Source organism: Streptomyces sp. NPDC019443 (assembly GCF_044389785.1).
GTDB lineage: Bacteria > Actinomycetota > Actinomycetes > Streptomycetales > Streptomycetaceae > Streptomyces.
Window position 1 is genome coordinate 1 of record NZ_JBIRYJ010000014.1, and the last position, 115343, is coordinate 115343.

Sequence of the window (115343 nt, forward strand, 5' to 3'; positions counted from 1 at the left end):
CACTACGCACCAGGGGCCGTCTCCCGTATCGGGAAACGGCCCCTGGCCTGTGTGGACGATACTGGGATTGAACCAGTGACCTCTTCCGTGTCAGGGAAGCGCTCTCCCGCTGAGCTAATCGTCCTTGGAGGTGGAGACGGGATTTGAACCCGTGTAGACGGCTTTGCAGGCCGTTGCCTCGCCTCTCGGCCACTCCACCCTGAGTGCAGGGGTTCGGGAAGATCCCCCTTCGAGCGGACGACGAGATTCGAACTCGCGACCCTCACCTTGGCAAGGTGATGCTCTACCAACTGAGCCACGTCCGCTTGTCGGTTCCAGCCCGCTTCCGCGGCCCGGCGACGTGTTGAACTCTAGCGGATTCCTGGGCCAGCACAAAAACGCGTTTCCGCAGCGTGCTGAGGTGTGTTCACGCCGCAGCGGCACATCGGCGCCCGCCATAGACTCACAGACGTGCATGACCTCGCTCCTTTGGCCCGCTTCGGCAGCCTCCTCGCATCGGACCTCCGGGATGTCACCAGCGACCCCGAAGCACTCGACTCCGCCGGCTTCTGGGCCGTCGCCGCAGACTTCGAGGGCGGTCTGACCTGCGCCCGCTTCGGCGATGTGCGTACGGAGCCGGTGCCTGAGCCCGTGCCGGGGCGGTGGCGGGGCCCGGCGGCGGGCGACTGGACGTCCTCGCTGGACCGCGCCGCGTACTCCGCCGGCGTCCGGCGCATCCGCGAGCACATCGCGGCGGGCGAGGTCTATCAGGCGAACCTCTGCCGAATTCTCTCCGCGCCGCTGCCCGACCCGGACGCCGCCGACGTCGACGCGCTGACCGCCCTGCTGGCGCGCGGCAACCCCGCTCCGTACGCCGGAACCATTCGGCTGCCCGCGCACGGCGTGGAGATCGCCACCGCATCGCCCGAGCTGTATCTGCGCCGGGACGGGCAGACCGTCGAGTCCGGGCCGATCAAGGGCACCGGACGCACCGTCGACGATCTGCTGGAGAAGGATTACGCGGAGAACGTGATGATCGTGGACCTGGTCCGAAACGACCTGGGGCGGGTGAGTGCCACAGGCACGGTGACCGTCCCTGCGCTTTGCGCGGTCGAGTCGCATCCTGGACTTGTGCACCTCGTCTCCACCGTGCGCGCGGAGCTGGGGCCCAAGGCGGGCTGGCAGGAGCTCCTGACGGCCACCTTCCCGCCGGGCTCGGTGACCGGCGCGCCCAAGTCCAGTGCTCTGAAGATCATCGAGGCGCTGGAGACGGCGCCCCGCGGACCGTACTGCGGAGGCATCGGCTGGGTCGACGCCGACCGCGGCACCGGCGAGCTCGCCGTCGGCATACGCACCTTCTGGATCGACCGCGCCCCGGTCGGCGGGCCGGTGCTCCGCTTCGGCACCGGCGCCGGGATCACCTGGGGCTCCGACCCCGAGCGCGAGTGGGAGGAGACCGAGCTGAAGGCTTCCCGACTGCTCACGGTAGCGTCGGGAGCGTACGAGGCGAGCGGAAGGACCAGCTAGATGAAGCTCTGGGTCAATGGCGCACTCACGGACGCCGACGACGCCCGGGTGTCCGTGTTCGACCACGGTCTGACCGTGGGCGACGGCATCTTCGAGACGATCAAGGCCGTCCACGGGCAGCCCTTTGCCCTCACCCAGCACCTCGACCGGCTGACCCGCTCGGCCCGCGGCCTCGGCCTGCCGGACCCGGACCACGACGAGGTGGGGCACGCCTGCGCGGCCGTGCTGGAAGCCAACCCCATGGCTCTTGGCCGGCTGCGCATCACGTACACCGGCGGTACCTCGCCCCTCGGCTCCGACCGCGGCACCGAGGGTCCGACCCTCGTCGTCGCGCTGGGCGAGACCGAGCGGCGCCCCGACACCACGGCCGTGATCACCGTTCCCTGGACGCGCAATGAGCGTGGCGCACTGGCCGGGCTGAAGACGACGTCGTACGGGGAGAATGTCGTCGCACTCGCCAGGGCGAGTGAGCAGGGGGCGTCCGAGGCGCTCTTCGCCAACACCGTCGGACAGCTCTGCGAGGGCACCGGCTCCAACGTCTTCGTCGTACTCGACGGTGAGTTGTACACCCCGCCCGTCTCCTCCGGCTGTCTGGCGGGCATCACCCGTGCGCTCACCGTGGAATGGGCGGGAGCCAGGGAGACCGACCTGCCGCTCGACGTGCTGGACCGGGCCGATGAGGTCTTCCTGACGTCCACCCTCCGCGACGTACAGGCGGTTGGGCGGATCGACGGGCGGGAGCTCGCGCAGGCGCCGGGACCGGTGACCGCCAAGGCGATGCGGATCTTCGAGGAGCGCGCGGCCGCCGACAGCGATCCGAAGGCTCCGTAAAACTTCGTGACGGGTGGCCTCGGAGGCGGGTAGAACACCCCTGATGACCACCACCCTGCGGCCGACCGGGCCGATTCAGCACGAGGCCGACGGCGCGAAGTCACGCACGTACGAGATCTGCGTGAACGGCCGTCCTGTCGGCAGGATCGAGATCGCCACTTTCCCGGCGCTCAGCGCCAAGGCCGGCGCCATACGCTCGCTGCGGATCGACGAGGCGGACCGGCGGCGCGGACGCGGGACCGTCGCCGCCCTCGCCGCAGAAGAGGTGCTGCGCGGCTGGGGGTGCACCCAGGTACTGACATCCGTACCGCCCGACGCCACCGCCGCGCGGCGGCTGACGCGCGCACTCGGCTACATCGAACGCAGCCGCAGCATGCGCAAGGCGCTTCCCGCGGAGCCGCCCGCTCTGCCCGCGCACGTCGAGGGCCGTCCGATGAGCGAGGCGGAGTTCGCACAGTGGCGGGCTCAGGCCGTCGAGAGCTACGCACAGAGCTGGATCGACCGCGGCGTTCCGGCCGAGGAGGCGCGCGCCAAGTCCGAGGCCGACCACCTCGCGAGCCTGCCCGACGGCCTCGCCACCCCAGGGACCTCGCTGCGTTTCCTGGTCCATGACGGCGTGATCGTGGGCCACCTCTTCGTCGGGCGGCGCGAGGCCCGCTTCGGCGAGCAGGCGTCGTTCGTGTACGACGTCCAAGTCGTCGACGGACATAGGGGACAGGGCCACGGGCGTTCCCTGATGCTGCTCGCCGAGCGGGTCTCGCTCGACGCCGGGATGCGCATGCTCGCACTGCACGTCTTCTCCGACAACACCCCGGCGATCAGCCTCTACGAGTCGCTCGGCTACGAAACGACCGCCGTCAACCTCTTCAAGCCGCTGCTCTAGGAGTTGGACCCGGAGCCGGCGAGCAGCCGGTCGACGATCTCCTCGATGCGCGCCCGCAGCCCCTCCTGGCTCTTGCCGCCGTCCAGGCGCTCGCCGTCGATGACGTACGTCGGAGTGCCGGTGACGCCGATCGCCTTGCCCTCGGCGTGGTCGGCGTCGACGATCAGGATGTGCCGCCCGTCGATCAGGGCGGTGTCGAACTCCTCGGCGTCCAGGCCCAGTTCACCCGCGACCTCCAGCAGGAACGGCTCGCCCTTCGCCGCCAGTTCCTCAGTACGCGCGAGCACGGCCTCCACATACGGCCAGCCCTTGCCCTGTTCGGCAGCCTCCTCGGCGGCCTGGGCGGCGGTGAAGGCGTGCTTGTGCTTGTCGAGGGGGAAGTGCCGCAGCCGCAGCTCCAGCCGGTCGCCGTAGCGCTCGCGCAGGGACCGCAGATCATCCAGGGCACTGCGGCAGTCGGGGCACTGGAGCTCGCACCAGACGTCGAGTACGACGGGGCGGGCGTTGGTGGAGTCGCTCATGGGACCAGTCTCCCAGCCCTGCGGCGTGTCCCCCGACCGGGACCTGGGGAGGAGGCCGTCCCGGAGATCTCCCTGAGGTCGTACGGGACCGTGGCCCGCACGCCGCCGGACGGTGCACGATGGATAGGGACGTACCCGCCCATGCCCGCCGAAGCCTGGAGGACCGGATGATTGCCGAGACCATTTTCTCCGCGGTGTCCGCGGCGGGCCTGGGCATCGCCGCGATCACGGCGTACCGCAAGCGTTTCCTGGCCGCGACCCGCATAGCCGCCTACTCCCTGATCCCGATCGGCCTGGTGCTGACCGGCGCCGTCGAATGGGCCGTCGACACGGCCTTCAGCCCGTCCGCGTGGATCGGCTTCGGCCTGCTGGGCGGCGCGTGGCTGCTCTTCATGACGACCCGGGCCGTCGAACGGCGCGGCGTCGGCACCCGCAAGGAACGCAAGGCCGCGAAGTCGGCGCAGCGCGAGGCGGTCGCGCCCGAGTCGTCCGCGCCCTCACTCGGGCAGGCGGGCCGTCCGGCCGCGCAGCCCGTGGCCAAGCGGAAGGCCGCCGGTTCCGGCGACGACTTCAGCGACATCGAGGCGATCCTGAAGAAGCACGGCATCTAGAAGAGGCATGGCATCTAGCAGAGCATCCGGCACGGCATCCAGCACGGGATCTGAATGAACTCCCGCAGTCGCGGGGCGTGTTGGTCGATCATGAGGGGCCGGGCTGCGACATCATCACCCCGAGATGCTCGATACCTCCCGGGGCCAGGCCCCCACACCGACCGAAGAGCCGCGTGGCTGCCTCTTCGCGCTCTCCCAGCCACCCCTGATGATCTTCCTCGCGGTGATCGGCTTCTTGCTGCTCATGGCCGCGGTACACGATCTGTTTCTGCTGTGAGCCTCAGCCGGCCGCTTCCTTGCGGCGCGCACGGTACGCGGCGACATGCAGGCGGTTGCCGCAGGTGCGGCTGTCGCAGTAGCGGCGCGAGCGATTGCGCGACAGATCGACGAAGGCGCGCCCGCAGTCCGGCGCCTCGCATCGCCGCAGCCGCTCCTGCTCGCCCGCGACAACGATGAAGGCCAGCGCCATCCCGCAGTCCGCGGCGAGATGGTCGGCAACCGACGCGCCCGGCGCGAAGTAGTGCACATGCCAGTCGTAGCCGTCGTGGTCGGTGAGCTGCGGGGTGGTCCCCGCGGCCGCCACCAGCTCATTGACCAGCTCGGCCGCGATGCGGCTGTCGGGCGCCGCGAAGATCTCCGCGAACTGGGTCCGTACGCCGTGCACCGCCTTGAGGTCCCGCTGGTTCAGTTCGCCCACGCCGCTGACGTCGTGGCTGCGCACGAAGTCGTACAGCGCGGCGACGTCCGCGAGCCCGTCGCCCTGCTGCTCGCTCTCCGGTGCGGTGTTCACCAGATCGACGACGGTGTTGAGGGCGATCCGGGTGTCATGGGGAATCAGCACGATTCGCTCCCTGGCCTGCTGCGGGCCGGTGCCCGCCGAATTGCGCTGACTCTAGCGGTTCGCGCCGAGAGCGCAGCGACGCCGTCGCCGCGATGGAATCCGCGGTGACGGCGCCGGTGTGTTCCGTATGTGGTTGTCCGCGCGGCGCCGTCTCCCCGAGTAGGACGGCGCCGTGCAGGTCGCTGCCTGGCTCAGCTTTCGGCCAGGATGTGCGAAAGCTCCGTGTCGAGATCGAAGTGACGATGCTCGGTGCCCGGTGGCACCGCGGCGTCGGTCCGCTTCAGGAACGACTCCAGGGCCCGCGCCGGGGCCTCGAGCAGGGCTTCGCCCTCCGGGGAGCTCAGCGCGATGCAGACAACGCCCTGGCCGTGGCTGCGGGACGGCCAGACTCGGACGTCGCCCGTGCCGGTGGGCCGGTGCAGACCCTCAGCGAGAAGATCGCGGGCGAAGACCCACTCGACCGTCTCTTCGGCTCCGGTGTGGAAGGTGGCGTGCACGGCATAGGGATCGGCCGTGTCATACCGCAGGCCCGCGGGTACAGGCAGTGAAGACTCGCTCGATACAACGAGGCGCAGGTGCAGCTCGCAGCTGACCGTGGTGTTCATAAGCGCCAGGGCCTTTCGCTCAGTGTGCGCTCGGGGGTTCGCACGTCGGCGAAATCGACATGCCACCTACGGTGCCGTTGTAAACCCCTCTGACCGTTTTGTGATCCTTCATGTCGCTCGTACGGCGGTGCCTCACTTTGTGTTATACGGCCATTCCAGTGATCGGGTTCAATCCGGTAGGTTTGAGTCCATGAATGCGGAGAGTGACGAGCGGGGGGAGGCCGTCGCGGCGACGGACCCGAAACCCGCGACGGGGGACGGGACGGGCGACGTGGTGGATGTGGTGGCCGCGGAAGAGCCGGAGCTCGGCTCGAAGGCGCCCCACTTCATCAAGCGGTCCAAGCCGCTGCACGTGAGCTGGCAGGTCGGCGTCTTCATCGTCGGCCTCGCGGTGGTCGCAGGCGGAATCGTGATGCTGCCGCTGCCGGGTCCCGGCTGGCTGGTGATCTTCGGCGGCATCGCGATCTGGGCGACCGAGTTCGTCTGGGCGCAATTGGTGCTGCGCTGGACCAAGCGCAAGGTGACCGAGGCGGCACAGCGGGCACTCGATCCCAAGGTGCGGCGACGGAACATCATCCTCACCACGATCGGTCTCGTGATCGTCGCGGTGCTGGTCGGAATCTACGTCTGGAAGTTCGGGATCGTGATGCCCTGGAAGATCAAGGAGTGACCGGAAAATGGTCAGGGGGACCCGCTGACATCCGGTAATGTTTGCGGTGCGCCCGGGCGATTAGCTCAGTGGGAGAGCGCTTCGTTCACACCGAAGAGGTCACTGGTTCGAACCCAGTATCGCCCACCCGGACCGAAGGCCCGGAGACTTGACGTCTCCGGGCCTTCGGCGTTTTCGCGGCCCTCAGCGCATCCGGCCGAGGGTGTCGCGCAGCTTGCGGGCGTCGCGAAGCCGCTGCTCATAGGTCGCGCCGACGGCGAGCAGCAGCAGTCCGGCGAGCGCCGGCGGCAGCCAGCGGGGGAGCGCGCCGACGACCTGGACGACGTACGGCGCGAGCTCGTGCAGCGCGTCGAGGGCGAGCACCGCGCCGCCGAGCACCAGCAGCGCCTGGAGGCGCAGCCGGGCACCGGTGAGCGTGACGGCCAGGGCCGCGACGCCGAGCAGCAGCGGACGCAGCCAGTGCTCGTCGCCCCAGGCCGCGAAGAGGCTCGGCAGCAGCGTAGCGGCGAGACCGGGGCCGTACGCCGTCCAGGACGACGCCTCCGGGTCGCGGCGGCGGCGCAGCACACCGACGGCGAGCGCGGGGACGGTCACCGGAAGGGTGTACGCCTCGGGGCTCGCGACGTCCGCGGCGTACAGCCGTACCCAGGTGGCCAGCACGAACAGCACCGCCGCGAGATACCCGGCCGCCGGGCGGCGCTCGGCCCGCACCGCCGTGCCCGCGGCGATCACGCCGCAGAGCGCCAGCACCAGGGCGAGTGTCGCGCGGTCCCCGGCGGCGAGGCCGACCGCGAGCAGGCCCGCGGCGGCACCGGTGAGCTCCATCGGGAGTGCGACGGGGTGCCGGCCGAGCCGGGCGGCGAGGAGAGCCACGGCGGCGGGGACGGCGAGGAGCACCAACGCGGTCTGGTGGAGCGGGAGTTCGGCGGCCCCGGCGACAGCACCGACGAGGGCGGTCGCGAAGCCGGTGGCGGCGCAGGCGAGGACGGCCTGCACTGCGCGCCCGGCCCGTGTCGCGACCGCGGCGGCGGTGAGGACGGCGGCCAGGGTGCCAAGCACCGCGAACGTGGCCGGGCGCGTGGCCAGGGACAGCAGCGCGACGCTGACGCCGCTTCCGAGGGCGCAGCCGAGGCCGACGACGGGCCCGGCCGGGGCGTGCCGGGCGATCCATGCGGGCCGCACGGCGAGAGCCAGCGCGGCGAAGGTCAGGAGCACCTGGAGCGCCACGGTCGCGGTGTACCCGAGATCCAGCGCGGGCGGCACAACGAGCAGGCCGGCCCATGCGAGCCCGAGGGCCACGGGAACGGCGAGGCTACGCGGCCCAGGGCCGGGGGCCACCAGGCCGGGAGTCGCACCCCAGGCGGGCTGGGCGGCCGTGTCCGCGGCGGGCGGGCCGACCGGGCCGGTGGGCGTGGGAGACGGCCCGGCGGGCGTGCCGGGGTGGCCCTCCGGGGCGGGCGCGCCCGAGGGGCGCGGGGCGTCGCTTGCCGGGCCGGTGGGCGTGGGCGGTGTCCCGGCGGCGTGGCCGGGGTGGCCCTCCGGGGGTCCGGCGGCCGTGCCGGAGGGGGCTCCGGCCGCGCCGGGGGTTCCGGCAGGCGGGGCAGCCCCCGCGGCCGCTCCGAGAGGCCCGGCGGGCGAGCCCTCGGTGGCGGGTGACCAGCGGGAGACCGTCGTCAGGGTCGCTGCCACGATCAGCAGGACAAGCGGTGTCGCCGTCAGGCCCGATTCCGGGAGATCCGTGCCCAGCGCCCCGCGGGCGTCCGTCGGCGTGCCCGACCAGATGGTGTCCAGGACTGTCAGCGGACCCGCCAGGGTGAGGGCGACCAGGGGCAGCGCCGAGAGCGCCGCCGCGGCGTGGACCGCGGCCGACGCGCTCGCCAGGCCCGGGCGCAGACCCCGCGGTACTCCCATCCCTACAAGGCCCAACAGAGCCACCGCGCACAGCAGATACCCCAGGACCGACCACCCCTGCGGCACCGCTGCCCGAGCCACGCCGCCGACCGCCGCGATCGCCGCGAGGCCCGCCACAACGGACGCGGCGGTCGCAGCCGCAGGCGACCGCAAGGCAGCGAACAGCGCCACACCCGCCGCCGCGAGCAGCAGGGCCGCCGGGGCGACCGCGGCCGACGGACCGGCCGCCGTCACCGACTGCCAGCCGCCGATCAGCAGCGCCGAGCCGCCCGTCGCCGCGGCAGCGGTGGCGGCGATTCCCCGGACGCCCGCCCGCTTCGCCGACAGCGCGACCACGACATCGAGCGCGGCGGTCGCCAGCAGGGCCCACTCCATCGGCGGCGCGCCCGCGGAAGCGGTCAGCGCCCAGAGCGGAAGCGGGAGTTGAGTGGTCAGCACGGCCACCGGCAGGGGAGTGCGCAGCCGGTCCAGCGAGAGACCGTACGCGGACCAGAGCGCGGCGAGCGCGGCCGAGGCGAAGGCCGCGTATCCCAGCCCGCCGGTGTCCGGCAGCGCCACCCGGTGCAGGGCGTACGCGTCGAGCACCATCAGGACCAGGCCGAGACCGGCCACCGCCTCCGCCGTCGAGGCGAGCCTCCGGCGCAGCAGCGCGACCGGGGCGGCGAGTGCCGCGACCGTCACCGCGCCGAGCACCGCGGAGCGCCCGCCGATACCCAGGTGTCCCCAGCTGACCAGCGTGAACGCGATCGCCGCGATGGTCAGCAGAATCCCGCCGAGGGTGAGCAGCAGATTCTGCACGCTCGGCGGGGACGTCTCGGGCGGCGGCGGCGCGCCGAAGGGCCGCGCCGCCGGTGCCGGCGGGGCGGCGGGCTGCGACTGCCGTATCGCGGTGAGCAGCCAGGCTCTGCGGGCCAGCAACTGGGCCCGGCGAGCGTCCAGTTGGACCAGCTCGCGGTCGAGGATCGCCAGTTCCTCGGCGGGTGGCGGAACGTTCTCCATGGTCGGAGTGTGGCCCGCGCCACACCGCACGGCATGGGTGCGGATACTCAGGTCGTGGGTGAGTACGCCCCCGCAGGCGCAGACTTGGAGCATGGACTGGTGTCGCTACCGCTTCCGCAGCGTCTGGGATCTGACCGCAGGACCCGCCGCCGTGTACGAGGTGCTGGAACGGGCCGAGGAGTACCCCCGGTGGTGGCCGCAGGTCCGCGAGGTCACCGCGCTCGACGAGATCACCGGCACCGCGCGCTTCCGCTCCTTCCTTCCGTACGAACTGCTCGTCACCGCCCGAGCTCAGCGGCGCGACCCGGCGGCCGGGGTGCTCGAAGTGGGGATGGCGGGGGACCTGGAGGGCTGGGCGCGGTGGACGCTTACAGCGCGCGGCAGCGGCACCCGGGCGCTGTACGAACAGGAGGTGGAGGTGTGCAAGCCGCTGATGAGGCGGCTGGCGCTGCCCTGCCGGCCGGTCTTTCGCGCCAATCACGCGGCGATGATGCGCGGCGGGCGGCGCGGTCTTGCGGCGTACCTCGGGGGAGTTTGAAGGAAGCCCGCGGGGGCCTGTATGGTTCAGTCCGTTCCCGGGCGATTAGCTCAGTGGGAGAGCGCTTCGTTCACACCGAAGAGGTCACTGGTTCGAACCCAGTATCGCCCACCGGGAGAGGCCGGTCCGTCAGCTGACGGACCGGCCTCGACACTTTTCGGGCGCCGGTGTTGGCGGTGTTACTGGAGTCCGCTGTGCAGGGCACCGAGCAGGTCTCCGCCCGGGGTGTCACCCGACATCTCCCAGATCATCCCGCCCAGCAGCCCCTTCGACTTGATGTACGCCGCTTTCTGGCCGATGGACCAGGTGTCGTCGAAGGACCACCACTGGCCTCCCGCGCCCTGATAGCCGTAGGTGGCCACCGACTGGGTGTCGTGGACGACCGTGAGATTCGGGACGCCGGTGACGAGGTTCTGGTACCCGCGCGTCCCGGCCTCCTCCGCGAACTGGCCGGGGGCCGCGCCATTGGCGCTCTGCCATTCGCCGTTGACGCCGCCGGCGGCGACCTCCTTCCAGCCGCGGCCGTAGAAGGGGAAGCCGATGGTCAGCTTCCGCGGACTCACTCCGGCGGTGATGTACGCCTTCACCGCGCCGTCGATGCTGAAGTCGTTGGCGAACGGAGACTGGGCGTCGGGGTAGAGGTTGGCCTGGTGGCCGGTGCGGTTCGGCTCCCAGGAGTTGTCGCTGCCCGCACCGTGGAAGTCATAGCCCTGGACATTGGCGATGTCCAGATCGCCGAAGATCTCCGACAGGTCCCAGCCCGCGTCGATCTTCTTCGGGTCGGCCGGGGTGAAGGCGGTCAGCAGCTTGTGCTCGCCGCCCAGGGCGTCGAGCTGCTTGCGGAACTCCGCGATCAGGGCGGTGTTGTTGGCCTTGTCCGCGGAGCTCCAGTGGTTGCCGGGATGGCCGTCGGGTGAGCCGGGCCACTCCCAGTCCAGGTCGATGCCGTCGAAGATTCCTGCGGCGACGCCCGCTCCGCCGGCGCCGTTGTACGCGGGCAGGTCTCCCTTGATGTACAGGTCGATGCAGGACTTCACGAACTTCTTCCGCGAGGCGTCGGTGGCGGCGACGTCGGAGAAGTACTTCGAGTAGGTCCAGCCGCCCAGCGAGATGACGACCTTGAGGTGCGGGTGCTTGGCCTTGAGCTTCTTCAGCTGGTTGAAGTTGCCGCGCAGCTTGCCCCAGCCGTCGTCGGCCACCCCGTCCACCGACTGCGACGCGGCGAAGGCACGGCCGTAGTCCGCCTCGGCGTCACCTGCCCCGTCGCCCTCATTGGGGTCCTGCGGATTGCCCGAGACGCCCTTGGTGACACCGCTCAGGCAGGAGAGGTTGACCGGATCGACGTTGCCGAAGGCGTAGTTGACGACATCGAGCTTGGCCGCGGCTCCGGAGGTGTCGAGGTTCTTGACGAAGTACTGGCGGCCGTAGATGCCCCACTGGACGAAGTATCCGACGGTCGCGTGCCCGCCGTCGCCGACCGGATCGGCGGTGGTGACGGTCAGGGTGTTGCTCGCCGGGGACGCGTTGTCTGCCGCGTCCCGGGCCCTGACGGTGAAGTCGTACCGGGTGGCGGGCGCCAGGCCGGTGATCGTCGTGCTGAGGGAGGTCGCCGGGACGCCCGCGACCAGGATCGTGCCCCGGTAGACGTCGTACGCGGCGATTCGGTTGTTGTCGGTGGAGGCGTTCCACGACAGGGCGACGGTGCTGGAAGTCACCGCTGTGCTGCGCAGGTTGGCGGGGGCGGTGGGCGGGACGGTGTCGCTCGCCGGGTCGACGGTGGTCACGGTGACCGCGGCGCCGACCGGTCCGAGGTTGCCTCGGGTGTCCTTGGCGCGGACGGTGAAGCTGTAGGCCGTGGCCGGGGTGAGCTCACGGACGGTGGCCGAGGTCGTGGCGACGGCGGCGACCACGGTGGTGCCTCTCAGCACCTCGTAGGAGGCGACGGGGAAGTCGCCGGGGGCCGCGGCGTTCCACTTCAGGCTCACCGTACGGGCCGTGGTGTCGGTGACGGCCAGGTCGCCAGGTGCGGACGGCGGTCTTGCGGGGCTTCCGTCGCACTTGTCGCCGTTGACGAGGCAGCCGGTCGGGGCGGTGATCGGTCCGGAGGCGACGAACCAGTAGCTGTACGGCTCGGTGGTGTCGTTCGCCGGGACGGTGGTGTTGTAGTGGGCGGGCGTCACGGTCACGTGCGAACCGCTGACCGTCGCCGTCCCGTTGTAGTGCTGGCTGATCGTCACCCCGGGCGGCAGATCGAATTCGAGGGTCCAGCCGGTGACCGGGGTCCCGGTGCTGTTCTTGACGATGTAGGTGCCCTTCCACCAGGAGCCGTTGTCGGCACTGGTGAACGAGGCGGTGAGCGGGCCCGCCGCCTGTGCGGGGGTGGCTGCCAGCCCGGTGAGCCCGGCAAGTGCGAGCACGAGTGCGGTGAGTACGGCGAGGAGCCGGCGCCGGGGCGGCGGCAGGGATCTTGATCCGATTGCAGTGGACACGGCTCTCCTAGGTGTGGGGTGGGGCCTAGGTGCGGGGGTGGGGAGGGACGTCCCGTGTCTCTGCTTCTCAAGAAACTTAAGTGTCACGACCGCGTCAACGGCCCCACGGGCGGGAGCGCTGTACCAATGACCTGCCGGGAAGGGATTCGCCGCGCTCCGGCCCCCGGAAAGGCATAGACCAATCTTCGGCGATTTTGCCGCTCCTTTGCCAATGGCCTTCAACTCCCCGCCGGGCGACGCCGGTTGTCCCGTGCCTTCTCTTGACGGGAATGCATCGCTCGGCTTCAATCCGCCTCGCAGGTCCAGACCAATCGTGGCGCCGCGTCAGGTCCGTCGACCCGCACCCGCCCCTCACTGGGAGGTCACGTGCGTATCCGAAATCGACTACTGGCCGGACTCGGCGCGGCACTGCTCGCCGCAGCCGCCACTCTCTCCGTGCCCGGCACGGCCCAGGCCGCCAACCTGCTCGGCAATCCCGGCTTCGAAACAGGCTCCCTCTCCGGCTGGTCCTGCACCGGCGGACTCGGCTCGGTGGTGAGCAGCCCCGTGCACAGCGGTACGAAGGCGCTGGCCGGCGCCGCGAGCGCGAGCGACAACGCCAAGTGCACCCAGACCGTCGCCGTGCAGCCCAACACCGCCTACACGCTCTCGGGTTGGGTGCGCGGCAACTATGTGTACCTCGGCGTGACCGGCGGGCCGTCGACCTGGACCCCGTCCGCCACCGCCTACACCCAGCTGTCGGTCTCCTTCACCACCGGCGCGGCCCAGACCACCGCCGAGATCCATCTCAACGGCTGGTACGCACAGGGTACTTACTACGCCGACGACATCAGCCTCGACGGTCCCGGCGGCGGAGGCGGCGGCGACACCCAGGCACCCACGGCGCCCACGAATCTGCGCTCCACCGGCAAGACGTCCTCAAGTGTCTCGCTGGCCTGGAACGCGTCGTCCGACAATGTCGGTGTCACCGGCTACGACGTGTACCGCGGAGCCACCAACGTGACCACGGTGACCGGCACCAGCGCCACCGTCAGCGGCCTTGCGGCCAGCACCTCGTACAGCTTCACCGTCCGCGCCCGTGACGCGGCCGGCAATCTCTCCCCGGCCTCGTCCGCCGTCAGTGTGACGACCGACGCCGGCGGTGGCGGCGGCACCGGCTTCAAGCAGGCGGCTCCGTACCTCTATCTGGGCTGGGGCGACCCGCCCAGTGCCACCTCGGTGATGAGCGCCACCGGCATCAAGTGGTTCACCATGGCCTTCATCCTCTCCTCCGGTGGCTGCAACCCCGCCTGGGACGGCACGCGTCCGCTCGCCGGTGGCACCGATCAGTCCACCATCAACGCGATCCGCGGCGCGGGCGGTGACATCGTCCCGTCCATCGGCGGCTGGAGCGGCAACAAGCTCGGCCCGAACTGCTCCACGCCCGAGGCCCTGGCCGGCGCCTATCAAAAGGTGATCAACGCCTATGGGCTGAAGGCGATCGACGTCGACATCGAGAACAGCGACGAGTTCGAGAACGAGGTCGTCCAGGACCGGATTCTCGGCGCACTGAAGATCGTCAAGCAGAACAACCCCGGTCTGAGGACGATCCTCACCTTCGGCACGAGCACCACCGGGCCGACCTGGTGGGGCAACCGGCTCATCGAGCGGGCGGGCGCCCTCCAGGCGGACATCGACGTCTTCACCATCATGCCCTTCGACTTCGGCGGCGGCGCCGACATGTACGGCAACACCGTGAACGCCACCGAGGGGCTGAAGACCAAGCTGAAGAGCACCTTCGGCTGGTCGGACGCCACCGCCTACTCCCATATCGGCATCTCGGGCATGAACGGTCTCAGCGACCAGCAGGAACTCACCAGCCCGGCGACCTGGACCCAGATCAAGGACTGGGCCAACTCCCACCACATCGCCCGCCTCGCGTACTGGTCGGTCAACCGTGACCGTCCCTGCCCCGGCGGCGGAGTGGTGAGCAACTGCTCCGGGATCAGCCAGAGCAACTGGCAGTTCACCTCCATCACCGCGGGGTTCACCGGCTGACGCCGGGCCGGACCGGCGGCTCTTCCGACGGTCCGTCCGGGTGGCGCCCTTCAGCGGGGCGCCACCCGGAGTCAGGCCGCGGCGGGCAGTTCGGGCCGCAGCGGCCACGCGGGGTCCACCACCTCAGGAGTACTGCTGCGGGCGAACCACGCCTGCAGGCCACGCGCCTGAGCCGCGTGCCACACCGCCTGCAGGGTGTGCAGCTCCGCCGGCGAAAGACGCTCCATCCGGGAGGCGAAACGGCGCCCCACCGCCCGCGTGACCTCCAGTGCCGCCGTCGCGTCCGCGGCCGCGTCATGCGCTCCGTCCAGTACGACCTCGTACTGCGCGCACAGATCGGTGAGCGTGCGGCGGCCCTTGCGGTACCGGTCCAGATGCTTGTCCAGGACCCTCGGGTCCAGCACACACAGCGGGACGTTCTCCAGATAGCGGCCGAGCGACGCGGCGCGGTGGCGGCGCAGTTCGCGGTCGAGGATGGTCAGGTCGAAGGGCGCGTTCATCACGACGAGCGGGCGGGCGGCGCCGCACTGCTCGGCCAGCGCCCTCGCTATCTCCTCCATCACCGGCGCGGGCCAGCGGCCGTTGCGCTGCAGATGATCGTCGGTCAGCCCGTGCACCTCGGTGGCGCCCGGCGGCACGGGCACCCCCGGATTGATCAGCCAGCGGGTGACGCGCGGCCGGCCGCCCGTCATGTCCTGGACGACGACGGCGGCCGAAACGATCCGGTCCTCCTCGACGTCGACTCCTGTGGTCTCTGTGTCAAATGCGGCCAGGGGGCCGTCATACCAGCGCGTCATCCCCGAACTCCTCGCACATGCCTGGCAGATGGCGTCGTCCCCCTGCCCGAATCGGTGATACCCGGGCTGTTTGCGCTGTACGCAGGGCGGTGACAACACAGTTGGGGTGCCGGGAAGTTGACGCCCCATCGTGGGGACACTGATCGGTACAGCCCGGAAGGCACGAGGAGCCATGGCGCTCGCGCAGCCTGAATCTGGTGGGGGTCCCACCCGTGCCGAAGGCTACGGGGGAGGGCTGCTGCCGCAGCGGACAGCACCGCTGCGCGGCGCACTCGCCACCACCGCCTGCATGGAAACACTTCAAGTGGGCTATCTGCACGCGGTCGCCGCCGCGGCCGGCTGCTCGTTGTCGCAGCCGTTTCCGGACAACGGCATCGACTGGCATGTCAGTCACAGCTCGGCCGGTCACGCCGTCGACGACGAGGTGACCATCAAGGTGCAGCTCAAGTGCACGTACCAGATCCCCCCGCACCCACCGGGTCCGGCCTTCTCCTTCACGCTCGACAACGACCACCTGGTGAAGCTGGCCCGTACCCCGGTCTCCGTGCACAAGATCCTGGTCGTGATGCTCGTCCCCCGGACACAGGACGAGTGGCTGCGGGCCAGTCACGACCGGCTCGATCTGAGGCACTGCTGCTACTGGACCAACCTGGCCGGCCACCCGGTGACGGGCAGGCGCAGGACCACTGTGCGGATCCCGACCTCGCGGATCTTCGACGACCGGGCGCTCTGCGAGATCATGACCCGGGTCGGGGTGGGAGGGAGACCCTGATGCACCGGCCTTTCGACGAGTCAGTACGACCACACCCGACCGGTGATGTGCCAGGACCCTGGTACGGAGGCGGCGAGCTGGATCCCGCCCAGGTCGACCCCGTCGTCCTGGGCGCGCTGCTCGACCGGCACGGGTGGCGGCGGCGCGGGGGAACGACGGGGCGCTATGCGCGCTGGACGCCGCCGGGGCATGCGGCGGGCGGGACGAGTCTGCTCGTCCCCGACAGCCGGTCCTTTCCCGACTGCGAGGATCTGCTGGGCGAGGCGCTGACCGCGCTCGCGCGCAGCGCCGCGCCGTCGGCCCGCGAAGTGCTGGTCGGGCTGACCGTGCCGAGCGACGAGATCCGGTGGTGGCGCGATGTGCCGCAGGGGCCCTCGGGCGCGGTTTCGTGGACCGTACAGGAACAACTGCGGGCTGCCGCCCGGCAGATGCTGATGGCCGGAGCGCTCGCGGCGCGCGGCCGTGCGGGCTACTACGGCGCGCGGCACCGGCGGCAGGCCCAGGCCTCGCTGGAAGGGGTCCTGGTGGGACCCGCTCCTGGCGGACGCAGCCTCACCGCGTTCGTGCCGGTGCAGAGCGGCCGCGCGGTCGTGGTCCGGCTCTACCACGCGCTACAGGCGACCCGGGAGGCCGCCGACTACCAGCGGGCGACCGGCGGCATGGAGGCCTTCGACGCGGCCGTCGAGGCGGGAGTGAGCCGGGAGCTGACGGAGGCCGTCATCGCGCTGGTGCGCGGGGCGGAGGGGGCACGGATCGCCCTGGAGTGGTCGCCCGCGGCGGGGGTGCCGGAGGGGTGCGCGCCGCGGAACGAACCGGTGGAGTTCTCGCCCGGTGACCTGCCTGCGCTGCGCGGGGCGGGCGCGCGCTATCTGACGGACGAGCCCTCGGTGCCGGTCCGGATCACGGGCACGGTGGTCCGCATGCGCCGCTCGGGCCCGCGGGGCGCGGGGACGGTCCGGCTGCGGGTGCTGGCGGGGGCGGAGGTGCCACACGTACGGGTGGCGCTGGACGAGGACTCGTACCGCACGGCGGGCCATGCGCACCTGGTCGGACTGCCGATCCGGGTGGTGGGCCGGTTGGAGAGCCGCGGCGGCTTCCGGCGGCTGACGGACGCGTCCAATGTGGTGCCGGTGCAGGTGGATGAGTCGGAGCGGGACAGGCTGATGAAGTCGCTGCAGGAGAATCTGGACTTTTTTGAGGAGGCGTGCCAGGAGGAGTGACGGGGCGCGCGGCGCGGTGCGGGTCGCCCTTCCCGAACTGGGGCTCCGCCCCGGACCCCGGGCCTCAAGCGTCGGCGGGGCGTGGTTTCGGGTCTCGGCCCTGGACCCCGGGCCTCAAGCGTCGGCGGGGCGTGGTTTCGGGGCCCGAGGGGCGCATCGGGGTGGGGGGCTTGCCCCCAGTTACGGGAAGGGGCGGGGTGGGGGAACAAACCGTTTCGCGACGGACCCCAGCCGCTCGGTACGATTCGTAGCGCGCGCAGTACGAATGCGGCGTACCCCTTCAGTCAGGAGAGACCGGTGTCAGACGTCCGTGTGATCATCCAACGCGATTCCGAGCGGGAAGAGCGCGTGGTGACCACGGGCACCACGGCGGCCGAGCTCTTCGCCGGCGAGCGCACCGTCATCGCCGCCCGCGTCGGCGGCGAGCTGAAGGATCTCGCGTACGAGATCGAGGACGGCGAAGAGGTCGAGCCCGTCGAGATCTCCTCCGAGGACGGGCTGAACATCCTGCGCCACTCCACCGCGCACGTCATGGCTCAGGCCGTGCAGGAGCTCTTCCCCGAGGCCAAGCTCGGCATCGGCCCGCCGGTCAAGGACGGCTTCTACTACGACTTCGATGTCGAGAAGCCCTTCCACCCCGATGACCTCAAGGCCATCGAGAAGAAGATGCAGGAGATCCAGAAGCGCGGCCAGCGCTTCTCGCGGCGCGTCGTCACCGACGAGGCCGCCCGCGAGGAGCTGGCGGACGAGCCGTACAAGCTGGAACTGATCGGGCTCAAGGGCTCCGCGTCCTCCGACGACGGCGCGGACGTCGAGGTCGGCGCGGGCGAGCTGAGCATTTACGACAACCTTGACGCCAAGACCGGCGACCTGTGCTGGAAGGACCTCTGCCGCGGTCCGCACCTGCCCACCACCCGCAACATCCCGGCGTTCAAGCTGATGCGCAACGCCGCCGCGTACTGGCGCGGCAGCGAGAAGAACCCCATGCTGCAGCGCATCTACGGCACCGCCTGGCCCTCCAAGGAAGAGCTCAAGGCGCACCTCGAGTTCCTCGCCGAGGCCGAGAAGCGCGACCACCGCAAGCTCGGCAACGAGCTGGACCTCTTCTCCATCCCGGAACAGATCGGCTCCGGCCTCGCCGTCTTCCACCCCAGGGGCGGCGTCGTCCGCCGCGTCATGGAGGACTACTCCCGCAAGCGGCACGAGGAAGAGGGGTACGAGTTCGTCTACACCCCGCACGCCACCAAGGGGAAGCTCTTCGAGACCTCCGGCCACCTGGACTGGTACTCCGAGGGCATGTACCCGCCCATGCAGCTCGACGAGGGCACGGACTACTACCTCAAGCCCATGAACTGCCCGATGCACAACCTGATCTTCGATGCGCGCGGCCGGTCCTACCGTGAACTGCCGCTGCGTCTCTTCGAGTTCGGGACCGTGTACCGGTACGAGAAGTCGGGCGTCGTGCACGGCCTGACCCGGGCCCGTGGCTTCACCCAGGACGACGCGCACATCTACTGCACCAAGGAGCAGATGGCGGACGAGCTCGACTCGACGCTCACCTTCGTGCTGAACCTGCTGCGCGACTACGGCCTCACCGACTTCTATCTGGAGCTGTCCACCAAGGATCCGGAGAAGTTCGTCGGTTCGGACGAGATCTGGGAGGAGGCCACCGAGACCCTGCGCAAGGTGGCAGAGAAGCAAGGCCTGCCGCTTGTCCCGGACCCGGGCGGTGCGGCGTTCTACGGGCCGAAGATCTCCGTCCAGGCGAAGGACGCCATCGGCCGCACGTGGCAGATGTCCACCGTCCAGCTGGACTTCAACCTGCCGGAGCGCTTCAACCTGGAGTACACCGGTCCGGACGGCAGCAAGCAGCGCCCCGTCATGATCCACCGCGCGCTGTTCGGCTCGATCGAGCGGTTCTTCGCGGTGCTGCTCGAGCACTACGCGGGCGCGTTCCCGGCCTGGCTCTCGCCGGTGCAGGCGGTCGGCATTCCGGTCGGAGACGCCCACGTTCCGTATCTGCAGGAGTTCGCCGCCGAGGCGAAGAAGAAGGGCCTGCGGGTCGAGGTCGACGCCTCCTCGGACCGGATGCAGAAGAAGATCAGGAACCAGCAGAAGATGAAGGTCCCGTTCATGATCATCGTCGGCGACGACGACATGAACGCGGGCACGGTGTCGTTCCGCTACCGCGATGGTTCGCAGGAGAACGGGATTCCCCGCGACCTCGCCTTGGCGAAGCTCGTTGATGTGGTGGAGCGCCGGGTCCAGGTGTGACGTGCGCCCCGCGTATGCGGGGATGACCCCGGCATTGCGAGGGGCGACGCGCTAGCGAATCTCCGCTTCCCGCGCACGCGGGGATCGGTCCCCGGGGACATCAGTTCCCCGGGGACCCCTTCTCGTCCTCCCGCGCGAAGATCTGTAGCAGCCAGGACGAGAACGACCCCGTCACCGCGCCCAGCAGCGCCACCCCGCAGGCCATCAGCACCACCGCGATCGCCCGGCCGAGGGTGGTCACCGGCGCCACATCCCCATAACCCACCGTGGTCAGTGTCGAGCAGGCCCACCACAGTGAGTCACCGAAGGTACGGATGGTCGCGTCCGGGGCGGAGCGCTCCTTCTGATAGACGGCGAGCGCGCCCGAGAAGCCGAGCAGTGCAGCCGACATGCTCGCGTAGGTGATCACGCGCGCGTGCAGGCTCAGTCGCGGCCTGCCGCGCCGCCGCTGCACCGCCGTGTAGACCCGCACCATGCGCAGCGGCCGCAGCAGCGGCAGCACGAGCACGAGGGTGTCCAGCCAGTGGGTGCGTACGAAGCGAGGTCCCTCTCCGCTCAGCTTCAGCCGCACCGCGTAGTCGAGCGCGAACATCAGCCAGGTGAGCAGCATCAGCGCGAGCGCGACATCCCACAACACCGGGGCGGCGTCGTGCGCCAGCACGACTACCGTGTATCCGCCGAGGAAGAGCAGCGAGGCTGCGAAGAGGGGCAGCTCGATGCGCTGCTCCCAGCGCCGCTCCCGGCCGGCGGCATCGTCGACGTCCATCGGCCCAGCATCGCCGCCCGGCGGCCGGGCTCAACCCCGACGACACGCCGCGTACGGGCGAAGTCATATGCTGCACAACATGACGCTTGAGCCGGAGCAGCAGATCGGAGTAGGGACGCAGGACGCGTTCCAGCGCCTGTGGACGCCCCACCGCATGGCTTACATCCAGGGGGAGAACAAGCCGACCGGTCCGGGGGCCGACGACGGCTGTCCCTTCTGCGCCATCCCCGCCAAGTCGGACGAGGACGGGCTCGTCATCGCCCGCGGCTCACGTGTCTACGCGGTGCTCAACCTCTACCCGTACAACGGCGGGCATCTGATGGTGGTGCCCTTCCGCCATGTCGCCGACTACACCGAGCTGGACGACGCGGAGACCGCCGAACTCGCGACGTTCACCAAGCACGCGATGACCGCGCTGCGGAAGGCCGCCGGGGCGCACGGCTTCAACATCGGCATGAACCAGGGCGCGGTCGCCGGGGCCGGCATCGCCGCGCATCTGCACCAGCACGTCGTGCCGAGGTGGGGCGGGGACACCAACTTCATGCCGGTCGTCGGACACACCAAGGTGCTGCCCCAGCTCCTGGCCGATACGCGCAAGATGCTGGCGGAGGCCTGGCCCGCCTGAGGCGACGGGCCAGGCGTCGCGCTCACGCGTCGTAGAGGTCGGCGTTGCGCGGAGCCGGGTCCTGTACGAAGCTGCTGACGACCATGGAGCGGTTCCCGAAGCGCTCGGTGTCCACGCCGTTCTCCTCGAGCACCTTCATCGCAGCCGCGTGCGTCACGCGCAGCACGGGCGTGGCCGCGCGCATCGCGTCGTCCGCCATGAACCGGTGCCGCCAGGGCTTCTCAGCCCAGGCATGGCGCAGTCCGAAGGGCTCGGGCAGGACCAGCTTGCCGCCGAGGAAGTCCAACAGCGGCGGGTACCAGGTGAAGGGCGCGCGCACCGCGAGGCGTACCACCTCGGGTGTCTCCACCAGCGGCAGCTGCCGGTCGACGGTCTCCCAGAAGCGGATCGTCTTGCTCACCGTCACGGTCTTGGGCGCGGGCTTGGTGGTGAACAGGGAGTGCACCGGGCCGAGGGCGTGACCGGTCACCTCGACGCGCAGCGTCTCGTGGAGCACGGTGACGGTGATCATCATGGTGATCACCAACTGGCCGTCCCAGAGGGTGAACTGGACGCCCAGATAGTGGCGGTTTCCGCCGCCGAACTGCTGGTGGTTGCAGATCCGCTGTATCTCGTGGCCCTTGACCTGGAAGGCTTCCACGTCCTGGCCGTCCGGCCGGGACACCTCCCCGGCGTTCTCGCCGACCGGAGCCACGATCCAGTGCTTGACGGACGGGGTGGGGAAGCCGCCGGAGTTCAGCGGGCCGCGCTCCAGCATCTTCAGCTTGTCGTGGACCACCCGTATCACGTCCCAGCTGCGGAACTGGTTGATGTCCTTGCCCGGCTCCTTGGAGACCAGCTCCTCGGCCATCTGCCAGCTGCCCCAGCGGGTGCCCATCCCGAGTATGCCCTTGGGTCCCGCGTAGAAGACCGAGTTGGACTGCTGCTCGGCGGTGAGCTTCTCGAGTCCCTGGCGCAGCTGCTCGCGCGCGGTCTCATTGGGGTGCCCAGGCACCGCCTCGGGCACCTTGGCGCCGATGCCGCCGCCCGAGAGCAGGGAATCCCAGCTGGCGCGCATGTCCTTCGCCGTGGACTCGCAGATCCGCTTGGCCAACAGCCAGCCGACGACCGGGGCGACGATCATGCCGCGGATGTAGTACGCCCAGATTCCGCCCAGCGGCAGCTTGACCAGGAAGATCACGGCAAGGCCGCCGATGCCGACGAGCAGCAGTGTGCCGAGCGCCCCGGCGCGCTTCTTCTGCGCGCCCGCGATTGTCCGGCGCAGCTGGAAGACGGCCAGCCAGAGCAGCAGCCCGGGCAGGAACAGCAGCCCGAACACCGCCATCACGGCGGTGAGCCTGGTGTCCCGCTCCTTGCGGATGCGGTTGGCGGCCAGGCAGTGCTCGACCACCGACTGCGGCTCGGTGCCGAAGGACTGGATCAGCGCCTTGCGCGCTCCGCCGAGCATCCGCACCTGCACGGCCCGCGAGAAGGCCTCGCCCAGATTCGGCTCGAAGAGCGAGAACTTGCCCTTCTTCACCTCGGACTTGTGCCACTCGCTGTTGGCTTTGAGTATCTCGTCGAGGGGGCTGTCGCGGTAAGCGGCGGAGGCGAGCGCATGCGTCGCAGCCGTCTGCCCGGCCGAGCCCAGGAGCGGGACCTGAGCTCCCGGAGTGAAGTCGAAAACGTTGTTCGCCACTACCGCCCCCATCGCCGCAAGCATCCGCACTGCGGCCTGTTCCCAACTACCGTGCCCCGCACACCTTCTGAGCTGGGCACCACAGCGTATCGGGGGCGAGCCGCCCGCGTCAGTGGGCGTTGAAATGCCGCCCGCCGTAGGGCGATCGGGCGGGCGGCATCCTCAACTACGACCCGTTCTCGGCCTGTTCGCGGAGCTTTTCGGCCAGTTGTGGCGGCATCGCCTCATGGCGTGCGTACGAGCGGCTGAACTGCCCGGTCCCGTGCGAGATCGACCGCAGATCGACCGCGTACCGCCCGATCTCGATCTCCGGCACCTCGGCCCGTACCAGCGTGCGCGCCCCTCCTGCCTGCTCGGTGCCGACCACCCGGCCGCGACGCCCCGACAGGTCGCTCATCACCGGGCCCACATACTCGTCCGACACCAGCACCCGCACTTCGGCCACCGGCTCCAGCAGATGGATACGCGCGTCCGCGGCCGCCTCGCGCAGCGCCAGCGCGCCCGCCGTCTGGAAGGCCGCGTCGGAGGAGTCCACCGAGTGCGCCTTGCCGTCCAGCAGCGTGATCCGTACGTCGACGAGGGGGTACCCGGCCGCGACGCCGCGCGCCGCCTGGGCGCGTACGCCCTTCTCCACCGACGGGATGAACTGCCGCGGCACCGCACCGCCCACGACCTTGTCGACGAACTCGATGCCGGACCCCGCGGGCAGCGGATCCACCTCGATCTCGCAGATCGCGTACTGGCCGTGGCCGCCGGACTGCTTCACATGCCGGCCGCGGCCCGCCGACGCCTCGCCGAACGTCTCCCGCAGCGACACCTTGTACGGCACGACGTCGACCTGGACGCCGTACCGGCTGCGCAGCCGCTCCAGCGCCACGTCGGCGTGCGCCTCGCCCAGGCACCACAGCACCACCTGGTGTGTGGCCTGGTTCTGTTCGAGCCGCATCGTCGGATCCTCGGCGACCAGCCGCGAAAGTCCCTGGGAGAGCCTGTCCTCGTCCGCCTTGCTGTGCGCCTGGATCGCGAGCGGCAGCAGCGGATCGGGCATCGTCCAGGGCTCCATCAGCAGCGGGTCGTCCTTCGAGGAGAGCGTGTCCCCGGTCTCGGCGCGGGCCAGCTTCGCGACACAGGCGAGGTCTCCGGCGATGACCCGGCCCAGCGGCCGCTGCTGCTTGCCGAAGGGCGCGGAGAGCGCGCCGACCCGTTCGTCGACGTCATGGTCCTCGTGACCGCGGTCGGCGAGGCCGTGCCCCGACACATGCACGGTCTCGTCGGGTCGCAGGGTGCCGGAGAAGACCCGGACGAGAGAGATCCGGCCGACATACGGGTCGGACGCGGTCTTGACCACCTCGGCCACCAGCGGCCCGTCCGGGTCGCAGTTGATCTGCGGGCGCGCCGCGCCCTGCGGGGTGGTGACGACAGGTGCCGCCGGCTCCAGCGGGGTCGGGAAGCCGCGAGTGATCAGCTCGAGGAGTTCGACCGTACCGAGCCCCTGCCTGGCGCCCTCGGGCGCGGGGGCGGCCGCCAGCACCGGATGGAAGATGCCGCGCGCGACGGCCTTCTCCAGGTCCTCGATCAGCGTGTTGAGGTCGATCTCCGCGCCGCTGAGATAGCGGTCCATGAGCGTCTCGTCCTCGCTCTCGGAAATGATCCCCTCGATCAGTCGGCTGCGGGCCTCCTCGATCTGTGCCGTCTGTTCGGGATCGGGCGGGATCTCCTTCCGCTCGCCGGAGGAGTAGTCGAAGATCTTCTGCGAGAGCAGTCCGACCAGACCGGTGACCGGCGCATGGCCGTCAGGATTCTGCGCCCCGTACTGCGGCAGATACAGCGGCAGTACGGCATCGGGGTCGTCACCGCCGAAAATGCCTCCGCAGACCCGGGTCAGCTCCTCGAAATCGGTGCGCGCGGTCTCCAGATGCGTGACGACGATCGCGCGCGGCATTCCGACCGCCGCGCACTCCTCCCACACCATGCGGGTCGTACTCGCGACCGCATCGGCCTCCTGCGCCGCCGACACAACGAAAAGGGCCGCGTCCGCGGCTCGCAGACCGGCCCTCAGCTCCCCGACGAAGTCGGCATATCCGGGAGTGTCCAGCAGATTGATTTTGTACCCGCCCCATTCGACGGGGACCAGCGACAGCTGTACGGAACGTTGCTGCCGGTGCTCGATCTCGTCGTAGTCGGAGACCGTACCGCCGTCCTCGACCCGGCCCGCCCGGTTGACCGCTCCCGCGGTCAGCGCGAGGGCCTCGATCAACGTCGTCTTTCCCGATCCGCTGTGGCCGACCAGCACCACGTTCCGTACGGATGAGGGCTGGTCGGCCGTAGCCGCCCTGCCGGCGGCTCCGGGGTGTGCGTTCGCCTTGTCGCCCATGATCTTGCCTCCCGATCGATTGCCCGGTGAGGAGAGAGGCCGCGGGCGCGGGGAGCCATGAGGGAGGTCCCGGACAGCGTCCGGGGGCAGCTCCGGCGATGCCCGCGGTCGTCTTTCGAGCTTTCCACTCCCGTCACGGTGCGTCCATACGTCGTACGCGACGGCGGGAGGCGGGTGCGCGGCGCTGGAGCGCGTCGGTCCTGGCTACGATGGGCCAGCCGGTGGCCGATGGGGCCATGCGGCCCACCGACCCTCGGGAAGGCCATGCTGAACAAGTACGCGCGTGCATTCTTCACGCGTGTCCTCACACCGTTCGCCGCTTTTCTGCTCCGACGCGGGGTGAGTCCCGACGCGGTCACCCTCATGGGCACGGCCGGAGTGATGGCGGGTGCGCTGGTCTTCTTCCCCCGGGGAGAGTTCTTCTGGGGCACGATCGTCATCACGTTGTTCGTCTTCTCGGACCTCGTCGACGGCAATATGGCGCGGCAGGCGGGGATTTCAAGCCGCTGGGGCGCATTCCTGGACTCGACCCTCGACCGGGTCGCCGACAGCGCGATCTTCGCCGGTTTCGCCCTCTGGTACGCGGGCACCGGAAACGACAACGTGTTGTGTGCCGTCGCCATTTTCTGTCTGGCGAGCGGCCAGGTCGTGTCGTACACCAAGGCACGTGGCGAATCGATTGGCCTGCCGGTCGCGGTGAACGGTCTCGTCGAGCGGGCCGAGAGACTGGTGATCTCCCTGGTCGCCGCCGGACTCGCGGGACTGCATGCCTTCGGGGTTCCCGGGATCGACGTGCTGCTGCCGATCGCGCTGTGGATCGTGGCCGTCGGCAGCCTGGTGACACTTGGACAGCGGGTCGTGACGGTACGACGGGAGTCCGCGGAGGCCGATGCCGCCGCGGGGCAGGGGAACGAGGCTGAGGCGACGTGATGCGGGACCGGCTGACCGACGGGCTGTACGGACTCGGCTGGAGCACGGTCAAGAAGCTGCCGGAGCCGGTGGCGGCCGCGCTCGGCCGGTCCATCGCGGACATCGCGTGGAAGCGGCGCGGCAAGAGCGTGCTGCGGCTGGAGTCCAACCTCGCCCGGGTGGTGCCCGACGCGAGCCCGGAGCGTCTCGCCGAGCTGTCGAAGGCCGGCATGCGCTCCTACATGCGGTACTGGATGGAGTCCTTCCGGCTGCCCACATGGAGCGCCGAGCGCGTCGAGAAGAACGTGCAGATCAAGGGCGCCCACTATCTGAAGGACGGGCTCGCGGCGGGGCGCGGCGTGGTTCTCGCGCTGCCGCACCTGGCGAACTGGGACCTCGCGGGTGTCTGGGCCACCCGGATCCTGGGCATCCCTTTCACCACCGTCGCCGAACGCCTCAGGCCCGAAACGCTCTACGACCGGTTCGTGGCCTACCGCGAGAGCCTCGGCATGGAGGTGCTGCCGCACAGCGGCGGCGAGGCCTTCGGCACGCTGGCCCGGCGGCTGCGTTCCGGCGGCCTGGTCTGCCTGGTCGCCGACCGTGATCTGTCGGCCTCGGGCGTCGAGGTGAAGTACTTCGGGGAGACGGCCCGGATGCCGGCCGGACCGGCGCTGCTGGCCCAGCAGACCGGCGCGCTGCTGATGCCGGTGACGCTGTGGTACGACAAAGCTCCGCTCATGCGCGGGCGGATCCATGCACCGGTCGAGGTACCCGAGACAGGTACCCGGGCCGAGAAGGCGTCTTCCATGACACAGGCGCTGGCCGATGCCTTCGCCACGGGAATCACCGAGCATCCGGAGGACTGGCACATGCTGCAGCGGCTGTGGCTCGCCGACCTTGAGGAGCGGCCGCTGTGAAGATCGGCATCGTCTGCCCGTACTCCTGGGATGTACCGGGCGGCGTCCAATTCCACATCAGAGACCTTGCGGAGCATTTGATCCGGCTCGGCCACGAGGTGTCGGTCCTTGCGCCGGCGGACGACGAGACGCCGCTGCCGCCGTACGTCGTCTCGGCGGGCCGGGCCGTTCCGGTCCCGTACAACGGCTCGGTCGCCCGGCTCAACTTCGGCTTCCTGTCGGCCGCGCGGGTGCGGCGGTGGCTGCACGACGGCACGTTCGACGTGATCCACATCCATGAGCCGACCTCGCCGTCGCTGGGGCTGCTGGCCTGCTGGGCGGCGCAGGGGCCGATCGTCGCGACGTTCCACACGTCGAATCCGCGCTCCCGCGCGATGATCGCCGCGTATCCGATCCTGCAGCCCGCGCTGGAGAAGATCAGCGCCCGGATCGCGGTCAGCGAATACGCCCGCCGGACGCTCGTCGAGCACCTGGGCGGCGACGCGGTCGTCATCCCGAACGGCGTCGACGTCGGCTTCTTCGACAAGGCCGAGCCGAAGGCGGAGTGGCAGGGCAACACGATCGGCTTCATAGGGCGCATCGACGAGCCCCGCAAGGGTCTGCCTGTGCTGATGGCGGCCTTCCCGAAGATCGTCGAGGCCTGCCCGGACGTGCGGCTGCTGGTCGCGGGGCGCGGCGACGAGGAGGAGGCGGTCGCCTCGCTGCCGAAGGAGATGCGCTCGCGGGTCGAGTTCCTCGGCATGGTCAGCGACGAGGACAAGGCGCGGCTGCTGCGCAGCGTCGATGTGTACGTCGCACCCAACACCGGGGGTGAGAGCTTCGGCATCATCCTGGTCGAGGCGATGTCGGCGGGCGCGCCGGTGCTCGCCTCCGACCTGGACGCGTTCGCGCAGGTCCTGGACCAGGGCGCGGCGGGCGAGCTGTTCGCCAACGAGGACGCGGACGCGCTTGCGGCTGCGGCTGTACGGCTGCTGGGGGACCCGGAGAGGCGGGCGGAGCTGCGGGCGCGGGGGAGCGCGCATGTGCGGCGCTTCGACTGGTCGACGGTCGGGGCGGACATCCTGGCGGTGTACGAAACGGTGACGCACGGCGCGGCTGTGGTGGCGGCGGACGAGAGATCGGGATTCCGCTCGAGGTTCGGCCTGGCGCGCGACTGAGCTCGCGCCTTGGGGCCGGGATGCGCGCGAGCCCCGCGCCGCGGCTGGCCCTTTCCCCACCCCGCCCCTTCCCGTAACTGAGGGCGTTCCCCCAGCCCTCGTACGCCCTTCGGGCGTTGTCCTCAAACGCCGGACGGGCGAAATTCAGCCTCTCCGGGGCGGAGCCCCGAAATTAGGCCCCGTGGGGGTCCCCGGACGGAGTCTGGGGGAGATTGAGGAGCGGGGTCTGAGGCGGAGCCCCAGTGAAGGGGCGGGGTGGGTGCCGCCCCGCCCCCGGTAGCCTTGCCGCCCGTGACCGAAACCATCATCTGGATCGTCGTCGCCCTCGTCGCGATCGGCCTGTATCTGAGCTGGACCGCCGGCCGGCTCGACCGGCTGCACTCCCGTATCGACGCCGCCCGCGCCGCGCTCGACGCCCAACTCCTGCGCCGCGCCTCGGTCACCCAGGAACTAGCCACCTCCGGCGTGCTCGACCCGGCCGCGTCGATCGTGCTGTACGAGGCCGCCCACGCCGCCCGCCAGGCCGAGGAGGAGCAGCGCGAGGTCGCCGAGAGCGAGCTCAGCGCGGCGCTGCGGGCCGTCTTCGGGGAGCCGGCGCAGGTCGAGGCCGTACGCGAGGTGCCGGGCGGTGAGGAGGCCGCGGGCGAGCTCGCGCAGGCGGTGCGCCGGGTCCCGATGGCGCGCCGGTTCCACAACGACTCGGTGCGCGCGGCCCGCGCCCTGCGCCGCCACCGCAAGGTCCGCTGGTTCCGGCTGGCGGGGCACGCGCCCTTCCCGCTGGCCTTCGAGATGGACGACGAACCGCCGACCGCCCTCGCCGACCGCCCGGGCACCTGACCTTCGGTTCCTGACGCTCGGCACCTGACCTTCGGCTCCTGACGCCCGGTACCTGAGGGTTCAAAACGATCCACCGGCTGTTCATTGGCCCTTGCAGTGGACTGGTCCCCGGCTGTTCCATCGGGGACGCATCACAACGTCGTCATCGAGTGAGGTCATCCGTGTCCAGCACGCTCCCCACCCCGCAGGCCCCCGAGACCGGCACCGCGCGCGTCAAGCGCGGCATGGCCGAGCAGCTCAAGGGCGGTGTGATCATGGATGTGGTCAACGCCGAGCAGGCGAAGATCGCCGAGGACGCGGGCGCCGTGGCCGTCATGGCCCTGGAGCGGGTCCCCGCCGACATCCGCAAGGACGGCGGCGTGGCCCGGATGTCCGACCCGAACATGATCGAAGAGATCATCGACGCCGTCTCCATCCCGGTCATGGCCAAGTCCCGTATCGGCCACTTCGTCGAGGCCCAGGTCCTCCAGTCGCTGGGTGTCGACTACATCGACGAGTCCGAGGTGCTGACCCCGGCCGACGAGGTCAACCACAGCGACAAGTGGGCTTTCACGACTCCCTTCGTGTGCGGTGCCACCAACCTCGGTGAGGCGCTGCGCCGTATCGCCGAGGGCGCGGCCATGATCCGCTCCAAGGGCGAGGCCGGCACCGGCAACGTCGTCGAGGCCGTCCGTCACCTGCGCCAGATCAAGAACGAGATCGCCAAGTTGCGCGGCTTCGACAACAACGAGCTGTACGCCGCCGCCAAGGAGCTCCGCGCCCCGTACGAGATCGTCAAGGAGGTCTCCGAGCTCGGCAAGCTGCCGGTCGTCCTGTTCTCCGCCGGTGGTGTGGCCACCCCGGCCGACGCGGCGCTGATGCGCCAGCTCGGCGCCGAGGGTGTCTTCGTCGGCTCCGGCATCTTCAAGTCGGGCGACCCGGCCAAGCGCGCCGCGGCCATCGTGAAGGCCACCACCTTCTACGACGACCCCAAGATCATCGCGGACGCTTCCCGCAACCTCGGCGAGGCCATGGTCGGCATCAACTGCGACACCCTCCCCGAGACCGAGCGCTACGCGAACCGGGGCTGGTAATGACCACTCCCGGCACCCCTGTCATCGGGGTTCTCGCCCTGCAGGGCGATGTACGGGAGCACCTGATCGCCCTGGCCGCGGCTGACGCCGTGGCCAGGCCGGTCCGGCGCCCCGAGGAGCTCGCCGAGGTCGACGGCCTCGTCATCCCCGGCGGCGAGTCCACCACCATGTCCAAGCTCGCGGTGCTGTTCGGCATGATGGAGCCGCTGCGCGAGCGGATCGCGGCGGGCCTGCCCGTCTACGGAACCTGCGCCGGCCTGATCATGCTCGCCGACAAGATCCTCGACCCGCGCTCGGGCCAGGAGACGCTCGGCGGCATCGACATGATCGTCCGCCGCAATGCCTTCGGCCGGCAGAACGAGTCCTTCGAGGCGGCCGTCGAGGTCGCCGGAGTGACCGATGGACCGGTCGACGGCGTCTTCATCCGCGCCCCCTGGGTGGAGTCCGTGGGCGCCGAGGTCGAGGTGCTCGCCGAGCACGACGGCCATATCGTCGCCGTTGGGCAGGGCAATGCCCTGGCGACCTCCTTCCACCCGGAACTCACCGGCGACCACCGGGTGCACGGCCTCTTCGTGGACATGGTGCGCGCGGCCGGGTGACGTGATCCCGGTAGGATCTCTGCCGAACGCAGCAGTAGTGGGTTACGCGAAGGAGACAGGCAGATGTCCGGCCACTCTAAATGGGCTACGACGAAGCACAAGAAGGCCGTGATCGATGCCAAGCGCGGCAAGCTCTTCGCGAAGCTGATCAAGAACATCGAGGTCGCGGCCCGCACGGGCGGCGCCGACCCCGAGGGCAACCCGACGCTCGTCGACGCCATCCAGAAGGCGAAGAAGAGCTCCGTCCCCAACAAGAACATCGACTCCGCGGTCAAGCGCGGCGCCGGTCTTGAAGCAGGCGGTGTCGACTACCAGACGATCATGTACGAGGGTTACGGTCCGAACGGTGTGGCGGTGCTCATCGAGTGCCTCACCGACAACCGCAACCGCGCCGCCTCCGACGTACGTGTCGCGATGACCCGCAACGGCGGCTCGATGGCCGACCCGGGCTCCGTCTCCTACCTCTTCAACCGCAAGGGCGTCGTGATCGTCCCCAAGGGCGAGCTGACCGAGGACGACGTCCTTGGCGCGGTCCTTGACGCGGGTGCCGAAGAGGTCAACGACCTGGGTGAGTCGTACGAGGTCGTCAGCGAGGCCACCGACATGGTCGCGGTCCGCACCGCGCTCCAGGAGGCGGGCATCGACTACGACTCGGCCGAGGCCAACTTCCTTCCGACCATGCAGGTTGAGCTCGACGAAGAGGGCGCGCGCAAGATCTTCAAGCTGATCGACGCGCTCGAGGACAGCGACGACGTGCAGAACGTCTTCGCCAACTTCGACGTCTCGGACGAGGTCATGGAGAAGGTCGACGCCTGACCCCTTTTGCGGCTGAACCCCCTGGCGCTGGCGGGCTGGGGGGTGCCGCCAGCCGCTCTAGCGGAGTTGGTTGCTCGCCGCGGGGGTTGCTCAACTCATGGTTGCGCACGACAGCGGTCCACGGGCCGACGGGGCACACGCCCCGTCGGCCCATCGCTTTGTCACTGGCAGCCGATAGCCTGCACAAACAGGCGATTGAAGGAGGGGGCACGATGCGGGTACTGGGCGTGGACCCAGGGCTGACGCGGTGCGGCGTCGGCGTGGTCGAGGGCGTCGCGGGCCGTCCCCTGACCATGCTCGGCGTAGGTGTCGTACGGACCCCGGCGGACGCCGAGTTGGGCCCCCGGCTGGTCGCCATCGAGCAGGGCATGGAGCAGTGGCTGGACGAGCACCGGCCCGAAGTCGTCGCGGTGGAGCGGGTGTTCAGCCAGCACAATGTGCGTACGGTCATGGGCACCGCCCAGGCCAGCGCGATCGCCATGCTCTGCGCCTCCCGCCGGGGCATCCCCGTCGCCCTGCACACCCCGAGCGAGGTCAAGGCCGCCGTCACGGGCAGCGGCCGGGCCGACAAGGCACAGGTCGGGGCGATGGTCACCCGGCTGCTGCGGCTCGATGCCCCGCCCAGGCCGGCCGACGCGGCGGACGCCCTCGCCCTCGCCATCTGTCACATCTGGCGCGCCCCCGCGCAAAACCGCCTCCAGCAAGCCGTCGCCCTGCACGCATCGAAAGGCCGTACCGCATGATCGCCTTTGTGAGCGGCCCGGTCGCCGCCCTCGCCCCCACGACCGCTGTCATCGAGGTCGGCGGCGTCGGTATGGCCGTCCAGTGCACGCCGAACACCCTCTCCGAGCTCCGTATCGGCAAGGAGGCCAAGCTCGCCACCTCCCTGGTCGTACGGGAGGACTCGCTCACGCTCTACGGCTTCGCGGACGACGACGAGCGCCAGGTCTTCGAGCTGCTGCAGACCGCGAGCGGCGTCGGGCCCCGCCTGGCCCAGGCCATGGTCGCCGTACACACCCCGGACGCCCTGCGCGTCGCCGTCGCTACCGGCGACGAGAAGGCGCTGACCGCCGTCCCGGGCATCGGCAAGAAGGGCGCGCAGAAGCTGCTGCTCGAGCTGAAGGACCGGCTCGGCGAACCGGTCGGCGCGCACATCGGCAGGCAGGGCAAGGGCACAGCGGCCGCAGCCCCGATGACCTGGCGCGATCAGCTGCACGCCGCGCTGATCGGCCTCGGCTATGCCACCCGTGAGGCCGACGAGGCGGTCGCTGCGGTCGCGCCACAGGCCGAGGCCGCCGAGAGCACACCGAATGTGGGCCAGCTCCTCAAGGCCGCCCTCCAGACTCTGAACCGCACCCGCTGACCCTGCGCCCCCTCTGACCGCCTGACCGCCTGACCGCCTGACTGCCTGACCGCTCCGACCGCCGAACTCGCGAGGCAATCGACTGTGAACTGGGACGACACCGCACCGCCGACCGACGACATCGCCGCCGAGCGGCTCGTCGGCGGGTCAGCCGACGGAGAGGACCAGGCCGTCGAGGCGGCGCTGCGGCCGAAGTCGCTGGACGAGTTCGTCGGCCAGGAGCGGGTCCGCGAGCAGCTGGACCTTGTCCTGAAAGCGGCCCTCGCGCGCGGCGCCACCGCCGACCACGTCCTGCTCTCCGGGGCCCCCGGCCTCGGCAAGACCACCCTCTCCATGATCATCGCGGCGGAGATGAACGCCCCGATCCGCATCACCTCGGGCCCCGCCATCCAGCACGCAGGCGACCTGGCCGCGATCCTCTCCTCCCTCCAGGAGGGCGAGGTGCTCTTTCTCGACGAGATCCACCGGATGTCCCGGCCCGCCGAGGAGATGCTCTACATGGCCATGGAGGACTTCCGGGTCGACGTGATCGTCGGCAAGGGCCCGGGGGCCACCGCCATCCCGCTCGAGCTCCCTCCGTTCACCCTGGTCGGCGCCACCACCAGGGCCGGGCTGCTGCCGCCCCCGCTGCGCGACCGCTTCGGCTTCACCGCGCACATGGAGTTCTACGACCCCGCCGAGCTGGAGCGCGTCATCCACCGCTCCGCCCAGCTCCTCGATGTCGACATAGAGGCCGACGGCGCCGCCGAGATCGCCGGCCGCTCCCGCGGCACGCCCCGTATCGCCAACCGTCTGCTGCGCCGCGTCCGCGACTACGCCCAGGTCAAGCTGGACGGCCTGATCACCCGCGAGGTGGCCGCCGCGGCTCTGAAGGTGTACGAGGTCGACGCCCGCGGACTCGACCGCCTCGACCGTGCCGTGCTCCAGGCGCTGCTGGGGCTGTTCGGCGGCGGCCCGGTGGGTCTGTCCACGCTCGCGGTGGCCGTCGGGGAGGAGCGCGAGACGGTCGAGGAGGTGGCCGAGCCCTTCCTGGTACGGGAGGGACTGCTGGCCCGGACCCCCCGTGGCAGGGTCGCCACCCCTGCCGCCTGGGCCCACCTCGGACTCGTACCGCCGCAGCAGGCCCCCGGCGCAAGGGGACAACAGGGGCTGTTCGGGACGTGACGGCGCGGAGTGTCGCCGGGCCAGGAACCACGGTGGGATGCTGGGCGTTGTTCCAATGATGCGGACTCGCTTAGACTCCGCCGATGCCGCCCCTACAGGTCGGCGTACCCACCCCCGTAGATAAGGCCGCCTCGTCAGTGCGGTCGTGCGAAGGAAGTTCCGTCCCGTGAGTCTCGTGACCCTCCTCCCCTTCATTGTGCTCATCGGGGCCATGTTCCTGATGACCCGGTCGGCCAAGAAGAAGCAGCAGCAGGCCGCCCAGATGCGTGACCAGATGCAGCCGGGCACCGGCGTCCGGACGATCGGAGGCATGTACGCCACCGTCAAGGAGCTTCACGACGACACCGTCCTCCTTGAGGTGGCTCCCGGCGTCCACGCCGTCTACGCCAAGAACTCCATCGGCGCGGTCCTCGACGACGAGGAGTACAACCGCATCGTGCACGGCGACGGCCACCTCAAGGTCGACGGCCCCGTCGTGCCGGACGACGCTTCCTCGCTGACCGAGACCGCCGACTCCTCGGACGAAGCCAAGATCGACCTGGGCAAGAAGCCCGAGGCTCCCGCGGCCGACGACGCCGAGCCGAAGGGCGACGCCGAGTCCAAGGACGACGTCGAGCCGAAGGACGACGTCGAGCCCAAGGACGGCAAGGCCGACGGCGAGACCGACGCGAAGTAGCCATGCGAGGGGACCGCAGGGGCGCTCACCGGCGCCCGGCGGTCCCTCGGTCGTGTTGATTTCTGCGGGGGCAGGTCCCCACAACACTTCGTGGCCGCTTCGGCGCACACCCGGCGCGGGGCGGTTGGACAGGGAGAAACGAGAAGGTGGCAGCACCGAATAGGGGCCGGAGGCCCGCGGGGGCTCAGAGCAGGCCGGGGCGCGCCCTGGTACTGATTCTGATCGCCATGGTCGCGCTCACAGGCGGGATGTTCTGGGCGGGTCAGCTCAAGCCGCGTCTGGGCATCGACCTGGCGGGCGGTACAACCATCACGCTCAAGGCAAAGAACCAGCCCGGCCAAGAGAACGCCGTCAACCCGACCAACATGAACACCGCGGTCGGCATCATCGAGCGCCGCGTCAACGGTCTGGGCGTCTCCGAGGCCGAGGTCCAGACTCAGGGCGATGACAACATCATTGTCAACATCCCCAAGGGAACGAATTCCCAGCAGGCCCGAGAGCAGGTCGGCACCACCGCCCAGCTCTTCTTCCGGCCCGTGCTGACCGTCGCCCCAGGCGGCCCCACCTCTCCGAAGCCCTCCCCGAGCCCCTCGGCGTCGGACAAGGCCACGGACAAGGCCAAGGACGGCAAGCAGACGGCCACCCCGCCGTCCGGCACCCCTTCGCCGACTGCGACGACGCAGGGCCGCGCGGTGACCGACGCCCTGAAGGCGCCGACGCCCACGCCGACCGCCTCCGGGTCGGGCAAGCCGAAGCCCTCCGGGACCCCGAAGCCGACCCCTCCGGTCGACGCAGCGGCCACCGAGAAGCTGCAGAAGGCGTTCCTGGCCCTCGACTGCACGAACAAGAAGGCCCGCGTCGCGGCCGGTGAGAACGTCAAGCCCAGCGAGCCGACCGTCGGCTGCGGCCAGAACTCGGACGGCGCGTGGGAGAAGTACCTCCTCGGTCCCGCCGAGGTCGACGGCAAGGACGTCGACGACGCCAAGGGCCAGCTGGACCAGCAGCGTGGCATGTGGATCGTCACGATGGACTTCACCAGCAGCGGTGCCAAGAAGTTCCAGAAGATCACCAGCAGGCTCTCGCAGCAGCAGCCCCCGATGAACCAGTTCGCCATCGTCCTCGACGGCGAAGTGGTCTCCGCGCCCTCGGTCCGCACAGCGCTGAGCGCCAACGCCGAGATCTCCGGAAACTTCACCCAGGAGTCCGCGCAGGACCTGGGCAACATCCTGTCGTACGGCGCGCTCCCGCTCTCCTTCGAGGAGCAGAGCGTCACCACCGTCACGGCCGCGCTCGGCGGCGAGCAGCTCAAGGCGGGTCTGATCGCCGGTGCGATCGGCCTCGCGCTGGTCATCATCTATCTGGTGGCGTACTACCGCGGCCTGGCTCTGATCGCGATTCTCAGCCTCATGGTCTCCGCGATCCTGACGTACACGATCATGGCGCTGCTCGGCCCGGCCATCGGCTTCGCGCTGAACCTGCCGGCGGTCTGTGGTGCGATCGTCGCGATCGGCATCACAGCCGACTCGTTCATCGTGTACTTCGAACGCATCCGGGACGAGATCCGCGAGGGCCGTACGCTGCGGCCCGCCGTCGAGCGTGCCTGGCCGCGTGCCCGGCGCACCATCCTGGTCTCCGACTTCGTGTCGTTCCTCGCCGCCGCGGTGCTGTTCATCGTCACCGTCGGCAAGGTCCAGGGCTTCGCGTTCACGCTGGGTCTGACCACCCTGCTCGACGTCGTCGTGGTGTTCCTCTTCACCAAGCCGGTGATGACGCTCCTCGCCCGCAAGAGGTTCTTCGCGAACGGCCACCCGTGGTCCGGACTGGACCCGAAGCGGCTCGGCGCCAAGCCCCCGCTGCGCCGCTCCCGCCGCGCCTCCGCCCCCACCGACCCGAAGGAGGCGTGAGATGTCGCGACTCGGCAATCTCGGCGCCCGGCTCTACCGCGGCGAGGTCGGCTACGACTTCATCGGCAAGCGGAAGATCTGGTACGGCCTCTCGATCCTGATCACCATCACCGCCATCGTCGGCCTGGCGGTGCAAGGCCTGAACATGGGCATCGAGTTCAAGGGCGGTGCCGTCTTCAACACCCCGAAGACGAGCGCCTCGGTCTCCCAGGCACAGAACGCCGCGGAGGAGGCCTCCGGTCACCCCGCGATCGTCCAGAAGCTCGGCAACGGCGGACTGCGCATCCAGGTCAGCGAGCTCGACACCCAGCAGGCCGACAAGGTCAAGACCGAGCTCTCCGAGAGCCTCAAGGTCGACTCGGAGAAGATCAACGCCGAGCTCGTCGGACCCAGTTGGGGCGAGCAGATCGCCAACAAGGCATGGACCGGCCTCGGGATCTTCATGATCCTCGTCGTGATCTATCTCGCGATCGCGTTCGAGTGGCGCATGGCGGTCGCGGCCCTGATCGCCCTGATCCACGACATCACGATCACCGTCGGTGTGTACGCGCTGGTCGGTTTCGAGGTCACGCCGGGCACCGTGATCGGTCTGCTCACGATCCTCGGTTACTCGCTCTACGACACGGTCGTCGTCTTCGACTCCCTCAAGGAGGGCTCGAAGGACATCACCAAGCAGACCCGCTGGACCTACAGCGACGTCGCCAACCGCAGCATCAACAGCACCCTGGTGCGTTCCATCAACACCACGGTTGTCGCGCTGCTGCCGGTGGCGGGCCTGCTGTTCATCGGTGGCGGTGTCCTGGGCGCCGGCATGCTGAACGACATCTCGCTGTCGCTGTTCGTCGGTCTGGCGGCCGGTGCGTACTCCTCGATCTTCATCGCCACTCCGCTCGTCGCCGACCTCAAGGAGCGCGAGCCGCAGATGAAGGCCCTGAAGAAGCGGGTGCTCGCCAAGCGCGCGGCGGCCGCCGCGAAGGGCGAGCCGGCGGACGACTCCGGTCAGCCGCAGGACGTGGTGACGGACGACGCCGCGACGGCGGGCGCCGTCGTGGGCCCGCGTGGCCGCGGCCGCGGTCGCCCCTCGGGCAGGCGCCGATGACGGTCGGCACGCAGGAGCTGCTGCTCAGCCGTATCCGGGACGTCGCCGACTATCCGAAGCCGGGGGTGATGTTCAAGGACATCACGCCCCTGCTCGCGGACCCGGAGGCCTTCGGGGCCCTCACCGACGTGCTCGCCGGGCTGTGCGCGCGCCATGAGGCCACGAAGATCGTCGGTCTGGAGGCGCGCGGCTTCATCCTGGGCGCTCCGGTCGCCGTCCGCGCCGGGCTCGGCTTCATTCCCGTACGCAAGGCGGGCAAGCTCCCCGGAGCGACGCTCTCGCAGGCGTACGAGCTGGAGTACGGCCAAGCCGAGATCGAGGTGCACGCCGAGGACCTGCGGGCGGGCGACCGCATCATGGTCATCGACGATGTACTTGCCACCGGAGGCACCGCCGAGGCGTCGCTGGAGCTGATCCGTCGCGCCGGAGCCGATGTCGCGGGCGTCGCGGTCCTGATGGAGCTCGGCTTCCTCGGCGGCCGGGCGCGCCTGGAGCCGGCGCTGCGCGGGGCCCCGCTGGAGGCTCTGATAACGCTCTGACGCCACGCGTCGTTGTACCGATGGGCGCCCCCGGGAATCTTCCCGGGGGCGCCCGTCGTTCTGTCCGGCTGCCTGTCCGGCTGCGATCACACGGCGCCCCGTCCGCTGCGATCGGACGATCGCGCGCAGTGACCAAAGGGCGTCCGGAGAGGCTCGTGTGTCTCACCTGTCATGTCCGGACCCACGGCCTCATGAGCACCGGGACGCCGAGGTCGATACCATGGCTTCTCCGGACCTGACCGGGGAACCCGGAACCGCACGAGGAGCGCTCTTGCCAGACGAGGCCCACCGCGCCGCCGCGCAGCCCGACCAGATGGCCGAAAAGGCCGCGGCAGCCCCTGTCACGCCCGAGAAGAGGCCGGCCGAGAAGCCGAAGCCGGCTGCGCCCGAGCGTAGCGAGATGGGGGTCCCCCCGGCCGAAGTCCCCCAGCTACCGCTGGGAGGTGCCTCCAGGGGGAGTGCGAACGGTGCGGCCCCGGAGCGTGCGAAGGGTGCGGCCCCCGTCTCCGCTCCCACTCCCGCCCCTACTCCTGCTCCCACGCCCGCCCCCCGGCCCACGCCCACGGCCGTGCCCAGGACCGGCGGCTCGTCGAACCGTGTGCGCGCCCGCCTCGCCCGCCTCGGCGTCCAGCGCTCCTCGCCGTACAACCCCGTACTGGAGCCGCTGCTGCGGATAGTGCGCAGCAACGACCCCAAGATCGAGACCTCCACGCTCCGCCAGATCGAGCGCGCCTACCAGGTCGCCGAACGCTGGCACCGCGGCCAGAAGCGCAAGAGCGGCGACCCGTACATCACGCACCCGCTCGCCGTCACCACCATCCTCGCCGAGCTCGGCATGGACCCGGCGACCCTGATGGCCGGGCTGCTGCACGACACCGTCGAGGACACCGAGTACGGCCTGGACACCCTGCGCCGCGACTTCGGCGACCAGGTCGCCCTCCTCGTCGACGGCGTCACCAAGCTGGACAAGGTCAAGTTCGGCGAGGCCGCGCAGGCCGAGACCGTACGCAAGATGGTCGTCGCCATGGCCAAGGACCCGCGCGTCCTGGTCATCAAGCTCGCCGACCGGCTGCACAACATGCGCACCATGCGCTATCTCAAGCGGGAGAAGCAGGAGAAGAAGGCCCGCGAGACCCTTGAGATCTACGCGCCGCTGGCCCACCGGCTGGGCATGAACACCATCAAGTGGGAGCTGGAGGACCTCGCCTTCGCGATCCTCTACCCCAAGATGTACGACGAGATCGTGCGGCTCGTCGCCGAGCGCGCGCCCAAGCGCGACGAGTATCTGGCCATAGTGACCGACGAGGTCCAGTCCGATCTGCGCGCCGCCCGTATCAAGGCCACCGTCACCGGACGGCCCAAGCACTACTACAGCGTCTATCAGAAGATGATCGTCCGCGGCCGCGACTTCGCGGAGATCTACGACCTGGTGGGCATCCGCGTCCTCGTCGACACCGTCCGCGACTGCTACGCGGCGCTCGGCACCGTCCATGCGCGATGGAATCCGGTCCCCGGCCGGTTCAAGGACTACATCGCGATGCCCAAGTTCAACATGTACCAGTCGCTGCACACCACGGTGATCGGTCCCAACGGCAAGCCCGTCGAGCTGCAGATCCGCACCTTCGACATGCATCGCCGCGCCGAGTACGGCATCGCAGCGCACTGGAAGTACAAGCAGGAGCCCTCTGCCGGCGCCTCCAAGGTGCGTACGGACGTGCCGAAGCGGGCCGGCAAGGACGATGCCGTCAATGACATGGCGTGGCTGCGCCAGCTGCTGGACTGGCAGAAGGAGACCGAGGACCCCAGCGAGTTCCTGGAGTCCCTGCGCTTCGACCTCTCCCGCAACGAGGTCTTCGTCTTCACGCCGAAGGGCGACGTCATAGCGCTTCCGGCAGGCGCGACGCCCGTCGACTTCGCGTACGCCGTCCATACGGAAGTCGGCCACCGGACCATAGGGGCGCGGGTCAACGGGCGGCTCGTACCGCTCGAATCGACCCTCGACAACGGCGACCTGGTGGAGGTTTTCACCTCCAAGGCCGAGGGCGCGGGCCCCTCGCGCGACTGGCTGGGCTTCGTCAAGTCGCCCCGGGCACGCAACAAGATCCGCGCCTGGTTCTCCAAGGAGCGTCGCGACGAGGCGATCGAACAGGGCAAGGACGCCATCGCGCGGGCGATGCGCAAACAGAACCTGCCGATCCAGCGCATCCTCACCGGGGACTCGCTCGTCACGCTCGCGCACGAGATGCGCTACCCCGACATCTCGTCCCTGTACGCGGCGATCGGCGAGGGCCATGTGGCCGCGCAGGGCGTCGTCCAGAAACTGGTGCAGGCCCTCGGCGGCGAGGAGGCGGCCAACGAGGACATCGCTGAGAGCGCACCGCCCGCGCGCGGCCGCAAGCGGCGTGCCAACGCCGACCCCGGCGTGGTCGTCAAGGGCGTCGAGGACGTCTGGGTCAAGCTCGCCCGCTGTTGTACGCCCGTCCCCGGCGACCCCATCATCGGCTTTGTCACGCGCGGCAGTGGCGTATCGGTTCACCGCGCGGACTGCGTGAACGTCGACTCGCTCTCGCAGCAGCCGGAACGCATCCTCGACGTCGAGTGGGCCCCGACCCAGTCCTCGGTCTTCCTGGTCGCCATCCAGGTCGAGGCGCTCGACCGGTCCAGGCTCCTCTCGGACGTCACGCGCGTGCTGTCCGACCAGCACGTCAACATCCTCTCGGCGGCCGTCCAGACCTCCCGCGACCGGGTGGCCACCTCGCGCTTCACCTTCGAGATGGGCGACCCGAAGCACCTCGGGCACGTACTGAAGGCGGTACGGGGCGTGGAGGGCGTCTACGACGTGTACCGGGTGACCTCGGCGCGCCGCCCGTAGCCGACGGAGGACGCGCCGCCCGCGGCGGACGTACGAAAGGGCCCCCTGTACGCGACGTACAGGGGGCCCTTTCACGTGGCTGTCAACCGCCGAACTCCTCAAGGCCCTTCAGCGCCTGATCGAGCAGTGCCTGCCGGCCCTCGAGCTCCTTGGCGAGCTTGTCCGCCTTGGCGTTGTTGCCCGCCGCGCGCGCGGCGTCGATCTGCCCGCGCAGCTTGTCCACGGCCGCCTGCAGCTGGCCCGTCAGACCCTCGGCACGCGCACGCGCCTCCGGGTTCGTCCGGCGCCACTCGTTCTCCTCGGACTCCTGCAGCGCCCGCTCCACCGCATGCATCCGGCCCTCGACCTTGGGACGCGCGTCCCGCGGCACATGGCCGATGGCCTCCCAGCGCTCGTTGATCGAACGGAAGGCGGCGCGCGCCGCCTTCAGATCCGTCACCGGCACCAGCTTCTCGGCCTCGGCGGCGAGCTCCTCCTTGAGCTTGAGGTTCTCGCCCTGCTCGGCGTCGCGCTCCGCGAAAACGCCGCTGCGCGCGGCGAAGAAGACGTCCTGAGCACCGCGGAAACGGTTCCACAGATCGTCCTCGGCCTCGCGCTGGGCACGGCCCGCGGCCTTCCACTCCGCCATCAGCTCGCGGTAGCGGGCGGCCGTCGTGCCCCAGTCGGTGGAGCCGGAGAGCGACTCGGCCTCGGCAACCAGCTTCTCCTTGGCCTTACGGGCCTCCTCGCGCTGCGCGTCCAGCGAGGCGAAGTGCGCCTTGCGGCGCTTGGAGAACGCCGAGCGGGCGTGCGAGAAGCGGTGCCACAGCTCGTCGTCGGACTTCCGGTCGAGCCGGGGAAGGCCCTTCCACGTGTCCACCAGCGCCCGCAGCCGCTCACCGGCCGCCCGCCACTGCTCGCTCTGCGCCAGGCCCTCGGCCTCGGTGACCAGGGCCTCCTTGGCGTGCCGCGCCTCGTCGTTCTGCTTCGCCTTCTGGACCTTGCGCTCCTCGCGGCGCTTCTCGACCGTCGCGACAAGCGCGTCGAGGCGCTTGCCCAGCGCGTCGAGGTCACCCACGGCGTGATGCTCGTCCACCTGCTGGCGCAGATGGTCGATGGCGGTCTGGGCGTCCTTGGCCGAGAGATCGGTGGTCTTCACCCGCCGCTCGAGGAGGCCGATCTCGACCACCAAGCCCTCGTACTTGCGCTCGAAATAGGCCAGAGCCTCCTCGGGAGAACCGGCCTGCCACGATCCGACGACCTTCTCGCCATCGGCAGTACGCACGTACACGGTGCCCGTCTCATCGACACGGCCCCACGGGTCGCTGCTCACAGCGCCTCCTCCACCTGATGCCTGCGAGGGGGTTCGCCCCCCGGGCATCGTCCACAGTTCCTGGACGGGCCTCGCCCGCCTTCCACAGCGCGAATCGAGGCCCGCGCTGCACAACGCCAATCTAGGCGACCGGCTGCCCGGCTGTCCGCACTCAGCACGGCCGAATTCCCCCGCTCACACCTTCGGTACGGCCGCCTTCTCAATGGTGACGGCCTTCTTCGGAGCCCCGTCCTGCGCCCCGCCCGAGACGCCGCCCTTCGCCACGCCCTCGACGACCTTCAGGCCCGCCGCGTCCATGGTTCCGAACGGCGTGTAGCCGGGCGGCAGCTTGGTGGCCTTGTAGACGAGGAAGAACTGGCTGCCGCCGGAGTGCGGCTGACCGGTATTGGCCATCGCCACGGTCCCGGCCGGATACGTCACGGTGCCGTCGGCGCCCGCCTTGCCCAGCGCGGTCAGATTCTCGTCGGGGATCGTGTAGCCGGGCCCGCCGGTGCCGTCGCCCTTCGGGTCGCCGCACTGCAGCACGAAGATGCCCTGCGTGGTCAGCCGGTGGCACTTCGTGCCGTTGAAGAAGCCCTTGTCCGCCAGAGACTTGAAGGAGTTCACGGTGCGCGGAGTCTTCGCCGCGTCCATCGCGATCTTGATGTCGCCGTGGTTCGTCGTCAGCGCCATCGAGTACTTCGCCTTCTTGTCGATCGACATGGCGGGCTCGGGCGCGGTGCTCTCGCTCTGGGACGGCGTGGCGCTGGGGGACTGGCTGTCGCCCGCCACCGAGCCGTCGGCCTTGTCCCCGTCGGACAGGCCGACCGAGGCATAGGCCGCGGCGCCCGCGGCGAGCACCACGGCGAGCGCGCCCGCGATGATCGTGTTCCGCTGCTTCCTCTTACGTGACTGCTGCCGACGCTGCTGCTGGCGCTCGAACTTCTCCCTGGCGAGCTGCCGCCGCCGCTGATCGCTGCTGACCACCGGGTCTTCTCCTTGTACGTCGTACGGCCGAGTGTGCCCCGTACCGTATACGGGTTGGCTGTGGGACGAGCAGCGCCGGTAGGCTCTGATCTGCTGCAATTCGATGCAGCAATTCCCTCTCGACGACCACACAGAGGACGATCGTGCTTATTGCCGGGTTCCCCGCCGGGGCCTGGGGGACCAACTGTTACCTGGTCGCCCCTGCCGCAGGCGAGGAGTGCGTGATCATCGACCCGGGCCACCAGGCCACCGAAGGCGTCGAGGAAGCGCTCAAGAAGCATCGGCTCAAGCCCGTCGCCGTCGTCCTCACCCATGGCCACATCGACCACGTCGCCTCCGTCGTTCCGGTGTGCGGAGCCCATGACGTACCGGCATGGATCCACCCCGCCGACCGGTACATGATGAGCGACCCGGAGAAGGCGCTGGGCCTGTCGATCGGGATGCCGCTGATGGGCGAGCTGACCGTGGGGGAGCCGGACGACGTCAAGGAACTGACCGACGGCGCCGAGCTGCGCCTCGCCGGTCTCGACTTCTCGGTCGCCCATGCGCCCGGCCATACGAAGGGGTCGGTGACCTTCCGGATGCCCGAGTCCGCGGACGTGCCGTCCGTGTTCTTCTCGGGCGACCTGCTGTTCGCCGGCTCCATCGGACGCACGGACCTGCCCGGTGGCGACATGGCCGAGATGCTCGAGTCGCTGGCGCGTGTGTGCCTGCCGCTCGACGACTCGACCGTGGTGCTGTCCGGCCACGGCCCCCAGACGACCATCGGCCGCGAGCGCGCCGCCAATCCGTATCTACGCGATGTGGCCGCCGGCCTCGGGAGCGTCGAAGCTCCCCGACGAGGAATGTGACGAGAGTTTCCCGTGAGCACCTTTCAGGCCCCCAAGGGCACGTACGACCTGATCCCGCCGGCGTCCGCGAAGTACCTGGCGGTGCGCGATGCGATCTCCGCGCCGCTGAAGAACTCCGGCTACGGCTACATCGAGACGCCCGGCTTCGAGAACGTCGAGCTGTTCTCGCGCGGCGTCGGCGAGTCCACCGACATCGTCTCCAAGGAGATGTACGCCTTTGAGACCAAGGGCGGCGACAAGCTCGCGCTGCGCCCCGAAGGCACCGCGTCCGTGCTCCGCGCGGCGCTGGAGGCCAACCTCCACAAGGCCGGCAATCTGCCGGTCAAGCTCTGGTACTCGGGCTCGTACTACCGCTACGAGCGTCCGCAGAAGGGCCGCTACAGGCACTTCTCGCAGGTCGGCGCCGAGGCGATCGGCGCGGAGGACCCCGCCCTCGACGCCGAGCTGATCATCCTGGCCGACCAGGCGTACCGCTCGCTCGGGCTGCGCCAGTTCCGCATCCTGCTGAACTCCCTGGGCGACAAGGAGTGCCGCCCTGTCTACCGGGACGCGCTGCGGGGCTTTCTGCGCGGCCTCGAGCTGGACGACGACACCCGGCGCCGGGTCGAGATCAACCCGCTGCGGGTTCTCGACGACAAGCGCCCTGAGGTCCAGAAGCAGCTGGCGGGCGCGCCGATGCTGCGCGACTACCTGTGCGACGCCTGCAAGGCGTACCACGAGGAAGTTCGTGAGCTGCTGACCGCGGCGGGCGTCGCGTACGAGGACGACGAGAAGCTGGTGCGCGGCCTCGACTACTACACCCGTACCACCTTCGAGTTCGTCCACGACGGTCTCGGCTCGCAGTCCGCGGTGGGCGGCGGCGGCCGCTACGACGGCCTCTCCGAGATGATCGGCGGCCCGGCGCTGCCGTCGGTCGGCTGGGCGCTCGGCGTGGACCGCACGGTCCTAGCGCTGGAGGCGGAGGGCATCGAGCTCGAACTCCCCGCCACGACAAGCGTGTTCGCGGTGCCGCTGGGCGAGGAGGCGAGGCGTGTGCTGTTCGGCGTGGTCACCGAGCTGCGCCGGGCGGGGGTCGCCGCCGATTTCAGCTACGGCGGCAAGGGCCTCAAGGGCGCGATGAAGAGCGCGAACCGTTCGGGGGCGCGGTACGCGATTGTGGCCGGTGAGCGCGACCTCGCCGAAGGCGTCGTCCAGCTCAAGGACATGGAGTCCGGCGAGCAGTCGCCGGTGGCGCTGACGGACGTGGTGACCGCGATCCGCGAACGCCTGGCCTGACGTCCATTCCGGGGGCGCTGCCCCCGGACCCCCGCTCCTCAATCGCCGGAGGGGTGCAAATGCAGCCCGTCCGGCGATTGAGGACAACGCCCGAAGGGCATTCTGGGGCGGAGCCCCAGTTCGGGCAGGGACGGGAGAAGCCCACCGCAGGCGCGCCCGCCCCCGCCCCCCGTCAAAGCAACCCCTCCTGCATCGCGCTCGTCACCGCCGCCGTGCGGTCGTCCACCCCCGGCTTTCCGAAGACACGCAGCAGATGCGTCTTCACCGTCGACTCGCCGATGTACAGCCGCCGCCCGATCTCCGCGTTCGTGCACCCCTCCGCAACCAGCCGCAGCACCGCCCACCACGTCCAGCCGACGCCGCTGCCCGCCGGAGAGCGCCTTGATCCGGCTCGTCGCCTTCTTCTCCGGACCCACCAGTACGATGACCTCTTCGGGGTCACGCGGATTCGGGTAGTAGCGGGAGAAATGGGACACCATCTCGCGCACCGTCAACTCCGCGGGCGCGGATTCGTCCTGCCAGACGATGCCGATCCGGGACCGACAGAGGCGGTTTCCGGTCGCGGGATCCGCTCCCAGGACGGTCACTTCGCCCGCGTCCCCGGTGCGATGCCCCTGAAGGATCTCCACGGTGTTGCTCTTGCCCGCTCCGTTGGGGCCGAGAATGCCGAAGACCTCTCCCCGGCGGATGCCCAGGTCGAGATCGTCCACCGCTGTCACTTCGCCGTACCGCTTGCGAGGTCCGCGTACGTTCACCGCGAGTTCTGTCACGGCCATCAGCCTGCTTGCGGGCTGAGTCCGGCGGGACGACCGTCCGTACATCCTTATGTCCATCGAACGGTGGACACGGGTGCGGGTGCGGCAGAATGACCGTGCCAAAGCAGGCTACTGAGCGATGGAACGGCGATATGACGACTGCAGCAGTGGACGACGTCTCCTCCGAGCGCGACAACGGCTCCAAGGGCGCGATCGGCGGCAGTCGTGGCTTCGCGTGGCTTCTGGTGATCACGGGTGCGGCCGGGCTGCTGGCTTCGTTGGTCATCACGATCGACAAGTTCAAGCTGCTCGAGGACCCGTCCTTCACGCCGGGGTGCAGTCTGAATCCGGTGGTGTCCTGCGGGAACATCATGAAGAGCGAGCAGGCGTCGGCGTTCGGGTTCCCGAATCCGATGCTCGGGCTTGTCACGTACGCGATGGTGATCGCCATCGGTGTCGCTCTTCTTGCGGGTGCGCGTTACAGGCGCTGGTACTGGCTCGGCCTCAACGCCGGCACCCTCTTCGGCGTCGGCTTCTGCACCTGGCTCCAGTACCAGTCGCTGTACAACATCAACGCGCTCTGCCTGTGGTGCTCGCTGGCCTGGGTCGCCACCATCGTGATGTTCTGCTACGTCACCCTGCACAACATCAAGCACCGGATCATCAAGGTCCCCGAAGGCCTGCGCAAGGGGCTGCTGGAGTTCCACTGGATGCCGCCGGTGCTGTGGACCGGCATCATCGGGATGCTCATCCTGACCCGCTGGTGGGACTTCTGGACCGGCTGACAGGCCCCGAGGGCGTTGTCAGTGCTCTGACTTAGGCTTCATGACGTGGAGCCCGACCTCTTTACCGCCGCCGCGGAAGAACGCCAGGAGAAGGACCCGTCCGCCAGCCCCCTGGCCGTCCGGATGCGCCCGCGCACCCTCGATGAAGTCGTCGGCCAGCAGCATCTGCTGAAGCCCGGATCGCCGCTTCGCCGACTCGTCGGTGAGGGCGGCGGCGGCCCCGCCGGACCCTCCTCGATGATCCTCTGGGGCCCGCCCGGCATCGGCAAGACGACCCTCGCGTATGTCGTCTCCAAAGCGACCAACAAACGCTTCGTGGAGCTCTCCGCGATCACCGCGGGCGTCAAGGAGGTCCGGGCGGTCATCGAAGCCGCCCGCCGGGCCGCGGGCGGCTTCGGCAAGGAGACCGTCCTCTTCCTCGACGAGATCCACCGCTTCTCCAAGGCCCAGCAGGACTCGCTGTTGCCCGCCGTGGAGAACCGCTGGGTGACGCTGATCGCCGCCACCACCGAGAATCCGTACTTCTCGATCATCTCCCCACTGCTCTCGCGCTCCCTGCTGCTCACGCTGGAGTCGCTGACCGACGAGGACCTGAGCGGACTGCTGCGCCGGGCGCTCACCGAGGAGCGGGGCCTCGGCGGCGCCGTCACCCTCCCCGAGGACTCCGAGGCGCATCTGCTGCGGATCGCGGGAGGCGACGCCCGCCGGGCGCTGACGGCCCTGGAGGCTGCCGCGGGAGCCGCGATGGACAAGAGCGAGGAGGAGATCAGCCTCCAGACCCTGGAGGAGACCGTCGACCGCGCGGCGGTGAAGTACGACCGCGACGGCGATCAGCACTACGACGTGGCGAGCGCCCTGATCAAGTCCATCCGCGGCTCCGACGTGGATGCCGCGCTGCACTATCTGGCCCGCATGATCGAGGCGGGGGAGGACCCGCGGTTCATCGCGCGCCGGCTGATGATCTCGGCGAGCGAGGACATCGGCCTCGCCGACCCGACGGCGCTGCCCACCGCGGTCGCCGCCGCCCAGGCCGTGGCCATGATCGGCTTCCCCGAGGCCGCGCTCACCCTCAGCCACGCCACCATCGCGCTCGCGCTCGCCCCCAAGTCGAACGCCGCGACCACAGCGATAGGCGCGGCGCTGGCCGATGTGCGGGCCGGGCTGGCAGGCCCCGTCCCGCCGCACCTGCGCGACGGCCACTACAAGGGCGCGGCCAAGCTCGGTCACGCCCAGGGGTACGTCTATCCGCACGACGTGCCCGGTGCGATCGCCGCCCAGCAGTACGCTCCCGACGCGGTGCACGGCAAGCACTACTACGAGCCCACGCGCTATGGCGCCGAGGCGCGGTACGCCGATGTGGTCGAGAAGGTCCGTGAGCGGCTGCGCGGAGAGTAGCCGGGCCCCAGACGCCGGTCCTCCTTCCTCCTCAATCGCCGGACGGGCCGGATGTGCGGGAGGCGGCCTCGAACAGCGTGTGCATGGCCCGGCGCAGTTCGGTGATGTCGCGCACCGGCGTGGGGAAGTCAAAGCGCGCGTCGAAGCACCGCTCGCCGACGAACCGCACCCGCAGCCCGAACCGGTCCAGCGCCAGCGGCACCGCCCGCCGATCCTTCGCGTACGCGCCGTCCGCCCTCTCGCCGAGCAGTTCGCACAGCCCCCGCACCTGGTCGCTGTGCGCGGAGTCCAGATGCTGCAGCAGCTCCGTCTCGTGCGCGACGAGAGGGTCGACGGACGCCCGCGCGAACTCCTCCGGCTCGACGTTGTCAGCGCCCCACAGATCGTCCACACACGCCTCGCCGACCTCGAGGCGCACCATCATCCGGCCGGGCTCGGCCAGGCCGGGCACGCAGGTCAGCCAGCCGGAGACCCAGGCGCGGCCGCGGATACGACTGGGCACGGAGACCGGCGCGACATCGGTGATCTCCAGCACAGCGGACAGCTCGTCGTCCTGCGCGTGCGTGGCGGCGCGTACGGCCGGTGTGTCCGCGGGGAAGAGCAGGAACACCTCTCCGTCCGGGCCCACGGCCCGGGCCTGCGGTGTCAGCTGCTCGGGACGTGCCGCCTCCACCCCCGGGATGAGCAGTACCGCGGAGGATGTACTCTGTACGAGAGTTCGTGTGCGCTCGGCTGCTGACGGCATCCGAGTGATTTCAAGCCCGCTGGGACGCGGCTGACCATGAGCTGATCGGACCTCCGTCGCCTCGATGCTCTGCGCAGCGTCGACGTTCTTTGTGCTGTCCGTGATGCGCTTGGTGTTCCCAGGGCGAGACATGCGATCTCCTTGAGTAAGGTGAGCCTAACCTAACCTACAATGGAGGTCTGGAGAACGTGCCTAACCAGTCGCGTCCCAAGGTCAAGAAGTCTCGTGCGCTCGGTATCGCACTGACGCCGAAGGCCGTCAAGTACTTCGAAGCCCGCCCCTACCCGCCGGGCGAGCACGGCCGTGGCCGCAAGCAGAACTCGGACTACAAGGTCCGTCTGCTCGAGAAGCAGCGCCTGCGCGCGCAGTACGACATCAGCGAGCGCCAGATGGCGCGCGCCTACGACCGCGCCAAGAAGGCCGAGGGCAAGACGGGCGAGGCGCTGGTCGTCGAGCTCGAGCGCCGTCTCGACGCCCTGGTCCTGCGTTCGGGCATCGCCCGCACCATCTACCAGGCCCGTCAGATGGTCGTCCACGGCCACATCGAGGTCAACGGCGGCAAGGTCGACAAGCCGTCCTTCCGCGTCCGTCCCGACGACGTCGTGATGGTCCGCGAGCGCTCCCGCGAGAAGGCCCTCTTCCAGGTCGCGCGTGAGGGTGGCTTCGCCGCCGACGGCGAGACCCCGCGCTACCTGCAGGTCAACCTGAAGGCGCTGGCGTTCCGCCTGGACCGCGACCCGAACCGCAAGGAAGTTCCGGTCATCTGCGACGAGCAGCTGGTCGTCGAGTACTACGCCCGCTGATCCTGGGGCCCCCTCCCAGCGGTAGCTGAGGGAGTAGCTCACAGCGCTCCAGCCCGCCGCTTCCCCGCCCTTACCGGTGGGGGAGCCGGCGGGCTCTCGCGTTTCCAGGGCCGCGGGGCGGACCGAGCGCTGCCGTCCCGGCTGCGGACTCGGCCGGTCCTGGGTGGCCGGCGCGCGTCTCACCGCTGCGTCGAGGGAGAGCTCGTGCCCCTCCCGTGCACATGCCGCATAGCGCTCGGCACCCAGTACCTCGCCCGCCTGCTGCTGGCACGGGGCGCACGGGGCACGCCCCGTCCAGCCGCAGCGGTATGAGGCTCACGGCGAGCACCTGGAGGCGGGGCGCGCGGCGCGGCAGGTCGCGTACGAGCCCGGCGCATTCGTCGACGAGATACTCGAACCCGTCCAGGACGAGCAGGAGTTGACGTCCGGCGAGGTGGTCGAGGAGGACGTCGCGCGGGGGCCTGCTGGTCTGGTCGGTGACGCCGAGCGACTCGACCAGGGTGTGGGCCACCAGTTCCGGGTCGCGGAGGGTGGAGAGCTCGGTGAGCCAGACGCCGTCGCGGTACCGATTCTGCAGTGCGGCAGCGCCATGGGCCGCGAACCGGGATTTGCCGACGCCGCCCGCTCCGGCGACGGTGACCAGACGGGAGTCGTCGAGAAGGCGGCCGAGCTCGGCCAGTTCTTCGGCCCTGCCCACGAACCGGTTCAGCTCTGCGGGGAGACTGCCCTGTACCGGAGGTTGATCGTCGGGGGAGGCGCAGGAGCGGTGATCGCTTCGCATGAGACACGCAGCGCACTTACTCGTAAGCACTCCGTACAATCGCCTTGGGTAACTCCCGTCGTCCCCGGCCCTAATGCGGTATGGGGTGCGACCCTGGGCGCGATAGGGTCGGAGGACGATTTTCGACGTATCCATCGACGAGCAGAGAGCGGTGCAGAGTGACCGGTGGAGAGGTTGCCGGGATCCTGGTGGCCGTGTTCTGGGCGATCTTGGTCTCCTTCCTCGCCGTGGTGCTGGTGAGGCTGGCGCAGACGCTCAGGGCGACCACCAAACTCGTGGCGGAGGTCACCGAGCAGGCAGTGCCGCTGCTTGCCGACGCCTCCGCGACGGTGCGCTCCGCACAGACCCAGCTCGACCGGGTCGACGCCATCGCGACGGACGTCCAGGAGGTCACCTCCAACGCCTCCGCCCTCTCCACGACGGTCGCCTCGACCTTCGGCGGCCCACTGGTCAAGGTCGCCGCCTTCGGCTACGGCGTACGCCGGGCCATGAGCCGCAAGAGCGAGGACGCGCCCGCGCCGTCCCGTCGCACGGTGGTCGTCGGCCGCACGGTGCCGGCTCCCCGACGCAAGAAGCGGAAAGGCTGAGGCACGATGTTCCGCCGCACGTTCTGGTTCACCGCGGGCGCCGCAGCCGGTGTCTGGGCCACCACCAAGGTCAACCGCAAGCTGAAGCAGCTGACCCCCGAGAGCCTCGCCGCGCAGGCCGCGAACAAGGCGATCGATGCGGGCCACAAGCTCAAGGACTTCGCACTCGACGTCAGGTCCGGCATGGTCAAGCGCGAGGCCGAACTGGGTGAAGCGCTCGGCCTGCAGGCATCCGCCGACCCCGAACTGCCCGCGCAGCGACGCCCGGCCGCGATCGACTACCCCAAGCACCCCGACAACAAGCACTCCTACAACTCGTACAACCGGAATGAGGACCACTGATGGAGTCGGCTGAAATCCGCCGCCGCTGGCTGAGCTTCTTCGAGGAGCGCGGGCACACCGTCGTGCCTTCGGCGTCGCTCATCGCGGACGACCCGACTCTGCTGCTGGTCCCCGCGGGCATGGTGCCGTTCAAGCCGTACTTCCTCGGCGAGGCCAAGCCGCCGTCCCCGCGCGCCACCAGCGTGCAGAAGTGCGTGCGTACGCCGGACATCGAAGAGGTCGGCAAGACCACCCGGCACGGCACGTTCTTCCAGATGTGCGGCAACTTCTCCTTCGGGGACTACTTCAAGGAAGGCGCCATCAAGTACGCCTGGGAGCTGCTCACCAGCTCCGTGGCGGACGGTGGCTACGGCCTCGACCCCGAGCGCCTGTGGATCACGGTCTACAAGGAGGACGACGAGGCCGAGCAGATCTGGCGCGACGTGATCGGCGTGCCCGCCGAGCGCATCCAGCGCCTGGGCATGGGCCCCAACTTCTGGTCCATGGGCGTCCCCGGACCCTGCGGACCCTGCTCCGAGATCAATTACGACCGCGGCCCGGAATTCGGCGAAGAGGGCGGCCCGGCCGTCAACGACGAGCGCTACGTGGAGATCTGGAACCTGGTCTTCATGCAGTACGAGCGCGGCGCCGGCGAGGGCAAGGAGGACTTCCCGATCCTCGGCGAGCTGCCGTCCAAGAACATCGACACCGGTCTCGGCCTCGAGCGGCTCGCGATGATCCTGCAGGGCGTACAGAACATGTACGAGACCGACACCTTGCGCGTCGTCATGGACAAGGCCACCGAGCTGACCGGCGTGCGCTACGGCGCCGAGCACGGCTCGGACGTCTCCCTGCGCGTGGTCGCCGACCACATCCGTACGTCCGTGATGCTCATCGGCGACGGCGTCACCCCCGGCAACGAGGGCCGTGGCTACGTGCTGCGCCGCATCATGCGCCGCGCCATCCGCAATATGCGCCTCCTGGGCGCCACCGAGCCCGTCGTCGCCGAGCTGGCCGACGCGGTCATCAAGACCATGGGCGAGCAGTACCCGGAGCTGATCACCGATCGCAAGCGGATCGAGGCCGTGGCCCTCGCCGAGGAGGCCGCCTTCCTCAAGACGCTGAAGGCCGGCACCAACATCCTCGACACCGCCATCACCGAGACCAAGTCCGGCGGCGGCAAGGTACTCGCCGGCGACAAGGCCTTCCTGCTCCACGACACCTGGGGCTTCCCGATCGACCTCACCCTGGAGATGGCCGCCGAGCAGGGCCTCTCGGTGGACGAGGACGGCTTCCGCCGCCTGATGAAGCAGCAGCGGGAGCAGGCCAAGGCCGACGCCAGAGCCAAGAAGACCGGTCACGCCGACGTGTCCGCCTACCGGCTCGTCGCCGACCAGTCCGGCACCACGGAGTTCACGGGCTACACCCACACCGAGGGCGAATCGACCATCGTCGGCCTGCTGGTCGACGGCATGCCGTCGCCGGCCGCCTCCGAAGGCGACGAGGTCGAGGTCGTCCTCGACCGCACCCCCTTCTACGCCGAGGGCGGCGGCCAGCTCGCCGACCAGGGCCGCATCAAGCTCGACACGGGCGCCGTCATCAACGTGCGCGATGTGCAGCAGCCGGTCCCGGGCGTCTCCGTCCACAAGGGCTCGGTACAGGTCGGCGAGGTGACCGTCGGCGCTTCCGCCTACGCCGCCATCGACATCAGGCGCCGCCGCGCCATCGCCCGCGCCCACAGCGCCACGCACCTCACCCACCAGGCGCTGCGCGACGCTCTCGGCCCGACGGCCGCCCAGGCCGGCTCGGAGAACTCTCCCGGCCGCTTCCGCTTCGACTTCGGCTCGCCCGCCGCCGTACCCGGCACCGTCCTCACCGACGTCGAGCAGAAGATCAACGAAGTCCTCGCCCGGGAGCTCGACGTCCAGGCCGAGATCATGAGCATTGACGAGGCCAAGAAGCAGGGCGCCATCGCCGAGTTCGGCGAGAAGTACGGTGAGCGGGTGCGTGTCGTCACCATCGGCGACTTCTCCAAGGAGCTGTGCGGCGGCACGCATGTGCACAACACCGCCCAGCTGGGCCTGGTGAAGCTGCTCGGCGAGTCCTCGATCGGCTCCGGTGTGCGCCGTATCGAAGCCCTTGTAGGCGTCGACGCCTACAACTTCCTCGCCAGGGAGCACACGGTCGTCGCCCAGCTCCAGGAGCTGGTCAAGGGCCGTCCCGAGGAGCTCCCCGAGAAGATCTCCGGCATGCTCGCCAAGCTGAAGGACGCCGAGAAGGAGATCGAGAAGTTCCGCGCGGAGAAGGTGCTCGCCGCCGCCGCCGGTCTCGCCTCGGGCGCCAAGGATGTACGGGGCGTGGCTCTGGTCACCGGCCAGGTGCCCGCCGGCACCTCCGCCGACGACCTGCGCAAGCTGGTCCTCGACGTCCGTGGCCGCATTCCCAGCGACCGTCCGGCGGTCGTGGCCCTGTTCACCGTGGCGAATGGCCGCCCGCTGACCGTCATCGCCACCAACGAGGCCGCCCGCGAGCGCGGTCTCAAGGCCGGCGACCTGGTCCGTACCGCTGCCAAGACCCTCGGCGGCGGCGGTGGCGGCAAGCCGGACGTCGCCCAGGGCGGCGGCCAGAACCCGGACGCCATCGGCGACGCTGCCGCCGCCGTCGAGCGTCTCGTCGCTGAGACGGCCTGACGCTGTGCGCCGCGGACGCCGCCTCGCGCTCGATGTCGGGGACGCCCGCATCGGGGTCGCCTCGTGCGACCCCGACGGGGTCCTCGCCACTCCGGTCGAGACCGTGCCGGGACGCGACGTCCCGGCCGCCCACCGGCGGCTGAAGCAGCTCGTCGAGGAGTACGAACCGATCGAAGTTGTCGTCGGCCTGCCCCGCTCGCTCAGCGGCGGGGAAGGCCCGGCCGCGGTCAAGATCCGCGGCTTCGCCCAGGAGTTCGCGCGCGGCATTGCCCCCATTCCGGTCCGACTGGTCGACGAGAGGATGACCACAGTGACGGCCAGTCAGGGGCTGCGCGCCTCGGGCGTGAAGTCCAAAAAGGGCCGATCTGTCATCGATCAGGCTGCCGCTGTGGTGATCCTTCAGAACGCTCTGGAGTCCGAACGGGCGTCAGGTGCTGCTCCCGGCGAGGGCGTCGAAGTGGTTGTCTGATCGCGATACGGTAACGTTCCGCGCGATGCGGCGGTGTTCGAACAGCTGCCGCACAGCAAAGAGGCCGGCACCGTGCAGCGTCTGCCTCGCGGCCCTAGGGGATCGATGACTGAGTATGGCCGGGGCCCCGGCTCCGAACCGTGGCATCCCGAGGACCCTTTGTACGGGGACCAGGGATGGGGAGGACAGCAGGCCGCAGCCGGCGACACTCCGTACGGCGGCCAGCCGCAGCAGCAGTACCCGCAGCAGCCGCAGCAGTACGGCACCCAGCACGACCCGTACCAGCAGCAGTACAACCAGCAGCAACAGCAGCAGTACAGCCAGCAACAGCAGCAATACAACCAGCAACAACAGCAGCAGTACAACCAGCAGCAGTACAGCCAGCAGCAGTACGACGGCGGCTGGGACACCGGCCAGCAGGCGGCCATGCCGTACGGAGCCGATCCGGCCGACACCTACGGCGGTCAGCAGCACGGCTATGGCGGCCGGAACGGCGACTACTACGCCACGCCCGAGGCCTACCCGCCGCCGCAGCCCCCCGGCCGCCGTCGGCCGGAGCCCGAGCCCACGACCGACTGGGACGCCGAGGCGTCCCAGGAGGAGACCCACCCCTTCTTCACCGGCGACGACGGCCGGGACGACGACGGTGAGTACGACGACGACCCGCGCGAGACGCGCCGGGGCGGTGGCCGTGAGCGCCGCGGCAAGACCAAGAAGAAGAGCAGGAACGGCTGCGCGTGCCTGGTCGTCGCACTGGTGCTCGCCGGCGGCCTCGGTGGCGTCGGCTATTTCGGCTACCAGTTCTGGCAGGGCCAGTTCGGCGCGCCGGAGGACTTCACCGGCGCCGGAAGCGGCTCGGCCCAGGTCGAGATCCCCAAGGGCGCGGGCCTCGGAGAGATCGGCACCATCCTCAAGGAGGCCGGTGTCGTCAAGAGCTCGGGCGCCTTCGTCTCGGCGGCCAACGACGACCCGAAGGGCAAGTCCATCCAGGCGGGCGTCTACATCCTGAAGAAGGGGATGTCGGGAGCGAGCGCCGTCGAACTGATGCTCAATCCGGCCAGCCGCAACAACTTGATCATCCCCGAGGGCAAGCGGAACGTCTGGGTCTACGAGCAGATCGACAAGCGCCTGGAGGTCAAGGCCGGGACCACCAAGGCCGCCGCCAAGGCGAATGCGAAGCGGCTCGGTCTGCCGGCCTGGGCCGCCGACAACCGGGCCATCAAGGATCCGCTCGAAGGCTTCCTGTTCCCCGCGAGCTATCCCGTCGTCAAGGGCATGAAACCGGAAGCCGTCCTGCAGAAGATGGTGGCCCGGGCCAACGAGGAGTTCGGCAGGAAGGACCTCAAGGCCGAGGCCGACAGGCTGGGCCTCGAGTCGCCGCTCCAGGTGCTCACCGTCGCGAGCCTCGTGCAGGCCGAAGGCAAGTACAAGCACGACTTCGACAAGGTCTCGCGGGTCGTCTACAACCGCCTCAAGCCGAACAACGCCGAGACGGTCGGCCGGCTCGAATTCGACTCCACGATCAACTACATCAAGAGCGACAGCAAGCTCGACCTCGGCGCGGTCGACGATCTGCGGAAGATAAAGGATCCGTACAACACCTACGACATCAAGGGTCTGCCGCCAGGTCCGATCGGGAACCCGGGTCAGTCCGCATTCAGCTCGGCTCTCAAGCCGGCGTCCGGCCCCTGGTACTACTTCGTGTCGATCACCGAGGACGAGACGCTCTTCGCGGTCACCAACGAGGAGCACGAGCGCAACCGCAGGAAGTACGAAGAACAGCAGGAGAAGAACGGCCAGTGAGCACTCCGAAGCGGCGGGCGGCGGTCCTGGGATCGCCGATCGTCCACTCGCTCTCCCCGGTGCTGCACCGCGCGGCCTACACGGAACTCGGCCTCACCCACTGGTCGTACGACCGTTTCGAGGTGGACGAGGCAGGGCTCCCGGGGTTCCTGGGCGGGCTCGACAGCTCCTGGGCCGGGCTGTCGCTGACGATGCCGCTCAAGCGCGCGATCCTTCCGCTGCTCGACGCCATCAGCGACACCGCGTCCTCGGTCGAAGCCGTCAACACCGTCGTCTTCACCGAGGACGGCCGTCGCGTCGGCGACAACACCGATATCCCCGGCATGATCGCCGCACTGCGCGAGCGGGGCGTCGACAAGGTCGAATCCGCCGCTGTGCTGGGCGCGGGCGCGACAGCTTCGTCCGCTCTCGCCGCGCTCTCGCGGATCTGTACGGGGCCTGTCACCGCCTATGTACGCAGTGCCGCCCGGGCGGGCGAGATGCGGGGCTGGGGCGAGCGGCTCGGCGTCGAGGTGCACATCGCCGACTGGGCGGAGGCCGACGCGGCGCTGCGGGCGCCACTGGTCATCGCCACCACTCCGGCCGGTGCCACCGACGAGCTGGCGCACGCCGTACCGGACCGCCCAGGGACGCTCTTCGACGTGCTGTACGACCCCTGGCCCACCGCACTCGCCGCCGCCTGGTCGCGGCACGAAGGGGACGTCGTCGGCGGCCTCGACCTCCTGGTTCACCAGGCGGTGCTCCAGGTCGAGCAGATGACGGGGCGGACCCCCGCGCCGCTCGCGGCCATGCGGGCCGCCGGCGAGAGGGCGCTGACCAGCGGCGGAACCGCGTGAGTCTCGCCGGGGACGCCCTGGAGATCATCGTCAGGTTCCTTCAGCGCATGGTGCCCCTCCAGGTGTACGCCGGACTGGCCGTCGGCATTGTCGTGATCTTGCTGCTGGTGAGGCTGAGGCTGAGGCGGGTTCGGGCGTCCGGCTGATGGACCGGAGACCAGGTCACGGCTCCGGACGTGGGAGGATCGAGTCAGGCGTGCCAGGGCCGCGCACCCGGTCGCGCCGTGGCAGTTCCAGGCGCGAGCAGGAGGATTACCGTTGAGCAGGTTGCGTTGGCTGACGGCGGGGGAGTCGCACGGACCCGCACTGGTGGCGACGCTGGAGGGTCTTCCCGCCGGTGTGCCGATCACCACGGAGATGGTGGCGGATCACCTTGCCCGGCGACGCCTCGGCTATGGGCGCGGTGCGCGGATGAAGTTCGAGCGTGACGAGGTGACCTTCCTCGGCGGCGTACGGCACGGGCTGACCATGGGATCGCCGGTCGCGGTGATGGTGGGCAACACCGAGTGGCCGAAGTGGGAGAAGGTCATGGCGGCCGACCCGGTCGACCCCGACGAGCTCGCGCAACTGGCCCGTAACGCCCCGCTGACCCGCCCGCGGCCCGGTCACGCCGACCTGGCGGGCATGCAGAAGTACGCACTCGACGAGGCCCGGCCGATCCTGGAGCGGGCCAGCGCCCGCGAGACCGCCGCGCGCGTCGCGCTGGGCGCGGTGGCCCGCTCGTACCTCAAGGAGACGACGGGCATCGAGATCGTCTCCCATGTCGTCGAGCTGGCCGCGGCGAAGGCTCCGTACGGCGTCTACCCCAAGCCCTCCGACGAGGCGAAGCTCGACGCCGACCCGGTGCGCTGCCTGGACGCGGACGCGTCGAAGGCGATGGTCGCGGAGATCGACCAGGCCCACAACGACGGCGACACCCTTGGTGGTGTGGTCGAGGTGCTGGCGTACGGAGTGCCGGTCGGCCTCGGCTCGCACGTGCACTGGGACCGCAGGCTGGACGCCCGCCTCGCCGCCGCGCTCATGGGCATCCAGGCGATCAAGGGCGTCGAGGTCGGCGACGGCTTCGAGCTCGCGCGGGTGCCCGGGTCGAAGGCGCACGACGAGATCGTGCCGACCGCGGACGGGATCCGCCGCACCTCCGGCCACTCCGGCGGTACGGAGGGCGGCATGTCGACGGGCGAGCTGCTGCGTGTACGGGCGGCGATGAAGCCGATCGCGACCGTGCCGCGCGCGCTGGCCACCGTCGACGTCGCCACCGGCGAGGTCGCGGCCGCCCATCACCAGCGTTCCGACGTGTGTGCCGTCCCGGCCGCGGGGATCGTCGCCGAAGCGATGGTCGCGCTCGTGCTCGCGGACGCGGTCGCCGAGAAGTTCGGCGGCGACAGCGTGACCGAGACCAGCCGCAATGTGCGGTCCTACCTCGACAGCCTGCACATCCGGTGAACGCGCCGCTGACGCCGCTGATCGTCCTGGTCGGGCCCATGGGCTCGGGCAAGTCCACCGTCGGCGAGCTGCTCGCCGAGCGGCTCGGCGTGCCCTACCGGGACACCGACGCCGACATCGTCGCGGCCCAGGGCCGGGAGATCGCGGACATCTTCGTCGACGAGGGCGAACTGTACTTCCGTGAGCTCGAACGGCAGGCCGTACGAGCCGCGGTCGCCGAGCACCCGGGCGTGCTCGCCCTCGGCGGCGGCGCGATCCTCGACGACTCGACCCGCGAACTGCTGGCCGGGCTGCCCGTCGTCTATCTCTCGCTGGACGTGGAGGAGGCCGTCAGGCGGGTCGGCCTCAACCAGGCGCGCCCGCTGCTCGCCGTCAATCCTCGCCGCCAGTGGCGGGAGCTGATGGACGCACGCCGCCACCTGTACACCGAAGTCGCCCGCGTTGTCGTCGCCACGGACGACCGCACCCCCGGAGAGGTCGCCCAAGCGATCCTCGACGCCCTGAAGCTGGAGAAGCAGGCATGACGGACCAGGCTGTGACCCGTATCCAGGTCGGCGGTACGGAAGGCTCCGATCCGTACGAGGTGCTGGTCGGCCGGCAGCTGCTCGGCGAGCTCCCCGGGCTGATCGGCCGCGCCCAGAGGGTCGCCGTGCTGCACCCCGAGGCGCTGGCCGGCACCGGCGACGCGATCCGCGAGGACCTGGCTTCCCAGGGCTACGAGGCGATCGCGATCCAGCTGCCGAACGCCGAGGAGGCCAAGACCGTCGAGGTTGCCGCGTACTGCTGGAAGGCACTCGGCCAGACCGGCTTCACCCGTAGCGACGTCATCGTCGGCGTCGGCGGCGGCGCCACCACCGACGTCGCGGGCTTCGTGGCAGCGACCTGGCTGCGGGGCGTGCGGTGGATCGCTCTGCCGACGACCGTGCTCGGGATGGTCGACGCGGCCGTCGGTGGCAAGACCGGCATCAACACCGCCGAGGGCAAGAACCTCGTGGGCGCGTTCCACCCGCCCGCCGGGGTGCTGTGCGATCTCGCCGCGCTGGACTCGCTGCCCGTCAACGACTACGTCAGCGGTATGGCCGAGATCATCAAGGCGGGCTTCATCGCCGACCCGGCGATCCTCGACCTGGTCGAGGCCGACCCGCAGGGCGCGCGCACTCCCGCCGGGCCGCACACCGCCGAGCTGATCGAGCGCTCGATCCGGGTGAAGGCCGAGGTCGTCTCCAACGACCTCAAGGAGTCCGGGCTGCGCGAGATCCTCAACTACGGGCACACGCTCGCCCATGCCATCGAGAAGAACGAGCGCTACAAGTGGCGGCACGGCGCGGCCGTCTCGGTCGGCATGGTCTTCGCCGCCGAACTGGGCCGTCTGGCAGGCCGGTTGGACGACGCGACCGCGGACCGGCACCGCTCCGTCCTGGAGTCCGTCGGACTGCCGCTCACCTACCGCGGCGACCAGTGGCCGAAGCTCTTGGAGACCATGAAGGTCGACAAGAAGTCCCGCGGCAATCTGCTGCGTTTCATCGTTCTCGACGGCCTCGCCAAGCCGACCGTGCTGGAGGGCCCGGACCCGGCGGTGCTGCTCGCCGCGTACGGAGAGGTCTCCGCATGACCCGCCGGGTGCTCGTCCTCAACGGCCCCAACCTCGGGCGGCTCGGCTCCCGCGAGCCCGACGTCTACGGCGCGACCTCCTATGCGGGTCTGGTGGAGACCTGCCGGCAGCTCGGCAAGGAGCTCGGCTTCGACGTCGACGTACGCGAGACGAACGACGAGGGCGAGATGATCCGCTGGCTGCACGAGGCCGCAGACGGCTCAATTCCGGTCGTTCTCAACCCCGGTGCTTTCACGCACTACTCGTACGCGATGCGCGATGCGGCCGCCCAGCGGACCGCTCCGCTGATCGAGGTGCACATCTCGAATCCGTACACGCGTGAGGCATTCCGGCACACGTCGGTGGTCGCGGCGGTCGCCAGCGGCACGGTCGCGGGCTTCGGCATCGGCTCGTACCGTCTCGCTCTGCGCGCCCTGGCCGAGGAATTGACTGACTGACAGGGCACTTTGGACCTTCCCCGGCCGTTCCCACAGGGGGCGGACGGGGAGGTACCGTTCGGTAGCAAGGCGGCCGAGTGCCGCCTGACCAGCGTCAGTCGTACGAGACGGAGTGGCACCGGATGCAGCACGCAGTGGGGGCTCCGCTGCCGCCGCCCCACGGACCGGGGCACGGACCGGCCGGATGGACACACAGCGCCCAGCACCCGGGGCCGCCGCCGGGTGCTCCCGCCGGACCGCCTCCCGCGGCTTCCGCCGGTCCGCCGCCGCAGGGCCGGCCGCCTGCCGGATCGCCTCCCGCAGCTCCCGCCGAGCCTCGGCACCCGCAGGGCCGGCCCGCCGGACCGCCTCCCGGGCATCCGCCGCAGGGACAGCTGCCCGCGGCTCCCGCGGGCCCTCCGCACCCGCAGAGTCGTCCGCACGGTGGGCATCCCGCCCCCGGCTGGTCAGGGCCCGCATCCCAGCACGCCTCCGCGCCGACGTCCCGTGAGACGACCGGGCACATCCAGCTGCCGCCCGGCGGCCCGGTTCCCATACCCGCCCCGCCGCCCGCCGACAGCGGCACCGGCGTGACCACCCTCGCCGTCCTGCTGATCGGCCCGGCCGGCGCGGGCAAGACGACCGTGGCCCGGCACTGGGCCACCAGCCGCCGCGTCCCGACCGCGCACATCAGCCTCGACGACGTACGCGAATGGGTCTGCTCCGGCTTCGCCGACCCCCAGTCCGGCTGGAACGAGCACTCCGAGGCGCAGTACCGCCTCGCCCGCCGCACCTGCGGCTTCGCCGCCCGCAACTTCCTGGCGAACGGCATCTCCTGCATCCTGGACGACGCGGTCTTCCCGGACCGGCCGGTCGTCGGCCTCGGCGGCTGGAAGCGCCATGTCGGCCCGGGCCTGCTGCCCGTCGTCCTGCTCCCCGGCCTCGAGATCGTGCTGGAGCGCAACGCCGAGCGCAGCGGCAACCGCCGCCTGTCGGACGAGGAAGTCGCCAGCATCCACGGCCGGATGGCCGGCTGGTACGGATCCGGGCTGCCGATAATCGACAACTCCAAGTACGACGTGGAGACCACGGCCCGGGTGCTCGACGACGTACTGGCCCGGTCCATCGCGAGCCCGCCGAACTGGTAGCCCGGGCACACGCGTGCCAGGCACCCGCCCGACCCCCGTGCGCACCCCCGGTCGGACGCGCTGACCAGGCCGAGCCGCGCCCACGCTCGTAGGCTCGTGACATGTCAGAGGTGTATGGGATCCGCCGCGACCGACTGCGCGACCGGTGCGCGGCCACCGGCAGCGCCGGGGTCCTGGTCTCCCGTCCCGCCAACGTCCGCTATCTCGCGGGCGGCGCGCCGCCCGGCGCCGTGCTGCTGCTCGGCCCCGGCGAAGACAGCCTTCTCTGCCCCAGTACACCCACCGACGACCCCGCCGACGGCCACCCCGACGAGCAACTGCGGCTGACCGTCCTGCCGACCTCGGCCGGCGACCCGGTGGTCGCGGCAGCCGAGCTCGCGCGGACCGTAGGCGTCGAGTGCCTCGCCGTCGAGGAGCACCATCTGACCGTCGCGAGGCACCGGGCGGTCGGCTCGGTCGCGCCCCGGCTGCGTCTCGCCGACCTGGGTCTCGCCGTCGAGCAGCAGCGGATCGTCAAGGACGAGGAGGAGATCGCCTGCCTGCGGATCGCGGCCGAGATCACCGACCAGGCCCTCGGCGAACTGCTGGAGTCGATCCTGGTGGGCCGTACCGAACGGCATCTCGCCCTGGAGTTGGAGCGCCGGCTCGTCGACCACGGCGCCGACGGGCCCGCCTTCCCGACCTCTGTCGCCACCGGACCCAACTCGGGCCGCGGCGGCCACCGTCCCACCGACCGCCGGGTCGAGGAGGGGGATTTCCTCGCCGTCTGCGTGGGTGCCAACTACCGCGGCTACCGCTGCGAGATCGGCCGTACGTTTGTGATCGGGACGACCCCGGCGGACTGGCAGATCGAGCTGTACGACATTGTCTTCACCGCTCAGCGGGCCGCCCGGGAGTCTCTCTCACCGGGCGCCGCGTATCGCGATGTGGACCATGCGGCCCGCCAGATCCTGGACGCCGCGGGCCATGGGGAGGGCCTCCCGCCGCTCATCGGGCACGGCGTCGGGCTCGAAATCGACGAGGACCCGCAGCTGGCCCCTGCGGCCATGGGTAAACTGGACGCTTGTGTGCCGGTCACCGTCGAACCGGGGGTCCACCTCCCGGGCCGGGGCGGTGTCCGGATCGATGACACGCTCGTCGTGCGCCAGGAGGCGGACGGCGGACCCGAGCTACTCACCATCACGACCAAGGAGCTGCTCGCGCTCTAGCTCAGCCGAGCGCGCGTCCTCGGTCGTCCACCAGCGTCAGTCCAGGAGATTCCGCAACCGTGGCTTCCACGAACGACCTCAAGAACGGCATGGTGCTCAAGCTCGACGGAGGCCAGCTCTGGTCCGTCGTCGAGTTCCAGCACGTCAAGCCCGGCAAGGGCCCTGCCTTTGTGCGCACCAAGCTCAAGAACGTGCTCTCCGGCAAGGTCGTCGACAAGACCTTCAACGCCGGCGTGAAGGTCGAGACGGCCACCGTCGACCGCCGCGACATGCAGTTCTCGTACATGGACGGCGACTACTTCGTCTTCATGGACATGCAGACCTACGACCAGCTGCACATCGACCGCAAGGCCGTCGGTGACGCCGCGAACTTCCTGATCGAGGGCTTCACCGCCAGCGTCGCCCAGCACGAGGGCGAGGTGCTCTATGTCGAGCTGCCCGCCGCCGTCGAGCTGACCATCCAGCACACCGACCCCGGCGTCCAGGGCGACCGCTCCACCGGTGGCACCAAGCCCGCCACGCTGGAGACCGGCTACGAGATCGGTGTCCCGCTCTTCATCACCACCGGTGAGAAGATCAAGGTCGACACCCGCTCCGGTGAGTACCTCGGCCGGGTGAACAGCTAACCGTGGCTGCCCGGAACAAGGCCCGTAAGCGCGCCTTTCAGATCCTCTTCGAGGCCGACCAGCGCGGTGCGTCCGTGCAGACGGTCCTCGCGGACTGGGTGCGGCACGCGCGGACCGACGACCGGCAGCCGCCGGTCGGCGAGTACACGATGGAGCTCGTCGAGGGGTACGCGCAGTACGCGGACCGGATCGACGACCTCATCGCCACCTACTCGGTCGGCTGGACCCTCGACCGGATGCCGGTCGTCGACCGCAACATCATCCGGCTCGGCGCGTACGAGCTGGTGTGGGTGGACGAGACCCCGGACGCGGTGGTGATCGACGAGGCGGTGCAGCTCGCCAAGGAGTTCTCCACCGACGAGTCCCCGTCGTTCGTGAACGGCCTGCTCGGCCGCTTCAAGGACCTCAAGCCGAGCCTGCGTCGCGACTAGCGCGCACCCGGCTGCACCAGGCCCGAAGCGGAAGACGAACAATCTTCCGCTTCGGGCCTGGTGCATGTCCGGGCCGGACGCAACGGAGGGCGAACCCGCACATAGCGGGTTCGCCCTCCGATGTGACGTTTCTCCTGAAGTGGCGTCAGCCCTCTTCGTGGGTGACCGCGCGCCGCGCGTCCGCGTCGAGCACGCCCCAGCTGATGAGCTGCTCGGTCAGGACCGACGGCGACTGGTCGTAGATGACGGCAAGGGTGCGCAGGTCGTCCTGGCGGATCGACAGCACCTTGCCGTTGTAGTCGCCGCGCTGGGACTGGATCGTGGCGGCGTAGCGCTGCAGCGGGCCCGCCTTCTCCTGCGGCACGTGGGCGAGCCGCTCCAGATCCAGGACGAGCTTCGGCGGCGGCTCGGCGGCCCCGCCCGGCGTGGTGCCAGGAAGCAGTTCCTGGACCGGGACGCCGTAGAAGTCCGCCAGCTCGGCGAGGCGCTGCACGGTCACCGCACGGTCGCCACGCTCGTACGAACCGACTACAACGGCCTTCCAGCGGCCCTGGGACTTCTCTTCCACTCCGTGGAGGGAAAGCCCCTGCTGGGTGCGGATGGCGCGGAGCTTGGCCCCGAGCTGTTTTGCGTATTCGCTGGACATATAGCTCCCCGGACACTGGGTCGACGTGCGGCTCCGCCGCGCGGCTGGTCACTCACTGTGAGGTTACGCAGCGTTACTTGGGTGCGTCAAGCCGAAAAGGTCCGTACGGTCTCCGCCTGCGGCGGGACCGGGGTCCGCGACCGGGGCCCCGCAAGGCCCTGGTAACGTGGGTGGCGTAATTTCGACGTCCTTTAAGGTCCGTCCCGTGAGGCGGAGAAGGAGGTCCGTTTCATATGGACACGCACGACAGCTCCGATGCGGCACGCCCCGTTCTCGAGGCCCCCGACATCGCGCGGGTACTGACCCGCATCGCCCACGAGATCGTCGAACGCGCCAAGGGCGCCGACGACGTGGTGCTTCTCGGCATTCCGACCCGCGGTGTCTACCTCGCCCGCCGGCTGGCCGACAAGCTCGAAGAGATCACCGGCCGCAAGATCCCGGTCGGCTCGCTCGACATCACCATGTACCGCGACGACCTGCGCCTGCGGCCCGCCCGCACGCTGGCCCGCACGGAGATCCCCGGTGACGGCGTCGACGGCCGGCTGGTCGTCCTCGTCGACGACGTGCTCTTCTCCGGTCGCACCATCCGCGCCGCGCTCGACGCCCTCGGCGACATCGGCAGGCCGCGCGCCGTGCAGCTTGCAGTTCTGGTCGACCGCGGCCACCGCGAACTCCCGATCCGCGCCGACTATGTCGGCAAGAACCTCCCCACGTCGCTGCGGGAGACGGTCAAGGTCCAGCTCGCCGAGGAGGACGGTCGCGACACCGTGCTGCTGGGTGTCCGCGAGACCGCCCCGGCCGGCGAGCAGTAGCACTCCTCCGTACGCCTCCGAATCCCGTACGGACGTGCCAACTGCGCGCCCGCATGCCGCCGCGCTGTCCGGGTGACAACCCCGGACGCCCGACCTCCAGACAACGGAGCACACCCAGATGAAGCGCCACCTCATCTCGGCCGCCGACCTCACCCGCGACGACGCCGTGCTGATCCTCGACACCGCCGAGGAGATGGCCCGGGTCGCCGACCGGCCGATCAAGAAACTGCCGACCCTGCGCGGCCGCACCGTGGTCAACCTCTTCTTCGAGGACTCGACGCGGACCCGGATCTCCTTCGAGGCCGCCGCCAAGCGGCTCTCCGCCGACGTCATCAACTTCTCCGCCAAGGGGTCTTCGGTCTCCAAGGGCGAGTCCCTCAAGGACACCGCGCTGACCCTGGAGGCGATGGGCGCGGACGCCGTCGTCATCCGGCACGGCGCGTCCGGAGCCCCCTACCGGCTCGCCACCTCCGGCTGGATCGACGGCGCGGTCGTCAACGCCGGGGACGGCACCCACGAGCACCCCACGCAGGCGCTGCTCGACGCCTTCACCATGCGCCGCCGGCTGGTCGGCGCGGACGCCGGGATAGGGCGTGGCCTGGACGGGCGCCGGATCACGATCGTCGGCGATGTGCTGCACAGCCGGGTGGCCCGCTCCAACGTCCTGCTGCTGCACACCCTCGGCGCCGAGGTCACGCTGGTCGCTCCGCCCACCCTGGTGCCGATCGGCGTCGAGAACTGGCCGTGCGAGGTGTCGTTCGCACTCGACGAGGTACTGCCGAAGTCCGACGCGGTGATGATGCTGCGTGTGCAGCGCGAGCGGATGAACGCCGCTTTCTTCCCGACCGAGCGTGAGTACTCGCGCCGCTACGGCCTGGACGGCGACCGCATGGCCCGGATGCCGGAGCACGCCATCGTCATGCACCCCGGCCCGATGAACCGCGGCATGGAGATCACCGCCGAGGTCGCCGACTCCGACCGCTGCACGGCCGTCGAGCAGGTCGCCAACGGCGTCTCGACCCGCATGGCCGTCCTGTATCTGCTTCTGGGCGGCAACGAGCCCGCCATCAGCCCCACCCGCACCGAGGAGAAGAAGTAACCATGAGCAAGATCCTTATTCGTGGCGCGAAGGTGCTGGGCGGCGAGGCGGAGGACGTCCTGATCGACGGCGAGACCATCGCCGAGGTCGGTACGGGAATCGAGGCCGGCGACGCGACCGTCGTCGAGGCCGAGGGGCAGATCCTGCTGCCCGGTCTCGTCGACCTGCACACCCATCTGCGCGAGCCCGGCCGCGAGGACTCCGAGACCGTCCTCACCGGCACCAAGGCGGCCGCTGTCGGCGGTTTCACCGCCGTACACGCCATGGCGAACACCTTCCCGGTCGCCGACACCGCAGGCGTCGTCGAGCAGGTCTACCGCCTCGGCAAGGAGTCCGGCTACTGCGACGTGCAGCCCGTCGGCGCCGTCACCGTGGGTCTGGAGGGCAAGCAGCTCGCCGAGCTCGGCGCGATGCACGACTCCGCAGCCGGCGTGAAGGTCTTCTCCGACGACGGCAAGTGCGTCGACGACGCCGTGATCATGCGCCGCGCGCTGGAGTACGTGAAGGCATTCGACGGCGTCGTCGCCCAGCACGCCCAGGAGCCCCGCCTCACCGAGGGCGCCCAGATGAACGAGGGCATCGTCTCCGCCGAGCTCGGCCTCGGCGGCTGGCCGGCCGTCGCCGAGGAGTCGATCATCGCCCGCGATGTCCTCCTCGCCGCCCACGTCGGCTCCCGTGTCCACATCTGCCACCTCTCGACGGCAGGCTCGGTCGAGATCGTCCGCTGGGCCAAGTCCAAGGGCTGGAACGTCACCGCCGAGGTCACCCCGCACCACCTGCTGCTCACCGACGAGCTGGTACGTACGTACAACCCGGTCTACAAGGTGAACCCGCCGCTGCGCACCGAGGCCGACGTCATGGCCCTGCGCGAGGCCCTCGCCGACGGCACCATCGACTGCGTCGCCACCGACCACGCCCCGCACCCGCACGAGGACAAGGACTGCGAGTGGGCCGCGGCCGCCATGGGCATGGTGGGCCTGGAGACCGCGCTCTCCGTCGTCCAGCAGACGATGGTCGAGACCGGGCTGCTCGACTGGGCCGCGGTCGCCGACCGGATGTCCTTCCGTCCGGCGCAGATCGGCCGTCTGGACGGCCACGGCCGCCCCGTCTCGGCAGGTGAGCCCGCGAACCTCACGCTCGTCGATCCGGCATACCGTGGACTCGTGGACCCCGCGGGCTTCGCCTCCCGCAGCCGCAACACCCCCTACCAGGGCCGTGAGCTGCCGGGACGCGTGACCCACACCTTCCTGCGGGGCCGGGCCACGGTCGTCGACGGGAAGCTCGCGTGACATCTCTCATCCAAATCGCCGCCGAGCAGAAGTCGGCGGATGTGACCGACTGGGCCGCCCGCATCGGCTGGGTCGTCGGACTGCTGCTGTTCATCGCGTTCGTCTACTGGCTGATGCGCCAGGGATGGAAGTGGCGCGGCAGCCTCCAGTCCGACCTGCCCGAGCTGCCTGCCGTGCCGGAGGCGCCGGGCGAGGCGAAACTTGAGCTGACCGGCCGCTACCACGGCTCCACGACCGCAGGGCAGTGGCTGGACCGGATCGTCGCCCAGGGCCTGGGCGCACGCAGCCGGGTCGAGCTCAGGCTCACGGACGCGGGCCTCGAGGTCGTACGCCCCGGCGCGCGGGACTTCTTCGTCCCGCAGGCGGCCCTGCGCGAGGCCAGGCTGGACAAGGGCATCGCGGGCAAGGTCCTCGCCGAGGGCGGACTGCTGATCGTCACCTGGGCGCACGGCGACAAGCTGATCGACTCCGGCTTCCGCTCCGACCACGCGGCCGAGCAGGCCGCCTGGGTCGAGGCGATCAACACCATGAGCACTGTGAACAGCACGACGGAAGGCACCGCACGATGACGACCTCCAATCCGGGGCACGCCTCGAAGAGGCAAGGGGTGTCTCCCGCCGTACTCGTCCTGGAGGACGGCCGCACCTTCCGCGGCCGCGCCTACGGGGCCGTGGGGGAGACCTTCGGCGAGGCGGTGTTCAACACCGGCATGACCGGTTACCAGGAGACGCTCACCGACCCCTCGTACCACCGTCAGGTCGTCGTGATGACCGCCCCGCACGTCGGCAACACCGGCGTCAACGACGAGGACGACGAGTCCAAGCGGATCTGGGTCGCCGGCTATGTCGTCCGCGACCCCGCGCGGGTGCCCTCCAACTGGCGCTCCCAGCGCTCCCTGGACGACGAGCTCGTCTCCCAGGGCGTGGTGGGCATCAGCGGCATCGACACCCGTGCGCTCACTCGCCATCTGCGTGAGCGCGGCGCGATGCGCGTCGGCATCTTCTCCGGCGATGCGCTCGCCGACGAGGCCACGCTGCTCGCGCGGGTGCAGGAAGCCCCCCAGATGAAGGGCGCGAACCTCTCCGCAGAGGTGGCCACCACCGAGGCGTACGTCGTCCCGGCGATCGGAACCAAGCGCTTCACCGTCGCCGCCATAGACCTCGGCATCAAGGGCATGACCCCGCACCGGATGGCCGAGCGCGGCATCGAGGTGCACGTCCTGCCCGCCACCGCCACGGTCGATGACGTGTACGCCGTGAACCCCGACGGCGTGTTCCTCTCCAACGGTCCCGGCGACCCGGCGACCGCCGACCTGACCGTGATCAAGGGCGTACTGGAGCGCAGGACCCCGCTCTTCGGCATCTGCTTCGGCAACCAGCTGCTCGGCCGCTCGCTCGGCTTCGGCACGTACAAGCTGAAGTACGGCCACCGCGGCATCAACCAGCCCGTGCAGGACCGCTCCACCGGCAAGGTCGAGGTCACCGCCCACAACCACGGGTTCGCCGTCGACGCGCCGCTCGACAAGGTCTCCGAGACCCCCTACGGCCGCGCCGAGGTCTCCCACGTCTGCCTCAACGACAACGTGGTGGAGGGCCTGAAGCTGCTCGACCAGCCGGCCTTCAGCGTCCAGTACCACCCCGAGGCGGCCGCGGGCCCGCACGACGCCGCGTACCTCTTCGACCGCTTCGTATCCCTGATGGAGGGCCAGCGTGCCTAAGCGCTCCGATATCCAGTCCGTCCTGGTCATCGGCTCCGGCCCGATCGTCATCGGCCAGGCCGCCGAGTTCGACTACTCCGGCACCCAGGCCTGCCGCGTCCTCAAGTCCGAGGGCCTGCGCGTCATCCTGGTGAACTCCAACCCGGCGACGATCATGACCGACCCGGAGATCGCCGACGCCACGTACGTCGAGCCGATCACCCCGGAGTTCGTCGAGAAGATCATCGCCAAGGAGCGCCCCGACGCGCTGCTGCCCACCCTCGGCGGCCAGACCGCGCTCAACACCGCGATCTCCATGCACGAGCAGGGTGTCCTCGAGAAGTACGGCGTCGAGCTCATCGGCGCCAATGTCGAGGCGATCAACAAGGGCGAGGACCGCGACCTGTTCAAGGGCGTCGTCGAGGCCGTCCGCGCCAAGATCGGCCACGGCGAGTCCGCCCGCTCGGTCATCTGTCACACCATGGACGACGTCCTGGCGGGCGTCGACGAGCTGGGCGGCTACCCGGTCGTCGTCCGCCCCTCCTTCACCATGGGCGGCGCCGGCTCCGGCTTCGCGCACAACGAGGACGAGCTGCGCCGTATCGCGGGACAGGGCCTCACACTCTCGCCGACCACCGAGGTGCTCCTGGAGGAGTCCATCCTCGGCTGGAAGGAGTACGAGCTGGAGCTGATGCGCGACAAGCACGACAACGTCGTGGTCGTCTGCTCCATCGAGAACTTCGACCCCATGGGCGTGCACACCGGCGACTCGATCACCGTCGCGCCCGCGATGACGCTGACGGACCGTGAGTACCAGCGGCTGCGCGACGTCGGCATCGCGATCATCCGCGAGGTCGGTGTGGACACCGGCGGCTGCAACATCCAGTTCGCCGTCAACCCTGACGACGGCCGGATCATCGTCATCGAGATGAACCCGCGGGTGTCGCGGTCCTCGGCGCTGGCGTCGAAGGCCACCGGCTTCCCGATCGCCAAGATCGCCGCCCGTCTCGCCGTCGGCTACACCCTCGACGAGATCCCCAACGACATCACCGAGAAGACCCCGGCGTCCTTCGAGCCCACGCTCGACTACGTCGTCGTCAAGGTGCCGCGCTTCGCCTTCGAGAAGTTCCCGTCCGCCGACGCCACCCTCACCACCACCATGAAGTCGGTGGGCGAGGCCATGGCGATCGGCCGGAACTTCACCGAGGCGCTCAACAAGGCCCTGCGCTCGCTGGAGAAGAAGGGCTCGCAGTTCTCCTTCACCGGCGATCCCGGCGACAAGGGCGGGCTGCTGCTGGCCGCCAAGGTCCCCACCGACGGCCGGATCAACACCGTCATGCAGGCCATCCGAGCGGGCGCCACCCCCGAAGAGGTCTTCGAAGCGACGAAGATCGACCCCTGGTTCGTCGACCAGCTCTTCCTGATCAAGGAGTACGCCGACGAGCTCGCCGCCGCCGAGAAGCTCGACCCCGAGCTGCTCGCGGACGCAAAGCGCCATGGCTTCTCCGACGTCCAGATCGCCGAGATCCGCGGGCTGCGCGAGGACGTCGTACGCGAGGTCCGGCACGCGCTGGGCGTTCGCCCGGTCTACAAGACGGTCGACACCTGCGCCGCCGAATTCGCCGCGAAGACCCCGTACTTCTACTCCTCCTACGACGAGGAGAGCGAGGTCGCGCCGCGCGAGAAGCCCGCCGTGATCATCCTCGGCTCGGGGCCCAACCGCATCGGCCAGGGCATCGAGTTCGACTACTCCTGCGTCCACGCCTCCTTCGCCCTCAGCGACGCCGGCTACGAGACCGTGATGGTCAACTGCAACCCCGAGACCGTCTCCACCGACTACGACACCTCCGACCGGCTCTACTTCGAGCCGCTCACCCTGGAGGACGTCCTGGAGATCGTCCACGCCGAGTCGCAGGCCGGCCCGATCGCCGGTGTGATCGTCCAGCTGGGCGGCCAGACCCCGCTCGGCCTGGCACAGGCGCTCAAGGACAACGGCGTGCCCGTCGTGGGCACGCCCCCGGAGGCCATCCACGCCGCAGAGGACCGCGGCGCCTTCGGCCGCGTCCTCGCCGAGGCCGGACTCCCCGCCCCCAAGCACGGCACCGCGACCACCTTCGCCGGGGCCAAGTCCATCGCCGACGAGATCGGCTACCCCGTCCTCGTACGCCCGTCGTACGTGCTCGGCGGGCGCGGCATGGAGATCGTGTACGACGAGGCCCGCCTCGAGTCGTACATCGCCGAGTCCACCGAGATCAGCCCCACCCGTCCGGTGCTGGTCGACCGGTTCCTCGACGACGCGATCGAGATCGACGTCGACGCGCTCTACGACGGCACCGAGCTCTACCTCGGCGGCGTGATGGAGCACATCGAGGAGGCCGGCATCCACTCCGGCGACTCGGCCTGCGCACTGCCCCCGATCACGCTCGGCGGCTTCGACATCAAGCGGCTGCGGGCCTCGACCGAGGCCATCGCGCGCGGCGTCGGGGTACGCGGACTGATCAACATCCAGTTCGCGATGGCCGGGGACATCCTGTACGTCCTCGAGGCCAACCCGCGTGCCTCGCGGACCGTCCCCTTCACCTCGAAGGCGACCGCCGTGCCGCTGGCGAAGGCCGCCGCCCGCATCTCGCTCGGCGCGACCATCGCCGAGCTGCGCACCGAGGGCCTGCTGCCATCGAGCGGCGACGGCGGGACGCTCCCGATGGACGCGCCGATCTCCGTCAAGGAGGCCGTGATGCCGTGGTCCCGCTTCCGCGACATCCACGGCCGCGGCGTCGACACCGTCCTCGGCCCGGAGATGCGCTCCACCGGTGAAGTCATGGGCATCGACACGGTGTTCGGCACGGCGTACGCCAAGTCCCAGGCGGGCGCGTACGGTCCGCTGCCCACCAAGGGCCGCGCGTTCATCTCCGTCGCCAACCGCGACAAGCGCTCGATGATCTTCCCGGCCCGTGAACTGGTCGCGCACGGCTTCGAGCTGCTCGCCACGTCCGGCACGGCCGAGGTGCTCAAGCGCAACGGCATCAATGCCACCATCGTGCGCAAGCAGAGCGAGGGCGCGGGCCCCAACGGCGAGCGGACCATCGTCCAGCTCATCCACGACGGCGATGTCGACCTCATCGTCAACACCCCGTACGGCACCGGCGGCCGTCTCGACGGCTACGACATCCGTACGGCGGCGGTGGCGCGCTCCGTGCCCTGCCTGACGACGGTCCAGGCGCTCGCTGCCGCTGTCCAGGGCATCGACGCGCTCAACCGCGGGGATGTGGGTGTGCGTTCACTCCAGGAACACGCAGAACACCTGACCGCGGCCCGCGACTAGCAATCGGGGAGGGGGACACCGGAAACGGTGTCCCCCTCTTTGCGAGGACACCACCATGTACAAGTTCGTCTTCAATCTCCTCTTCAAGCGGATGGACCCGGAGCAGGCCCACTACCTGGCCTTCCGCTGGATCCGGCTCGCGGTCCGCATCCCCGTCCTGCGTACGTTCATCGCGGCCGTGCTCGCGCCCCGCCACAAGGAGCTGCGCACCGAGGCGCTCGGTCTGCGCATGCACGGCCCGTTCGGCCTCGCCGCAGGCTTCGACAAGAACGCCGTCGCCATCGACGGCATGTCGATGCTCGGCTTCGACCACATCGAGATCGGCACGGTCACGGCACAGCCGCAGCCGGGCAACCCCAAGCAGCGGCTGTTCCGGCTCGTACCGGACCGTGCGCTGATCAACCGCATGGGCTTCAACAACGAGGGCTCGGCGGCCGTCGCCGAGCGGCTGGCTTCCCGGAAGGCGGTCTTCAGGACCGTCGTGGGCGTCAACATCGGCAAGACGAAGGTCGTGCCCGAGGCGGAGGCGGCGGCCGACTACGTGACGTCGACCGAGCGCCTGGCGCGCCACGCCGACTACCTGGTCGTCAATGTCTCGTCGCCGAACACGCCCGGCCTGCGCAACCTCCAGGCGACCGAATCGCTGCGCCCGCTGCTGACGGCCGTACGCGAGGCGGCCGACCGCAGCGTCGAAGACCGCCGCGTCCCCCTCCTGGTCAAGATCGCGCCGGACCTCGCGGACGAAGACGTGGACGCGGTTGCGGACCTGGCCCTCGAACTCGGCCTGGACGGCATCATCGCCACCAACACGACCATCGCGCGTGAAGGCCTCGGCCTGAAGTCCGATCCGGCACTGACCAAGGAGACCGGCGGACTGTCCGGAGCGCCGGTCAAGGCGCGCTCCCTGGAGGTGCTGAGCCGCCTGTACGCGCGCGTGGGCGACCGGATCACGCTCATCGGCGTCGGGGGCATCGAGAACGCCGAGGACGCCTGGCAGCGCATCCTCGCGGGCGCCACGCTCGTGCAGGGCTACAGCGCCTTCATCTACGAGGGCCCCTTCTACGCCCGCGCCATCCACAAGGGCCTGGCCGCCCGGCTCAAGGCCTCCGCGTACGCCACCCTCGCCGAGGCCGTCGGCGCCGAGACCCGGAAGGCAGCCAAGTGACCCTCGAACCGTTCGGTGCACGCCTGCGCCACGCCATGGACACCCGTGGCCCGCTCTGCGTCGGCATCGACCCGCACGCGTCCCTGCTGACCGCCTGGGGCCTGAACGACGACATCGCCGGCCTGGAGCGCTTCACGCGTACGACCGTGGAGGCCCTGGCCGACCGGGTCGCCGTCCTGAAGCCCCAGTCGGCGTTCTTCGAGCGCTTCGGCTCGCGCGGCATCGCCGTCCTGGAAAAGGCGGTCGAGGAGGCGCGGGCGGCGGGCGCGCTGGTGCTGATGGATGCCAAGCGGGGGGACATCGGCTCGACGATGGGCGCGTACGCCGCGACCTTCCTCGACAAGGACTCGCCTCTCTTCTCGGACGCGGTGACCCTCTCGCCGTACCTGGGCTTCGGCTCGCTGCGTCCGGCGCTGGACGCAGCGGCGCTCTCCGGCGCGGGCGTGTTCGTACTCGCCCTCACCTCGAACCCGGAGGGCGCGGAGGTGCAGCGCTCCACCGCTGCGGACGGGCGATCCCTCGCGCAGGTGATGCTGGACCACATGACCGTGGAGAACGCCGGTGCGCGGCCGCTCGGCTCGGTCGGCGCGGTGGTCGGCGCGACGCTGGGCGACGCGGGTGTGAATCTCGACATCAACGGGCCGCTGCTGGCTCCGGGCATCGGCGCGCAGGGCGCGACCCCGGCGGACCTTCCCGGCGTCTTCGGCGCGGCGGTCGGCAATGTCGTGCCGAGCGTGAGCCGCGGCGTGCTGCGGCACGGTCCGGACGTGGCGGCGCTGCGGGAGTCGGCGGCGCGTTTCGCGGACGAGGTGCGATCGGCCGTTTCGGGGGCCTAGCGCTTCCGCAGAGGGGCCTCGAAAACCTCCGCAGCGGCCGCATTGGCAGAATCTTGGCCAAAAAAGCAGGCCGATATGTCAGAAATGTCCTGGTCGGTCGATGCTGACCAGGACTTTTCGTCTGTTCTCGCTGACTGGAGCGGTCATGCCCGCTAGTCTCCGTCGAAGAGCGAACGTGCACTGCGTTGCTCGTTGCTCGCCTGGTGAGGGGCGACTAGGTTCCTCACCGGTCCGTATCCGACAGTTCGACATCCGAGGTGACGTAGGCGTGGCTCTTCCGCCCCTTACCCCTGAACAGCGCGCAGCCGCGCTCGAAAAGGCCGCCGCGGCTCGCCGGGAGCGGGCCGAGGTCAAAAATCGACTCAAGCACTCCGGCGCCTCGCTCCACGAGGTCATCAAGCAGGGCCAGGAGAACGACGTCATCGGCAAGATGAAGGTCTCCGCTCTCCTTGAGTCCCTGCCGGGCGTGGGCAAGGTCCGCGCCAAGCAGATCATGGAGAGGCTCGGCATCTCCGAGAGCCGTCGCGTGCGCGGTCTCGGCTCGAACCAGATCGCGTCTCTCGAGCGCGAGTTCGGCGGCGGCGCCGCCTGACGTTCTCGGGCACTCCCGAGAACCTGGATAATCGCTGCATGGCAGCAGAGGTACGTCCGCGGCTGACCGTGCTCTCCGGCCCCTCCGGGGTCGGCAAGAGCACGGTCGTCGCCCATATGCGCAAGGTCCACCCCGAGGTATGGCTCTCGGTGTCGGCCACTACAAGAAAGCCGCGCCCCGGCGAGCGTCACGGCGTTGAGTACTTCTTCGTCAACGACGAGGAATTCGACAAGCTGATCGCCAATGGCGAGCTGCTGGAATGGGCGGAGTTCGCGGGCCACCGCTACGGCACGCCGCGCCGCGCGGTCCTCGATCACCTGGAGGCGGGCGAGCCCGTCCTGCTGGAGATCGACCTCCAGGGCGCCCGGCAGGTCAAGGAGTCCATGCCGGAGGCGCTGCTGGTCTTCCTGGCCCCGCCGAGCTGGGAGGAGCTGGTGCGCCGTCTCACCGGCCGCGGCACCGAGCCGCCCGAGGTCATCGAGCGCCGGCTGGAGGCTGCCAAGGTGGAGCTGGCGGCCGAGTCGGAGTTCGATACGACCCTGGTCAACACCTCCGTCGAGGACGTAGCACGTGAGCTGCTAGCCTTGATGCAAGTTGTTTGATCTTTTTCTGTTTTTCCCTGAAGTTTCTTCGGAAGGCTAGAGCGTGTCCTCTTCCATCACTGCGCCCGAGGGCATCATCAACCCGCCGATCGACGAGCTGCTCGAGGCGACTGACTCGAAGTACAGCCTCGTGATCTACGCGGCCAAGCGCGCGCGTCAGATCAATGCGTACTACTCGCAGCTCGGTGAGGGTCTGCTCGAGTACGTCGGGCCGCTTGTGGACACCCACGTCCACGAGAAGCCGCTCTCGATCGCCCTGCGGGAGATCAACGCGGGTCTGCTGACCTCGGAGGCCATCGAGGGCCCGGCTCAGTAGCGATTTACGTTCTTCAGCGTTTTGCGTTCTTCACCACAGGCCTGGCGGCGCGACTGCCGGGCCTGTGGTGTGTCATGGGGAAGTACGCATCCGAGTGCGGGGAGACGCAGCAGTGGACAAGCCGAAGGTCGTTCTGGGGGTCAGCGGAGGCATCGCCGCGTACAAGGCGTGCGAGCTGCTGCGGAGGCTGACGGAGTCGGACCATGACGTTCGCGTCGTGCCCACCGAGTCCGCGCTGCACTTCGTCGGCGCCGCGACCTGGTCGGCGCTCTCCGGACACGCCGTCTCGACCGAGGTCTGGTCCGACGTCCACGAAGTTCCGCACGTACGGATCGGGCAGGGCGCCGATCTGGTCGTCGTCGCGCCGGCCACCGCCGACATGCTCGCCAAGGCGGCCCACGGCCTCGCCGACGACCTGCTGACCAACACACTCCTCACCGCCCGCTGTCCGGTGGTCTTCGCGCCCGCGATGCACACCGAGATGTGGGAGCACCCCGCCACCCAGGAGAACGTCGCGACCCTGCGCCGCCGCGGGGCCGTCGTCATCGAGCCCGCCGTCGGCCGGCTCACCGGCGTAGACACCGGCAAGGGGCGGCTGCCCGAGCCGGACGAGATCTTCGAGGTCTGCCGCCGGGTACTCGCCCGCGGCGTGGCCGCCCCGGACCTCGCGGGCCGCCATGTGGTCGTCAGCGCGGGCGGCACGCGCGAGCCCTTGGACCCGGTGCGCTACCTCGGGAACCGCTCCTCCGGCAAGCAGGGATACGCCCTGGCCCGCACCGCCGCGGCCCGCGGCGCCCGCGTCACGCTCATCGAGGCCAACACCGGACTGCCGGACCCGGCGGGCGTCGACGTCGTCCACGTCGGCACGGCGGTCCAGCTGCGCGAGGCCGTGCTCAAGGCCGCGGCGGAAGCCGACGCGGTGGTGATGGCCGCGGCCGTCGCGGACTTCCGCCCCGCCGCGTACGCCGCAGGAAAGATCAAGAAGAAGGACGGTCAGGAGCCCGCGCCCATCGCGCTGGTCCGCAATCCCGACATCCTCGCCGAGATCTCCGCCGAGCGGGCCCGCCCCGCCCAGGTGATCGTCGGCTTCGCCGCCGAGACGGACGACGTACTCGCCAACGGCCGCGAAAAGCTGCGCCGCAAGGGCTGTGACCTTCTCGTCGTCAACGAGGTGGGGGAGCGCAAGACGTTCGGCTCCGAGACGAACGAAGCGGTGGTGCTCGCCGCGGACGGCGACGAGACTCCGGTGCCGTACGGGCCCAAGGAGTCCCTCGCCGACATCGTCTGGGACCTGTTGGTCCCACGGCTTGGGTGAATTCTTGGTTTCGCCGCGACGAGTGGTCGAAATCACGTGAAATCCGACGTATCACCCTAGGATCGGGGTCTATCGCCCTGCCGTACCGGACCGCAGTCCTGGTCGTAGAGCTCCCACGGAGCGAGACGGGTGGACCGGCGGCGGAGGGTGACGGATAAACTGCTCATGGACCGTCGCGAGGCGCAGCCCCCGGCCGGTCCGCCAATGATCAGCCAGCAGCCGCTGCAACCCCAGGGAGCATTGTGTCCCGTCGTCTGTTCACCTCGGAGTCTGTGACCGAGGGTCACCCCGACAAGATCGCTGACCAGATCAGCGACACGATCCTCGACGCCCTTCTGCGGGAGGACCCGACCTCCCGGGTCGCCGTGGAGACCTTGATCACCACCGGCCTGGTGCACGTCGCCGGCGAGGTGACCACCAAGGCGTACGCGGACATCCCCACGCTCGTTCGCAACAAGGTCCTCGAGATCGGCTACGACTCCTCGAAGAAGGGCTTCGACGGCGCTTCCTGCGGCGTCTCGGTCTCCATCGGCGCGCAGTCGCCGGACATCGCGCAGGGCGTCGACACCGCGTACGAGAAGCGCGTCGAGGGGTCCGCCACAGGTGAAGAAGGCGACGAGCTCGACAAGCAGGGCGCCGGCGACCAGGGCCTGATGTTCGGCTACGCCACCGACGAGACACCCGAGCTGATGCCGCTGCCGATCCACCTGGCGCACCGGCTCTCCCGCCGCCTCTCCGAGGTCCGCAAGAACGGGACCATCCCCTACCTGCGTCCCGACGGCAAGACCCAGGTCACCATCGAGTACGACGGCGACAAGGCCGTCCGCCTCGACACCGTCGTGGTCTCCTCGCAGCACGCCTCGGACATCGACCTGGACTCGCTGCTCGCTCCCGACATCCGCGAGTTCGTCGTCGAGCACGTGCTGAAGCAGCTGGTGGACGACGGCATCAAGCTGGACACCGACGGCTACCGTCTGCTGGTCAACCCGACCGGACGGTTCGAGATCGGCGGCCCGATGGGCGACGCCGGCCTCACCGGCCGCAAGATCATCATCGACACCTACGGCGGCATGGCCCGCCACGGCGGCGGCGCGTTCTCCGGCAAGGACCCGTCCAAGGTGGACCGCTCGGCGGCGTACGCGATGCGCTGGGTCGCGAAGAACGTCGTGGCCGCCGGCCTCGCGGCGCGCTGCGAGGTCCAGGTCGCCTACGCGATCGGCAAGGCCGAGCCGGTCGGCCTCTTCGTCGAGACCTTCGGTACCGCCACGATCGACGTGGACAAGATCGAGCAGGCCATCGGAGAGGTCTTCGACCTGCGCCCGGCGGCCATCATCCGCGACCTGGATCTGCTGCGGCCGATCTACGCGCAGACGGCGGCGTACGGCCACTTCGGCCGCGAGCTGCCGGACTTCACGTGGGAGCGCACGGACCGCGTGGACGCGCTGCGCAAGGCTGTGGGTCTGTAAGCACTGCACGCGCACGGCGGCCCCGGACCGGCAAGGTCCGGGGCCGCCGTGCTGTCAGTGGCGTCTGGTAGGAATTTGGCTGTGAGCAGCGACGACAAGCAGCCCGAGAAGCCCGCCGCCGGTGGGCCGGAGCAGCTTGCTCTCATCCGCGAGGCCGTCCGCAAGGCCAAGGTCCCGAAGGCCAAGCCGCGGACCTGGCGAGGGGCCGCGCTGGCCAAGGAGCTGCCCGTCGCGCGGGTGATGGTCAACAAGGGCGTGCTCCATCTCGACCAGTATTTCGACTACGCCGTGCCCGAGGAGCTGGACGCGGACGCGCAGCCCGGGGTGCGGGTGCGGGTGCGGTTCGGGGCCGGGGGGCACCGGGTGCGGGAAGGGCGGCGAGAAGGGGGCGGCCTGATCGACGGGTTTCTCATCGAGCGGCGTGCCGAGACGGACTACGGGGGAGCGCTCGCCGCGCTCGCCTATGTCGTCTCGCCCGAGCCGGTGCTCAGCCCGGAGATGCTGGCCCTCGCGCGCGCGGTCGCCGATCGGTATGCCGGCAGCCTGGCGGATGTGCTGCAGCTCGCCATCCCGCCCAGGAACGGCCGTGCCGAGTCGAAGCCCTCGCCGGAGCCGCTGCCGCCGCCCGCCGCGCCGGACGCCGGGAGCTGGGGGCGGTACGGCCGCGGGGCGGCGTTTGTGGAGGCGCTCGCGACCGGGGGTGCGCCGCGGGCCGTGTGGACCGCGCTGCCCGGACCGCAGTGGCCGGACGAACTGGCGCGGGCCGTCGCGGCGACGCTCGCCTCGGGGCGGGGTGCGCTGGTCGTCGTCCCGGACGGGCGGCGTGCGGCGCGGGTCGATGCCGCGCTCACCGCGCTGCTGGGGGAGGGCCGGCATGCGGTGCTGACCGCCGAGTCCGGGCCCGAAAAGCGGTACCGGCAGTGGCTCGCCGTGCGGCGCGGGTCGGTGCGGGCCGTCGTTGGGACGAGGGCCGCGATGTTCGCTCCCGTACAGGATCTCGGGCTGGTCGCCGTCTGGGACGACGGCGACTCCAGCCACAGCGATGAGAACGCACCGTTCCCGCATGTGCGCGAAGTCCTCGAGCTGCGGGCCACGCACGACAAGTGCGGCTTCCTGCTGGGGAGCACGAGCTGCACGGTGGAGGCGGCCCAGCTGGTGGAGAGCGGCTGGGCCCTGCCGCTGATCGCCGACCGTGAGCAGGTACGCAGCGCCGCGCCCCTGGTGCGTACGATCGGGGACGGGGAGCTGGCGCGAGACGAGGCGGCGCGGGCGGCGCGGCTGCCGAGTCTGGCCTGGCAGACCGTCCGCGACGGGCTGAAGAGTGGACCGGTGCTGGTACAGGTGCCCAGGCGGGGCTATGTGCCCAGACTCGCGTGCGAGCGGTGCCGCACGCCCGCGCGGTGTCGGCACTGTTCCGGGCCGCTGGAGGCGCCCGACCAAAGGGATCTGACCTGTGGGTGGTGCGGGCGCGGTGCGGTGGACTGGCACTGCGTCGCGTGCGGGAGTACGAGACTGCGCGCCCAGATCGTGGGCGCGCGGCGTACGGCGGAGGAGCTCGGCCGGGCCTTCCCAGCGGTCCAGGTGCGCACATCGGGCCGCGACCATGTGCTGGACACCGTGCCGGGGCGGCCCGCGCTGGTGGTGAGCACGCCGGGCGCGGAGCCCGTCGCCGACGGTGGATACGCGGCGGCGCTGCTGCTCGACGGCTGGGCGATGGTGGGGCGGCCCGACCTGCGGGCGGGCGAGGACGCGCTGCGGCGCTGGATGGACGCCGCATCGCTGGTGCGCGGGCAGGGCGAGGGCGGCACGGTGGTGATCGTCGCCGAGCCGACACTGCGGTCGGTCCAGGCGCTGGTGCGCTGGGACCCGGTCGGGCACGCGCAGCGCGAGTTGGGCGAGCGGGCGCAGCTGGGGTTCCCGCCGGTCTCCCGGATGGCGTCGGTGTCGGGCCCTGCGGAGGCGATAGCCGCGTTTGTGGCGTCGGCCGAACTGCCCGGCGACGCGGAGCTGTTGGGCCCGGTGCCGCTGCGGGCCACCGATCCGGGCAGACCACGGCGGCCGGGTGACCCCCCGGTGGGCGAGGTGTGGGAGCGGGCCCTGCTGAGGGTGCCGCCAGGCAGCGGAGCGGCGCTGGCGGCCGCGCTGAAGTCGGCACAGGCGGCCCGGCTGGCCCGCGGGGGCACCGAGCCGGTACGGATCAGGATCGACCCGCCGGACATCGGCTGAGGGGATGCTGACGGGACGCTTAGGGGATGGGGACAGGGCCGGGCCGCACGTTGCGCTGTCGCCCCGCCCCCCCGTACAGCGGACGACTGCCCCCACCCGTCAAGGGCAGGGGCAGCCAGGGGCAGGTCAGCCGTTGCGCGGGCCGGGGAAGGCGCTCGGGCGGGCTTCCTCGCGGAGGGATTGGGCGGTGACCGCCGGCTGCGGCGGCATCGCGCGGGCGGCGGGGACGGCCGGCAGGCCCGAGCCCATCGGCACGGTGCGGGTCGGTGCCGGGTCCGCGGCATGGTCCATGTCCGCCGGGCCCGTCTGCTGCGTGGCCCGTCGCGCGCCGTAACGGCGGTGGACCGCCTGCTTGGTCACCCCGAGCGCCGAGCCCACCGCGTCCCACGAGAAGCCCAGCGAGCGGTCGAAGTCCACCGCCGCGGTCACCAGTGTCTCGACGCTGTCCCGCAGCTCCTGCGCAAGACGGACGGTCGGGGCCGGGGCCCTGCCGTAGACGACGAAGCCCGTGGACGGGCCGGATCGGCGCGGGCGGTAGACATTTCCCAGCTGGGCGGTGAGCGTGCGCAATGCGTCCACCTGCCGGCGGACCCGCTCGATGTCCCGCACCAACAGATGCAGGCTTGCTCGGGCTTGAGCGTCGTGGGTTGCGTGGTCGGCCATTGACAAGCCTCTCGAACCGGCGTTGAAAAGGGGTCGGGCCGCATCCGGGGCGGCCCGTTTCGGTCAATCTCTCTTGACCAACGCTCTACCTGGCGATGTGGTCACGCTTCGGGGGCGTATGCACATATGCGCGGGGCGCACGGTCCTCCGTACGCCCCCTGACCCCGGGCCCATAGACTGGTGCGCTGCTCGTCACCGTACGCACCACCAGCTATCTGCACATACCAGCCTGAGAGGCAGTCAGCCACCGATGAAGCTCGTCTTCGCAGGCACCCCCGAGGTCGCCGTACCCTCCCTGGACGCACTGATCGCCTCCGACCGGCATGAAGTCGCCGCCGTCGTCACCCGGCCCGACGCACCCGCCGGACGCGGCCGCCACCTGGTGGCCAGCCCGGTCGCCCAGCGCGCCGAGGAAGCCGGGATCGAGGTGCTCAAGCCGGCCAAGCCGCGGGACGAGGACTTTCTGTCGCGGCTGCGCGAGATCGCGCCCGACTGCTGCCCGGTCGTCGCCTACGGCGCGCTGCTGCCCAAGGTGGCCCTGGACGTGCCCCGGCACGGCTGGGTCAATCTGCACTTCTCGCTGCTGCCAGCCTGGCGCGGCGCCGCACCGGTCCAGCACGCCATCCTCGCCGGGGACGAGATGACGGGCGCCGCGACCTTCCAGATCGAGGAAGGCCTCGACTCAGGTCCGGTGTACGGCGTGATCACCGAGCATGTACGGCCCACCGACACCAGCGGTGACCTGCTCACCCGGCTTGCCTTCGCCGGCTCCGGACTGCTTGTCGCGACCATGGACGGTATCGAGGACGGCACCCTGAAGGCCGTGCCGCAGCCGGCCGAGGGCGTCTCGCTCGCGCCGAAGATCACCGTTGAGGACGCGCATGTGGACTGGAAGGCTCCGGCACTCCGCGTCGACCGCGTCGTCCGCGGCTGCACCCCCGCGCCGGGCGCGTGGACGGTCTTCCGAGGGGAACGGCTCAAGCTGATCCAGGCGGCGCTGCTGCCCGACCGTACGGGCCTCGCGCCCGGCGAGCTCTCCGTCGGAAAGAACAACGTCTACGTCGGAACCGGATCGCACGCCGTCGAGCTGCTCTGGGTCCAGCCGCAGGGCAAGAAGCCGATGCGCGCCGCCGACTGGGCGCGCGGGGTGCGCATCGCCCCGGGCGAGCGGGTGGGCGGCACGGACGTAGGCTGAGAGGGTTCGACCCTTTCACTGAGGTTCACCTCGCGATACCGGGCCGGCCGGCCCCGCGGGCCTGCCCTCCGGCCGGGTCCGGGGGTGTCCCCGGGAAGACACAGCAACAGCGGAGCACCTTTGAACGAGCAGGCACGTCGCCGTCCCCCCAAGCCGTACCGCCGCCCCAAGAAGGATCCCGTGCGGATCCTGGCCTTCGAGGCGCTGCGGGCCGTCGACGAGAGGGACGCGTACGCCAATCTCGTACTGCCGCCCCTGCTGAAGAAGGCCCGCGAGAAGGACGACTTCGACGGCCGCGACGCGGCGCTCGCCACCGAGCTGGTGTACGGGACGCTGCGCCGCCAGGGCACGTACGACGCGATCATCGCGACGTGCATCGACCGGCCGCTGCGCGAGGTCGACCCGCCGGTGCTCGATGTGCTGGCGCTCGGTGCGCACCAGTTGCTCGGGACGCGGATCCCGTCCCACGCCGCGGTGTCGGCGAGCGTGGAGCTGGCGCGGGTGGTGCTCGGCGACGGGCGGGCGAAGTTCGTCAACGCCGTCCTGCGCAAGATCGCGCAGGACGACCTGGACGCCTGGCTGGAGCGGGTCGCTCCGCCGTACGACGAGGACGCCGAGGACCATCTGGCCGTCGTGCACTCGCATCCGCGGTGGGTTGTCTCCGCGCTGTGGGACTCGCTGGGCGGCGGGCGCGCCGGGATCGAGGACCTGCTGGAGGCCGACAACGAGCGGCCCGAGGTGACGCTCGTCGCCCGGCCGGGCCGCTCCACGGCCGCTGAACTGCTCGATGCGGTGGGCGAGGAGTCCGGGCTGCCCGGGCGCTGGTCGCCGTATGCCGTGCGGCTGGCCGAGGGCGGCGAGCCCGGCGCCATCGAAGCCGTACGGGAGGGGCGGGCCGGCGTCCAGGACGAGGGCAGTCAGCTCGTCGCGATCGCGCTGGCCGACGCGCCGCTGGACGGCCCCGACGAGCGGTGGCTCGACGGCTGCGCAGGCCCCGGCGGCAAGGCCGCGCTGCTGGCCGCGCTCGCCGCGGGCCGGGGCGCGTCCCTGCTGGCCTCCGAGAAGCAGCCGCACCGCGCCCGGCTGGTCGAGCGGGCGCTGGCGGGCAACCCCGGCCCGTACCAGGTCATCGCCGCGGACGGCACGCGTCCGCCGTGGCGGCCGGGTTCCTTCGACCGTGTGCTCGTCGATGTCCCGTGCTCGGGCCTCGGCGCGCTACGACGGCGTCCGGAGGCCCGCTGGCGGCGGCGTCCCGAGGACCTGGAAGGCTTCGCGCCGCTCCAACGCGCGTTGCTGCGCGAGGCGTTGACGGCCGTACGGATCGGGGGAGTGGTCGGCTACGCGACCTGCTCGCCGCATCTCGCCGAGACCCGGGTGGTCGTCGAGGACGTGCTGAAGGGACGCGGCGGCCCGGCCGCCGAGGCCGAGTGGGTGGACGCGAGGCCTCTGATGCCGGGCGTGCCTGCGCTGGGCGACGGTCCCGATGTACAGCTGTGGCCGCATCTGCACGGCACGGACGCGATGTATCTGGCACTGCTGCGTCGTACGGCCTGAGGCGGCGGTCCCCGCGGCGGTCCGGCACGCCACTGACAGCAGATCGTCAAGGCTGTCTCGGCACGGCCCGCGCGCGGGTATCCGGTTCCACCCCTCCCGGGCGCGGGAGCGTCGGTCTCGCCTCACGCCCTCGGGCCAGAGCACGCGGACCGGCTCCGGACCGTGGCTAGCGCGCTCGCAGCCACTCGTCGAGAGCGGCGAAGTCCGTGTCTGTGAGGCCTTGGCGGGGGTCGACTCGATGAAGAAGGGCCCGTTCTTGGTGGTGTGCGGCTATCCAGGCCCGATCGGCTTCGGAGATCTCATCGTCGACCCAGGCGAATGAGCGTCCGTCTGCCCAGCCGAGGAGAGCGCGGGTCTTCCAATGGAGACCGCCCCGCTCATCCTCGTCGGACGACTCCGGCCAGATCACCACGGGCAGCTCCGGCAGGCCGATCCGCGGGGCGATGCACTCGTTCGCGTCGGACATCCATGTCGTGGCCCACACCAGATCGCACGGCAGCGCCGCCAATCGAGGCCCGTGCTCGGGATTGATCCTGGCCAGCAGCGGATTCGCGACGGCCCCCCATCGCTCGCCGCTCGTCTGATACGTCGGATACCCGTCCGGATGCTGTTTCGGCGTCGCCCCGAACGGAATCAGTGGTCCGTCGACATCGAGGAAGAGTAGTGGACGCTGCGCAGAACCGGTCACGGTTGCACGATAGTCGGTACACACGCGCCGCGACCGGTCGATGCCCTCCCCGCGGGTGTGGCACCACGACGTCGGAGACCGTCGGGCACCAGCGCGAACATGGCGGCGGTGATGTTGCAGCAGACCTCGCGGCTCGTTCCCCTCGTAGCCGTCCAGCCTTACGCCACACCGCCGTTCTCCGCGGCAAAGGCGATCCACAGCCTCACGGAACTGTACGGCCGCCGTCTCGACCTCAACCTGATTATTGGCTCGTCCAAGGGGGAGCTGGACCAGGTGGGCGACACCACTCCCCACGACGACCGCTACGACCGTGCTCGCGAGTACCTGAGCGTGGTCAACCGACTGCTGCGCTCCAGCGAGCCCTTGGACCATGAGGGCCGCTACTACCGGTATCGCAGACTGCAGATCTTCTCCCGCGTCGACGGCGCGTACCTTCCACGAGTCCTTGTCGCCGGCTCCTCAGCCAGCGGCCGGGGCGTCGCGCTCCAGGTGGGTGGCGTCTCGGTGACCCATCCCGAACCGGTGGACATGTTCACCAAGGACTTCACCGAGTGCAGCGACCGGGGCCTTGAACTCGGCGTCAGATTCGGGTTGTTGGCCTGGCCTACGGATGAGGAGGCGTGGGACTCCGCACGGTCCCTGTATCCCGGGGACAGAGCGGCGTACATCGAGACGGGTCTCAGACGGAACTCCGAGTCCGACTGGAGCCGGCGGATGGCCGTCCTGGCCACGGACGGTGACCTTTACGACGGCGTCTACTGGACCGGCCTCTACCGCAGCGCCAAGGCCGCGGCGCCGCTGCTGGTGGGCAGCTACGAAAGAGTCGCCGAGTACCTCGCGCGCTATCTGGCCCCTCGGAATCAGGACCATCCTGCTCTCCCAGGTCCATACCGAGAACGACTTCCGGCATGCCCATCGCGTTCTCTCAATGCTGCGGCATACACCGTCAGCGGTAGTGGCGCAACAATGAGGATGACGCGCGCCGACAGCACCGCTTCATCGTCCTTCACAACCTTCCAGGAGGCCATGTCCCGACTCGTCTCAGGCGTCGCCGTAGTGACGACGGCGACGGACACCGGTGAACCCTGTGGACTGCTGGTCACCTCACTGTCCTCCTACAGCGCAGCTCCTCCTTCGCTGACTGTGAACATCGGACGGTCCTCCCGCTCCTCCCCCTCATTCACCGCATGCCGGAAGTTCGCGGTGCACATCATGTCGAAGGATCGGCTGGAACTTGCCAGAACGTTCGCCGACAGGTCGACGGACAAGTTCAGCTCCTGCCGCAGAACGTCGGACAGGGCGGGCGTTGGAGGGATCACCGTTCGGTCGTCAACGGCATTCTCTTCCGCCGGCGGACCGGCATCCCGTGGCGAGACCCGATGCGGCTCCGGCTCCGCTCGTAACCCGTCGGACAGTCCTCAGGCCTTCGGCTGGGTGAAGCGGATGCTGTTGCCGAAGGGGTCGCGCAGGCCGCAGTCGGTTCCGTACGGACGATCGGTGGGTTCCTGGGTGAACTCCACGCCCCGGCCCAGCAGCGTCTCGTACGTCTTGCGGCAGTCGTCCGTGCTGAAGATGAGATGGCCACCCATCACGCCCTTGGTCACCAGCTCGCGGACCTGCTGCGCCGTCTCCTCGGACATCGCCGGACCGCCCGGCTTCTCCAGCAGGATCTGGCGCTCCGGGCGGCCGGGAACGCTCACGGTCAGCCAGCGCATGAAGCCCAGGTCGACGTCGGCGTTGACCTCCAGGCCAAGCTTGCCGACGTAGAAGTCGAGGGCCTCGTCCTGGTCGAGGACGTAGATCTGCGAGTGCGTGATTGCGGTGAACATGTGCATCACGCTACCGGGCAAGCCGGACGAAAACTTATCCGAAACTGCTCAGACGACGGACGGTACGGGCAGTGCGGACGGTCAGGCGCTCGGCCGCGTCCACGCCATCGTGAAGCACGTCGGTACGCCCGTGGCCACCGCCTCCTTGCGGTACGTCCTCGGTGACCGGCCGACGATGTCGCGGAACGTACGGCTGAAGGTTCCCGGACTGCCGAAGCCGACCTCGAAGCAGATGTCCGTCACACTGCGGTCGGTCTCCCGCAGCAGGAACATCGCCCGCTCGACACGGCGGCGCTGCAGGTAGCGGTGCGGCGTCTCGCCGAACGTGGCCCGGAAGGTACGCGTGAAGTGCGCCTGCGACACATGGGCGACCCGGGCCAGCGCCGGGACGTCCAGCGGCTGCGCGTAGCCGCGGTCCATCGCATCCCGTGCCCGGAGCATGCGGCGGTTGGACTCTTCAGCAGCGCGGCCCACGGCGCCATCACACCACGGTTCTCCGCCTCCGTGACAGATCCGGTGACCTATCCGCTCCGCCCCTCCCAGCGCAAGGCGATGCACCACGACGGCCCGCGCCCACGCCCGGATCGCCCCCAGCCGCCGGCACCCCGTGGCTCGGACGCCCAGTGGCAAGGACAGAGCAGCGACGGGGCCGGGCTGCTCCCTCCGTACAGAAGGGAGCAGCCCGGCCCTCGTACCGCCGTGCGACCCGTCGGTCAGCCTCCGAACGTGCCGGTGGTCTCCGCCCGCCAGGCACCGCCCGTGACCTTGTAGACGGTGAGCTGCTTGTTGGTGGCGTCCCCGTATTCGTCGAAGGAGACCTTGCCCATGACGCCGTCGAAGGAGACCTTCTGCACGGCCTCGGTGACCTTGGCGCGGGCGTCGGAGGGCAGCTTGCCGTCCTTTGCCACCGCCTTCACCGCCTGGATGATCGCCCAGGCCGAGTCATAGGAGAAGCCACCGTAGGCTCCGTACGCCTCCTTGTACCCGGCCGCCTTGTAGTCCGCGATGAACTTCTTGGCGGAGGGCAGGTCCTCGACGGGCGCGCCGACGGACGTGGCCATATCGCCGTCGCCGCGGGCGCCGGTGAGCTTGAGGTACTCGTCGCTGTAGATCGCGTCGCCGCCGATGAGCGGGATCGCGGCGCCCGACTTCTTGACCTGCGCGCTGAGCGGGCCGGCTACCGGGTACTCACCGCCGTAGTAGACGACGTCCGCCCCCGAGCTCTTGATCTTGGTGGCCACGGAGCCGAAGTCCTTGGTCTCCGGGTTGACGTGCTCGGTGCCGACGACCGCGCCGCCGAGCTTCTTGAAGTGGGCGGAGAAGGTCGCGGCCAGGCCGGCGCCGTAGGTCTTCTTGTCGTCGACGACGAAGACCTTCTTCTTCTTGGCCGTGTTGTACAGGTACTCGGCGGCGAACGGGCCCTGGATGGCGTCCGTGGTCGCGGTCCGGAAGTACGTCTTGAACGGCCGGGCCTTCTCGCCCGTGTTCCACTTGTCGCCCTGGGTGAGGGCGGGGTTGGTGTTCACCGAGACCTCGGGAACCTGGGCGGCGTCGAAGACCTTCTGCATGGACTGGGCCACGGAGGAGTTCAGCGGGCCCACGACTCCGAGGACGCTCTTGTCGGCGACGAGCTTGGTGGCGTTCTGCTGGCCGGAGGAGGGCTGTGCCTGGTCGTCGAGAGCCTCGATCTTGAAGGTGACGCCCGGCACTTCCTTGTTCTTGTTGGCCTGGTTGATGGCGAGGTCGACCGAGTTCTTCATGCCGAGGCCGAGAGCGGACAGCTCCCCGGTCAACGGCGCGTCGAAACCGATGGTGACGACTGTGGAGCCGCCGCCGGAGGCGTCGTCGGCCTTGCCTGCGTCACGGGAGCCGCACGCCGTGAGCGAGAGTGCTCCGGCGGCGAGCGCGGCGGTGACAGCTATGAGAGAACGGTTGCGCACGATCGGTCCTTTCCCCTTCGAGGCGCCGACCGCGTTGTCAGGGCCGAAGATCGGTCCGCTGGCGCGGCGGCTGGCGTGACTCTAGATGGCGTCCACCGAAGCGAGCAGAGGGGACGAGCCGATGTGATTCTCTTGTTATGGCGCTGCTCAGGCGGAGGACTTCCCTTCATCAGGCCTCTTCCGCGGTCACCATGCGGCGGTGGAGCGTGTCAGTGGACGCCGGGCGGGCGCGGGCTGCGCGGTCAGCCTTGGGACGGGACAGCGGAGACGCGAACCCAAATGTGAGGCGCGCGGTGTGAGGTGCGCGGCTCACTCCGCGTACATCTTGAGGCGCTCATCTCGAGGCGCGCGGCTCAGCCGTCCGCCGGCGTGCCGCCCCTCATGTCGCCCGCCGCAGGCGCCCGCTCCGGCGGGGCGCCCTGCTGCTGCGGCCCGTCCTCGCGGGCCAGCCTGCTCGGCCACCACACCTTCGGTCCCACGTCCAGGAACAGCGCCGTCACCAGCACGGACCGTACGACAAAGGTGTCGAGCAGCACGCCGAGCGCCACCGCGAAGCCGATCTCCGCGAAGGCGACCATGGGCAGTGTGCCGAGTGCCGCGAACGTGCCCGCGAGGACCAGGCCCGCCGAGGTGATGACCGCGCCGGTCGCCGCCAGGCCGGTCAGCACGCCCGCTCTGGTGCCCTGGCGGCCGGCCTCCTCGCGGATCCGGGTGGACAGGAAGATGTTGTAGTCGATGCCCAGCGCCACCAGAAAGACGAAGACGAAGAGCGGGAAGTCCGTCGTCTCGCCCGCGTAGTCGAAGAGGTACCGGAACGCGAGCGCGCTCAGGCCAAGGGCCGCCGCGAAGGACAGCACGACGGTGCCGATCAGCAGTAGCGGGGCGATCACGGACCGCAGCAGCACTGTGAGCACCAGCAGCACCATCGCCAGTACCAGCGGGATGATCAGGTAGTTGTCGTGGGTGGTCGCGGCGTCCATGTCGAGCAGAGCGGCCGTGCCGCCGCCCACTCGCGCGTCGGCGTCCGGAACCGCGTGCACCGCATCCCGTACACGCTCGACCGTCTCCTTGGCGGCCGCGCTGTCCGCGGGATCCGTCATGGTCGCCTCGATCAGCACTCGGCCGTCGTGCACCGGTTTGGTGCCGGGCGGAACGGCGATGGACCGCGGCACCACACCACGGGTCGCCGCGACGGTCTCGCCGACCTGCCGGGCCTGCTCCGCATTGCTGACGATCACAAGCGGATCCCCGCTGCCCGCCGGGAAGTACCGGCTCTGGACCTCCTGCCCGACGATCGAATCGGGCTTCTCGGTGAAGGAGTCGGCGTTGCTGATGCCCTCGGCCCGCAGCTGCATCAGGCCGAGGGAGACGGCGGCGAGGACGATCGCGGTGGCGGCCCAGATCGCGCGCGGGCGGCGGGCGATGCGCCCTCCCGTACGGGCCCAGAAGCCACGCACGGTCGGCTCGGGTGAGCCGAAGTGCGGGACGGCGGGCCAGAAGATCCAGCGCCCGAAGATCACCAGCAGCGCGGGGAACAGCGTCAGCATGGCCAGCAGGGCGACCGCGACGCCGATGGCGGCGACGGGTCCGAGCCCGCTGGTGGAGTTCATCTCCGCGGCCAGCAGGACCAGCATGCCCAGCACCACGGTGGCGCCGCTGGCCAGCACCGCGGGGCCCGCACGGTGCAGCGCCAGGGCCATCGCCTCGTGCCGCTCCTCGTGGCGGCGCAGCTCCTCGCGGTAGCGGGCGACCAGCAAGAGGGCATAGTCCGTCCCCGCGCCGAAGACGAGGACCGTCAAGATGCCCGCGCTCTGCCCGTTGACCGTGAGATCGGCGTGCTCGGCCAGCAGATAGATCAGCGCCTGCGCGGCGGCAAGCGCGCCGACCACCGAGATCACCGGGACCATCAGCAGGGTGGGACTGCGGTAGGTGAACAGCAGCATCACGATCACGACACCGAGCGCCGAGAGCAGCAGAGTGGAGTCGATGCCTTCGAAGGCCTTGTAGACGTCGGCCGAGGTGCCGCCGGGCCCGGTGATGTGCACCGCGAGGCCTGCCTTGCCGGTGCCGGTCTCGTCGCGGATGGAGTCGACGGCGGGCGCGATCCGCTCCCAGCCCTCCTCGTCCATCGTGATCGGTACGAAGACCTGGGCGGCCCGCGGGTTGTCGGGACGGTCCGGCACCGGACCGCGGACTTCATCGCCGCGCACCCCGTGCTCCCGCAGCTCCTTGATGGTCGCGATGTCGTCGGCGATGAGCTTTTGATCGGCCGCGGTCAGGCCGCTCCCGCGTGCGTACACGACGATCGCCGGGATGACCTCAGGCCTGAACCCCTCGGATTCCTGCAGGACTTGAGTGGACTCCGCGCTGCCGGGCAGCCAGGACGAGGCGTCGTTGTCCTGGGCGTCGGTGAGCCTCTGTGCCAGGGGGGAAGGCGAGCACCATCACCGCCAGCCACAGCACCACCACAACCCACTTGCTGCGCCGCCCGCAGACCAGATGGGCGACGCGTTGCCTTGGTGGTGGCTGAAGCTCCTGTGCGTCCGGCATGACGCCCCCCAATAGCCCCTCGCGACGGGCCGAATCGCCAGGATTGCACGGACTGTACTGATCCCGGGAGCCCTTGGTCCGTACCGAGAGACAGACCGGGGAGGGGAAGAGCCCCGGAACGTGGCAGGCTTGGCACATGGCCGTTCAGATCAATCCAAGTATTCTTTCCGCCGACTTCTCCCGCCTGGCGGAGGAGGCCAGGGCAGTCGAGGGCGCCGACTGGCTCCATGTCGACGTGATGGACAACCACTTCGTGCCCAACCTCACCCTGGGCGTGCCGATCGTGGAATCCCTCAGCCGCGCGACGGACACCCCGCTGGACTGCCATCTGATGATCGATGACCCCGATCGCTGGGCCCCGCAGTACGTCGAAGCGGGGGCCGGATCCGTCACCTTCCATGTCGAGGCCGCGGCCGCGCCCGTACGGCTGGCGCGCGAGATCCGGTCCAAGGGCGCCCGTGCCTCGATGGCGCTCAAGCCCGCCACCGCGATCGAGCCGTACGAGGACCTGCTCCCCGAGCTCGACATGCTGCTGATCATGACCGTGGAGCCGGGCTTCGGCGGCCAGGCCTTCCTCGACATCATGCTGCCGAAGATCCGCCGTACCCGGGAGCTCATCGCCAAGCACGGTCTGGAGCTGTGGCTGCAGGTCGACGGCGGCGTCTCGGATTCCACGATCGAGCGGTGCGCCGAGGCCGGCGCGGATGTGTTCGTCGCCGGCTCGGCGGTCTACGGCGCCCAGAACCCGGCACAGGCGGTGCGTGCGTTGCGTACGAAGGCGCAGCAGACCCTGGCCTCGGCGGCCTGGGCGTGCGACCACTGAGCCACAAGCAAGTGAACTCAGCCCATCAGGGCAGATCAAGAACCGCCGGATCTGACAGGATGACGGATCCGGAGTGTGTACAGCAGTGAGGAGATCGCGGTGTCGACGGGCCGGTCAGCCATGCGGATGGGACCCGCGGAGCTGGTGCAGGCGGCGGCCATGGCCCGCCGCTTCTACCTCGAGGGCAAATCCAAGATCCAGATCGCGGAGGAGTTCGGCGTCAGCCGCTTCAAGGTCGCGCGGGTCCTGGAGACGGCGCTCGAGCGTGATCTCGTACGGATCGAGATCCGCGTACCCGCGGAACTGGACGCCGAGCGCTCCGACGCGCTCCGCGCACGCTACGGACTGCGGCACGCGGTCGTTGTCGAATCCCCCGCGGAGGGTGCCGACGAGTCGCCCGACCCGGAGAACCTCGGCGAAGTGGCCGCCGATCTGCTCGGCGAGCTCGTGAACGAGGGCGATGTGCTGGGGCTGGCCTGGGGCCGGTCCACCATCCACATGGCCGCCGCGCTCGACCGGCTGCCGCCGTGCACGGTCGTGCAGCTCACCGGCGTGTACGACGCGGGGACCGCCGAGCGCGGCTCGGTCGAGGCGGTCCGGCGCGCCGCCCAGGTCTCCGGCGGCGAGGCCCACCCCATCTACGCCCCGATGCTGCTGCCCGACCCGGCGACCGCCGCGGCGCTGCGCAGCCAGACCGGCATCGCCCGCGCCTTCGAGTACTTCGACAAGGTCACCGTCGCGGCCGTCTCCATCGGCTCCTGGGAGCCGGGCATCTCGACCGTGCACGACATGCTCACCGACGAGGAGCGCGCGCACTACGCCTCGCTCGGCGTCGCCGCCGAGATGTCGGCGCACCTCTTCGACGCGGAGGGCCGACGGGTCGGCCGTGACCTGGGCGAGCGGTGCATCACGGTCGAGGCGGACCGGCTGCGCCGTATCCCGGAGGTGGTGGCGATCGCGGGCGGCCAGCGCAAGGCTGAGGCGATCGGGGCCGTACTGCGCTCCGGGCTTGTGACCAGCCTGGTGACGGACACGGCGGCGGCGGACCAGCTGCTGAAGGCCCCGCCGGGACAGCGACCGGCGCTGGACCGGTCAGACCCGGACGACTGAGCGAGGACGCGGGCGGCCGAGTCGGCGCGGGCCGTCAGCAGACGTTGTGGGCGGGGGCGCCGGGCGGATCATTTTGGAGGATCTGCTCGACGGCACCCCCGTGAGCTGGAGTTTTCTCCCGGCATCGCATTCTCGTCGCCATGGGACAATGAAGTACGTGCGATTTCCCCGGCTGAAATGCCCGGGGGCCAACTCCGATCGACTGGGATGTTCTGCACGTGCGTTTCCTCAATGACCTGAAGCCGCCGTACGACCTGACGTACGACGACGTATTCATGGTGCCGAGCCGCTCGGCCGTCGGCTCCCGTCAGGGCGTGGACCTCTCCTCGCGCGACGGCTCCGGCACCACCATCCCGCTGGTCGTCGCGAACATGACCGCCATCGCGGGACGCCGGATGGCCGAGACGCTCGCCCGCCGCGGTGGCCTCGTCGTCATCCCCCAGGACATCCCGATCGAGGTCGTCACCGACGTCATCTCCTGGGTCAAGACGCGCCACCTCGTCCTCGACACCCCGATCGTGCTCGCCCCCGGTCAGACCGTCGCCGACGCGCTGTCCCTGCTGCCGAAGCGGGCGCACGACGCCGGTGTCGTCGTCGACGCGGACCACCGGCCCATCGGTGTCGTCACCGACGCCGACCTGTCCGGGGTCGACCGCTTCACCCAGCTGTCCGAGGTCATGTCCAGGGACCTGCTGCTGCTCGACGCGGACATCGACCCGCGCGACGCCTTCAACAAGCTCGACCACGCCAACCGCCGGTACGCCCCCGCCGTGGACAAGGACGGCCGGCTCGCCGGCATCCTCACCCGCAAGGGCGCCCTGCGCGCGACCCTCTACGCCCCCGCCGTCGACGCCGATGGCCGGCTGCGCATCGCCGCCGCCGTCGGCATCAACGGCAATGTGGCGGGCAAGGCCAAGCAGCTCCTCGACGCGGGCGTCGACACCCTGGTCGTCGACACCGCGCACGGTCACCAGGAGTCGATGATCAGCGCGATCAAGGCGGTCCGCGGGCTCGACCCGCAGGTGCCGATCGTCGCGGGCAACATCGTGGCCGCCGAGGGCGTGCGCGATCTCGTCGAAGCCGGCGCGGACATCATCAAGGTCGGTGTGGGCCCAGGCGCCATGTGCACCACCCGCATGATGACCGGCGTGGGCCGGCCGCAGTTCTCGGCCGTGCTGGAGTGCGCCGCCGAGGCGAAGAAGTTCGGCAAGCACGTCTGGGCCGACGGCGGTATCCGCCACCCGCGCGACGTCGCCATGGCACTCGCCGCCGGCGCCTCGAACGTCATGGTCGGCTCCTGGTTCGCCGGGACCTACGAGTCCCCGGGCGACCTCCAGCAGACCGCCGACGGGCGTCTGTACAAGGAGTCCTTCGGCATGGCCTCCGCGCGTGCCGTCCGTAACCGTACGAGCGAGGAGTCGGCGTACGACCGGGCCCGCAAGGCGCTGTTCGAAGAGGGCATCTCCACCTCGCGGATGTTCCTCGACCCGACCCGTCCCGGCGTCGAGGACCTGATCGACTCGATCATCGCGGGCGTACGCTCCGCCTGCACCTACGCGGGCGCGGGCTCCCTCGAGGAGTTCGCCGAGAAGGCGATCGTCGGCGTCCAGAGCGCCGCCGGTTACGCCGAGGGCAAGCCGCTGCACGCCAGCTGGAACTAGTACGAGCCATCAGCGTCCGGCCCCGCGATCCGCGGCGGCCGGACGCGGCCTTTCCCGTCAACTCCCCGCCGGGACAGGCATGTGTGGCGACAACCGGGGTATACGCGCCCTGCACTGACCACGAGCAGGGGAGGACAAAGTGTCCACGGCGAGCACGGTTACGACCGAACTCACACAGCCTGGAACACGGTGCCCGAACATGGCGGAACTGGACCTTCCGTATGTGCCCAATCCTGGGGAGGTGGCTCCCAGCGACGCACGCGAGATCTCGAAGGTCTTCTTCGTACGGCTCGCTTCGCTGGAAGAGGGAACGTACGAGCACCAGTACGTACGCAACACGCTCATCGAGCTGAACCTGGCGCTGGTCAGGTACGCGGCAGGCCGGTTCCGCAACCGGGCCGAGCAGATGGAGGACATCGTCCAGGTCGGCACCATCGGCCTCATCAAGGCGATCGACCGGTTCGAGCTGAGCCGCGAGGTGGAGTTCGCGACGTTCGCCGTTCCGTACATCATCGGTGAGATCAAGCGGTTCTTCCGTGACACCAGCTGGGCCGTGCATGTGCCGCGCAGGCTGCAGGAGTTGCGGATCGATCTGGCGAAGGCAACCGACGAGCTCTCCCAGGAACTGGACCGCGCGCCGAGCACGGCCGAACTCGCCGAACACCTCGGGCTCGACGAGGAAGAGATCATCGAGGGCGTCGTCGCCAGCAACGGCTATACGGCAGGCTCGATCGACATGCCGATGGACGACGCCTCCGACCACGCTCCGGTGCCGCTGTCCGACCGGCTGGGCGCGCCCGACGCCGACCTGGAGACCGCGGAGAACGTCCAGGCGCTCAAGCCGCTCATCGAGGAGCTCGACGACCGGGACAGGCGCATCCTGCGGATGCGCTTCGGCGAGGAGATGACCCAGTCGGAGATCGGCGCGGAGCTGGGCGTCTCGCAGATGCATGTGTCCCGGCTGCTGACGCGCATCACGTCGCGGCTGCGTGCGGGACTGCTCGCCGTGGAGTGACCTGACACGGAGCACCAGCCCAATCCCCCCACGGGAGAAGCGGCGTCCCGGCCGGCCGGGACGCCGCTTGTGGGTGTGTCCGGGGTCAGCAGGGGGATGGCGCTGCGACCGGCCGCATCCAGGTCGCCTGGACCCGCTTGCCGTACGGCAGCGGGCGGACCTCCACCCGTCCCGCGAGCTTCAGCACCATGTGCCAGCCGAATCCGCCGCCGCCGGTGAAGTCGGGCTCGCGCGGCACGGGAGGCAGCGGGCTGGAGTCGTCCATCTTCACCACCAGCGTGTCCTGCCCTGCCGTCAGATGCAGCTGCCACCAGCCCGCGGTGTGCCGGGCCGCGTTGGCGACCAGCTCGGAGACGACCAGCAGCACCGCGTCGAGGTCGGCCCAGGGGCAGTGCTGCAGCATGAATTCCGCGGCGGCCCGGCGGGCCCCCGCGCTGTCTCTGTGCGGCGACTGATCAATCACCACGTGCGGCTCTGCGTTCATCACGGCTCGCATACCCCACTTGTCGCCCTTCTATCAGCCAGTGCACATTACGTCTCGACCGACCGGGATGACGAGAGTGTCGTACGCAGCGCATCGGCGACCGCGGCCGCCAGTGCCGCATGGCCCTCGTCGTCGGGGTGCACGCCGTCGGCCAGCTGTCCGGGTCCGATCAGATCGCGTCCCGGCAGAAGCGCGAGCCGCGTGTCGCCGGGGCCCGGGCCGCGGCCGGAGTCGGAGCCGCCGTCCATGAGGTCGACGACGGCCTCCTCCATCGCCGTACGCAGCTCGGCGAGCGTGGCGCCGAGGCGGTTGGGGGTCTGCTCGGCGTCGGGGCGCAGCACGGGGGAGACCAGCAGCAGCGGGGTGTGCGGGTGCCCCTGGCGTACGAGCGCGATGAACGCGCGCGTCGTCTCGTACAGCAGCGGACCCGAAAAGGGGGTCCCCGTCCAGCAGTTGGTGCCGAAGGCGAGCGTGATCGCGTCGGCCGGGAGTGCCGCGAGCTGTTCTGCGGTGGCCAGTTCGCCGCGGGCAGCTCCGGCGTAGCCGAGGTTGACCGTGTCCAGGCCGAGGACACGCCCGGCGACGGCGGGCCAGGAGTGGGCCGGGCGGGTGGACCACCAGCCCTCGGTGATGGAGTCGCCGTGGACGAGCCAGCGCGGCTGCCGCGGGGCGGGCGCGACGGACCCGCCGACGGCCCGCAGCCCCAGGATCACGGGGCACTGGGCTTCGGGCGGATGGATGGTGAACGGCCCCTCGGCGCCTGCCGGGAGGCGGAGGGTGACAATCGCCTCCTCGGCGGGTCCGGCGATCGTCTCGGAGACACGGCTGCCGCTCTGCCACAGGGCGAAGCAGTGGGCGATCTCCCGCAGCGCGTCGGTCGGACCCGGCACTGAGGCGCGGTAGCGGATCTCGACCGCCTGAGCGCCCTCGGCCGTGAACTCCAGCCGTACGCCGATGGGCAGCGCCGCGCGCTCGCCGGCGTCCCACGGCAGCCTGGCCAGATCCGCCGGGTCGGCGCGCACCGCCCGCCCGTCGTCCAGCCATGCCACCCCGCGCAGAAAGGGGCTGGGATCGAGCCAGGTCACGCGAACCTCCGCGGGTCGGGGTGCTGTTCAGTCACCGCTGCTCAGTTACCTGCAGGAACATTGCGTTGTCCATGCCACGTCGCGTAGCTTGACTGCCCCTACCGGTGGGTAACCACCGGTAGTCAGTTGTCCTATTGCTCTGGGGAGACCATGCGTCGGCGACTGCGCCGCCCCACGATCCGTGGCCGGATCGTGACCCTGACGGTCATACCCGTCATCGCTCTGATGGTGCTGTGGACTTTCGCCATGGTGTCGGTGACCGGAGACCTACGGGCCCTGATCCGCGTGCAGGGTGTGTATGAGAGTTTCGGCACGCCGGTCGACACCGCCGTCGGCCAGATCCAGATCGAGCGCCGGATCTCCGCCGAGTATCTGGGAGCGGGACGGCAGGACACCCCGGCCGCCGTCGCCGCGCTCACCCAGCAGCAGCGTTCGACCGACCGGGCCGTGCGCGCCATGCGGGACGCGATCGCGAACCAGGAGCGGCGCGAGGATCTCTCCGCCCGGCAGCGGCAGTCCCTCGACGCGATGAACGGTGCCGTCGACGGGCTCGAGAAACTGCGCGAGAGGGTGCTGGCCCGGGCGATCTCCTGGGACGGCGCGGTCGGCGCGTACACCGCCATGGTCGAGCCGACCTTCGACGTACAGTCCACGCTCACCGCCCTGCAGGCCGGTCAGCTGGCCCGTGAGGCGCAGGTCGTCGTCGAGCTGGTGCGCGTAAGGGAGTTCGTCTCGCGGGAGGACGCGCTGGTCGCCGGGGCGCGCGCCGCGGGGAATCTCACCGACAGCCAGTACGACACGCTGACCGCCACCATCGAGGACCGGCGGGTCTTCCACCGTACGTATGTCCCCGACCTCCCGGACGACTCCCGGCGGCTGTTCACCGGCTTCGAGCGGAGCGAGGAGTACCGGGCGCTGACCGCGGGGGAGGACGCGCTGCTGCGGGCGGGTGCGGCGGACGCGGGCGAGGCCATGGCGGCCGACTCCTGGCGGACCACGACGGACCGCGCGGTCAAGCGGTACATGCTGCTGTGCACCGATGCGGCGCTCAACACCGCCGACCGCGGCCGGGCCTTCGCCTACGGCGAGATGATCAAGGCCGCGGTCGTCGGAGTGCTCGGGCTGATCGCGGTCGGCCTGTCGATCTTGTTCTCGGTGGCCAGTGGCCGGCGCATCTCGCGCCGACTGGAGGAACTGCGCGACGCCGCCGATGTGCTGGCCACCCGTCAGCTGCCCGAGGTGATGGAACGGCTCGGCGCGGGCGAGGAGGTCGACGCGGCCGCGGCCGCCCCGCCGCTCGACTTCGGCGACGAGGCCAGAGGGCTCGACGAGATCGGCCAGGTCGGCCAGGCGCTCAACACCGCCCGTCTGGCGGCCGTCGAGGCCGCCGTCAAACAGGCGACCCTGCGCCGGGGCGTCTTCTCCGTCCTGCTCAACATCGCCCGGCGCAACCAGGCGCTGGTCCACCGACAGTCGAAACTGGTCGACACCCTGGAACGGCGTACGAGCGATCCGGACACACTGGAGGACCTGTTCCGGATCGACCATCTGACGACCCGGATGCGGCGTCACGCGGAAGGGCTCATCATCCTCTCCGGTGCCACGCCCGGCCGCCGTTGGCGCAAGCCGGTGCCCGTGGCCGACATCGTGTCCGCGGCGGTCGGTGAGATCGAGGACTACACCCGGGTCGTGGTGCCGCCGATGCCCGCGGTGGGCATCGGCGCGGAGGCGGTGGCCGACGTGGTGCACCTGGTCGCCGAACTGGTCGAGAACGCGGCCGTGTTCTCCCCGCCGCACACCCAGGTCACCATGCGGACCGGGCATGCCCGCAACGGTTTCGTGCTGGAGATCGACGACCGCGGGCTCGGCATGGACGCGGACGAACTGGCGCTGGCGCACCGGACGCTGGCGCACCCGCGGGACTTCGACCCGGCGCAGGACGAGCGTCTCGGCCTGTACGTCGTCGGCAGGCTCGCCGAGCGGCACGGCATCGGGGTGACCCTCACCAGGTCGCCGTACGGCGGCACCACGGCTGTGGTGCTTGTGCCGCACACGATCCTCGCCCCCGTCGAGCCGGCCGACCGGCCGAGTGGCTCGGAAGCGGAGGAGAAGCCCGCTCCGGTGCGGGCGCTGCCCTCGCGCCGGGCGCTGGAGTCCGTCCCTCCGGTGCACGACCGCGCCCCGGAGGACCCCGCCGCCGCACCCGCCGAGGCAGACCCGCCTCCCGCCCAGGCCGAGCCGTCAGCCGAGGACGCGCCTCCCGCCCAGGCCGAGCCTCCTGCCGAGGACGCGCCTCCTGCCGAGGACGCGCCTCCGGCCTACGCGCTGCCCACTCGCGTACGCCAGGCCTCACTCGCCGCCCCCCTCCGCGAGGCGCGCCCCACCACGGCCGAGGGCCCGGAGCGCGACGTCTCCCCGGAAGAGATGCGCTCGATCTTCGGAGCTTTCCAACGAGGCCTCGACCGCGGCCGCAAGGGCGATGCCGTCGGCCCTGCGTCCCCGAGCGCGGCGCCGCGCGCCCGCACGACAGATGAAGGGACGGACGACGATGGCTGACGAAAACACCGGCGACGAGAGCGTCGGGGATCAGAGCGTCGGCGATCAGTCGGGCCTCGGCTGGCTGCTGGACGATCTGCTGGACAGGACCGACCACGTGCGCCAGGCGGTGTTGCTGACGGCCGACGGCCTGGTCAGCAGCGCGTCCCGGGGCATGGTCAGGAGGGACATCGAGCATCTCTCCGCGGTCTGCGCGGGCTTTCACAGCCTCGCCAGGGAAGCGGGCGACCGCTTCGAGGCCGGGAAGGTACGGCAGACCATGGTCATGCTCGACAACGCGTTCCTCTTCATCACCCCGGCCGGCGACGGCAGCAGGCTCGCGGTGTTCTCCGACATCGAGACCGACGTCGGACAGCTGGCCCATGAAATGGCGCTGCTGGTCAGGCGAGTGGGCCGGCACATGGCCGTTCCCACCCGCTCGGCCGCCGAGGCCACCGACGCCTGACCCGTGAGCGACCACTGGTACGAGGACGAGACCGGTCCCCTGGTACGGCCGTACACCGTCACCCGGGGCCGGACCCGTCCCGCCTCCGAGCACACCATCGACCTGATGTCACAGGTCACGGCCATCGACCCGGTGGGTCCCGAGCCGCGGCTCGACCATGCCCGCAGCTCGCTGCTCGACCTGGTACGCCGCGAGCCGCGCCCGGTCGCCGAGATCGCCGCCGACGCGGACCTGCCGCTGACCGTCGTACGCGTCCTGCTCGTCGATCTGGTCGAAGCCGGACTCGTCCGCGTCTCCCAACCGGTCACCCACGAGGGCATGAACGACCCCGCGCTGCTGCGCGAAATCGTGGAGCGCCTGCGGGAGCTGTGATGTTGTCGTTCACTCGGGCGCAATGTTTCCCCGTGATGCCCGTCATCGCGCAATGAACGTCCGCTGATGCGCAACAACGCTGCATTACGGGCGTGAGCTGCGGACTCGTAGGCTCAGGCCCCATACCAGGAGTGGCGTTGATCGCCTGCTCGGCGGTCCCTTCCCTCATGCGCGGGCTCATCCGTCATGCCCCGCGGACCGCCGCCGATCACACGTCGCCGAACCGCAGCCACGAAGGAGCCCCGCAGTGCTGGACCACGGCGAAGCCCCACCCACGACCGACCCATCGCGCGCCGAGAACCTCGGTCTCGGCACCCGGCTGATGCGGCGCAAGCCCGTCGAGCGCCTGGTGGCCGAGGGCGGCCAGGGCGAGGGCGGCACGCTCCGCCGCTCGCTCTCCATGTGGCAGCTGACCATGATCAGCATCGGTGCGACGCTCGGCACCGGCATCTTCGTGGTGCTCGGTGAGGCCACGCCGCTGGCCGGCCCGGCCGTCGCGATCTCGTTCGTCATCGCCGGTCTGACCGCGCTGTTCTCGGCGCTCTCCTACGCCGAGCTGGCCGGCTCCATCCCGGTCTCCGGCTCTTCGTATTCGTACTCGTACGCCACCATGGGCGAGATCGTCGCCTGGATCTGCGGCTGGTGTCTGATCCTGGAGTACGGCGTCTCGGTCGCGGCCGTGGCCGTCGGCTGGGGCGAATATCTCAACGAACTGCTCGACGGCACGCTCGGCATCACCATCCCCGAGTCGGTGTCCGCGCCGCTCGGCGAGGGCGGCTTCATCAACCTCCCCGCCCTGGTCGTCATCCTGCTCGCCATGGTGTTCCTGATGCGCGGCGCCAAGGAGAGCGCCCGCGTCAACACGATCATGGTGGTCGTCAAGATCGTCACCCTGGTGATCTTCTGCGCGATCGGCTTCATGGGCATCAAGGCCGGCAACTACACCCCGCTCGTCCCGCTCGGCGTGACCGGCATCAGCGCCGCCGCGGCCACCCTGTTCTTCTCGTACATCGGCTTCGACGCCGCCTCCACGGCCGGTGAGGAGGCCACGAACCCCAAGCGTGACCTGCCGCGCGCGATCATGCTCTCGCTGCTCATCGTCACCGTGCTGTACTGCCTCGTCGCCCTGGTCGCCGTCGGCGCCATGCCGTGGCAGGACTTCGAGGGCACCGAGGCCGCCCTGGCGCAGATCATGAAGGACGTCACCGGCCACAGCTTCTGGGGCGTCGTCCTCGCCGCCGGTGCGGTCGTGGCCATCGCCAGTGTCGTCTTCGCCGTCCTCTACGGTCAGACCCGCATCCTGTTCGCCATGGCCCGCGACGGGCTGATCCCCAAGGTCTTCGCCAAGGTCGACGCCCGCACCGGGAGCCCACGCGCCAACACGCTGATCGTCTCGCTCTTCTGCGGTGTGCTCGCGGCGACCATCCCGCTCGGCGAGCTGGCCAATGCCACCAGCATCGGCACGCTCTTCGCATTCGCTCTGGTCAATGTCGCCGTCGTGATCCTCCGCTACACCCGGCCCGACATGTCGCGCACCTTCCGCGTGGCGCTGTTCCCGGTGACGCCGATCCTGGGCCTCCTGTTCTGCCTCTACATGATGTTCAGTCTTCCGGGCTCCACCTGGGCGGTCTTCGGAGCCTGGATGATCGCAGGCCTCGTGTTCTACTTCGGATACGGCATGCGCCGCTCCCGACTGGCCACGGCAGAGAAGTGATCCACCCGCAGTGCGACTGAACGATCTCGACGAACGCATCGTCCACGCCCTCGCCGAGGATGCCCGCCGCTCCTACGCGGACATCGGCGCCGAGGTGGGCCTCTCTGCCCCCGCCGTCAAGCGGCGGGTCGACCGGCTGCGCGCCGAAGGCGCCATCACCGGCTTCACCGTACGAGTGGACCCGGCGGCGCTCGGCTGGGAGACCGAGGGTTTCGTCGAGATCTACTGTCGCCACAACACCTCGCCGAACGACATCCGCCGCGGCCTGGAGCGCTACCCGGAGGTCGTGTCCGCCTCCACCGTCACCGGTGAGGCGGACGCGATCGTCCAGGTCTTCGCCTCCGACATGCGCCACTTCGAGCGTGTGCTGGAGAGGATCGCGGGCGAGCCGTTCGTGGAGCGCACCAAGTCGGTGCTGGTGCTCTCCCCGCTCATGCGGCGGTTCTCTTCGGGCGCGCCCGGCTGAGCCGCAGAACCGGGAAGTTCCGGCCCGCGCAATGAATCACCGCCGCGGCCGCCGATTACGCAATGGATCGACCATCCACGCGCAACGCTCTCGCCTTGTCCGGGTGGATGGCCGGACCGTACCGTTTTAGATGTCTTCCTCACCCCTGCACACAGCCTGAGGTCAGCCATGCCGCCGCTGCGCACCGCCCTGCTCCAGAGTTCCGGCCGACCGGGCTCGGTCGCCGAGAATCTCAAGGTGCTGGACGAGGCCGCGGGCCGCGCCGCTGCCGCCGGCGCCGGGCTGCTGGTCTGCCCCGAGATGTTCCTGACCGGGTATGCGATCGGCGACGACGTGCCGCTGCTGGCCGAGCGCGCCGACGGCGCCGGTGCGCGGTCCGTCTCGGAGATCGCCGGACGGCACGGCATCGCCGTCGTCTACGGATACCCGGAGCGCGAGGACGAGCGAAGCGAGACGGGGGTCCCCTCGGCCGAAGTCCCCCGGCCACCGCTGGGAGGTGCCCCCAGAGGGAGGATCTTCAACTCCGCCCAGCTGATCGGCCCCGACGGCGAGCGCCTCGCGAACTACCGCAAGACCCATCTCTTCGGCTGCTTCGAGCAGAAGTGGTTCACCCCGGGCGAGGAAACCGTCGTCCAGGCGGAGCTCGGCGGGATCCGGATCGGCATGCTGATCTGCTACGACGTGGAGTTCCCGGAGAACGTCCGGGCGCACGCGCTCGCCGGCACCGATCTGCTGGTGGTGCCCACCGCCCAGATGCACCCCTTCCAGTTCGTCGCAGAGTCCCTCGTCCCGGTGCGGGCCTTCGAGAGCCAGATGTACATCGCGTACGTGAACAGGACGGGACCGGAGGGCGAGTTCGAGTTCGTCGGACTCAGCTGCCTCGCGGGCCCCGACGGCGCGGCCCGTGCCCGCGCCGGACGCGGTGAGGAACTGGTCGTCGGCGAGGTGGACCCAGCCTTCCTGAGCGCCTCGCGCGAGGCCAATCCGTATCTGCGCGATCGCCGCCCCGGCCTGTACGGCTCCCTGGTCTGACCGCGTCCCCGCCCCGCTCAACGCTTACCTTTCCGTGCAAGGAGTCCGCCCCTCATGACGTCCACGGTGCCCACCGCTGTCCAGCACACCGACGCGCAGCCGCCGATCACCATGTTCGGTCCGGACTTTCCGTACGCGTACGACGACTTCCTCGCCCACCCGGCCGGCCTCGGCCAGATACCGGCGACCGAGCACGGCGCCGAGGTCGCGGTGATCGGTGGCGGGCTCTCCGGCCTGGTCGCCGCGTACGAGCTGATGAAGATGGGCCTCAAGCCGGTCGTCTACGAGGCGGACCGGATCGGCGGCCGACTGCGCACCGTCGGCTTCGACGGCTGCGATCCCGAACTGTCCGCCGAGATGGGCGCGATGCGCTTCCCGCCCTCCTCCACCGCGCTGCAGCACTACATCGACCTGGTCGGCCTGACCACGCAGGCCTTCCCCAACCCCCTCGCCCCCGGCACCCCGTCGACCGTCGTCGACCTCAAGGGTGAGTCGCACTACGCCGAGACCATCGACGACCTGCCGCAGGTCTACCGCGATGTGATGGACGCCTGGAACGCCTGTCTGGAGGAGGGCGCCGACTTCTCCGACATGAACCGCGCCATGCGCGAGCGCGACGTGCCGCGCATCCGCGAGATCTGGGCGAAGCTGGTGGAGAAGCTCGACAACCAGACCTTCTACGGCTTCCTCTGCGAGTCCGAGGCCTTCAAGTCCTTCCGGCACCGCGAGATCTTCGGCCAGGTCGGCTTCGGCACGGGCGGCTGGGACACCGACTTCCCCAACTCCATCCTGGAGATCCTGCGCGTCGTCTACTCCGAGGCCGACGACCACCACCGTGGCATCGTCGAAGGCAGCCAGCAGCTGCCGGTGCGGCTCTGGGAACGCGAGCCCGAGAAGATCGTGCACTGGGCGCAGGGCACGTCCCTGAAGTCCCTCCACGAGGGCGACCCGCGCCCGGCCGTGACCCGGCTGCACCGCACCGCGGGCAACCGGATCACCGTGACCGACGCCTCCGGCGACATCCGCACGTACCAGGCCGCCATCTTCACCGCGCAGTCCTGGATGCTGCTGTCCAAGATCGCCTGCGACGACTCGCTCTTCCCCATCGACCACTGGACGGCGATGGAGCGGACCCACTACATGGAGTCGTCCAAGCTCTTCGTTCCGGTCGACCGGCCCTTCTGGCTGGACAAGGCCGTCGACGACAGGGGGAATCCGACCGGCCGCGACGTCATGTCGATGACGCTCACCGACCGGATGACCCGCGGCACGTATCTGCTGGACAACGGGCCTGACAAGCCGGCCGTCATCTGCCTCTCGTACACCTGGTGCGACGACAGCCTCAAGTGGCTGCCGCTGTCCGCGAGCGAGCGGATGGAGGTCATGCTCAAGTCGCTCGGCGAGATCTACCCGAAGGTCGACATCCGCAGCCACATCATCGGCAGCCCGGTGACCGTGTCCTGGGAGAACGAGCCGTACTTCATGGGCGCGTTCAAGGCGAACCTGCCCGGCCACTACCGCTACCAGCGGCGGCTGTTCACCCACTTCATGCAGGACCGGCTGCCCGAGGACAAGCGCGGCATCTTCCTGGCGGGCGACGACATCTCCTGGACGGCGGGCTGGGCCGAGGGCGCCGTACAGACCGCGCTGAACGCGGTGTGGGGCGTGATGACCCACTTCGGCGGTACGACCGACGCGAGCAACCCGGGCCCGGGTGACCTCTACGACGAGATCGCTCCGGTCGAGCTGCCGGAGGACTGACTCCGGGACTGAACTTCCGTCCGGGGCCGGCCGCGATCCGGCCGGCCCCGGACGGTCATCAAACGATCAGGCGCCTCAGGGCCAGGGAGTGAGCAAACAGCGCCCGACGAGTCCGACTCCGGTGTCCAGCCGCTCGGTGAACTCCTCTGCCAGGCCCGGGAGTTCCCGTACGCCCCACAGCAGCCGCGCCGCCGACCAGGCGCCGTCGCGGGCCCGGTCCAGGCTCCAGGAGCCGACCAGATGCGTGAGCGGATCGGCGATCTCCAGCAGATCGGGGCCCGGCATCAGATCCTCGCGGATGCGCTCCTCCAGCAGTGTGAGGATGTCGCCCACGCGGTCGAACTCGCCCTCCAGATCGGCAGGTTCGCAGCCGAGGGCATGACAGGCATCCACCACCGCGAGCGCCAGATCGTGCCCGATGTGCGCATTGATGCCGGCGAGGGCGAACTGCAGCGGTCGTACGCCGGGATGGCGCCGGTACTGGAACAGCGGCCGCCAGCAGGCCGGCGGGCGGTGGCCCGCGGCCGCGGCGTCCACGGCCGTCAGATAGCGCCGCGCGAAAAGGACGTCCAGCGTTACGGCGGCGCGCCGGTCGGGGAACTCGCCGCCGTCGATGCGCCGATCGATCTCCTGCGTCACGGCCAGATAGACGCGGTTGAAGACGGCCACCCCGTCCGTGGCCGGCCAGCTGGAGCGGAAGGAGTGCATCCGCTCCACCACGGTGTCGAGCGGGACCTGTTCCGTGTGCGCCATGGAGGCAGCGTCCCAGCCATGGGCTCGGTGACGTGGTGCCGGGCCGGGGCTTCCCCGGAACGGGGGACCTGCGAATGGGTGTCGGCCCCGGCGCCGTACGCCGAGGTACCCAAGTTCAGCTGACGCGCAGTCCCATCCGTGAATCGTGCGCGCGGCATTGTCACCCGTACCCGGCGGCCCTACGCTCGCACGGTCCCGTTCATGAATCACGTTCACATATCTGATGGGAGCCTTGATGACCGGAAGTCCCGGACGGCGCTTGGGAGTTGTACTCACCGCCGTTGCCGCCTGTGTCATCGTCCTCGTACCGATCGCGTCGTCCCAGGCGGCGGCGTCCGGCTCGCCCGGGGCGCCCAAGACCGTGGTGATCGACGGAAAGCGGCTCCTGCAGGCCAAGGCGCGGCTCGGCCACGGCGATCCGGCGCTGCGCAGGGCGGCCAGGGACCTGGTCGTCCGCGCGGACGGCTGGCTGGGGCAGGGGCCCTGGACGGTCGTGGACAAGCCCAGGCCCGCGCCGAGCGGCGACCCCCACGACTATCTGAGCCAGGCGCCCTACTGGTGGCCCTCGCAGCCCAAGACGCCCGAGAATCCCTGGGGTTGCCCGTATGTCCAGCGTGACGGCGAGCGTAATCCTGAGGTCGACACCGGCACGGACCGGCCCGACATCGGCAAGGTCGTGAGCTCGGTCACCACGCTGAGTCTCGCCTGGTACTACACGGGCAAGAAGCAGTACGCCGAGCACGCCTCGAGGGTCCTGCGCACCTGGTTCGTGGACCCCGTGACCCGGATGAACCCCCATCTGAACCACGGGCAGTTCATCCCCTGCAAGTACGACGGCCGGGCCATCGGCATCATCGACTTCTCGCAGCAGTACACCAGCGTCCTGGACGCCATCGCGATACTCGACACGGGGGCGCCCGGCTGGTCCAGGAGTGACCGGGCCGGTATGCGGGCCTGGAATGTGTCCTTCCTGGACTGGCTGGTGAACTCGCCGTTCGGCAAGCAGGAAGCGGCGGCCAAGAACAACCACGGCACCTTCCACGACATGCAGGTCGCCGCGCTCGCGCTCGCCACCGGCGACAAGGAGCTCGCGCGCAAGGTCGTCCGCGACGCCCGCGGGCTGCGGATCGACCCGCAGATAGCGGCCGACGGCAGCCAGCCCCAGGAGCTCGCCCGGACCCGCAGCTGGCACTACTCGACCTTTGACCTGGTCGCCTACACCCGGCTCGCCGACATCGGCAGGCATGTCGGTGTCAACCTGTGGTCGTACGAAGGCCCGGACGGCCAGAGCTTGTTCAAGGCGGTCGACTATCTGCTGCCCGCCGCGACCGGGGCGGCCCGCTGGCCGCACCCCGAGCTCGAGTTCTACCGGTTCGCGGCGAGCGATGTCGTGCACGCGGCCGCGGACGCCGGTGACCGCAAGGCCAGGGCGGCGGTGCCGCGGCTGGAGACGCCGCCGGGCGGGGACCTGTGGGCGCTGCGGCCTGCGGCGGAACAGCTGGACTCGATCGCGGGCTGATCAGGGGCTTGTCCCGCACCCCTCCCCCTACGCCCTGGCGGGCGTGGGGGACCCCCACAAGGGGCGGGCAGGGGACCTCAGGCCCGCCGCTCCGGCACGGCCGAGCTCGGCGTACCGGACTTCGCGCTCTCCCGCCCCGCCGACCGCAGCACCCCCGCCCCCAGAACCAGGCCGAACGCAAGCGCCGTCACCAGACCGAAGGAGACCACCAGACTCGTCGCGTCGGCGACCGCGCCGATCGCAGAGGGAGCGATCAGTCCCGAGGTGTACGTGATGGTCGCGACGCCCGCGATCGCCTGGCTGGGGTTGGGGCCGCTGCGCCCCGCCGCCGCGAAGGCCAGCGGTACGACGACGGCGACACCGAGCCCGATGAAGGCGAAGCCGGCCATCGCCACGGCCGGATGCGGCGCCACGACCACCAGCAGTCCGCCCGCGGTCGCCAGCACGCCGCCCACCCGCACCGTCCGCACCGCTCCGAAGCGGTCCACGATCCGGTCGCCCGCGAACCGCGCCACCGCCATCGTCAGCGCGAAAGCCGTGGTCGATGCCGCCGCGAGACCGGCCGACGTGTCCATCACGTCCCGCAGATACACCGCCGACCAGTCCAGACTCGCGCCCTCCGCGAACACCGCGCAGAACCCGATCGCCCCGATGACCAGCGCCGACCTGGGCGGCAGCGCGAACCTCGGCGGCGGCTCCTCGTCGGGCGCGCTGCGCAGATCCAGTACGCCCTGACACGCGATCAGCCCGAGTGCGGTCAGCGTCCCGGCCGCGAGCGCGTGGTGCAGCCGCGCGTCGCTGCCAAGATGGGCGGCGAGCGTGCCGCCCGCCGAGCCGATCAGCGCGCCGGCGCTCCACATGCCGTGCAGCCCGGACATGATCGAGCGGTTCATGCGGTTCTCGATCTCGACGCCCAGGGCGTTCATCGCCACGTCCGACATTCCCGCCGATGCCCCGAACATGAAGAGCGCCGCGCACAGCGTGAGGAGATTCGGGGCGAAGGACGGCAGGATCAGCGAGAGGGTCCACAGGGTGAGCAGCCCGCGCAGGGCGTTGCGCGCGCCGAAGCGGTGGCTGACCGCCCCGGCCAGCGGCATCGCCACGGATGCGCCGAGCGCGGGGAAGGCGAGCGCCAGACCGAGCTGGCCGGCGCTGACGGCCGCATGGTCCTGAATCCAGGGGATACGCGTGGCGAAGCTGCCGGTGACCGCGCCGTGCACACAGAAGACCGCGGCGACGGCGTACCGCGCCCGCTTCAACTGCCCTTGCCCGAGGACCACTTCGTTCACCATGCCGATGCCCCTCCCGTCGACGTTGTGCGTAAACTATCAGGAACCCTGCCTGATAAATAGTGACGGAAGCGATCTGGAAGGATTCCGGCATGCCTGCATCCCCGAGCACCGCCCGGGCCATCAACGACCGGATCGCGCTTCAACTGCTTCAGCAGGAAGGCCCGTTGACGGCTTTGCAACTGAAGACCATGACCGGACTCTCCCGTCCCACCGTCGCCGACCTGGTGGAGCGGCTGCAGGGGTCCGGCCTGATCCAGGTCGTCGGCGAGGCGGGCGCGCAGCGTCGCGGCCCCAATGCCCGGGTGTACGGGATCGTCGCCGATCGCGCGCACCTCGCCGCCCTCGACGTACGCACCCAGAGCGTCACCGTCGTCGTTGCCGATCTGCTCGGCGTCACCCTCGCCGAGGCCTCGCTTCCCATCGACGGCGACACCGGCACCGAACCCGCCGTCGAGCAGGCGGCCGCGCTGCTGGAGCGCACCGCCCGGGAGGCAGGCGCGGCCCGGCTGCACAGCGTAGGCATCGGCGCGCCCGGCCTGATCGACCCGGTCAGCGGCGAACTGCGCGACACCACCGGCCTCCCCGCCTGGCACCGCAGCCTCGTCGCCGCCCTTCAGGAACGGCTGCCGGCCCGGGTCATCGTCGAGAACGAGACCAATCTGGCGGCCGTCGCGGAGAAGCGCCTCGGTGCGGCCGCCGACCGCGACACTTTCGTCTTCCTGTGGCTCGGTCACGGCGTGGGTGCCGCCCTCTTCCTGGACGGCAGGCTCCGCCGGGGCGCCTCGGGCGGCGCGGGAGAGATCGGGTTCCTGCCGGTGCCCGGCACAAAGGGCGTACCGTCCGCGGTCGACTGTGAGGGCGGCTTCCACTCGCTCGCCGGGTCCGCCGCGATCTGCGCGCTCGCCGCCCGGCACGGCATCGAGGCTGACCGGCCCGAGGACCCCGCTGCCGCGGCGCTCGTACGCGAGGCCGTGGCATCCGGGCACGGCGGCTTCCTCGACGACCTCGCCCACCGGCTCTCCCTCGGCGTGGCCGCGGTCGCCGCCGTACTCGACCCGGGCTGTGTGGTCCTCGGCGGCGAGGTCGGCCACGCGGGCGGCGCGGAATTGGCCGCAGGAGTCGAGATGCGGCTGGCCGCACTGTCCCCGCTGCGTACGGAGGTACGCGCCGGAAAGCTGGGCGGCGCCGGGGTCCTGAGCGGCGCCCTGATCACCGCGCGCGAGGCGGCGCAGGACGACCTCTTCGCCGGCTGAAGGGTGCCCAACGCCGAACGCGGAAGGCTCAACGCCTCCCCGGTCAGCCCGGCCGCTGCGCCAGGAACTCCTCAAAGGTGACCTTCCCAACGGCCTGTTCGGGCGTCAGATGCGCACCGCTGCGGAAGCCCGCGTACGCCTTCCCGGCCAGCCGTACCGGCACGATCGGGCGACGCCGCCCGGTGGCATGCAGATAAGCGCGCGCCAGGTCCGCCAGCGGGCGGATCTGAGGGCCGCCCATGTCGTCAACGCGTCCCGCGGGCGCCCCGACGGCCAACTCGGCCAGCCGGTCGGCGACTTCACCCGCGTCGATCGGCTGCAGGCTCACCCCTGAGGGCAGTGGCAGCACCGGCAGCCGTGCCGCGGCCGTCAGCAGGCGCAGCAGCAGATCGTGGAACTGGGTCGTCCGCAGCACCGTCCAGCCCTGACCCGACTCCCCGGCCTCCTCGACCATGCGCTGGACCAGCGTGCTTGAGCGTGCGAAGCCCGACGGCGGCAAGGGCCGGTCTCCGCCGCCGGGCGGTCCACACCCCACGCTCCGCGGAGGTGTCGCAGAGACTAAAAGGACTAGACCAAAGCGTCAATAGGTCTGATCGAGAAAGCCTGCCCAGGCGCTTGTGAGCCAGGTTGTGACCAGGCTTGTGAGCCAGCCCACAGCCGTTCACTCGCATGGCCCACGAGCGGGCGTGGCACACTTGCCCTGTATCAGCAGCAGCGCACTCCGGGGTCGGTGTAATTCCGAACCGGCGGTTACAGTCCGCGACCCGTCCGCATCCAGCGGCCGGTTGACCAGGTGAAATTCCTGGACCGACGGTGAAAGTCCGGATGGGAGGCAGTGCGCGGCGGGCGGCCTTTTCCGGCACGCCGGCCGTAGTGGCTGATCGCCGTCCGTCGGCGATCGGTGTGCTCGGTCCCGGCGTCCTCGTGAATCGTTGTCCCGCTCTCTGTCGTCATCGACAGGCCCCGGAGTCCGTGCCCGAAAAGGCAGGAGGACCCGGTGGCCACCGCAGATGGGGGCACCCCCAGGCGAAGCTCTGGGGGAGAAGACGCCATGCGCCGAGCCATCCGGCTCGCCGCCCGCGGACTCGGCTCCACCAGCCCCAACCCGGTCGTCGGGTGCGTCATCCTCGATGCCTCCGGACAGCCCGCCGGCGCCGGCTTCCACCAGCGCGCCGGCGGTCCCCACGCCGAGATCCACGCCCTGCGCGACGCCGGTGACCGGGCCCGCGGCGGCACCGCTTACGTCACCCTCGAACCCTGCAACCACACGGGCCTCACCGGCCCCTGCGCCCAGGCGCTGATCGAGGCCGGAATCAGCCGGGTCGTGTACGCGGTCGGCGACCCGAACCCGCAGGCCACCGGTGGCGCCGACACCCTGCGCGCGGCCGGGGTCCAGGTCGAGCAGGGCCTGCTCGCCGACCAGGCCGAAGCGGGCAACATCGCCTGGCTCACCTCCGTACGCATCGGCCGCCCCTACGTCCTGTGGAAGTACGCCGCCACCCTCGACGGCCGCATCGCCGCGCAGGACCGCACCAGCCGCTGGATCACCTCGCCCGAGTCCCGCGCCGACGTCCACCGGCTGCGCGCCGAGGCCGACGCGGTGATCGTCGGCTCGGGCACGATGCGTGCCGACGACCCGCACCTCGCGGTACGCGGCATCGACGACGCCGTACAGCCGCTGCGGGTCGTTGTGGACACCGAAGGCACCGCCGTGCAGCCCGGCGCCCGCGTCCTCGACGACGCCGCGCCCACTGTCATCGCGGTCGCAGAGGACGCCGAGACCCAACTGCCCGATGTCGTACGGCTGCCGAGGGCCGGCCGCGGCCTGTCCGTGCCGGCCCTGCTGGAAGCCCTGCACCAGCGCGGCATCCGCTCCGTACTCCTCGAAGGCGGCCCGACTCTCGCCGGAGCCTTCGTCGCCGCGGGCGCCGTCGACAAGGTCGTCGGCTATCTCGCCCCCGTACTCCTCGGCGCGGGCCCCGCCGCCCTCGCCCACGCCGGAATCTCCACGATCAGCGAAGCGTTGCGGCTCGACATGACCGAGACCGTGCGCATCGGCCCCGATCTGCGTATCACCGCCGTCCCCGCCACAGCCCCGAAGGAGCGCTGAGTGTTCACCGGAATCGTCGAAGAGCTGGGTGAGGTCACCGCCGTCGAAAACCTCGGCGACGCCTCGCGCTTCCGACTGCGCGGCCCCGTGGTCACCGAAGGTGCGAAGCACGGCGACTCCATCGCCGTCAACGGCGTCTGCCTCACCGTCGTCGACTTCGGGGATGGCGAGTTCACCGCCGATGTGATGGCCGAGACGCTGAACCGCTCCAGCCTCGGGGCGCTCGAGGAAGGCTCCCGCGTCAACCTGGAGCGGCCGATGGCCGTCGGGGACCGGCTCGGCGGGCACATCGTGCAGGGACATGTCGACAACGTCGGTACCGTCCTCGAGCGCAAGCCGTCGGAGAACTGGGAGATCGTGAAGATCTCCCTCCCCGCCGACCTCACCCGCTACGTCGTCGAGAAGGGCTCGATCACCGTCGACGGCGTCAGCCTCACCGTGGTCGACGCCGGCCCCGACTACTTCACCATCAGCCTCATCCCCACCACCCTCGCCCTGACCACGCTCGGCATCAAGCAGCCCGGCGACCCGGTCAACCTCGAGGTCGACGTCATCGCCAAGTACGTCGAGCGGCTGCTCGGCGCGGACGCCGAGGAGAGCGCGAAGTGAGCGCCGTGGACTGGCTGAACAGTGAGGCCTTCACAGCCTTCGACCAGCACATCAAGTGGTCCGACATGATCGGCAACATCGTCGGCCTGATCGCCCTCGCGCTCGGCTGGCGGCGCTCGATATGGACGTGGCCCGCCCAGTTCGCCTCCGGCGTCATCCTCCTCGTCGCGTTCGCCTCCGCGCATCTGACCGGCAGCGCCGGCAAGCAGGTAGTGGTCATGGCCGTCGCGTCGTGGGGCTGGTGGCAGTGGACCCGCGGCCGGCAGCAGGCCCAGGACGGCTCGATCGCCGTCCGCTTCGCCACCTGGCGCGAGCGGGGCGTCCTCGCCGCCGGTGCGGCCGTCGGCACCCTGGCCGTCGGAGGGCTGTTCACCCTGTACCCGTCGCTGTCCTGGGACCCGTGGCCCGACGCGTACATCTTCGTCGGCACTCTGGTCGCCATGTACGCACAGGCCCGGGGCATGGTCGAGTTCTGGTTCGCGTGGCTGCTCGTCGACCTCGTCGGCGTGCCGCTCAACTTCGCCAACGGCTTCGCCTTCTCCGGTTTTGTCTACGTCATCTACGGCGCGCTCGTCCTGTGGGGCATGCGCGACTGGTGGCTGCGCTCGCGAGCGAGCGCCAAGCCCTCCCTGGAAGGAGCAGCGGCATGACTTCCCACCCGTCACCCACCCCCGCCCTGTCTGAGGCTCTCCCAGAGCCTGCGGCCTGGGGGGACCCCCACCGCGCCGCCCCTGCGACACCCACGTGGTACTCCACCGACAACGTCGAGGACTTCTCCCTCGACCCGGTCGAGCAGGCCATCCGCGACATCGCCGCGGGACGGCCCGTCGTGGTCGTCGACGACGAGGACCGCGAGAACGAGGGCGACCTCGTCATCGCCGCCGAGAAGGCCACGCCCGAGATCATCGCCTTCATGATGAGCGAGTGCCGCGGCCTGATCTGCGCTCCGATGGAGGGCGAGGAGCTGGAGCGGCTCGACCTGCCGCAGATGGTCGAGCACAACACCGAGTCGATGCGCACGGCCTTCACCGTCTCCGTCGACGCGGGGCCCGCGTTCGGCGTCACCACCGGCATCTCCGCGGCCGACCGTGCCACCACCCTCCAGCTGCTGGCCGGCGGCGAGGCGGTGGCCTCCGACTTCGTACGCCCCGGTCATGTCTTCCCGCTCCGCGCCAAGCCCGGCGGGGTGCTGGTGCGCAACGGCCACACCGAGGCCGCGGTGGACCTCGCCCGGCTCGCGGGCCTGCGCCCGGCCGGCGCCATCGTCGAGATCGCGGGCGAGGACGGGGTGATGCTGCGGCTGCCCGAGCTGATTCCGTTCGCCCGCAAGCACGGGCTGACGATCATCTCC

Annotated in this window: 103 protein-coding genes, 5 tRNA genes, 6 pseudogenes and 1 riboswitch (1 of these 115 running past the window's edge); of the genes and pseudogenes, 84 read left to right on the plus strand and 30 right to left on the minus strand. The window is 70.1% G+C overall.

What is annotated here, in order from left to right; genetic code table 11:
* Positions 1-52 precede the first annotated feature (52 nt).
* The 3 genes from ACH492_RS31225 to ACH492_RS31235 all read right to left on the minus strand — a co-directional run bounded on the left by ACH492_RS31225 (position 53) and on the right by ACH492_RS31235 (position 305).
* Positions 53-124 (minus strand) — tRNA-Val (locus ACH492_RS31225).
* 1 nt (position 125) lies between these two features.
* Positions 126-199 (minus strand) — tRNA-Cys (locus ACH492_RS31230).
* Between the two features lie 33 nt (positions 200-232).
* Positions 233-305, minus strand: a tRNA-Gly gene (locus ACH492_RS31235).
* A 145-nt stretch (positions 306-450) separates the two neighbouring features.
* Here ACH492_RS31235 and ACH492_RS31240 point away from each other — a divergent pair.
* From ACH492_RS31240 to ACH492_RS31250, 3 genes are read left to right on the plus strand one after another with little or no spacing between them, the layout of a single operon-like run.
* Positions 451-1506 (plus strand): chorismate-binding protein, encoded by a 1056-nt coding sequence (locus ACH492_RS31240; protein WP_398991388.1) that lies wholly within the window; start codon positions 451-453, stop codon positions 1504-1506.
* Complete coding sequence (locus ACH492_RS31245) at positions 1507-2337, plus strand: aminotransferase class IV (RefSeq protein WP_398991390.1); 831 nt, start codon at positions 1507-1509, stop codon at positions 2335-2337.
* 43 nt (positions 2338-2380) lie between these two features.
* Positions 2381-3220 (plus strand): GNAT family N-acetyltransferase, encoded by an 840-nt coding sequence (locus ACH492_RS31250; protein WP_398991392.1) that lies wholly within the window; start codon positions 2381-2383, stop codon positions 3218-3220.
* Here ACH492_RS31250 and ACH492_RS31255 read toward each other — a convergent pair.
* Entirely contained in the window at positions 3217-3741 is a 525-nt protein-coding gene (locus tag ACH492_RS31255; RefSeq protein ID WP_398991394.1) for a DsbA family protein, read from the minus strand. The two genes, ACH492_RS31250 and ACH492_RS31255, sit on opposite strands and share 4 nt — an antisense overlap.
* A gap of 167 nt (positions 3742-3908) precedes the next feature.
* On the opposite strand from ACH492_RS31255, the gene ACH492_RS31260 reads away from it, so the two are divergent.
* Together ACH492_RS31260 and ACH492_RS31265 are read left to right on the plus strand one after the other, a co-directional pair.
* Complete coding sequence (locus ACH492_RS31260; protein WP_398991660.1) at positions 3909-4352, plus strand: hypothetical protein; 444 nt, start codon at positions 3909-3911, stop codon at positions 4350-4352.
* Positions 4353-4476: 124 nt separating this feature from the next.
* Positions 4477-4629 carry a hypothetical protein gene (locus ACH492_RS31265; protein ID WP_398991396.1) on the plus strand — a complete coding sequence of 51 codons (153 nt, stop codon included), beginning with the start codon at positions 4477-4479 and terminating at the stop codon, positions 4627-4629.
* A gap of 3 nt (positions 4630-4632) precedes the next feature.
* Here ACH492_RS31265 and ACH492_RS31270 read toward each other — a convergent pair whose 3' ends face one another.
* Both ACH492_RS31270 and ACH492_RS31275 read right to left on the minus strand, forming a co-directional pair.
* Positions 4633-5193 carry a CGNR zinc finger domain-containing protein gene (locus ACH492_RS31270; protein ID WP_398991398.1) on the minus strand — a complete coding sequence of 187 codons (561 nt, stop codon included), beginning with the start codon at positions 5191-5193 and terminating at the stop codon, positions 4633-4635.
* A 191-nt stretch (positions 5194-5384) separates the two neighbouring features.
* Positions 5385-5798 carry an SsgA family sporulation/cell division regulator gene (locus ACH492_RS31275; RefSeq protein WP_003959770.1) on the minus strand — a complete coding sequence of 138 codons (414 nt, stop codon included), beginning with the start codon at positions 5796-5798 and terminating at the stop codon, positions 5385-5387.
* Positions 5799-5988: 190 nt separating this feature from the next.
* Between ACH492_RS31275 and ACH492_RS31280 the strand changes: the two genes are divergently transcribed.
* Positions 5989-6468 carry a TIGR02611 family protein gene (locus tag ACH492_RS31280; RefSeq protein WP_398991400.1) on the plus strand — a complete coding sequence of 160 codons (480 nt, stop codon included), beginning with the start codon at positions 5989-5991 and terminating at the stop codon, positions 6466-6468.
* A 54-nt stretch (positions 6469-6522) separates the two neighbouring features.
* Positions 6523-6594: transfer RNA gene (locus tag ACH492_RS31285), tRNA-Val, on the plus strand.
* A 57-nt stretch (positions 6595-6651) separates the two neighbouring features.
* Here ACH492_RS31285 and ACH492_RS31290 read toward each other — a convergent pair.
* The gene (locus ACH492_RS31290; protein ID WP_398991402.1) at positions 6652-9378 is read right to left on the minus strand and encodes an SCO7613 C-terminal domain-containing membrane protein; all 2727 of its coding nucleotides are present in this window, start codon (positions 9376-9378) and stop codon (positions 6652-6654) included.
* Between the two features lie 91 nt (positions 9379-9469).
* On the opposite strand from ACH492_RS31290, the gene ACH492_RS31295 reads away from it, so the two are divergent.
* Together ACH492_RS31295 and ACH492_RS31300 are read left to right on the plus strand one after the other, a co-directional pair.
* A complete protein-coding gene (locus ACH492_RS31295) occupies positions 9470-9916 on the plus strand; it encodes an SRPBCC family protein (RefSeq protein WP_398991404.1) in 447 nt (148 codons plus the stop codon).
* A 39-nt stretch (positions 9917-9955) separates the two neighbouring features.
* Positions 9956-10027 (plus strand) — tRNA-Val (locus tag ACH492_RS31300).
* Positions 10028-10095: 68 nt separating this feature from the next.
* Here ACH492_RS31300 and ACH492_RS31305 read toward each other — a convergent pair.
* Complete coding sequence (locus tag ACH492_RS31305; RefSeq protein WP_398991407.1) at positions 10096-12405, minus strand: glycosyl hydrolase family 18 protein; 2310 nt, start codon at positions 12403-12405, stop codon at positions 10096-10098.
* Between the two features lie 366 nt (positions 12406-12771).
* On the opposite strand from ACH492_RS31305, the gene ACH492_RS31310 reads away from it, so the two are divergent.
* Positions 12772-14442, plus strand: coding sequence for a fibronectin type III domain-containing protein (locus ACH492_RS31310; RefSeq protein WP_398991409.1), 1671 nt, complete (start codon positions 12772-12774; stop codon positions 14440-14442).
* A gap of 71 nt (positions 14443-14513) precedes the next feature.
* On the opposite strand, the gene ACH492_RS31315 is transcribed toward ACH492_RS31310, so the two are convergent.
* A complete protein-coding gene (locus ACH492_RS31315) occupies positions 14514-15239 on the minus strand; it encodes a 3'-5' exonuclease (RefSeq protein ID WP_398991411.1) in 726 nt (241 codons plus the stop codon).
* A 172-nt stretch (positions 15240-15411) separates the two neighbouring features.
* On the opposite strand from ACH492_RS31315, the gene ACH492_RS31320 reads away from it, so the two are divergent.
* The 3 genes from ACH492_RS31320 (at position 15412) to thrS (ending at position 19505) form a co-directional block, all read left to right on the plus strand.
* Complete coding sequence (locus ACH492_RS31320; protein ID WP_398991413.1) at positions 15412-16011, plus strand: DUF4365 domain-containing protein; 600 nt, start codon at positions 15412-15414, stop codon at positions 16009-16011.
* Positions 16011-17231 carry a hypothetical protein gene (locus ACH492_RS31325; RefSeq protein WP_398991415.1) on the plus strand — a complete coding sequence of 407 codons (1221 nt, stop codon included), beginning with the start codon at positions 16011-16013 and terminating at the stop codon, positions 17229-17231. Before ACH492_RS31320 ends, ACH492_RS31325 begins: the two co-directional genes overlap by 1 nt.
* A gap of 297 nt (positions 17232-17528) precedes the next feature.
* Complete coding sequence (gene thrS, locus ACH492_RS31330; RefSeq protein ID WP_398991417.1) at positions 17529-19505, plus strand: threonine--tRNA ligase; 1977 nt, start codon at positions 17529-17531, stop codon at positions 19503-19505.
* Positions 19506-19605: 100 nt separating this feature from the next.
* On the opposite strand, the gene ACH492_RS31335 is transcribed toward thrS, so the two are convergent.
* Positions 19606-20271, minus strand: a complete 666-nt coding sequence (locus tag ACH492_RS31335; protein ID WP_398991419.1) for a potassium channel family protein — start codon at positions 20269-20271, stop codon at positions 19606-19608.
* A 67-nt stretch (positions 20272-20338) separates the two neighbouring features.
* On the opposite strand from ACH492_RS31335, the gene ACH492_RS31340 reads away from it, so the two are divergent.
* Positions 20339-20896, plus strand: coding sequence for an HIT family protein (locus tag ACH492_RS31340; protein WP_398991421.1), 558 nt, complete (start codon positions 20339-20341; stop codon positions 20894-20896).
* Between the two features lie 22 nt (positions 20897-20918).
* Here the strand turns inward: ACH492_RS31340 and ACH492_RS31345 are convergent, their stop codons facing one another.
* Together ACH492_RS31345 and ACH492_RS31350 are read right to left on the minus strand one after the other, a co-directional pair.
* Positions 20919-22574: a hypothetical protein gene (locus tag ACH492_RS31345; protein WP_398991423.1), complete on the minus strand. Its 1656-nt coding sequence runs from the start codon at positions 22572-22574 to the stop codon at positions 20919-20921.
* A gap of 166 nt (positions 22575-22740) precedes the next feature.
* Positions 22741-24948 carry an elongation factor G-like protein EF-G2 gene (locus ACH492_RS31350; protein WP_398991425.1) on the minus strand — a complete coding sequence of 736 codons (2208 nt, stop codon included), beginning with the start codon at positions 24946-24948 and terminating at the stop codon, positions 22741-22743.
* Between the two features lie 264 nt (positions 24949-25212).
* Between ACH492_RS31350 and pgsA the strand changes: the two genes are divergently transcribed.
* The 15 genes from pgsA to ACH492_RS31425 all read left to right on the plus strand — a co-directional run bounded on the left by pgsA (position 25213) and on the right by ACH492_RS31425 (position 40873).
* On the plus strand, positions 25213-25878 hold the full coding sequence (gene pgsA, locus ACH492_RS31355; RefSeq protein WP_398991428.1) for a phosphatidylinositol phosphate synthase: 666 nt from the start codon (positions 25213-25215) through the stop codon (positions 25876-25878).
* Complete coding sequence (locus ACH492_RS31360; RefSeq protein WP_398991431.1) at positions 25878-26774, plus strand: phosphatidylinositol mannoside acyltransferase; 897 nt, start codon at positions 25878-25880, stop codon at positions 26772-26774. Before pgsA ends, ACH492_RS31360 begins: the two co-directional genes overlap by 1 nt.
* Positions 26771-27931, plus strand: coding sequence for a glycosyltransferase family 4 protein (locus ACH492_RS31365; protein ID WP_398991433.1), 1161 nt, complete (start codon positions 26771-26773; stop codon positions 27929-27931). The genes ACH492_RS31360 and ACH492_RS31365 overlap by 4 nt, the downstream gene beginning before the upstream one ends.
* 291 nt (positions 27932-28222) lie before the next feature.
* Positions 28223-28768 (plus strand): hypothetical protein, encoded by a 546-nt coding sequence (locus ACH492_RS31370; RefSeq protein WP_398991435.1) that lies wholly within the window; start codon positions 28223-28225, stop codon positions 28766-28768.
* Positions 28769-28929: 161 nt separating this feature from the next.
* Entirely contained in the window at positions 28930-29841 is a 912-nt protein-coding gene (pdxS, locus tag ACH492_RS31375) for a pyridoxal 5'-phosphate synthase lyase subunit PdxS (protein ID WP_398991436.1), read from the plus strand.
* Positions 29841-30440 carry a pyridoxal 5'-phosphate synthase glutaminase subunit PdxT gene (gene pdxT, locus ACH492_RS31380; protein ID WP_398991438.1) on the plus strand — a complete coding sequence of 200 codons (600 nt, stop codon included), beginning with the start codon at positions 29841-29843 and terminating at the stop codon, positions 30438-30440. The genes pdxS and pdxT overlap by 1 nt, the downstream gene beginning before the upstream one ends.
* Positions 30441-30503: 63 nt before the next feature.
* Positions 30504-31256, plus strand: coding sequence for a YebC/PmpR family DNA-binding transcriptional regulator (locus ACH492_RS31385; RefSeq protein WP_398991440.1), 753 nt, complete (start codon positions 30504-30506; stop codon positions 31254-31256).
* Positions 31257-31468: 212 nt separating this feature from the next.
* On the plus strand, positions 31469-31999 hold the full coding sequence (gene ruvC, locus ACH492_RS31390; RefSeq protein ID WP_398991442.1) for a crossover junction endodeoxyribonuclease RuvC: 531 nt from the start codon (positions 31469-31471) through the stop codon (positions 31997-31999).
* Positions 31996-32619: a Holliday junction branch migration protein RuvA gene (ruvA, locus tag ACH492_RS31395; protein WP_398991444.1), complete on the plus strand. Its 624-nt coding sequence runs from the start codon at positions 31996-31998 to the stop codon at positions 32617-32619. Before ruvC ends, ruvA begins: the two co-directional genes overlap by 4 nt.
* 84 nt (positions 32620-32703) lie before the next feature.
* A complete protein-coding gene (gene ruvB, locus ACH492_RS31400) occupies positions 32704-33783 on the plus strand; it encodes a Holliday junction branch migration DNA helicase RuvB (protein ID WP_398991446.1) in 1080 nt (359 codons plus the stop codon).
* A 166-nt stretch (positions 33784-33949) separates the two neighbouring features.
* Positions 33950-34459: a preprotein translocase subunit YajC gene (yajC, locus tag ACH492_RS31405; RefSeq protein ID WP_398991448.1), complete on the plus strand. Its 510-nt coding sequence runs from the start codon at positions 33950-33952 to the stop codon at positions 34457-34459.
* 146 nt (positions 34460-34605) lie between these two features.
* Positions 34606-36363: a protein translocase subunit SecD gene (gene secD, locus ACH492_RS31410; RefSeq protein ID WP_398991450.1), complete on the plus strand. Its 1758-nt coding sequence runs from the start codon at positions 34606-34608 to the stop codon at positions 36361-36363.
* Position 36364: 1 nt separating this feature from the next.
* Entirely contained in the window at positions 36365-37462 is a 1098-nt protein-coding gene (gene secF, locus ACH492_RS31415) for a protein translocase subunit SecF (RefSeq protein ID WP_398991452.1), read from the plus strand.
* Positions 37459-38001: an adenine phosphoribosyltransferase gene (locus tag ACH492_RS31420; RefSeq protein ID WP_398991454.1), complete on the plus strand. Its 543-nt coding sequence runs from the start codon at positions 37459-37461 to the stop codon at positions 37999-38001. The genes secF and ACH492_RS31420 overlap by 4 nt, the downstream gene beginning before the upstream one ends.
* Positions 38002-38272: 271 nt before the next feature.
* The gene (locus ACH492_RS31425) at positions 38273-40873 is read left to right on the plus strand and encodes a RelA/SpoT family protein (protein ID WP_398991456.1); all 2601 of its coding nucleotides are present in this window, start codon (positions 38273-38275) and stop codon (positions 40871-40873) included.
* 82 nt (positions 40874-40955) lie between these two features.
* On the opposite strand, the gene ACH492_RS31430 is transcribed toward ACH492_RS31425, so the two are convergent.
* A complete protein-coding gene (locus ACH492_RS31430) occupies positions 40956-42185 on the minus strand; it encodes a DUF349 domain-containing protein (RefSeq protein ID WP_398991458.1) in 1230 nt (409 codons plus the stop codon).
* Between the two features lie 174 nt (positions 42186-42359).
* Positions 42360-43151, minus strand: coding sequence for a peptidylprolyl isomerase (locus ACH492_RS31435; protein WP_398991460.1), 792 nt, complete (start codon positions 43149-43151; stop codon positions 42360-42362).
* Between the two features lie 143 nt (positions 43152-43294).
* On the opposite strand from ACH492_RS31435, the gene ACH492_RS31440 reads away from it, so the two are divergent.
* Positions 43295-44002 (plus strand): MBL fold metallo-hydrolase, encoded by a 708-nt coding sequence (locus ACH492_RS31440; protein ID WP_398991461.1) that lies wholly within the window; start codon positions 43295-43297, stop codon positions 44000-44002.
* A gap of 12 nt (positions 44003-44014) precedes the next feature.
* Positions 44015-45277 carry a histidine--tRNA ligase gene (hisS, locus tag ACH492_RS31445; protein WP_398991463.1) on the plus strand — a complete coding sequence of 421 codons (1263 nt, stop codon included), beginning with the start codon at positions 44015-44017 and terminating at the stop codon, positions 45275-45277.
* Positions 45278-45449: 172 nt separating this feature from the next.
* Here hisS and ACH492_RS31450 read toward each other — a convergent pair.
* Positions 45450-45617: pseudogene (locus tag ACH492_RS31450) on the minus strand (LuxR C-terminal-related transcriptional regulator); the annotation flags it as partial.
* A pseudogene (locus ACH492_RS31455) lies at positions 45601-46053 on the minus strand (ATP-binding cassette domain-containing protein); the annotation flags it as partial. The pseudogenes ACH492_RS31455 and ACH492_RS31450, both read right to left, overlap by 17 nt.
* Positions 46054-46184: 131 nt before the next feature.
* On the opposite strand from ACH492_RS31455, the gene ACH492_RS31460 reads away from it, so the two are divergent.
* Positions 46185-46817: a vitamin K epoxide reductase family protein gene (locus tag ACH492_RS31460; RefSeq protein ID WP_398991465.1), complete on the plus strand. Its 633-nt coding sequence runs from the start codon at positions 46185-46187 to the stop codon at positions 46815-46817.
* Between the two features lie 45 nt (positions 46818-46862).
* Positions 46863-48212, plus strand: a complete 1350-nt coding sequence (locus ACH492_RS31465; protein ID WP_398991467.1) for a replication-associated recombination protein A — start codon at positions 46863-46865, stop codon at positions 48210-48212.
* A 31-nt stretch (positions 48213-48243) separates the two neighbouring features.
* On the opposite strand, the gene ACH492_RS31470 is transcribed toward ACH492_RS31465, so the two are convergent.
* Positions 48244-48957: a DUF2470 domain-containing protein gene (locus tag ACH492_RS31470; RefSeq protein ID WP_398991662.1), complete on the minus strand. Its 714-nt coding sequence runs from the start codon at positions 48955-48957 to the stop codon at positions 48244-48246.
* 188 nt (positions 48958-49145) lie between these two features.
* On the opposite strand from ACH492_RS31470, the gene rpsD reads away from it, so the two are divergent.
* Positions 49146-49760, plus strand: coding sequence for a 30S ribosomal protein S4 (gene rpsD, locus ACH492_RS31475; protein WP_307664636.1), 615 nt, complete (start codon positions 49146-49148; stop codon positions 49758-49760).
* A 70-nt stretch (positions 49761-49830) separates the two neighbouring features.
* Here rpsD and ACH492_RS31480 read toward each other — a convergent pair whose 3' ends face one another.
* Positions 49831-50457 (minus strand): AAA family ATPase, encoded by a 627-nt coding sequence (locus tag ACH492_RS31480; protein ID WP_398991469.1) that lies wholly within the window; start codon positions 50455-50457, stop codon positions 49831-49833.
* 242 nt (positions 50458-50699) lie between these two features.
* Between ACH492_RS31480 and ACH492_RS31485 the strand changes: the two genes are divergently transcribed.
* From ACH492_RS31485 to nusB, 15 genes are all read left to right on the plus strand, one after another.
* Complete coding sequence (locus ACH492_RS31485; protein WP_398991471.1) at positions 50700-51128, plus strand: DUF948 domain-containing protein; 429 nt, start codon at positions 50700-50702, stop codon at positions 51126-51128.
* Between the two features lie 6 nt (positions 51129-51134).
* The gene (locus tag ACH492_RS31490; protein WP_356231736.1) at positions 51135-51470 is read left to right on the plus strand and encodes a DUF6167 family protein; all 336 of its coding nucleotides are present in this window, start codon (positions 51135-51137) and stop codon (positions 51468-51470) included.
* Complete coding sequence (gene alaS, locus ACH492_RS31495; RefSeq protein WP_398991473.1) at positions 51470-54139, plus strand: alanine--tRNA ligase; 2670 nt, start codon at positions 51470-51472, stop codon at positions 54137-54139. The genes ACH492_RS31490 and alaS overlap by 1 nt, the downstream gene beginning before the upstream one ends.
* Before the next feature lie 4 nt (positions 54140-54143).
* Positions 54144-54608: a Holliday junction resolvase RuvX gene (gene ruvX, locus ACH492_RS31500; RefSeq protein ID WP_307664642.1), complete on the plus strand. Its 465-nt coding sequence runs from the start codon at positions 54144-54146 to the stop codon at positions 54606-54608.
* Positions 54609-54713: 105 nt separating this feature from the next.
* Positions 54714-56411: an endolytic transglycosylase MltG gene (gene mltG / locus ACH492_RS31505; protein ID WP_398991475.1), complete on the plus strand. Its 1698-nt coding sequence runs from the start codon at positions 54714-54716 to the stop codon at positions 56409-56411.
* Entirely contained in the window at positions 56408-57247 is an 840-nt protein-coding gene (locus ACH492_RS31510) for a shikimate dehydrogenase (protein ID WP_398991477.1), read from the plus strand. The genes mltG and ACH492_RS31510 overlap by 4 nt, the downstream gene beginning before the upstream one ends.
* Entirely contained in the window at positions 57244-57393 is a 150-nt protein-coding gene (locus ACH492_RS31515) for a hypothetical protein (protein WP_398991479.1), read from the plus strand. Before ACH492_RS31510 ends, ACH492_RS31515 begins: the two co-directional genes overlap by 4 nt.
* Before the next feature lie 112 nt (positions 57394-57505).
* Positions 57506-58690, plus strand: coding sequence for a chorismate synthase (gene aroC / locus ACH492_RS31520; RefSeq protein WP_398991481.1), 1185 nt, complete (start codon positions 57506-57508; stop codon positions 58688-58690).
* A gap of 38 nt (positions 58691-58728) precedes the next feature.
* Positions 58729-59214, plus strand: coding sequence for a shikimate kinase (locus ACH492_RS31525; RefSeq protein WP_398991664.1), 486 nt, complete (start codon positions 58729-58731; stop codon positions 59212-59214).
* Entirely contained in the window at positions 59211-60302 is a 1092-nt protein-coding gene (gene aroB / locus ACH492_RS31530; protein WP_307664647.1) for a 3-dehydroquinate synthase, read from the plus strand. The genes ACH492_RS31525 and aroB overlap by 4 nt, the downstream gene beginning before the upstream one ends.
* Positions 60299-60739, plus strand: a complete 441-nt coding sequence (gene aroQ, locus ACH492_RS31535; protein WP_398991482.1) for a type II 3-dehydroquinate dehydratase — start codon at positions 60299-60301, stop codon at positions 60737-60739. Before aroB ends, aroQ begins: the two co-directional genes overlap by 4 nt.
* Before the next feature lie 122 nt (positions 60740-60861).
* Positions 60862-61866: an AAA family ATPase gene (locus tag ACH492_RS31540; protein ID WP_398991484.1), complete on the plus strand. Its 1005-nt coding sequence runs from the start codon at positions 60862-60864 to the stop codon at positions 61864-61866.
* Between the two features lie 101 nt (positions 61867-61967).
* Positions 61968-63074: an aminopeptidase P family protein gene (locus tag ACH492_RS31545; RefSeq protein WP_398991486.1), complete on the plus strand. Its 1107-nt coding sequence runs from the start codon at positions 61968-61970 to the stop codon at positions 63072-63074.
* Between the two features lie 59 nt (positions 63075-63133).
* The gene (efp, locus tag ACH492_RS31550) at positions 63134-63700 is read left to right on the plus strand and encodes an elongation factor P (protein WP_307664651.1); all 567 of its coding nucleotides are present in this window, start codon (positions 63134-63136) and stop codon (positions 63698-63700) included.
* A gap of 2 nt (positions 63701-63702) precedes the next feature.
* On the plus strand, positions 63703-64131 hold the full coding sequence (nusB, locus tag ACH492_RS31555) for a transcription antitermination factor NusB (protein WP_398991488.1): 429 nt from the start codon (positions 63703-63705) through the stop codon (positions 64129-64131).
* Between the two features lie 145 nt (positions 64132-64276).
* Here the strand turns inward: nusB and bldD are convergent, their stop codons facing one another.
* Complete coding sequence (bldD, locus tag ACH492_RS31560; protein ID WP_266489365.1) at positions 64277-64777, minus strand: transcriptional regulator BldD; 501 nt, start codon at positions 64775-64777, stop codon at positions 64277-64279.
* Between the two features lie 233 nt (positions 64778-65010).
* Here bldD and pyrR point away from each other — a divergent pair, with 233 nt between their 5' ends.
* The 14 genes from pyrR (at position 65011) to ACH492_RS31630 (ending at position 81513) form a co-directional block, all read left to right on the plus strand.
* A complete protein-coding gene (gene pyrR, locus ACH492_RS31565) occupies positions 65011-65589 on the plus strand; it encodes a bifunctional pyr operon transcriptional regulator/uracil phosphoribosyltransferase PyrR (RefSeq protein WP_398991490.1) in 579 nt (192 codons plus the stop codon).
* 118 nt (positions 65590-65707) lie between these two features.
* Positions 65708-66688, plus strand: a complete 981-nt coding sequence (locus ACH492_RS31570; protein ID WP_398991492.1) for an aspartate carbamoyltransferase catalytic subunit — start codon at positions 65708-65710, stop codon at positions 66686-66688.
* A 2-nt stretch (positions 66689-66690) separates the two neighbouring features.
* The gene (locus ACH492_RS31575) at positions 66691-67977 is read left to right on the plus strand and encodes a dihydroorotase (protein WP_398991494.1); all 1287 of its coding nucleotides are present in this window, start codon (positions 66691-66693) and stop codon (positions 67975-67977) included.
* Positions 67974-68546 (plus strand): hypothetical protein, encoded by a 573-nt coding sequence (locus ACH492_RS31580; protein WP_398991496.1) that lies wholly within the window; start codon positions 67974-67976, stop codon positions 68544-68546. The genes ACH492_RS31575 and ACH492_RS31580 overlap by 4 nt, the downstream gene beginning before the upstream one ends.
* Entirely contained in the window at positions 68543-69694 is a 1152-nt protein-coding gene (gene carA / locus ACH492_RS31585; protein WP_398991498.1) for a glutamine-hydrolyzing carbamoyl-phosphate synthase small subunit, read from the plus strand. The genes ACH492_RS31580 and carA overlap by 4 nt, the downstream gene beginning before the upstream one ends.
* Complete coding sequence (gene carB, locus ACH492_RS31590; RefSeq protein WP_398991500.1) at positions 69687-72995, plus strand: carbamoyl-phosphate synthase large subunit; 3309 nt, start codon at positions 69687-69689, stop codon at positions 72993-72995. Before carA ends, carB begins: the two co-directional genes overlap by 8 nt.
* Before the next feature lie 55 nt (positions 72996-73050).
* Positions 73051-74160 (plus strand): quinone-dependent dihydroorotate dehydrogenase, encoded by a 1110-nt coding sequence (locus ACH492_RS31595; protein WP_398991502.1) that lies wholly within the window; start codon positions 73051-73053, stop codon positions 74158-74160.
* Entirely contained in the window at positions 74157-74996 is an 840-nt protein-coding gene (gene pyrF, locus ACH492_RS31600) for an orotidine-5'-phosphate decarboxylase (protein WP_398991504.1), read from the plus strand. Before ACH492_RS31595 ends, pyrF begins: the two co-directional genes overlap by 4 nt.
* A gap of 268 nt (positions 74997-75264) precedes the next feature.
* Positions 75265-75588 (plus strand): integration host factor, encoded by a 324-nt coding sequence (locus ACH492_RS31605; RefSeq protein ID WP_005319887.1) that lies wholly within the window; start codon positions 75265-75267, stop codon positions 75586-75588.
* A gap of 38 nt (positions 75589-75626) precedes the next feature.
* Positions 75627-76190 (plus strand): guanylate kinase, encoded by a 564-nt coding sequence (gmk, locus tag ACH492_RS31610; protein ID WP_398991506.1) that lies wholly within the window; start codon positions 75627-75629, stop codon positions 76188-76190.
* A 43-nt stretch (positions 76191-76233) separates the two neighbouring features.
* On the plus strand, positions 76234-76506 hold the full coding sequence (gene rpoZ, locus ACH492_RS31615; RefSeq protein WP_005319902.1) for a DNA-directed RNA polymerase subunit omega: 273 nt from the start codon (positions 76234-76236) through the stop codon (positions 76504-76506).
* A 112-nt stretch (positions 76507-76618) separates the two neighbouring features.
* Positions 76619-77821 carry a bifunctional phosphopantothenoylcysteine decarboxylase/phosphopantothenate--cysteine ligase CoaBC gene (gene coaBC, locus ACH492_RS31620; RefSeq protein WP_398991508.1) on the plus strand — a complete coding sequence of 401 codons (1203 nt, stop codon included), beginning with the start codon at positions 76619-76621 and terminating at the stop codon, positions 77819-77821.
* Between the two features lie 242 nt (positions 77822-78063).
* On the plus strand, positions 78064-79287 hold the full coding sequence (metK, locus tag ACH492_RS31625; RefSeq protein WP_398991510.1) for a methionine adenosyltransferase: 1224 nt from the start codon (positions 78064-78066) through the stop codon (positions 79285-79287).
* An 81-nt stretch (positions 79288-79368) separates the two neighbouring features.
* On the plus strand, positions 79369-81513 hold the full coding sequence (locus ACH492_RS31630) for a primosomal protein N' (RefSeq protein ID WP_398991512.1): 2145 nt from the start codon (positions 79369-79371) through the stop codon (positions 81511-81513).
* Between the two features lie 126 nt (positions 81514-81639).
* Here the strand turns inward: ACH492_RS31630 and ACH492_RS31635 are convergent, their stop codons facing one another.
* Positions 81640-82176: a hypothetical protein gene (locus ACH492_RS31635; RefSeq protein ID WP_398991513.1), complete on the minus strand. Its 537-nt coding sequence runs from the start codon at positions 82174-82176 to the stop codon at positions 81640-81642.
* Positions 82177-82426: 250 nt separating this feature from the next.
* Between ACH492_RS31635 and fmt the strand changes: the two genes are divergently transcribed.
* Positions 82427-83371, plus strand: a complete 945-nt coding sequence (gene fmt, locus ACH492_RS31640) for a methionyl-tRNA formyltransferase (RefSeq protein WP_398991515.1) — start codon at positions 82427-82429, stop codon at positions 83369-83371.
* A 120-nt stretch (positions 83372-83491) separates the two neighbouring features.
* The gene (locus tag ACH492_RS31645) at positions 83492-84925 is read left to right on the plus strand and encodes an RsmB/NOP family class I SAM-dependent RNA methyltransferase (RefSeq protein WP_398991516.1); all 1434 of its coding nucleotides are present in this window, start codon (positions 83492-83494) and stop codon (positions 84923-84925) included.
* Positions 84926-85091: 166 nt separating this feature from the next.
* Here the strand turns inward: ACH492_RS31645 and ACH492_RS31650 are convergent, their stop codons facing one another.
* Positions 85092-85613 carry an HAD domain-containing protein gene (locus ACH492_RS31650; protein ID WP_398991518.1) on the minus strand — a complete coding sequence of 174 codons (522 nt, stop codon included), beginning with the start codon at positions 85611-85613 and terminating at the stop codon, positions 85092-85094.
* A 99-nt stretch (positions 85614-85712) separates the two neighbouring features.
* Here ACH492_RS31650 and ACH492_RS31655 point away from each other — a divergent pair.
* Positions 85713-86849, plus strand: a pseudogene (locus ACH492_RS31655) (LLM class flavin-dependent oxidoreductase); the annotation flags it as partial.
* 41 nt (positions 86850-86890) lie between these two features.
* Positions 86891-86989: pseudogene (locus tag ACH492_RS31660) on the plus strand (IS5/IS1182 family transposase); the annotation flags it as partial.
* A gap of 42 nt (positions 86990-87031) precedes the next feature.
* On the opposite strand, the gene ACH492_RS31665 reads toward ACH492_RS31660, so the two are convergent.
* The 4 genes and pseudogenes from ACH492_RS31665 to ACH492_RS31680 all read right to left on the minus strand — a co-directional run bounded on the left by ACH492_RS31665 (position 87032) and on the right by ACH492_RS31680 (position 91932).
* The gene (locus tag ACH492_RS31665) at positions 87032-87442 is read right to left on the minus strand and encodes a VOC family protein (RefSeq protein WP_398991520.1); all 411 of its coding nucleotides are present in this window, start codon (positions 87440-87442) and stop codon (positions 87032-87034) included.
* Positions 87443-87523: 81 nt separating this feature from the next.
* A complete protein-coding gene (locus tag ACH492_RS31670) occupies positions 87524-87916 on the minus strand; it encodes a helix-turn-helix domain-containing protein (RefSeq protein ID WP_398991521.1) in 393 nt (130 codons plus the stop codon).
* 239 nt (positions 87917-88155) lie between these two features.
* Entirely contained in the window at positions 88156-89382 is a 1227-nt protein-coding gene (locus tag ACH492_RS31675) for a branched-chain amino acid ABC transporter substrate-binding protein (protein ID WP_398991523.1), read from the minus strand.
* A 353-nt stretch (positions 89383-89735) separates the two neighbouring features.
* Positions 89736-91932: pseudogene (locus ACH492_RS31680) on the minus strand (MMPL family transporter).
* A 136-nt stretch (positions 91933-92068) separates the two neighbouring features.
* On the opposite strand from ACH492_RS31680, the gene rpe reads away from it, so the two are divergent.
* From rpe to ACH492_RS31700, 4 genes are all read left to right on the plus strand, one after another.
* Complete coding sequence (gene rpe, locus ACH492_RS31685; RefSeq protein WP_398991525.1) at positions 92069-92755, plus strand: ribulose-phosphate 3-epimerase; 687 nt, start codon at positions 92069-92071, stop codon at positions 92753-92755.
* A 75-nt stretch (positions 92756-92830) separates the two neighbouring features.
* A complete protein-coding gene (locus tag ACH492_RS31690) occupies positions 92831-93865 on the plus strand; it encodes a sugar-binding transcriptional regulator (protein WP_398991527.1) in 1035 nt (344 codons plus the stop codon).
* A 218-nt stretch (positions 93866-94083) separates the two neighbouring features.
* Entirely contained in the window at positions 94084-95526 is a 1443-nt protein-coding gene (locus ACH492_RS31695) for a GuaB1 family IMP dehydrogenase-related protein (protein WP_398991529.1), read from the plus strand.
* A gap of 199 nt (positions 95527-95725) precedes the next feature.
* Complete coding sequence (locus tag ACH492_RS31700; protein WP_398991531.1) at positions 95726-96541, plus strand: RNA polymerase sigma factor SigF; 816 nt, start codon at positions 95726-95728, stop codon at positions 96539-96541.
* Positions 96542-96626: 85 nt separating this feature from the next.
* Here ACH492_RS31700 and ACH492_RS31705 read toward each other — a convergent pair whose 3' ends face one another.
* Together ACH492_RS31705 and ACH492_RS31710 are read right to left on the minus strand one after the other, a co-directional pair.
* Positions 96627-97025, minus strand: a complete 399-nt coding sequence (locus ACH492_RS31705; protein WP_398991533.1) for an ATP-binding protein — start codon at positions 97023-97025, stop codon at positions 96627-96629.
* 47 nt (positions 97026-97072) lie between these two features.
* Positions 97073-98110, minus strand: a complete 1038-nt coding sequence (locus tag ACH492_RS31710) for a GDSL-type esterase/lipase family protein (protein WP_398991535.1) — start codon at positions 98108-98110, stop codon at positions 97073-97075.
* A gap of 150 nt (positions 98111-98260) precedes the next feature.
* On the opposite strand from ACH492_RS31710, the gene ACH492_RS31715 reads away from it, so the two are divergent.
* The 7 genes from ACH492_RS31715 (at position 98261) to ACH492_RS31745 (ending at position 106456) form a co-directional block, all read left to right on the plus strand.
* Positions 98261-100666, plus strand: coding sequence for a nitrate- and nitrite sensing domain-containing protein (locus tag ACH492_RS31715; protein ID WP_398991537.1), 2406 nt, complete (start codon positions 98261-98263; stop codon positions 100664-100666).
* Complete coding sequence (locus ACH492_RS31720) at positions 100659-101111, plus strand: roadblock/LC7 domain-containing protein (protein ID WP_398991539.1); 453 nt, start codon at positions 100659-100661, stop codon at positions 101109-101111. Before ACH492_RS31715 ends, ACH492_RS31720 begins: the two co-directional genes overlap by 8 nt.
* A 3-nt stretch (positions 101112-101114) precedes the next feature.
* Positions 101115-101483, plus strand: coding sequence for a DUF742 domain-containing protein (locus ACH492_RS31725; protein ID WP_398991541.1), 369 nt, complete (start codon positions 101115-101117; stop codon positions 101481-101483).
* A 247-nt stretch (positions 101484-101730) separates the two neighbouring features.
* On the plus strand, positions 101731-103197 hold the full coding sequence (locus tag ACH492_RS31730) for an amino acid permease (RefSeq protein ID WP_398991543.1): 1467 nt from the start codon (positions 101731-101733) through the stop codon (positions 103195-103197).
* Between the two features lie 10 nt (positions 103198-103207).
* Positions 103208-103663: an Lrp/AsnC family transcriptional regulator gene (locus ACH492_RS31735; protein WP_398991545.1), complete on the plus strand. Its 456-nt coding sequence runs from the start codon at positions 103208-103210 to the stop codon at positions 103661-103663.
* A gap of 168 nt (positions 103664-103831) precedes the next feature.
* The gene (locus tag ACH492_RS31740) at positions 103832-104695 is read left to right on the plus strand and encodes a carbon-nitrogen hydrolase family protein (RefSeq protein ID WP_398991547.1); all 864 of its coding nucleotides are present in this window, start codon (positions 103832-103834) and stop codon (positions 104693-104695) included.
* Positions 104696-104749: 54 nt separating this feature from the next.
* Positions 104750-106456 (plus strand): flavin monoamine oxidase family protein, encoded by a 1707-nt coding sequence (locus tag ACH492_RS31745; protein WP_398991549.1) that lies wholly within the window; start codon positions 104750-104752, stop codon positions 106454-106456.
* 75 nt (positions 106457-106531) lie between these two features.
* Here the strand turns inward: ACH492_RS31745 and ACH492_RS31750 are convergent, their stop codons facing one another.
* Positions 106532-107209, minus strand: coding sequence for a DUF5995 family protein (locus ACH492_RS31750; RefSeq protein ID WP_398991551.1), 678 nt, complete (start codon positions 107207-107209; stop codon positions 106532-106534).
* Positions 107210-107444: 235 nt separating this feature from the next.
* Between ACH492_RS31750 and ACH492_RS31755 the strand changes: the two genes are divergently transcribed.
* The gene (locus tag ACH492_RS31755; protein ID WP_398991553.1) at positions 107445-108728 is read left to right on the plus strand and encodes an alginate lyase family protein; all 1284 of its coding nucleotides are present in this window, start codon (positions 107445-107447) and stop codon (positions 108726-108728) included.
* A gap of 77 nt (positions 108729-108805) precedes the next feature.
* Here the strand turns inward: ACH492_RS31755 and ACH492_RS31760 are convergent, their stop codons facing one another.
* Positions 108806-110020: an MFS transporter gene (locus ACH492_RS31760; protein ID WP_398991555.1), complete on the minus strand. Its 1215-nt coding sequence runs from the start codon at positions 110018-110020 to the stop codon at positions 108806-108808.
* An 89-nt stretch (positions 110021-110109) separates the two neighbouring features.
* Between ACH492_RS31760 and ACH492_RS31765 the strand changes: the two genes are divergently transcribed.
* The gene (locus ACH492_RS31765) at positions 110110-111273 is read left to right on the plus strand and encodes an ROK family transcriptional regulator (RefSeq protein ID WP_398991557.1); all 1164 of its coding nucleotides are present in this window, start codon (positions 110110-110112) and stop codon (positions 111271-111273) included.
* Between the two features lie 43 nt (positions 111274-111316).
* On the opposite strand, the pseudogene ACH492_RS31770 reads toward ACH492_RS31765, so the two are convergent.
* Positions 111317-111766: pseudogene (locus tag ACH492_RS31770) on the minus strand (nucleoside-diphosphate sugar epimerase); the annotation flags it as partial.
* Between the two features lie 219 nt (positions 111767-111985).
* A riboswitch (FMN riboswitch) is annotated at positions 111986-112116 on the plus strand.
* 208 nt (positions 112117-112324) lie between these two features.
* Between ACH492_RS31770 and ribD the strand changes: the two are divergent.
* The 4 genes in view from ribD to ACH492_RS31790 are tightly spaced (at most 5 nt apart) and all read left to right on the plus strand, a layout consistent with a single transcriptional unit that may run on beyond the window.
* Positions 112325-113383, plus strand: coding sequence for a bifunctional diaminohydroxyphosphoribosylaminopyrimidine deaminase/5-amino-6-(5-phosphoribosylamino)uracil reductase RibD (ribD, locus tag ACH492_RS31775; protein ID WP_398991559.1), 1059 nt, complete (start codon positions 112325-112327; stop codon positions 113381-113383).
* Positions 113384-113992 (plus strand): riboflavin synthase, encoded by a 609-nt coding sequence (locus tag ACH492_RS31780; protein ID WP_398991561.1) that lies wholly within the window; start codon positions 113384-113386, stop codon positions 113990-113992.
* A 5-nt stretch (positions 113993-113997) separates the two neighbouring features.
* Positions 113998-114642 carry a nicotinamide riboside transporter PnuC gene (locus tag ACH492_RS31785; RefSeq protein ID WP_398991665.1) on the plus strand — a complete coding sequence of 215 codons (645 nt, stop codon included), beginning with the start codon at positions 113998-114000 and terminating at the stop codon, positions 114640-114642.
* On the plus strand, positions 114639-115343 hold the 5' portion of the coding sequence (locus tag ACH492_RS31790; RefSeq protein ID WP_398991563.1) for a bifunctional 3,4-dihydroxy-2-butanone-4-phosphate synthase/GTP cyclohydrolase II. It continues 666 nt past the right edge of the window; the window shows 705 of its 1371 coding nt (coding positions 1-705); the start codon lies at positions 114639-114641; its stop codon lies beyond the right edge, outside the window. Before ACH492_RS31785 ends, ACH492_RS31790 begins: the two co-directional genes overlap by 4 nt.

What these genes read in the sequence shown, in the direction of transcription:
- ACH492_RS31335 (WP_398991419.1), bottom strand. Translation starts at nt 20,271, where the DNA reads ATGGACGTCGACGATGCCGCCGGCCGGGAGCGGCGCTGGGAGCAGCGC.
- ACH492_RS31595 (WP_398991502.1), top strand. Translation starts at nt 73,051, where the DNA reads ATGTACAAGTTCGTCTTCAATCTCCTCTTCAAGCGGATGGACCCGGAG.
- ACH492_RS31290 (WP_398991402.1), bottom strand. Translation starts at nt 9,378, where the DNA reads ATGGAGAACGTTCCGCCACCCGCCGAGGAACTGGCGATCCTCGACCGC.
- ACH492_RS31635 (WP_398991513.1), bottom strand. Translation starts at nt 82,176, where the DNA reads ATGGCCGACCACGCAACCCACGACGCTCAAGCCCGAGCAAGCCTGCAT.
- ACH492_RS31385 (WP_398991440.1), top strand. Translation starts at nt 30,504, where the DNA reads ATGTCCGGCCACTCTAAATGGGCTACGACGAAGCACAAGAAGGCCGTG.
- ACH492_RS31705 (WP_398991533.1), bottom strand. Translation starts at nt 97,025, where the DNA reads ATGAACGCAGAGCCGCACGTGGTGATTGATCAGTCGCCGCACAGAGAC.
- ACH492_RS31320 (WP_398991413.1), top strand. Translation starts at nt 15,412, where the DNA reads ATGGCGCTCGCGCAGCCTGAATCTGGTGGGGGTCCCACCCGTGCCGAA.
- alaS (WP_398991473.1), top strand. Translation starts at nt 51,470, where the DNA reads ATGGAGTCGGCTGAAATCCGCCGCCGCTGGCTGAGCTTCTTCGAGGAG.
- carA (WP_398991498.1), top strand. Translation starts at nt 68,543, where the DNA reads ATGACGACCTCCAATCCGGGGCACGCCTCGAAGAGGCAAGGGGTGTCT.
- rpe (WP_398991525.1), top strand. Translation starts at nt 92,069, where the DNA reads ATGGCCGTTCAGATCAATCCAAGTATTCTTTCCGCCGACTTCTCCCGC.
- ACH492_RS31280 (WP_398991400.1), top strand. Translation starts at nt 5,989, where the DNA reads ATGAATGCGGAGAGTGACGAGCGGGGGGAGGCCGTCGCGGCGACGGAC.
- ACH492_RS31575 (WP_398991494.1), top strand. Translation starts at nt 66,691, where the DNA reads ATGAGCAAGATCCTTATTCGTGGCGCGAAGGTGCTGGGCGGCGAGGCG.
- ACH492_RS31665 (WP_398991520.1), bottom strand. Translation starts at nt 87,442, where the DNA reads ATGTTCACCGCAATCACGCACTCGCAGATCTACGTCCTCGACCAGGAC.
- ruvC (WP_398991442.1), top strand. Translation starts at nt 31,469, where the DNA reads ATGCGGGTACTGGGCGTGGACCCAGGGCTGACGCGGTGCGGCGTCGGC.
- ACH492_RS31765 (WP_398991557.1), top strand. Translation starts at nt 110,110, where the DNA reads ATGCCTGCATCCCCGAGCACCGCCCGGGCCATCAACGACCGGATCGCG.
- ACH492_RS31340 (WP_398991421.1), top strand. Translation starts at nt 20,339, where the DNA reads ATGCTGCACAACATGACGCTTGAGCCGGAGCAGCAGATCGGAGTAGGG.
- ACH492_RS31545 (WP_398991486.1), top strand. Translation starts at nt 61,968, where the DNA reads ATGTCAGAGGTGTATGGGATCCGCCGCGACCGACTGCGCGACCGGTGC.
- ACH492_RS31265 (WP_398991396.1), top strand. Translation starts at nt 4,477, where the DNA reads ATGCTCGATACCTCCCGGGGCCAGGCCCCCACACCGACCGAAGAGCCG.
- ACH492_RS31460 (WP_398991465.1), top strand. Translation starts at nt 46,185, where the DNA reads ATGACGACTGCAGCAGTGGACGACGTCTCCTCCGAGCGCGACAACGGC.
- ACH492_RS31745 (WP_398991549.1), top strand. Translation starts at nt 104,750, where the DNA reads ATGACGTCCACGGTGCCCACCGCTGTCCAGCACACCGACGCGCAGCCG.
- pdxT (WP_398991438.1), top strand. Translation starts at nt 29,841, where the DNA reads ATGACCACTCCCGGCACCCCTGTCATCGGGGTTCTCGCCCTGCAGGGC.
- ACH492_RS31570 (WP_398991492.1), top strand. Translation starts at nt 65,708, where the DNA reads ATGAAGCGCCACCTCATCTCGGCCGCCGACCTCACCCGCGACGACGCC.
- mltG (WP_398991475.1), top strand. Translation starts at nt 54,714, where the DNA reads ATGACTGAGTATGGCCGGGGCCCCGGCTCCGAACCGTGGCATCCCGAG.
- gmk (WP_398991506.1), top strand. Translation starts at nt 75,627, where the DNA reads ATGGCAGCAGAGGTACGTCCGCGGCTGACCGTGCTCTCCGGCCCCTCC.
- ribD (WP_398991559.1), top strand. Translation starts at nt 112,325, where the DNA reads ATGCGCCGAGCCATCCGGCTCGCCGCCCGCGGACTCGGCTCCACCAGC.
- ACH492_RS31750 (WP_398991551.1), bottom strand. Translation starts at nt 107,209, where the DNA reads ATGGCGCACACGGAACAGGTCCCGCTCGACACCGTGGTGGAGCGGATG.
- pyrR (WP_398991490.1), top strand. Translation starts at nt 65,011, where the DNA reads ATGGACACGCACGACAGCTCCGATGCGGCACGCCCCGTTCTCGAGGCC.
- ACH492_RS31490 (WP_356231736.1), top strand. Translation starts at nt 51,135, where the DNA reads ATGTTCCGCCGCACGTTCTGGTTCACCGCGGGCGCCGCAGCCGGTGTC.
- aroQ (WP_398991482.1), top strand. Translation starts at nt 60,299, where the DNA reads ATGACCCGCCGGGTGCTCGTCCTCAACGGCCCCAACCTCGGGCGGCTC.
- bldD (WP_266489365.1), bottom strand. Translation starts at nt 64,777, where the DNA reads ATGTCCAGCGAATACGCAAAACAGCTCGGGGCCAAGCTCCGCGCCATC.
- ACH492_RS31420 (WP_398991454.1), top strand. Translation starts at nt 37,459, where the DNA reads ATGACGGTCGGCACGCAGGAGCTGCTGCTCAGCCGTATCCGGGACGTC.
- secF (WP_398991452.1), top strand. Translation starts at nt 36,365, where the DNA reads ATGTCGCGACTCGGCAATCTCGGCGCCCGGCTCTACCGCGGCGAGGTC.
- aroB (WP_307664647.1), top strand. Translation starts at nt 59,211, where the DNA reads ATGACGGACCAGGCTGTGACCCGTATCCAGGTCGGCGGTACGGAAGGC.
- ACH492_RS31740 (WP_398991547.1), top strand. Translation starts at nt 103,832, where the DNA reads ATGCCGCCGCTGCGCACCGCCCTGCTCCAGAGTTCCGGCCGACCGGGC.
- ACH492_RS31250 (WP_398991392.1), top strand. Translation starts at nt 2,381, where the DNA reads ATGACCACCACCCTGCGGCCGACCGGGCCGATTCAGCACGAGGCCGAC.
- ACH492_RS31325 (WP_398991415.1), top strand. Translation starts at nt 16,011, where the DNA reads ATGCACCGGCCTTTCGACGAGTCAGTACGACCACACCCGACCGGTGAT.
- pgsA (WP_398991428.1), top strand. Translation starts at nt 25,213, where the DNA reads ATGCTGAACAAGTACGCGCGTGCATTCTTCACGCGTGTCCTCACACCG.
- ACH492_RS31700 (WP_398991531.1), top strand. Translation starts at nt 95,726, where the DNA reads ATGGCGGAACTGGACCTTCCGTATGTGCCCAATCCTGGGGAGGTGGCT.
- ACH492_RS31275 (WP_003959770.1), bottom strand. Translation starts at nt 5,798, where the DNA reads ATGAACACCACGGTCAGCTGCGAGCTGCACCTGCGCCTCGTTGTATCG.
- ACH492_RS31720 (WP_398991539.1), top strand. Translation starts at nt 100,659, where the DNA reads ATGGCTGACGAAAACACCGGCGACGAGAGCGTCGGGGATCAGAGCGTC.
- ACH492_RS31360 (WP_398991431.1), top strand. Translation starts at nt 25,878, where the DNA reads ATGCGGGACCGGCTGACCGACGGGCTGTACGGACTCGGCTGGAGCACG.
- ACH492_RS31470 (WP_398991662.1), bottom strand. Translation starts at nt 48,957, where the DNA reads ATGCCGTCAGCAGCCGAGCGCACACGAACTCTCGTACAGAGTACATCC.
- ACH492_RS31715 (WP_398991537.1), top strand. Translation starts at nt 98,261, where the DNA reads ATGCGTCGGCGACTGCGCCGCCCCACGATCCGTGGCCGGATCGTGACC.
- ACH492_RS31760 (WP_398991555.1), bottom strand. Translation starts at nt 110,020, where the DNA reads ATGGTGAACGAAGTGGTCCTCGGGCAAGGGCAGTTGAAGCGGGCGCGG.
- fmt (WP_398991515.1), top strand. Translation starts at nt 82,427, where the DNA reads ATGAAGCTCGTCTTCGCAGGCACCCCCGAGGTCGCCGTACCCTCCCTG.
- ruvA (WP_398991444.1), top strand. Translation starts at nt 31,996, where the DNA reads ATGATCGCCTTTGTGAGCGGCCCGGTCGCCGCCCTCGCCCCCACGACC.
- ACH492_RS31245 (WP_398991390.1), top strand. Translation starts at nt 1,507, where the DNA reads ATGAAGCTCTGGGTCAATGGCGCACTCACGGACGCCGACGACGCCCGG.
- ACH492_RS31525 (WP_398991664.1), top strand. Translation starts at nt 58,729, where the DNA reads ATGGGCTCGGGCAAGTCCACCGTCGGCGAGCTGCTCGCCGAGCGGCTC.
- ACH492_RS31255 (WP_398991394.1), bottom strand. Translation starts at nt 3,741, where the DNA reads ATGAGCGACTCCACCAACGCCCGCCCCGTCGTACTCGACGTCTGGTGC.
- ACH492_RS31540 (WP_398991484.1), top strand. Translation starts at nt 60,862, where the DNA reads ATGCAGCACGCAGTGGGGGCTCCGCTGCCGCCGCCCCACGGACCGGGG.
- ACH492_RS31295 (WP_398991404.1), top strand. Translation starts at nt 9,470, where the DNA reads ATGGACTGGTGTCGCTACCGCTTCCGCAGCGTCTGGGATCTGACCGCA.
- ACH492_RS31350 (WP_398991425.1), bottom strand. Translation starts at nt 24,948, where the DNA reads ATGGGCGACAAGGCGAACGCACACCCCGGAGCCGCCGGCAGGGCGGCT.
- ACH492_RS31315 (WP_398991411.1), bottom strand. Translation starts at nt 15,239, where the DNA reads ATGACGCGCTGGTATGACGGCCCCCTGGCCGCATTTGACACAGAGACC.
- ACH492_RS31755 (WP_398991553.1), top strand. Translation starts at nt 107,445, where the DNA reads ATGACCGGAAGTCCCGGACGGCGCTTGGGAGTTGTACTCACCGCCGTT.
- ACH492_RS31260 (WP_398991660.1), top strand. Translation starts at nt 3,909, where the DNA reads ATGATTGCCGAGACCATTTTCTCCGCGGTGTCCGCGGCGGGCCTGGGC.